Source organism: Paucibacter aquatile (assembly GCF_002885975.1).
GTDB lineage: Bacteria > Pseudomonadota > Gammaproteobacteria > Burkholderiales > Burkholderiaceae_C > Paucibacter_A > Paucibacter_A aquatilis.
The window spans coordinates 3515690-3631032 of the sequence record NZ_POSP01000003.1 but is presented as its reverse complement, the minus strand read 5'-3'; the positions used below and the strand labels follow the sequence as shown (position 1 = coordinate 3631032).

Annotated in this window: 90 protein-coding genes and 1 riboswitch (2 of these 91 running past the window's edge); of the genes, 40 read left to right on the top strand and 50 right to left on the bottom strand. The window is 67.2% G+C overall.

Annotated elements, in window-relative coordinates; all coding sequences use genetic code 11:
* Together C1O66_RS18780 and C1O66_RS18775 are read right to left on the bottom strand one after the other, a co-directional pair.
* A protein-coding gene (locus C1O66_RS18780) for a GNAT family N-acetyltransferase (protein WP_102769292.1) crosses the window boundary here: on the bottom strand, positions 1 to 134 show its start. The gene continues 358 nt to the left of window position 1, outside the view; 134 of the gene's 492 nt are visible here — the first part of the coding sequence; the start codon lies at positions 132 to 134; its stop codon lies beyond the left edge, outside the window.
* A 29-nt stretch (positions 135 to 163) separates the two neighbouring features.
* Positions 164 to 862, bottom strand: a complete 699-nt coding sequence (locus C1O66_RS18775) for a cytochrome b/b6 domain-containing protein (RefSeq protein ID WP_102769291.1) — start codon at positions 860 to 862, stop codon at positions 164 to 166.
* Between the two features lie 211 nt (positions 863 to 1073).
* Here C1O66_RS18775 and C1O66_RS18770 point away from each other — a divergent pair, with 211 nt between their 5' ends.
* Positions 1074 to 1544, top strand: coding sequence for a c-type cytochrome (locus C1O66_RS18770; RefSeq protein ID WP_102769290.1), 471 nt, complete (start codon positions 1074 to 1076; stop codon positions 1542 to 1544).
* A 29-nt stretch (positions 1545 to 1573) separates the two neighbouring features.
* Here the strand turns inward: C1O66_RS18770 and C1O66_RS18765 are convergent, their stop codons facing one another.
* The 4 genes from C1O66_RS18765 to C1O66_RS18750 are packed head-to-tail and all read right to left on the bottom strand — an operon-like array spanning position 1574 to position 5155.
* A complete protein-coding gene (locus C1O66_RS18765; RefSeq protein ID WP_102769289.1) occupies positions 1574 to 2209 on the bottom strand; it encodes a glutathione S-transferase family protein in 636 nt (211 codons plus the stop codon).
* Positions 2210 to 2235: 26 nt separating this feature from the next.
* The gene (locus C1O66_RS18760; protein ID WP_207796036.1) at positions 2236 to 3084 is read right to left on the bottom strand and encodes a PhzF family phenazine biosynthesis protein; all 849 of its coding nucleotides are present in this window, start codon (positions 3082 to 3084) and stop codon (positions 2236 to 2238) included.
* Between the two features lie 2 nt (positions 3085 to 3086).
* Positions 3087 to 4295: an aminotransferase-like domain-containing protein gene (locus C1O66_RS18755; RefSeq protein ID WP_102769287.1), complete on the bottom strand. Its 1209-nt coding sequence runs from the start codon at positions 4293 to 4295 to the stop codon at positions 3087 to 3089.
* A 53-nt stretch (positions 4296 to 4348) separates the two neighbouring features.
* Positions 4349 to 5155, bottom strand: coding sequence for an aspartate/glutamate racemase family protein (locus C1O66_RS18750; protein WP_102769286.1), 807 nt, complete (start codon positions 5153 to 5155; stop codon positions 4349 to 4351).
* Between the two features lie 73 nt (positions 5156 to 5228).
* On the opposite strand from C1O66_RS18750, the gene C1O66_RS18745 reads away from it, so the two are divergent.
* Positions 5229 to 6641 (top strand): aminotransferase-like domain-containing protein, encoded by a 1413-nt coding sequence (locus tag C1O66_RS18745; RefSeq protein WP_102769285.1) that lies wholly within the window; start codon positions 5229 to 5231, stop codon positions 6639 to 6641.
* A 15-nt stretch (positions 6642 to 6656) separates the two neighbouring features.
* Here C1O66_RS18745 and C1O66_RS18740 read toward each other — a convergent pair whose 3' ends face one another.
* Complete coding sequence (locus tag C1O66_RS18740; protein ID WP_102769284.1) at positions 6657 to 6881, bottom strand: hypothetical protein; 225 nt, start codon at positions 6879 to 6881, stop codon at positions 6657 to 6659.
* A 252-nt stretch (positions 6882 to 7133) separates the two neighbouring features.
* Here C1O66_RS18740 and C1O66_RS18735 point away from each other — a divergent pair, with 252 nt between their 5' ends.
* Both C1O66_RS18735 and C1O66_RS18730 read left to right on the top strand, forming a co-directional pair.
* Complete coding sequence (locus C1O66_RS18735) at positions 7134 to 7772, top strand: response regulator (RefSeq protein WP_102769283.1); 639 nt, start codon at positions 7134 to 7136, stop codon at positions 7770 to 7772.
* Positions 7769 to 8554, top strand: a complete 786-nt coding sequence (locus tag C1O66_RS18730) for a fumarylacetoacetate hydrolase family protein (protein ID WP_102769282.1) — start codon at positions 7769 to 7771, stop codon at positions 8552 to 8554. The genes C1O66_RS18735 and C1O66_RS18730 overlap by 4 nt, the downstream gene beginning before the upstream one ends.
* Before the next feature lie 29 nt (positions 8555 to 8583).
* Here C1O66_RS18730 and C1O66_RS18725 read toward each other — a convergent pair whose 3' ends face one another.
* The gene (locus C1O66_RS18725) at positions 8584 to 8994 is read right to left on the bottom strand and encodes a hypothetical protein (protein WP_102769281.1); all 411 of its coding nucleotides are present in this window, start codon (positions 8992 to 8994) and stop codon (positions 8584 to 8586) included.
* Positions 8991 to 10868 carry an ATP-binding cassette domain-containing protein gene (locus tag C1O66_RS18720; RefSeq protein ID WP_102769738.1) on the bottom strand — a complete coding sequence of 626 codons (1878 nt, stop codon included), beginning with the start codon at positions 10866 to 10868 and terminating at the stop codon, positions 8991 to 8993. Before C1O66_RS18720 ends, C1O66_RS18725 begins: the two co-directional genes overlap by 4 nt.
* Before the next feature lie 258 nt (positions 10869 to 11126).
* Here C1O66_RS18720 and C1O66_RS18715 point away from each other — a divergent pair, with 258 nt between their 5' ends.
* Entirely contained in the window at positions 11127 to 11840 is a 714-nt protein-coding gene (locus C1O66_RS18715) for a choice-of-anchor J family PEP-CTERM protein (protein WP_102769280.1), read from the top strand.
* A 112-nt stretch (positions 11841 to 11952) separates the two neighbouring features.
* Here C1O66_RS18715 and C1O66_RS18710 read toward each other — a convergent pair whose 3' ends face one another.
* The 3 genes from C1O66_RS18710 to C1O66_RS18700 form a co-directional block, all read right to left on the bottom strand.
* Positions 11953 to 13116: a GGDEF domain-containing protein gene (locus C1O66_RS18710; RefSeq protein WP_102769279.1), complete on the bottom strand. Its 1164-nt coding sequence runs from the start codon at positions 13114 to 13116 to the stop codon at positions 11953 to 11955.
* 458 nt (positions 13117 to 13574) lie between these two features.
* Positions 13575 to 14435 (bottom strand): S-formylglutathione hydrolase, encoded by an 861-nt coding sequence (fghA, locus tag C1O66_RS18705; RefSeq protein ID WP_102769278.1) that lies wholly within the window; start codon positions 14433 to 14435, stop codon positions 13575 to 13577.
* Positions 14436 to 14437: 2 nt separating this feature from the next.
* On the bottom strand, positions 14438 to 15544 hold the full coding sequence (locus tag C1O66_RS18700; RefSeq protein WP_102769737.1) for an S-(hydroxymethyl)glutathione dehydrogenase/class III alcohol dehydrogenase: 1107 nt from the start codon (positions 15542 to 15544) through the stop codon (positions 14438 to 14440).
* 295 nt (positions 15545 to 15839) lie between these two features.
* Between C1O66_RS18700 and C1O66_RS18695 the strand changes: the two genes are divergently transcribed.
* On the top strand, positions 15840 to 16463 hold the full coding sequence (locus C1O66_RS18695) for a PEP-CTERM sorting domain-containing protein (RefSeq protein ID WP_102769277.1): 624 nt from the start codon (positions 15840 to 15842) through the stop codon (positions 16461 to 16463).
* 89 nt (positions 16464 to 16552) lie between these two features.
* Here C1O66_RS18695 and gshB read toward each other — a convergent pair whose 3' ends face one another.
* Together gshB and C1O66_RS18685 are read right to left on the bottom strand one after the other, a co-directional pair.
* On the bottom strand, positions 16553 to 17512 hold the full coding sequence (gene gshB / locus C1O66_RS18690; protein ID WP_102769276.1) for a glutathione synthase: 960 nt from the start codon (positions 17510 to 17512) through the stop codon (positions 16553 to 16555).
* A gap of 42 nt (positions 17513 to 17554) precedes the next feature.
* Positions 17555 to 18730, bottom strand: a complete 1176-nt coding sequence (locus C1O66_RS18685) for a benzoate/H(+) symporter BenE family transporter (RefSeq protein WP_102769275.1) — start codon at positions 18728 to 18730, stop codon at positions 17555 to 17557.
* Between the two features lie 73 nt (positions 18731 to 18803).
* Here C1O66_RS18685 and C1O66_RS18680 point away from each other — a divergent pair, with 73 nt between their 5' ends.
* Positions 18804 to 19586 (top strand): class II glutamine amidotransferase, encoded by a 783-nt coding sequence (locus C1O66_RS18680; RefSeq protein ID WP_102769274.1) that lies wholly within the window; start codon positions 18804 to 18806, stop codon positions 19584 to 19586.
* A gap of 42 nt (positions 19587 to 19628) precedes the next feature.
* On the opposite strand, the gene C1O66_RS18675 is transcribed toward C1O66_RS18680, so the two are convergent.
* The 3 genes from C1O66_RS18675 to C1O66_RS18665 form a co-directional block, all read right to left on the bottom strand.
* Entirely contained in the window at positions 19629 to 21512 is a 1884-nt protein-coding gene (locus tag C1O66_RS18675; protein ID WP_102769273.1) for a potassium transporter Kup, read from the bottom strand.
* 42 nt (positions 21513 to 21554) lie between these two features.
* Complete coding sequence (locus tag C1O66_RS18670; protein WP_102769272.1) at positions 21555 to 23696, bottom strand: S9 family peptidase; 2142 nt, start codon at positions 23694 to 23696, stop codon at positions 21555 to 21557.
* A 112-nt stretch (positions 23697 to 23808) separates the two neighbouring features.
* On the bottom strand, positions 23809 to 26715 hold the full coding sequence (locus tag C1O66_RS18665) for a TonB-dependent receptor plug domain-containing protein (protein WP_165794685.1): 2907 nt from the start codon (positions 26713 to 26715) through the stop codon (positions 23809 to 23811).
* A 134-nt stretch (positions 26716 to 26849) separates the two neighbouring features.
* Between C1O66_RS18665 and C1O66_RS18660 the strand changes: the two genes are divergently transcribed.
* Positions 26850 to 27824 carry a LysR family transcriptional regulator gene (locus tag C1O66_RS18660; protein WP_102769270.1) on the top strand — a complete coding sequence of 325 codons (975 nt, stop codon included), beginning with the start codon at positions 26850 to 26852 and terminating at the stop codon, positions 27822 to 27824.
* Between the two features lie 149 nt (positions 27825 to 27973).
* On the opposite strand, the gene gshA is transcribed toward C1O66_RS18660, so the two are convergent.
* Positions 27974 to 29269, bottom strand: a complete 1296-nt coding sequence (gene gshA, locus C1O66_RS18655) for a glutamate--cysteine ligase (RefSeq protein ID WP_102769269.1) — start codon at positions 29267 to 29269, stop codon at positions 27974 to 27976.
* Positions 29270 to 29437: 168 nt separating this feature from the next.
* On the opposite strand from gshA, the gene C1O66_RS18650 reads away from it, so the two are divergent.
* Positions 29438 to 29848 (top strand): response regulator transcription factor, encoded by a 411-nt coding sequence (locus C1O66_RS18650; RefSeq protein ID WP_102769268.1) that lies wholly within the window; start codon positions 29438 to 29440, stop codon positions 29846 to 29848.
* Positions 29849 to 30607: 759 nt separating this feature from the next.
* Here C1O66_RS18650 and C1O66_RS18645 read toward each other — a convergent pair.
* The 3 genes from C1O66_RS18645 to C1O66_RS18635 all read right to left on the bottom strand — a co-directional run bounded on the left by C1O66_RS18645 (position 30608) and on the right by C1O66_RS18635 (position 33354).
* Entirely contained in the window at positions 30608 to 32164 is a 1557-nt protein-coding gene (locus tag C1O66_RS18645) for an ammonium transporter (RefSeq protein ID WP_102769736.1), read from the bottom strand.
* A gap of 71 nt (positions 32165 to 32235) precedes the next feature.
* Entirely contained in the window at positions 32236 to 32574 is a 339-nt protein-coding gene (gene glnK / locus C1O66_RS18640) for a P-II family nitrogen regulator (protein WP_102769267.1), read from the bottom strand.
* Positions 32575 to 32613: 39 nt separating this feature from the next.
* Complete coding sequence (locus tag C1O66_RS18635) at positions 32614 to 33354, bottom strand: TorF family putative porin (protein ID WP_102769266.1); 741 nt, start codon at positions 33352 to 33354, stop codon at positions 32614 to 32616.
* 344 nt (positions 33355 to 33698) lie between these two features.
* Here C1O66_RS18635 and C1O66_RS18630 point away from each other — a divergent pair, with 344 nt between their 5' ends.
* Entirely contained in the window at positions 33699 to 35213 is a 1515-nt protein-coding gene (locus C1O66_RS18630) for a YifB family Mg chelatase-like AAA ATPase (protein ID WP_102769265.1), read from the top strand.
* A 40-nt stretch (positions 35214 to 35253) separates the two neighbouring features.
* Here C1O66_RS18630 and C1O66_RS18625 read toward each other — a convergent pair whose 3' ends face one another.
* The 4 genes from C1O66_RS18625 to metH form a co-directional block, all read right to left on the bottom strand.
* A complete protein-coding gene (locus C1O66_RS18625; protein ID WP_133155296.1) occupies positions 35254 to 36624 on the bottom strand; it encodes a hypothetical protein in 1371 nt (456 codons plus the stop codon).
* 277 nt (positions 36625 to 36901) lie between these two features.
* Complete coding sequence (locus tag C1O66_RS18620; RefSeq protein ID WP_207795985.1) at positions 36902 to 37249, bottom strand: VOC family protein; 348 nt, start codon at positions 37247 to 37249, stop codon at positions 36902 to 36904.
* A gap of 94 nt (positions 37250 to 37343) precedes the next feature.
* On the bottom strand, positions 37344 to 37925 hold the full coding sequence (locus tag C1O66_RS24650; RefSeq protein WP_102769263.1) for a glycine zipper 2TM domain-containing protein: 582 nt from the start codon (positions 37923 to 37925) through the stop codon (positions 37344 to 37346).
* 162 nt (positions 37926 to 38087) lie between these two features.
* Positions 38088 to 40847: a methionine synthase gene (metH, locus tag C1O66_RS18610; RefSeq protein WP_102769262.1), complete on the bottom strand. Its 2760-nt coding sequence runs from the start codon at positions 40845 to 40847 to the stop codon at positions 38088 to 38090.
* Between the two features lie 82 nt (positions 40848 to 40929).
* Positions 40930 to 41057: riboswitch (S-adenosyl-L-homocysteine riboswitch) on the bottom strand.
* Positions 41058 to 41142: 85 nt separating this feature from the next.
* On the opposite strand from metH, the gene C1O66_RS18605 reads away from it, so the two are divergent.
* Entirely contained in the window at positions 41143 to 42345 is a 1203-nt protein-coding gene (locus tag C1O66_RS18605; protein ID WP_102769261.1) for an HD-GYP domain-containing protein, read from the top strand.
* Positions 42346 to 42361: 16 nt separating this feature from the next.
* On the opposite strand, the gene C1O66_RS18600 is transcribed toward C1O66_RS18605, so the two are convergent.
* The 5 genes from C1O66_RS18600 to C1O66_RS18580 form a co-directional block, all read right to left on the bottom strand.
* Positions 42362 to 43432 (bottom strand): homocysteine S-methyltransferase family protein, encoded by a 1071-nt coding sequence (locus C1O66_RS18600; RefSeq protein WP_102769260.1) that lies wholly within the window; start codon positions 43430 to 43432, stop codon positions 42362 to 42364.
* 127 nt (positions 43433 to 43559) lie between these two features.
* Positions 43560 to 44279, bottom strand: coding sequence for a PEP-CTERM sorting domain-containing protein (locus C1O66_RS18595; protein WP_102769259.1), 720 nt, complete (start codon positions 44277 to 44279; stop codon positions 43560 to 43562).
* A gap of 237 nt (positions 44280 to 44516) precedes the next feature.
* Positions 44517 to 45356 (bottom strand): ProQ/FINO family protein, encoded by an 840-nt coding sequence (locus C1O66_RS18590; RefSeq protein ID WP_102769258.1) that lies wholly within the window; start codon positions 45354 to 45356, stop codon positions 44517 to 44519.
* Between the two features lie 145 nt (positions 45357 to 45501).
* Complete coding sequence (locus C1O66_RS18585; RefSeq protein ID WP_102769735.1) at positions 45502 to 46179, bottom strand: DUF4197 domain-containing protein; 678 nt, start codon at positions 46177 to 46179, stop codon at positions 45502 to 45504.
* Positions 46180 to 46228: 49 nt separating this feature from the next.
* Positions 46229 to 47269, bottom strand: a complete 1041-nt coding sequence (locus C1O66_RS18580) for a fumarylacetoacetate hydrolase family protein (protein WP_102769257.1) — start codon at positions 47267 to 47269, stop codon at positions 46229 to 46231.
* 72 nt (positions 47270 to 47341) lie between these two features.
* Between C1O66_RS18580 and C1O66_RS18575 the strand changes: the two genes are divergently transcribed.
* The 9 genes from C1O66_RS18575 to C1O66_RS18535 all read left to right on the top strand — a co-directional run bounded on the left by C1O66_RS18575 (position 47342) and on the right by C1O66_RS18535 (position 58355).
* The gene (locus C1O66_RS18575; protein WP_102769256.1) at positions 47342 to 48364 is read left to right on the top strand and encodes a DUF3108 domain-containing protein; all 1023 of its coding nucleotides are present in this window, start codon (positions 47342 to 47344) and stop codon (positions 48362 to 48364) included.
* Between the two features lie 173 nt (positions 48365 to 48537).
* Complete coding sequence (locus C1O66_RS18570) at positions 48538 to 48831, top strand: BTH_I0359 family protein (protein WP_102769255.1); 294 nt, start codon at positions 48538 to 48540, stop codon at positions 48829 to 48831.
* A gap of 115 nt (positions 48832 to 48946) precedes the next feature.
* Positions 48947 to 51343 carry an ATP-binding protein gene (locus tag C1O66_RS18565; RefSeq protein ID WP_102769254.1) on the top strand — a complete coding sequence of 799 codons (2397 nt, stop codon included), beginning with the start codon at positions 48947 to 48949 and terminating at the stop codon, positions 51341 to 51343.
* 43 nt (positions 51344 to 51386) lie between these two features.
* A complete protein-coding gene (locus tag C1O66_RS18560) occupies positions 51387 to 52397 on the top strand; it encodes a TraB/GumN family protein (RefSeq protein ID WP_133155294.1) in 1011 nt (336 codons plus the stop codon).
* Positions 52398 to 52444: 47 nt separating this feature from the next.
* Positions 52445 to 53221 carry a PhaM family polyhydroxyalkanoate granule multifunctional regulatory protein gene (locus C1O66_RS18555; protein WP_102769252.1) on the top strand — a complete coding sequence of 259 codons (777 nt, stop codon included), beginning with the start codon at positions 52445 to 52447 and terminating at the stop codon, positions 53219 to 53221.
* Positions 53222 to 53230: 9 nt separating this feature from the next.
* The gene (locus tag C1O66_RS18550; RefSeq protein WP_102769251.1) at positions 53231 to 54721 is read left to right on the top strand and encodes an FAD-linked oxidase C-terminal domain-containing protein; all 1491 of its coding nucleotides are present in this window, start codon (positions 53231 to 53233) and stop codon (positions 54719 to 54721) included.
* Positions 54722 to 54724: 3 nt separating this feature from the next.
* Positions 54725 to 55810 carry a glycolate oxidase subunit GlcE gene (gene glcE / locus C1O66_RS18545; RefSeq protein WP_102769250.1) on the top strand — a complete coding sequence of 362 codons (1086 nt, stop codon included), beginning with the start codon at positions 54725 to 54727 and terminating at the stop codon, positions 55808 to 55810.
* Between the two features lie 16 nt (positions 55811 to 55826).
* Entirely contained in the window at positions 55827 to 57083 is a 1257-nt protein-coding gene (gene glcF, locus C1O66_RS18540) for a glycolate oxidase subunit GlcF (RefSeq protein WP_102769249.1), read from the top strand.
* A gap of 297 nt (positions 57084 to 57380) precedes the next feature.
* Positions 57381 to 58355 (top strand): DMT family transporter, encoded by a 975-nt coding sequence (locus C1O66_RS18535; RefSeq protein WP_102769248.1) that lies wholly within the window; start codon positions 57381 to 57383, stop codon positions 58353 to 58355.
* A gap of 8 nt (positions 58356 to 58363) precedes the next feature.
* Here C1O66_RS18535 and pssA read toward each other — a convergent pair whose 3' ends face one another.
* From pssA to C1O66_RS18510, 5 genes are all read right to left on the bottom strand, one after another.
* Positions 58364 to 58981, bottom strand: coding sequence for a CDP-diacylglycerol--serine O-phosphatidyltransferase (pssA, locus tag C1O66_RS18530; RefSeq protein ID WP_102769247.1), 618 nt, complete (start codon positions 58979 to 58981; stop codon positions 58364 to 58366).
* Positions 58982 to 59068: 87 nt separating this feature from the next.
* Positions 59069 to 60166 carry a nucleotidyltransferase domain-containing protein gene (locus C1O66_RS18525; RefSeq protein ID WP_102769246.1) on the bottom strand — a complete coding sequence of 366 codons (1098 nt, stop codon included), beginning with the start codon at positions 60164 to 60166 and terminating at the stop codon, positions 59069 to 59071.
* 7 nt (positions 60167 to 60173) lie between these two features.
* Positions 60174 to 61103 carry an HprK-related kinase A gene (locus tag C1O66_RS18520; protein WP_102769245.1) on the bottom strand — a complete coding sequence of 310 codons (930 nt, stop codon included), beginning with the start codon at positions 61101 to 61103 and terminating at the stop codon, positions 60174 to 60176.
* A complete protein-coding gene (locus C1O66_RS18515; protein WP_102769244.1) occupies positions 61093 to 61416 on the bottom strand; it encodes a hypothetical protein in 324 nt (107 codons plus the stop codon). Before C1O66_RS18515 ends, C1O66_RS18520 begins: the two co-directional genes overlap by 11 nt.
* A 21-nt stretch (positions 61417 to 61437) precedes the next feature.
* Complete coding sequence (locus tag C1O66_RS18510) at positions 61438 to 62031, bottom strand: hypothetical protein (protein ID WP_102769243.1); 594 nt, start codon at positions 62029 to 62031, stop codon at positions 61438 to 61440.
* Positions 62032 to 62404: 373 nt separating this feature from the next.
* Here C1O66_RS18510 and C1O66_RS18505 point away from each other — a divergent pair, with 373 nt between their 5' ends.
* A complete protein-coding gene (locus tag C1O66_RS18505; protein WP_165794684.1) occupies positions 62405 to 63172 on the top strand; it encodes a substrate-binding periplasmic protein in 768 nt (255 codons plus the stop codon).
* 12 nt (positions 63173 to 63184) lie between these two features.
* On the opposite strand, the gene ypfJ is transcribed toward C1O66_RS18505, so the two are convergent.
* Positions 63185 to 64078 (bottom strand): KPN_02809 family neutral zinc metallopeptidase, encoded by an 894-nt coding sequence (gene ypfJ / locus C1O66_RS18500; RefSeq protein WP_102769241.1) that lies wholly within the window; start codon positions 64076 to 64078, stop codon positions 63185 to 63187.
* A 138-nt stretch (positions 64079 to 64216) separates the two neighbouring features.
* Here ypfJ and C1O66_RS18495 point away from each other — a divergent pair, with 138 nt between their 5' ends.
* The 3 genes from C1O66_RS18495 (at position 64217) to C1O66_RS18485 (ending at position 66908) form a co-directional block, all read left to right on the top strand.
* Complete coding sequence (locus C1O66_RS18495) at positions 64217 to 65032, top strand: head GIN domain-containing protein (protein WP_102769240.1); 816 nt, start codon at positions 64217 to 64219, stop codon at positions 65030 to 65032.
* Positions 65033 to 65096: 64 nt separating this feature from the next.
* Positions 65097 to 66026, top strand: a complete 930-nt coding sequence (locus C1O66_RS18490) for a sensor domain-containing diguanylate cyclase (RefSeq protein WP_102769239.1) — start codon at positions 65097 to 65099, stop codon at positions 66024 to 66026.
* A gap of 51 nt (positions 66027 to 66077) precedes the next feature.
* Entirely contained in the window at positions 66078 to 66908 is an 831-nt protein-coding gene (locus tag C1O66_RS18485) for a substrate-binding periplasmic protein (protein WP_102769238.1), read from the top strand.
* 28 nt (positions 66909 to 66936) lie between these two features.
* On the opposite strand, the gene C1O66_RS18480 is transcribed toward C1O66_RS18485, so the two are convergent.
* From C1O66_RS18480 to C1O66_RS18465, 4 genes are all read right to left on the bottom strand, one after another.
* A complete protein-coding gene (locus tag C1O66_RS18480; RefSeq protein ID WP_102769237.1) occupies positions 66937 to 68769 on the bottom strand; it encodes an ABC transporter ATP-binding protein in 1833 nt (610 codons plus the stop codon).
* Positions 68769 to 70511, bottom strand: a complete 1743-nt coding sequence (locus C1O66_RS18475; protein ID WP_102769236.1) for an alkaline phosphatase family protein — start codon at positions 70509 to 70511, stop codon at positions 68769 to 68771. The genes C1O66_RS18480 and C1O66_RS18475 overlap by 1 nt, the downstream gene beginning before the upstream one ends.
* Positions 70512 to 70577: 66 nt before the next feature.
* Positions 70578 to 74612, bottom strand: a complete 4035-nt coding sequence (locus tag C1O66_RS18470) for a sensor histidine kinase (protein ID WP_165794683.1) — start codon at positions 74610 to 74612, stop codon at positions 70578 to 70580.
* 153 nt (positions 74613 to 74765) lie between these two features.
* On the bottom strand, positions 74766 to 75359 hold the full coding sequence (locus tag C1O66_RS18465) for a diguanylate cyclase domain-containing protein (protein WP_165794682.1): 594 nt from the start codon (positions 75357 to 75359) through the stop codon (positions 74766 to 74768).
* Positions 75360 to 75646: 287 nt separating this feature from the next.
* On the opposite strand from C1O66_RS18465, the gene C1O66_RS18460 reads away from it, so the two are divergent.
* The 3 genes from C1O66_RS18460 (at position 75647) to C1O66_RS18450 (ending at position 79407) form a co-directional block, all read left to right on the top strand.
* Entirely contained in the window at positions 75647 to 76201 is a 555-nt protein-coding gene (locus C1O66_RS18460) for an ECF-type sigma factor (protein WP_102769233.1), read from the top strand.
* Between the two features lie 4 nt (positions 76202 to 76205).
* Positions 76206 to 78938: a serine/threonine protein kinase gene (locus C1O66_RS18455; protein WP_102769232.1), complete on the top strand. Its 2733-nt coding sequence runs from the start codon at positions 76206 to 76208 to the stop codon at positions 78936 to 78938.
* Positions 78939 to 79026: 88 nt separating this feature from the next.
* Positions 79027 to 79407: a hypothetical protein gene (locus tag C1O66_RS18450; protein WP_102769231.1), complete on the top strand. Its 381-nt coding sequence runs from the start codon at positions 79027 to 79029 to the stop codon at positions 79405 to 79407.
* Between the two features lie 21 nt (positions 79408 to 79428).
* Here the strand turns inward: C1O66_RS18450 and C1O66_RS18445 are convergent, their stop codons facing one another.
* Positions 79429 to 80517 (bottom strand): RDD family protein, encoded by a 1089-nt coding sequence (locus C1O66_RS18445; RefSeq protein WP_133155293.1) that lies wholly within the window; start codon positions 80515 to 80517, stop codon positions 79429 to 79431.
* A gap of 237 nt (positions 80518 to 80754) precedes the next feature.
* On the opposite strand from C1O66_RS18445, the gene C1O66_RS18440 reads away from it, so the two are divergent.
* The 5 genes from C1O66_RS18440 (at position 80755) to C1O66_RS18420 (ending at position 88342) form a co-directional block, all read left to right on the top strand.
* The gene (locus C1O66_RS18440; RefSeq protein WP_165794681.1) at positions 80755 to 83040 is read left to right on the top strand and encodes a patatin-like phospholipase family protein; all 2286 of its coding nucleotides are present in this window, start codon (positions 80755 to 80757) and stop codon (positions 83038 to 83040) included.
* Positions 83041 to 83103: 63 nt separating this feature from the next.
* Entirely contained in the window at positions 83104 to 83967 is an 864-nt protein-coding gene (locus C1O66_RS18435; protein ID WP_133155292.1) for a hypothetical protein, read from the top strand.
* 119 nt (positions 83968 to 84086) lie between these two features.
* Positions 84087 to 85148 (top strand): NAD-dependent epimerase/dehydratase family protein, encoded by a 1062-nt coding sequence (locus tag C1O66_RS18430; RefSeq protein WP_102769227.1) that lies wholly within the window; start codon positions 84087 to 84089, stop codon positions 85146 to 85148.
* Positions 85149 to 85304: 156 nt separating this feature from the next.
* Positions 85305 to 87635 (top strand): M14 family zinc carboxypeptidase, encoded by a 2331-nt coding sequence (locus C1O66_RS18425; protein WP_102769226.1) that lies wholly within the window; start codon positions 85305 to 85307, stop codon positions 87633 to 87635.
* 77 nt (positions 87636 to 87712) lie between these two features.
* Positions 87713 to 88342: a hypothetical protein gene (locus C1O66_RS18420; RefSeq protein ID WP_102769225.1), complete on the top strand. Its 630-nt coding sequence runs from the start codon at positions 87713 to 87715 to the stop codon at positions 88340 to 88342.
* 23 nt (positions 88343 to 88365) lie between these two features.
* On the opposite strand, the gene C1O66_RS18415 is transcribed toward C1O66_RS18420, so the two are convergent.
* Positions 88366 to 88743, bottom strand: a complete 378-nt coding sequence (locus C1O66_RS18415) for a hypothetical protein (protein ID WP_102769224.1) — start codon at positions 88741 to 88743, stop codon at positions 88366 to 88368.
* A 353-nt stretch (positions 88744 to 89096) separates the two neighbouring features.
* On the opposite strand from C1O66_RS18415, the gene C1O66_RS18410 reads away from it, so the two are divergent.
* The gene (locus tag C1O66_RS18410) at positions 89097 to 89663 is read left to right on the top strand and encodes a hypothetical protein (protein ID WP_102769223.1); all 567 of its coding nucleotides are present in this window, start codon (positions 89097 to 89099) and stop codon (positions 89661 to 89663) included.
* A gap of 24 nt (positions 89664 to 89687) precedes the next feature.
* On the opposite strand, the gene C1O66_RS18405 is transcribed toward C1O66_RS18410, so the two are convergent.
* The 3 genes from C1O66_RS18405 to C1O66_RS18395 form a co-directional block, all read right to left on the bottom strand.
* Entirely contained in the window at positions 89688 to 90989 is a 1302-nt protein-coding gene (locus C1O66_RS18405) for an acetyl-CoA hydrolase/transferase family protein (RefSeq protein WP_102769222.1), read from the bottom strand.
* Positions 90990 to 91123: 134 nt separating this feature from the next.
* A complete protein-coding gene (locus C1O66_RS18400) occupies positions 91124 to 92791 on the bottom strand; it encodes a S41 family peptidase (RefSeq protein WP_102769221.1) in 1668 nt (555 codons plus the stop codon).
* A 203-nt stretch (positions 92792 to 92994) separates the two neighbouring features.
* Entirely contained in the window at positions 92995 to 94971 is a 1977-nt protein-coding gene (locus C1O66_RS18395) for a M61 family metallopeptidase (RefSeq protein WP_102769734.1), read from the bottom strand.
* 317 nt (positions 94972 to 95288) lie between these two features.
* Here C1O66_RS18395 and C1O66_RS18390 point away from each other — a divergent pair, with 317 nt between their 5' ends.
* The 6 genes from C1O66_RS18390 to C1O66_RS18365 all read left to right on the top strand — a co-directional run bounded on the left by C1O66_RS18390 (position 95289) and on the right by C1O66_RS18365 (position 104183).
* Complete coding sequence (locus tag C1O66_RS18390) at positions 95289 to 96245, top strand: ABC transporter ATP-binding protein (protein ID WP_102769220.1); 957 nt, start codon at positions 95289 to 95291, stop codon at positions 96243 to 96245.
* Positions 96246 to 96289: 44 nt separating this feature from the next.
* Complete coding sequence (locus C1O66_RS18385) at positions 96290 to 97624, top strand: ABC transporter permease (RefSeq protein ID WP_102769219.1); 1335 nt, start codon at positions 96290 to 96292, stop codon at positions 97622 to 97624.
* Between the two features lie 114 nt (positions 97625 to 97738).
* Positions 97739 to 99430 carry a COG3904 family protein gene (locus C1O66_RS18380; RefSeq protein ID WP_102769218.1) on the top strand — a complete coding sequence of 564 codons (1692 nt, stop codon included), beginning with the start codon at positions 97739 to 97741 and terminating at the stop codon, positions 99428 to 99430.
* Positions 99431 to 100073: 643 nt separating this feature from the next.
* Positions 100074 to 100892: a PEP-CTERM sorting domain-containing protein gene (locus C1O66_RS24490; protein WP_102769217.1), complete on the top strand. Its 819-nt coding sequence runs from the start codon at positions 100074 to 100076 to the stop codon at positions 100890 to 100892.
* Between the two features lie 238 nt (positions 100893 to 101130).
* Positions 101131 to 103485 carry a CehA/McbA family metallohydrolase gene (locus C1O66_RS23985; protein WP_165794680.1) on the top strand — a complete coding sequence of 785 codons (2355 nt, stop codon included), beginning with the start codon at positions 101131 to 101133 and terminating at the stop codon, positions 103483 to 103485.
* A gap of 38 nt (positions 103486 to 103523) precedes the next feature.
* Entirely contained in the window at positions 103524 to 104183 is a 660-nt protein-coding gene (locus C1O66_RS18365; protein WP_207795984.1) for an NF038129 family PEP-CTERM protein, read from the top strand.
* A gap of 10 nt (positions 104184 to 104193) precedes the next feature.
* Here the strand turns inward: C1O66_RS18365 and glpD are convergent, their stop codons facing one another.
* Positions 104194 to 105807: a glycerol-3-phosphate dehydrogenase gene (gene glpD / locus C1O66_RS18360; RefSeq protein ID WP_102769216.1), complete on the bottom strand. Its 1614-nt coding sequence runs from the start codon at positions 105805 to 105807 to the stop codon at positions 104194 to 104196.
* A gap of 30 nt (positions 105808 to 105837) precedes the next feature.
* On the opposite strand from glpD, the gene glpK reads away from it, so the two are divergent.
* Positions 105838 to 107331, top strand: coding sequence for a glycerol kinase GlpK (glpK, locus tag C1O66_RS18355; protein ID WP_102769215.1), 1494 nt, complete (start codon positions 105838 to 105840; stop codon positions 107329 to 107331).
* Positions 107332 to 107440: 109 nt separating this feature from the next.
* Here the strand turns inward: glpK and C1O66_RS18350 are convergent, their stop codons facing one another.
* The 4 genes from C1O66_RS18350 to C1O66_RS18335 form a co-directional block, all read right to left on the bottom strand.
* Complete coding sequence (locus tag C1O66_RS18350; protein ID WP_102769214.1) at positions 107441 to 110212, bottom strand: TonB-dependent receptor; 2772 nt, start codon at positions 110210 to 110212, stop codon at positions 107441 to 107443.
* Between the two features lie 248 nt (positions 110213 to 110460).
* Positions 110461 to 113658, bottom strand: coding sequence for a PAS domain-containing hybrid sensor histidine kinase/response regulator (locus C1O66_RS18345; protein WP_102769213.1), 3198 nt, complete (start codon positions 113656 to 113658; stop codon positions 110461 to 110463).
* A gap of 24 nt (positions 113659 to 113682) precedes the next feature.
* Positions 113683 to 114837 (bottom strand): response regulator, encoded by a 1155-nt coding sequence (locus C1O66_RS18340; RefSeq protein ID WP_165794679.1) that lies wholly within the window; start codon positions 114835 to 114837, stop codon positions 113683 to 113685.
* A 137-nt stretch (positions 114838 to 114974) separates the two neighbouring features.
* Positions 114975 to 115343, bottom strand: the 3' portion of a protein-coding gene (locus tag C1O66_RS18335; RefSeq protein WP_102769211.1) for a TMEM165/GDT1 family protein. The gene runs 213 nt beyond the window's last position; only the last 369 of its 582 coding nucleotides appear in the window; its start codon lies off the right edge, out of view; it ends in the stop codon at positions 114975 to 114977.

The following is a 115343-nucleotide window of genomic DNA, read 5'->3' as shown; positions in this document are numbered from 1 at the left end:
GCCAGTTCGGCCTCGAAATCCTGGAAGCACAGATCCACCTGCAAGCTGGCGCTGTAATCGCGCAGGATCTCGCGCGTGGCGGACCAGGCTTCAGCGTCGTCTGGGGTGATCAGGGTGATGCGAGGGCTTTCCATGCAGCGCTGCAGTGTACTGGCCACCTGCCTCACGTGGGCGGGGCCGGCGTCACCAGCAGATAGACCCCGGCGGCACAGGCCAGCAACAAGGTCAGCGCAAACAGGCGTGTGGCCCAGCTGTCGGCACTGGCCGGCACGGCAGCAGGCAGATGTTTGTCGCCCGAGAGCATGGGGCCGATCAAGTCCTGGCGGCGCCGCAGGCGGTAGAAGGCGATCGCCAGCAGGTGCAGGCCCAGCAACAGGAACAGCCCCCATTGCCCGTAGCTCTTGTGATAGTGGGTCCAGGCCAGGCTCACCTCAGAGCTGACCCAGGCGACGAGCGGGCCGCTGAAGGCTATCTCGTCATCGGCGATCAGACCCGAGCCCACTTGCAGGCCCAGCCAGGCCAGCATGGCCAGCACCGAGAAGGCGCCCAGCGGGTTGTGCCCCACATCGAAATGATCACCCTCGCGCGGCTGTCCGCGCAGATAACGCAGCAGGGCTGCGGGGGTGTAGAGAAAGCTGGCAAAGCGCGACCAGTGCCCGCCCACCAGACCCCAAGCCAGTCGAAAAGCCAGCAAGGCCAGCACCGCATAGCCCAGGCGCGCATGCCAGATCATGGCGTTGCCACCGATCTTGGCGCTGAGCACCGAGCCCAGCACGCACAGCGCCAGCGCCCAATGGAACAAACGGGTCGGCAGGTCCCAGACCCGCACCTGCACACCCACCCTCGTCGAGTCCTCAGACATGGACGGACCTCCTTTTGCCACCTGGCAACGCAAGCACCCAGGCATGCCGCCTCACAGCTGGCAACGATAACCCAGCGGCGACGCGGCGGCAGCCCCGCACAAGTTCCAGGTCTTCCGTACACTCAGCGCGCCGGCCCCGGGCCGACGCTTCTTTCTCTTGTTGTTCGTTCATTCCTGCCTTCCTGCCTCTGCCACAAGGACCTCACGCACCATGAAGAAGATCTCGATGAAGCACGCCCTCAGCCTGACCCTCCTGAGCGTCGCCGCCCTCGGCACCAGCCTGCCGGCACAGGCCCAGTTTCAAAAACCCGAGGATGCCATCAAGTACCGCAAAGCCGCCTTCACCCTGATTGGTGCGCATTTCAGCCGCATGGGCGCCATGGTCCAGGGCCGCGCCCCGTTTGATGCTGCGGCTGCGGCGAGCAATGCCGAGATCGTCGCCAACCTCTCGCGCCTGCCTTTCCACGGCTTTGTCGAAGGCACGGCCAGCAAGGACAAGGGCGGCGCCAAGGCCGAGATCTGGAGCGAGCGCGCCAAGTTCGACGAAGCCGCCAAGAAGATGCAGGACGAGGTCGCCAAGCTGGCTGCGGCCAAACCTGCGACCGTGGAACAGCTGAAGGCCAGCTTCGGTCCGGCCGCCAGCACCTGCAAGTCCTGTCACGACAACTTCCGCAACGAATAAGCGGCCGCGCTGACGGCCCGCCCTGGATTTCAGGGCTGACCGTTGGCACCGTGGGCCATGAAGGCCGGGCGCTGCTCCAGGCGCTGCAGGTAGGCGCGGGCCGCCGGCACCTCGGGCCGGCCCGCCTCGTCCAGCGGCGCCACGCGCCAGCGCTGCAAGGACAGGCCCAGCACCACATCGGCCAGGGTGAAGGTCTCGCCGCAGACAAAGGCGCCGGTCCGGGCCAGCTGCGCGTCGAGGATCTGCACATGGCGGTGCCAGCCCGCCACGCCTTGGGCCAGCAGCTGCGGGTCCTGGTGCGCCGGGCTCTGGCGCACCAGGCTCATGAAGGCATAGCGCCAGGCGTTGTTGAACTCGCCGGCCTGCCAGTCCATCCACTGCTCGACTTGCGCTCGCGCCCGGGGCGCTTGCGGCAGGAGCACATGGCGCTGCTCGCGCGCCACCAGGTAGCGGCAGATGCTGTTGCTCTCCCAGAGCACGAAATCGCCGTCGCGCAGCACCGGCACCATGGCATTGGGGTTGAGGCGGCGGAACTCGGGCGTGTCGGTGGCGGCAAAGCCCGCGCCCCAGTCCTGGCGCTCAAACTCAAGCCCCAGCTCGGCCAAGGTCCACAGCACCTTGCGGACATTGATGGAGCTGGCTTTGCCTAGCAATTGCAGCGTCATGGTGCAGGCGTCCCTTCAAACATCCATCAAAGGCGGACTTCGCCCTCGATCAGGGGCACGACATCGCCGCCGATCCAGGTGGCCTCGTCATCGCGCAAGACATGGATGCGGCCGGCACGCGCCAGCTTGGCGCCCTGGGCTGCGGTGTAGCGTACGGGCGCCAGGCCCGCATCCATCAACCACAGCGCCAGGCCGGCATTGAAGCTGCCGGTGACCGGGTCTTCCGGCACACCGAGATCCGGCACAAAGGCCCGCACCTCGAACTGCTGGGGCGAGCCCGAAGGGTAGGCGCCGACCACGCCGAGCTTCAGGCCCTGCATGGCCGCGAAATCGGGCTGCAAGGCCAGCACCGCCTCGGCCGAGGCCAGGCGGGCCGCCATCCAGCCCGGACCGTTGTCCACCCACACCACATCGAGCACCGCCTCGGCGGGCAGGCGCAGCGAGCGCAAGACCTGCTCATGCAGCTCAGGCGCCACCGGGCCCGAGCGCTTGAGCGGCGGTGCCGCAAAAGCCAGGCGTTCGCGCTTGTGATCGCCGCCTCGCTTGATCGTCACCAGACCGATCTCGCATTCCTGCACCACCCGCCCCTTGTGCTTGGGCACACCGCCGGCAGCCAGCCAGCAGTGGGCCGAGCCCAGCGTCGGGTGGCCGGCAAAGGGCAGCTCGCCACCGGGGGTGAAGATGCGGACCCGGTAATCCGCCTCCGGCTGCGTGGGCGGCAGCAGAAAAGTGGTTTCACTGAGGTTGGTCCAGCGGGCAAAGCTGGCCATGGCGGCGTCGCTGAGCCCCTGGCCGTCGATGACGACAGCCAGGGCATTGCCCAGCAAGGGCATGGCGGTGAAGACGTCGACTTGGGCGAAGCGGCGGCTTTGCAAGCTCATGGCGTGGGCTGTGCGCCGTTGTCCAGCGCGTCGCGCAGCACCTTGCCCAGGATGGCCACGCCTTCCTCGATCTGCGGCGGCGTCAGGGTCACAAAGGACAGACGCAGGGTGCGCGGGTCGGGGTTCTGGGCGTAGAAGGCCGCGCCGGGCACGAAGGCGATGCCGGCATCCACCGCCTTGGGCAGCAGGTCCATGGCATTCAGGCCTTCGGGCAGGCGGATCCAGAAGAACATGCCGCCCTTGGGGCTCTGCCAGACGCAGCCCGGCGGCAGGTGCTTCTTCAGGCCCTCGGCCATGGCATCGCGGTTGGCCTTGTAGCGGGCGCGGATCAGCGGCACATGCTCGTCGAGGAAGCCGTTCTTGACCACCTCGTAGACCACGCGCTGATTGAAGCCCGGGGTGTGCAGGTCAGCCGCTTGCTTGGCTTGCAGCAGCTTGGGGTAGAGCTCGCTCGGGGCAATGATGAAGCCCAGGCGGAAGCCGGGCGTCAGCACCTTGGAGAAGCTGCCCAGGTAGATGGTGCCTTCCGGCCAGAAGGAGGCCAGGGCCGGCAGCGGCGGTTCGTCGAACCAGAGGTCGCCGTAGGGGTTGTCTTCGATCACCGGCACGTTGGCGGCCTTGGCCGCGGCCATCACGGCCTGACGGCGCTCCAGGCTCATCACCCGACCGGTGGGGTTCTGGTAATTGGGCAGCAGATAGGCAAAGCGGGTGCCGGGCGCGTCATGCGGCAGGCGGGCAAACTCGGCCGGGTCCACACCCTGCTCGTCACTGGCCAGGCTCACGAAGTTGGGCTCGTAGGGCGTGAAGGCCTGCAGGGCGCCGAGGTAGGTGGGCGTCTCCACGGCCACCGGCGCGCCGGCATCGCAGAGGATCTTGCCGACCAGGTCCAGGCCTTGCTGGGAGCCGCTGGTGATCAGCACCTGATCGGGGCTGACCGTCATGCCCAGGCTGGCCATGCGCTGAGCCACCCATTCGCGCAGGGGGCCGAAGCCCTCGCTGGCGGCGTACTGCAGGGCTTCCTTGGCGTTCTTGCTCAGCACCTCGTCGCAGGCCGCCTTCAGCGCGTCGACCGGGAAAGTCTCGGCCGAAGGCAGGCCGCCGGCCATGGACAGGATGCCTGGCTTTTCGGTGACCTTGAGGATCTCGCGAATGATGGACGGGTTCATGCGCGCCGCGCGGCGGGCTTGGTTCCAGATGCTGCTCATGCTTCTTGTCTCCTGCGGATTCAACAACAATTCATTCAAGGAAGGCGATTCGGTCACTGCGTGGATTCTTGCGTGCCTGATGTCGGCACCGCCCTCGTGGGGGCAAGCTCACCCGGGCTCTCATTCAGGCTTTTACCACCGTGCGGGGCGATCTCGGCGCCATCCAGCATCCAATCGACCGCGGCCCGTGCCTGCAGCACGGTCGAGTCGAAAAAAGGCAGGGGGCTCAAGGCCTGCGCCGCGTCATCGAGCAAGAGCCCGACCTCGGTGCAGCCCAGGATCACACCTTCGGCGCCGCGGGCGGCCAGCTCGGCGACGCAGTCCAGATACTGGGCCCGCGACGACGCGTTCAACTGGCCGCGGCACAGCTCGTCGTAAATGATGCGGTGGACCTCGGCCGCCGCTTCAGTCGGCGGGGTCAGCAATTCGATGCCATGGCGGGCCATGCGCTGCTGGTAGAAGGAGTCAGCCGCCATGGTGTAGCGCGTGGCCAGCAGGCCGACCCGGCGCAAACCCTGGGCCTGCAGGGCCGCGGCGGTGGCATCAACAATGTGCAGCAAGGGCAAACCGGCTTGCGCCTGCAGCTCATCGGCCACCTTGTGCATGGTGTTGGTGGCCAGCAGCAAGGCCTGGGCGCCTGCCGATTTGAGCCCGGCGCCGGCCTCGCCCAGCAGGCGGGCGGCCGCGGCCCAGTCGCCGCGCGCCTGCATCGCTTCGATCTCGGCGAAGTCCACGCTGTGCATCACGAGCCGGGCACTGTGCAGGCCGCCCAGGCGAGCCGCCACCTCACGGTTGAGCAGCGCGTACAGATGCGCGCTCGATTCCCAACTCATGCCCCCGAGGATGCCCAGCAATTTCATGGGCCCAGTCTAGCGGCCTCAACCAATACAGACCCAATACACTTCGCCGCACATTTTCAGAATCTGTATCGGCATGAGCACCAGCACAGCTTTGTCCCGCAGCGCCAGCCTGCCCTTGGCCCAGCAGCTGGCCCTGCGGTTTTCCGAACGCATCCAGCAGCGCTTGATCCTGCCCGGCGCTCGCCTGCCCTCGGTGCGTGAGTGCGCGCGCCACCATGGCGTCAGCCCCTACACCGTGGTGGCGGCCTACGACCAGTTGCTGGCTGCCGGCCTGCTGGAAGCGCGCAAGCAGCGTGGCTTTTTTGTGCGCGAGGTCCACGCCCCCCGAGCCAAGTCGGCACCGGCCCAGACGGCGACGACCACCCCGGCACCCATCGATGCCAGCGCCTTGATCCGCGGCATGTTTCAGGCAGACGCCCGCCATGCCCCAGGCCTGGGCACCCTGCCCGGCGATTGGTTGGACCTGCCCATGTTGCAGAGCGCCATGCGCCGGGTGGTCAGCCAGAGCGAGGAACCCGATCAACTGGCCCTGCAGTATGGCGAGCCCGGCGGCGACCCGCGTCTGCGCAGCGCCTTGAGCCGGCGCCTGGAGGACCTGGGCGTGCACGCGGCGCCTGAGCAGATCATCAGCACCGTGGGCGCCACCCATGCCCTGGACCTGATCACGCGCTGCCTGCTGACGCCCGGGGACGCGGTGCTGGTGGATGACCCGGGCTGGGCCATCGAGTACGCGCGCCTGTCGCAAGCGGGTATGCGCCTGCTGCCGGTGCCGCGTGGGCCGCAGGGGCCCGACCTGGAGGTCATGGCCCGATTGATCGCCGAGCACCGGCCGCGCATGTATGTGACCGTCTCGGTGCTGCACAACCCCACGGGCAACAGCCTGTCACTCGCCAGCGCGCACCAGATCCTCAAGCTGGTCGAAGCGGCCGACATGCTGGTGGTCGAAGACGACACCTATGCCTTCCTGGCACCCAACCATGTGCCGAGGCTTTCGGCCCTGGACGGGCTCAAGCGCACGATTTACGTCTCCGGGTTCTCCAAGATCCTGACCCCGGCCTGGCGGGTCGGTTTCGTCGCCGCCAGCGCCAAGATCGTGCATCAGCTGACCGAGCTGAAGCTGCTGTCCACCTTGACCACCAGCCCGATGATGGACCGGGCCGTGGCCATTTGCCTGGAGCAAGGCCAGCTGCGCCGCCATGCCGAACGGGTGATCTCGCGCCTGGACGCCGCGCGGCAGCGTGCCGTGCGCCTGGCCGAAGAGGCGGGCTGCCAGTTCGTGACCCCGCCGCAAGGCCTGTTCGGCTGGTTGGAGGTGGGCGTGGACACCGAACGCCTGGCCCAGCGCATGCTGGACGCCGGCTGGCTGATCGCGCCCGGCTTGCTGTTCAGTCCGACACGACGCGCCGGCACCCTGATGCGCATCAATTTCGCCACCTCGCAAGACGCGCGCTTCTGGCGCCTGCTGGCCGAGCTGCGCAAGGCCTGAATCCCGGGCGGTGCTTCAGGCCAGGCAGCGCGGCTGGGCCGGGCTGCAAAAGGTGTCCGCCATCGGCTCGTTGATGCGCGCGGGCAGGGCCGCGTCGGCTTCGACCGGCCGCAAGGCCAGATCGGCCATGCCGCTGCCACACGAAGCCAGGCTCAGGGCCAGCGCGGCCACCACCACGGCCGGACACAACCAGATCAACTCACGCAAACCGGCGCGCAACCAGTCATGTTTGGATTTCATCTGTATGGCCTCATCCCTCGTCGGTTCTTGAAATCTTGTTGCGTGGGAAATTATCCCACTCAAAAAGACGGGAGTTCAAGTACCGCCTGTCGCCGCGGCGACCGCCGCGGGCGGCATTCGTACATGGCTCGAGGTACTACAAACGTCGCGCGACCCGAAAACAACGTGCCACGGGGCTAACATCGCCCTTTTCGGCCCCCTTCCACGGGGAATTCACCGTTTCGTGCAGCCGCCCTTCCCCGTTTCCTGGTCATGAGTGCCCCCGCGAACAACGAGCTCCGTTTTCTGGTCGTCGATGCCCTGGCGGGTGTTCAGACCTTTGCCCGCCAACTGCTGGAAGGCTTTGGCTTTCCCTCCCATTCCATCCGCAATGCTGGCGACACCGCCTCGGCCTTGACGATTGGCCTGGAATTCAAGCCCGACTTTCTGATCACGGACTGGTTCCCCAAGGCCGATCTGAGCGGCATCGCGCTCTTCCAACGACTGAAAACAGTCAACCCCGGTTGCCGCCTCGCCCTGCTGAGCTTCGAGATCACGCCGGCGCATGAGGCCGAGGCCGCGGCAGCCGGCTCGCGCTTTCTGCTGCGCAAGCCCTTCACCGCCGATGACCTCAAGACCACCATGCGCCGTTCGCTGGAGCAACTGGCTCAGGAACGCCCGGAGCTGGCGCAGCGACTGAATGCCGTGATGAAGGCACAACAAGGTCCCGGCCATCTGCCACCCAAGATCGTGCTTCCGCCCTTGCCGCCGCAGCTGCGCGCGGGCGACAAGGTCAAGTACGAGGGCCAGTCCGATACCGTGCAGTACGTCGTGGTGCGCAGCGGTGAGTTGGTCGTGCAGCTCAAGAACAAGACCGAGCTGATCCCGGCCCACAAGCTGCAGCGCCTGTGAACTCCGAAGACAGGGCGCGTGTCCGCGATGAACTCCCGGCTACTTTGGCTGCCGCCTGGTGGGGCGGGCCCTTGCTGGATGCCGGCGCCTGGCCGATCGATCCCCCAGACTCCGCGCTGATCGATTGCGCCCAGCAAGATCTGGCGCGCCGCCTGGGCTGCAATCAGGCCCATGAGCCCCAAGCATGGAAGAGCGGCGGCCCCTCGCGCACAGCGGCATTGGGCCATGCCGCCCTGCCCCCACGCGGCGTGCGCCGCAGCCCGGCCACCCTGCACGATTTGCGCTTGAACCGCCCCGGCATCGAGGCCGAAATCGCCCTGCGCCTGGGCCAGGATGTCGATGCCGCACGGGCTGCCACGCTGGACGGCCTGCAGGCCGCGGCCCTGGTGGACGGCATGGCCGTCTCGGCCGAGTTGGTCAGCTCACGCTGGCTGCAAGCCCAGGCCGCGCCGGCCTGGCTGCGCCAGGTCGATGCACTCTCGCATGGCGCCCTGGTGCTGGGCGACTGGTTGCCACCGCAAGCCGGGCGTGACTGGGCCCAGCAGGTCTGCGAAATCCAGCGCAACGACGAGGCGCCGCAGCGCACCCGAGGCAGCCATTCCCTGGGCGATCCCTTCTGGCTGCTGCCGCAATGGCTGCGCCATGCCACCCGCGAAGGTCAGGTCGTGCCTGCCGGCTCGGTGGTCACCACCGGCGCCTGGCTGGTGATGCCCGATCTGGCGGCGGGCGACCGGCTGTGGGTCCGCTTCGAGGGCCTGGGCGAGGTGCAGGTTCAGCTCTGAAGCGCCACGCCGCCCGAGCCCTCAAGCCCTCAAACAAAGGCCAGGGCCAGCAGCAAGACCGGATACGGCAGGGCCACGGTCGGGCGCAAGGCCGACTTCAGGTACTCCAGCATCAGCGCCACGCTGCCCGGCCGCTGCTTCAGCCACTCGCTGTGCAGCTGAAACGCAGCTGCTGTCGGGGCGGGCTCACGCAGCAGCTGTTCCACGCGCAGCAGGCGATCGGACAAGCGCGATTGGAAAGTCTTGAGCACGCCCTCCTGAAGCCACAGCAGCGGCAGCAGCACCCAAAGCCAGCTCGCACCCCAGGCCAGGCCGCACAAGACCAGGGCGGAGAGCTTCAGCGCCAAGGCACCGAACTCGTAGCACTCGTGCGCGCGGAACAAGGCCTGCCATTCCTGGCCCAAGGCCTGCGCGCGGTCCGGGTCCGCCAGCGCCGTCATTTCGCTTCCAGCACTTCCCAGCGCTCCATCAGGCCCAGCAGTTCGTCATCGATCTGCGCGGCGCGGTCGGTCACTTCGGCGATGCGGGCTGCACCCTGGCTGTAGAGCTCGGTGCCGCCCAGCAGCGCGTGCAGCTGCTTCTGCTCGGCTTCCAGCGCGGCCACCTTGGCGGGCAGCTCGTCCAGCTCGCGCTGCTCCTTGTAGCTGAGCTTTTTCTTGTTGGCCACCACAGCTGCGGGGGCTGGCGCGGCGACCGGCGCGGGGGCCGGAGCAGCTGCGGGTGCCGACTTGGCTGCCAGGGCCGCTGCGCGCTTGGACTGGATCAGCCAGTCCTGCACGCCGCCCTCGTACTCGCGCCAGCGGCCATCGCCTTCGTTGACGATGGTCGAGGTGACCACGTTGTCGAGGAAGCGGCGGTCATGGCTGACCAGGAAGACCGTGCCGTCATAGTCGGCCAGCAGCTCTTCCAGCAGCTCGAGGGTTTCGATGTCGAGGTCGTTGGTCGGCTCGTCCAGCACCAGCACATTGGCCGGGCGGGCAAACAGGCGGGCCAGCAGCAAGCGGTTGCGCTCGCCGCCGGAGAGGCTCTTGACCGGCGAATTGGCGCGCGCGGGCGAGAACAGGAAATCGCCCAGATAGCTCTTCACATGCTTTTTCTGCGTGCCGATCTCGATCCACTCGCTGCCGGGGCTGATGGTGTCGGCCAAGGTGGCGTCGAGGTTCAGCGTGTCGCGCATCTGATCGAAATAGGCCACCGTCAGGCGCGAGCCCTGGCGCACCTCGCCGCCGTCGGGCGCCAGCTCACCGAGGATCATCTTCAGCAGCGTGGTCTTGCCGGCGCCGTTGGAGCCGACCAGGCCGACCTTGTCGCCGCGCAGGATGGTGGCGGTGAAGTCGCGCACGATGACGCGGTCGCCATAGCTCTTGCTGACGTTTTCCAGCTCGGCCACGATCTTGCCGCTGGCCGCGCCGGTGTCGATGTCCAGCTTGGCCTTGCCCTGCACATCGCGGCGCGCGGCGTGGGCCAGGCGCATGGCCTCCAGGCGCTGGATGCGGGCCACGCTGCGGGTGCGGCGGGCTTCCACGCCCTTGCGGATCCAGACCTCTTCCTGCGCCAGCAGCTTGTCGAAGCGGGCGTTGAACAGGGCCTCGTTTTCCAGCTCGTAGGCTTTGGCGGCGGTGAAGGCCGCGAAATTGCCCGGGTAGCCGCGCAACTGGCCACGGTCCAGCTCGACGATGCGATTGGCCACGTTGTCCAGAAAGGCCCGGTCGTGGGTGATCAGCAGCAGCGAGCCCTTGAAATCGTTGAGCAGACCTTCGAGCCAAGTGATGGCATCCAGGTCCAGGTGGTTGGTGGGTTCGTCCAGCAGCAGCACATCGGGCTGGGCGACCAGGGCGCGGCCCAAGGCCACGCGCTTTTTCAAACCTCCGGAGAGCGAACCCACCACACGCGAGCCATCCAGGCCCAGGCGCTGCAAGGTTTCATCCACGCGCTGCTCCCAGGTCCAGCCGCCGATGTGCTCGATGCGCTCGCCGATCCACTCGAGATCGTCATTGGGGTCGTGGATTTCGTAGCGCTCGCGCAAGGCCTTGGCCTCGGCCACGCCTTCGCTGACCACGTCAAAAATGGTGGCTTCGGGCCGCAACAGTGGTTCCTGCGGCACATAGACGCTGGTCAGGCCTTGCTGCAGTTGCAGCAGCCCGTCATCGAGTTTCTCGATTTGAGCCAGCACTTTGAGCAGGGACGATTTGCCGGTGCCATTGCGGCCAATGAGGCCGACGCGCTCACCCATTTCGAGCGAGAAAGAAGCACCATCCAGCAGCGGCACATGGCCGAACGCGAGATGGGCATTGGAGATGGATAGGACTGCCATGGCGCGCATTGTCCCCGATGGACAGGCCGGCCCCGAAACGGGACAGCCGGCGTGTGGCGGGCGCAGCGCAGCTGCTGGTTTCCCCTCCCCTTGATCCGGTGGGTCCCCCAGGGATTTCATGGGTTTGTCATTTCAAGCGGGCGGGTACAAGGAGAACACGTGCAGTCCTGCACGGTTTTGAAGACATGCAGGATCGCCGAAGACTTCGCCGAGCGCTCGCCGCGCGGCCTCTTGCCAACGCTTTTGAGGAGAACCCCAATGTCCGCACGTTCCATCTTTGCCCGCGCGCTGGTGCCGGCCGTGATCGCTGCCCTGGCTGCAGGCAATGCCGCGGCTGCAGACCTGACCGAAGGCTTCGACACCGTCCTGCCCGCCGGCTGGACCCAAAAGAACAACAGCGCCCCCATCGGCACCACCAACTGGTTCCAGGGCAATGCCACCGTCTTCACTTCGCAATCGGGCGCGGCCAATTCCTACATCGGCGCCAACTTCAACAACACGGCCGGCGCCGGCGAAATCAGCAACTGGCTGATCACCCCGACCCTGAGCTTCAACAACGGCGACACCCTGACCTTCTGGAGCCGCAGCGTCACCGATTCGCTCTACCCCGATCGCCTGGAAGTTCGCTTCAGCAATGTCGGCGGCACCGATGTCGGCAACACCGCCACCAGTGTTGGCAGCTTCAGCACCCTGCTGCTGAGCATCAACCCCAATCTGGAGCAAGGCGGCTACCCCGGTGAGTGGACCCAGTACAGCGCCACCATCAGCGGCCTGAGCGGTGCCACCAACGGCGCCATCGCCTTCCGCTACACCGTGAACTCGGGTGGCCCCTCTGGCGACAACTCCGACTACATCGGCATCGACAGCGTCAGCATCACTGCCGCCGTGCCGGAACCCAGCACCTACGCCCTGATGGCCCTGGGCCTGGGCGCCATCGGCCTGCGCCGCCGCAAGCAAATGCAAGACCGCTGATCGGTCGGTTGGTTGGTTTCCTCTCGGCCGGGACCCTGGCTGAGCCAGCCTCACAGCAACGCCCCGCTCTGCGGGGCGTTTTCATTGCGGGCGCTGATATGCGCGCCGGCGCTCAGGCCTGCAGCTCGACGCGATTGCGCCCGCCGGCCTTGGCGCGGTAGAGCGCACGGTCGGCGCGGCCAAACAGGCGGTCGGCATGATCGCCGGGCTGCCACAGCGCCACGCCGATGCTGGCGCTGCGCACGCCGGGTTCGGGCGAAGCCAGGTCGGTGGCCAGCACCGCGCGCAAGGCTTCGGCCTGCGCCAGGGCTTGCGTGGCATCGGCGGCCGCCAGCATCACGGTGAACTCTTCGCCGCCATAGCGGTAGGCGCGCCCCTGGGCCGGCAGCTGCATGCGCAGGCGCGCGGCAAACTGGCGCAGGGCGGCATCGCCAGCACGATGTCCATGCTGGTCGTTGAAGGCCTTGAAGTGGTCGATGTCGATCATCAACACGGCGAACGATCGCCCGGACTGCGCCGCGCCGGACAGGGCTTGGGCCATGTCCTCGTCGAGGGCACGGCGGTTCGCCAAACCGGTCAGACCATCGGTCAATGCCAGTTCACGCACCTCTTGCTCAGCGCGCATCTTGCACATCAGCAAAAAGCCCAGGCAACAAACCACCAGGTAGACAAAGCTGAAAGCGAACAGTGGCTGCTGCCAGCCCGTGTGCAGATCGAGGTAGTCCGGCCTCGCCGCTCCGAGGGCCAAGAACAGCGCGCGCGCCGGCAGCACCAAGCCCATGGCCAGATGGGCCAGGGCCACCAGGCTTTGCACGCGGGACAAGCCATCGGGCGCCGCAGCAGCAGCCGGCGCAGCGCTGTGCCGGTGACGCCACAGCACATGGGCATTGAGCAACTGCAGCATGCCGTAGACAAAGCCGTTGAAGATGGTGGCGCCGACATAGCGGCCGCCAAAGGCCGTGCCGACCACGGTGACGGCCAGGCCCATCAAGAACAAAGGCGGCCAGCGCCAGCGCAGGCCGAGAAACTGCCGGATGGCCACGAACAGCAAGGCCACACTGAGCGCCCCCAGGGCATTGGCCACGCCGCCCGACAGCCAGGTCGGCAAATGGCCCGCCCCCGCCAGCAGAGAGTAGGCCAGACCCTCGGCAGCAATGCCCCAGGTCCAGCAACGCAGACCATTGGCCTCGTCGGCCACGCCGCGCGCCAGCCACAACATCACGGCGATGGTGACCAGCAAGGCTGTTTGAGCCAGGAACAAGGTGCGAAGGTCCACAGCGGGCGATGGCGCAGGCAGTACGAGGGAGCGAAGGAGGGGCAGACGGGAGAGGCCTTGGCGGGCCCGCCCGCCCGCGAGAAAACCGCTGGGCGGGGATGCGCATGGTAGCCGGGCGGCGCCAGCGGCATCGCAGGAAATGCGCGCCCGGTTTCACGAACCCGCCGCTTGCGTGCGCCAGCGCACCGCCGCAGCGCCAGGCGGCCGCGCATGCTGAGGCCTCGATTCACCCCGGGGTTGCTTCAACCCCTTTCAGCGAGCACACCCCATGACCAAAAGTCAGCGCGGCAACAAAGAAGTCAAGAAGCCCAAGCAGGCGGCCCATGCACCGGCCAAGCCCAGCGACGCAGGCAACATAGCGGCCCTAGTGCCCCCGGCCCCTCAGCGCGCCGAGCCAGGACGCAAAAAAACCTGAGCCCGCAGCGAGCCCGCGCCGGGCTCGGCATGCGGCGCCCCCCTCAGGCACAGAGCTGCTTGGCGTGGTGGTGCAGGTGATCGTCCACGAAGCTGGCAATGAAGTAATAGCCATGGTCGTAGCCGGCATGGCGGCGCAGGGTCAGGGCTTGCCCGGCCACGGCACAGGCCGCTTCGAAGGCCTCGGGGTGCAGCTGTTCGGCCAGGAAACGATCCGCCAGACCCTGGTCGATCAGGATGCCGCCCGGGAACTGCGGCCGCCGTGATTTGGCATGCATCAGCATCAAGGCCGTCGCGTCATGGGCCGCCCAATCGGCCGCATCGCCGCCGAGGTAGCCCTGAAACGCCTTCTGCCCCCAAGGGCACTGCATGGGCGCGGCAATCGGTGCGAAGGCCGAGAGCGAGCGGAACGCGCCGGGATGGCGCTGCGCCAGCACCAGGGCGCCATGCCCGCCCATGGAGTGGCCGAAGATGCCGGTGCGCTCGGCCGCCAGGCCGAACTCACGCTGCACGCCTGGCAGCAATTCGTGCATCAAGTAGCTCTCCATGCGCCAGTGGCGCGCCCAGGGCTGCTGCTTGGCATCGAGGTAAAAGCCGGCGCCGACCCCGAAGTCCCAGTCCTTGGCCTCGTCCAGCAGCTGCGCACCGCGCGGGCTGGTGTCGGGCATGAGCAGGGCCAGGCCCAGCTCGGCGGCGAGGCGCTGGGCGCCGGCCTTCATGGTGAAGGTTTCTTCGGTGCAGGTCAGGCCGGCCAGAAACACCAGCAGCGCCTTCGGCTCGGGCGGCAGGAAGAGCGCAAAGCGCATGGGCAGGCCGATCTCGGCCGAGGCATGGCGGTAAAAGCGCTGACGCCCGCCGAAACAGCCATGCTCGCTGAGCAGCTCCAGCGCTTGCAGCTCGGCCATGCTCAGAACTCCACCACGGCGCGGATCGACTCGCCACGCTTCATCAGGTCGAAGCCTTCGTTGATCTGCTCCAGCTTGAGCTTGTGTGTGATCAGCGAGTCGATATTGAGCTTGCCGTCCATGTACCAGTCGACGATCTTGGGCACGTCGGTGCGGCCCCGGGCGCCGCCGAAGGCGCTGCCTTCCCATTTGCGCCCCGTCACCAGCTGGAAGGGTCGGGTGCTGATCTCGGCGCCGGCCTCGGCCACGCCGATGATGATGGAGCGGCCCCAGCCCTTGTGCGTGCACTCGAGCGCGTCGCGCATGACTTTGGTGTTGCCGATGCACTCGAAGGAGTAGTCGGCGCCACCATCGGTCAGCTGCACGATGTGGTCGACCACGTTGCCGACCTCCTTGGGGTTGATGAAGTGGGTCATGCCGAACTGGCGCGCCATGGCCTCACGGCCCGGGTTGATGTCGACCCCGATGATCTTGTCGGCCCCCACCATCTTGGCGCCCTGGATCACATTCAGGCCGATGCCGCCGAGGCCGAACACCACCACATTGGCACCCGCCTCCACCTTGGCGGTGAACAGCACGGCGCCCACGCCGGTGGTGACGCCGCAGCCGATGTAGCAGACCTTGTCAAAAGGCGCGTCCTCGCGGATCTTGGCCAGGGCGATGCCGGGCACGACGATGTGGTTGGAGAAAGTGGAGGTGCCCATGTAGTGAAAGATGGACTGACCGTCGATCGAAAAGCGGGCGCTGCCGTCGGGCATCAGGCCCTTGCCCTGGGTGCTGCGGATGGCCTGGCAGAGGTTGGTCTTGCGCGAGAGGCAGAACTTGCACTGGCGGCATTCCGGCGTGTAGAGCGGGATCACATGGTCGCCCGGCTTCAACCAGGTGACGCCCTCGCCCACCTCCAGCACCACGCCGGCGCCTTCATGGCCCAGGATGGCCGGGAAGATGCCCTCCGGGTCGGCGCCCGAAAGCGTGTAGTAATCGGTGTGGCAGATGCCGGTGGCCTTGATTTCGACCAACACTTCACCGGCCCGCGGGCCGTCCAGCTGCACCTCTTCGATGCTCAGAGGGGCGCCGGCTTTCCAGGCAACAGCGGCACGGGTTTTGATCATGTGGGGCTCCTGAAAAAAGCGGAGGGAGGGCAACTGGGGCAGTACGGCTGCCGCAGCATAAACGCGCGGCACCGGGTCTGCTGGCGAACGCCGGTTGGCGCCTTGCTGCATGTGCCAATCCGGACCCGGGGCCTCCCGACAGCTCACCAATTCAAGGGGGATCGACCCTGGACTTCGTGAACTGGATCACGGATTTCAACACACCCCCCGCAGCTACACGATGGCCCGTTCGGCATGCCATCCCTAGGATTCGCGGCGTTGCACCAATACCACCTGAATACCAGGGATCCCCATGAACTTTCGTCTTCTCGCCCTCAGTGCCCTGCTTGGCCTGAGCAGCGCCGCCAGCTTGGCTGCCCCAGTCACCACCGTCGATTTCAGCGACTTCAGCGCCAACACCTTGCGCAAGGCCGTCAAGTCCGTGACCGAAGAGGGTTTCACGGTCAGCAATGACTGCGCCAACATCAAGTCCGGCCGCAAGCCCCTGGAGACCTGCCTGATGAGCGACGCATCGGGCCGTGGCAACAAGCGCAATGTGTTCGCCTACAACGTCTTCAACGCCAGCACCACCACCCTGGCCCGCGAAGACGGCCACAGCTTCAACTTCGAAAGCATCGATCTGGATGAATACCTGAACCTGCCAAGCTCGGTGTTCAGCGACTATTCGATCGACTTCAGCTTCAGCTACGCCGACGGCAGCCACGCGAAGAAAACCGTCCAGCTGGACCGCCGGACCGGCTTCCAGACCTTCCAGCTGAATGAGCGCAATCTGCTCAACGCCAGCTGGATCTCGTCCAAGAGCGTCTACTTCGACAACCTGAAGACCAGCAACGTCCCCGAGCCCGCCTCCCTGGCCCTGACCCTGCTGGCCCTCGGCGGCCTGGCATACAGCCGCCGCAACAGCAAGCGCGCTTGAACGCAGGCGGCTTGAGGCCGCCTTGCTTCACTCGCCTGCCACGAGCACCGTCAGCCCAGGCTGCACGGTGCTTTTTTCTTTGGACGGCGTCAGGCCGCAGGCGCTGACAGCGCGCTCTCCAGCGCGTCGATGAACATGGCAGCCACATCGAAGCCGGTCTGGTCGAAGATTTCCTGGAAGCAGGTCGGGCTGGTGACATTGACTTCGGTCAGGTGCTCACCGATCACATCCAGGCCCACCAGCAAGAGGCCGCGTGCCGCCAGCAGCGGGCCGACGGCTTCAGCGATCTCGCGGTCGCGCGCGCTGATGGGCTGGGCCACGCCCTTGCCGCCCGCCGCCAGATTGCCGCGCACCTCGCCGCCCTGCGGAATGCGCGCCAGGCAGAAGGGCACGACCTTGCCGCCGATCACCAGCACGCGCTTGTCGCCGTCCTTGATGGCAGGCAGATAACGCTGAACCATGACGGTCTCGGCGCCGTCCTTGTTCAAGGTCTCGATGATCGCGCCCAGGTTGAGGCCATCGGCACCGACGCGGAAGATGCCCATGCCGCCCATGCCGTCGAGCGGCTTGAGGATGATGTCGCCCTGCTCGGCATGGAAGGCGCGGATGGCCGCCTCGCTGCGCGTGACCAAGGTGGTCGGGCAGAACTGCGGAAACTCCATCAGCGCCAGCTTCTCGGGATGGTCGCGCAGCGCGGCCGGCTTGTTGAAGACACGCGCGCCCTCGCGCTCGGCCTGGCCCAGCAGATGGGTGGCGTAGAAGAACTCGCTGTCGAACGGCGGGTCCTTGCGCATGACGATGGCGTCGGTCTCGGCCAGCACCAACTCCTGGGTGGCCAGCACCTCAAACCAGGGCGCCGTCTGGCCGGTCAGCGCAATCGCGCGCGCCTGGCGCGCCACCACGCGGCCGCCGCTACGCCAGACCAGATCCTGCGGCTCGCAAGCCCAGATCTGGTGGCCACGACGCAAGGCCTCGCGCATCATCACAAAGGTCGTGTCCTTGTGGATCTTGAAGGACTCCAGGGGATCGGCAACGAACAGCAGTTTCATGGGGATGCACTCACACAAAAAGGGGCAAAAAACAAATCGGGGTCAGGTCTTGCGCAGCTTCTGCACGGCGAGAGCGGCCGAGCCGGCCACCACACCCCAGAAGGCCGCGCCAATGCCCAGCAGGCTCAGGCCCGAGAGCGTGACGAGAAAGGTCAGCATGGCCGCATCGCGGTGCTCCGGCTCGGCCAGGGCGCTGTGCAGGCCGCCTGCAATCGTGCCCAGCAAGGCCAGGCCGGCCACGGCTGCCACCAGCTCACGCGGAAAGGCCACCAGCAGCCCGACGACGGCGCCGCCCGCCAGGCCCAGGGCGATGTAGAACAGGCCGGCCGCCATGGCCGCGGTGTAGCGCCGGGCCGGGTCTTCATGGGCCTCGCGGCCCATGCAGATGGCGGCGGTGATGGCGGCCAGATTGAGCGCATAGCCGCCAAACGGCGCCAGCAGCAGGCTGGCTGCGCCGGTGGCCGCAATGCTGGCCGACACCGGCGTGCGGTAGCCCGCTGCGCGCTGCGCCGCCACGCCGGGCAGATTCTGCGAAGCCATGGTCACCAGGAACAGCGGCAGGCCCACGCCCACCAGGGCGGCAAGACTGAACTGCGGCGCGGTCCAGACCGGCGCGGCCCAGGCCCATTCGACGGCATCCAGGTGCAAGCGCCCCTGCACCGCCGCCACGGCCACGCCGGCCAGCAGCACGCCCGGCACGGCGTAGCGAGCCCAGAAACGCCGGCCCAGCAGATAGGCCGCGGCCATGACCAGCACCAGCTCGGGCGCGCTCTTGACCGTCAGCACCGCATCGAGCCCGAAGCGAGCCAGCACACCCGCCAGCAAGGCCGCAGCTACGGCCAAGGGGATGCGGTCCATCAGGCGCTCGAACCAGCCGGTCAGGCCGAAGAGCAGGATCAGCGCGGCGCAGAACAGGAACGCCCCCACTGCCTCCGGCATGCTCAGGCCCGAGGTGGCGGCCAGCAAGGCCGCGCCGGGCGTGGACCAGGCGGTCAGGATGGGCTGGCGCGACCACCAGGACAAGCCCAGGCTGGTCAGCCCCATGCCCAGGCCCAGGGCCCACATCCAGGAGCTTGTCTGGGCCGGGGTCGCGCCAAGCGCTTGCGCGGCCTGAAAGACGATGGCCACCGAGCTGGTGAAGCCCACCAGCACGGCCACAAAACCGGCCACCGCCGTGGACAGGGAAAGATCCCGGAACCAGTCGTTTTTTGTCTGCATGCGCGCAGCATAGCGGGCTGCCTGCGCCCGTGTTGTGGCAAGCTCAAGCCCGAACTTTGACGCCGCTGCAGCCATGTGCCGTTTTCTTGCCTACCTCGGTGACACGATCTTTCTCGACGAGCTGGTGTGCAAGCCCCAGCACTCCCTGGTGCGGCAGTCCTTGCGCGCCGATCAGGCCAAGGCGGTGACCAATGGCGACGGCTTCGGCATCGGCTGGTATGGCGAGCGCCAGACCCCGGGCGTCTACCGCGAGGTGATGCCGGCCTGGTCGGACGAGAACCTGCTGGCCCTGTGCGCCAATGTGCGCTCCCACCTGTTCTTCGCCCATGTGCGGGCCGCCACCGGCACCGGCATCGCGCGGCAGAACTGCCACCCGTTTCACTACGGGCCTTACCTCTTCATGCACAACGGCCAGATCGGCGGCTATGGCCAGATCCGCCGCGCGATGGAAGCGCGATTGCCCGACCACCTCTACGCCCAGCGCAAGGGCGCCACCGATTCGGAGCTGCTGTTCCTGCTCATCATCGCCCGCATGGAGATGGGCGAATCGGTGCCCGATGCGGTCAACCAGGTGCTCAACGAAACCCTGGCCATGATGCAGGTGCTGCAGATCCACGAGCCCCTGCGTTTTGCCGCCGCCCTGGCCGATGGCGAGCAGGTGCATGCCTTCCGCTTCTCCAGCGACAAGCGCGCGCCCACGCTCTATATGCGCGAAGCGAGCGAGGCTGAGGGCGGACGCGGCCTGGTCGTGGCCTCCGAGCCCCTGGCCGACGAGCAGCAGGGCTGGGAGCTGATTCCCCAGGGCATGGTGCTGCGCCTGGGGCGCGAGGGTTTCAGCCGGCTGGCGCTGGGCTGAGGGGCGCTGCCCCAAGCCGGCCCGCACGGGCCGGCAGCGAGCTCAGATCTCGACCTTGGAGCCCAACTCGACGATGCGGTTGGTCGGCAGGTGCAGGAAGTCGGCCGCGGCGGCTGCATTGCGGTGCATGCTGGCGAACAGCTTTTCGCGCCACAGCGCCATGCCGCTGCCGATCGTCGGGATGACGATATCGCGTGAGAGGAAGTAGCTGGTCTCCATCTCGTCGAGGTGCACGCCGTTCTGCTCCAGCATCTTCAGCGCATAGGGCACATCGGGCTCGTTCTTGAAACCGAAGTGCAGGCTGACGGCCCAGCAGGCATTGCCCAGCGGCTCCACATGGACCCGCTTGTCGAAGCCCACCCAAGGCACCTCGTGGTGCTTGACCGTGACGAACAGGTTCTGCGCATGCAGCACCTTGTTGTGCTTGAGGTTGTGCAGCAAGGCATTGGGTGTCACACCGGCCTCGGCGGACAGGAACACCGCCGTGCCTTCGACACGCTGTGGCGGGCTGAGGAACACGGCCTCCAGAAAGCTCTTGAGGTCGATCGCGTCCTCGCGCAGCTTGCTGCTGAGCAGGCGTCGGCCCTGCTTCCAGGTCAGCATCAGCGTGAACATGCCGATGCCGATCATCAGCGGGAACCAGCCACCGGCGAACAACTTGAGCAGGTTGGAGCCGAGGAAGATCACATCGATGATGAAGAAGAAACCGGTGGCCAGCAGGCACAGCGGCAGCGGGTACTTCCAGCCGTAGCGGATGACGAAGAAGGTCATGACCGTGGTGATGGTCATGTCGATGGTCACCGCGATGCCGTAGGCACCGGCCAGCTTGCTGGACGAACCGAACAGCACCACCGCCAGCACGATGAAGACGAACAGGCCCCAGTTGACGAAGGGCACGTAGATCTGGCCGGTGTCACGCACGGAGGTGTGCAGGATGCGCATGCGCGGCAGGATGCCCAGCTGCACCGCCTGCTTGGTGACCGAGAAAGCAGCCGTGATCAGAGCCTGCGAGGCCACCACCGCAGCACAGGTGGCCAGGATGAAGAGCGGAATCTCGGCCCAGGCCGGAGCCAGGTTGAAGAAGGGGTTCTTCACGGCCTCGGGTTCAACCAGCAGCATGGCGCCCTGGCCGAAGTAGTTGATCACCAGCGAGGGCATGACGATGCCGTACCAGGCGATGCGGATGGGCTTCTTGCCGAAATGGCCCAGGTCGGCATACAGCGCCTCGCCGCCCGTCACCACCAGCACCACGGCGCCCAGGGCCACGAAAGCCACCCATTTGTACTCGAGGCAAAAGGCCACCGCATAGGCCGGGTTGACCGCCACCAGCACATGTGGGTTGGCGATCACATGGGGCAAGCCCAGCAGGGCCAGCGCGGCGAACCAGAGCAGCATCACCGGGCCGAAGGCCTTGCCGATGCCCCCGGTGCCAAAGCGCTGCACGGCGAACAAGCCCGCCAAGACCAGCAAGGTCATGGGCAGGATGGCGTCATGCAGCTGCGGCGCGTAGACATCGATGCCCTCCACCGCACCCAGCACCGTCATGGCCGGTGTGATCACGGCATCGCCGTAGAAGATGGCGGTGCCGAACAAACCCACCAACATCAGCACCCGTCGCAGGCGCGGGCTGCTGTTCACCGCGTTGGTGGCCAGGGCCAACATGGCAATCAGGCCGCCTTCGCCGTTGTTGTCGGCGCGCAGGATCAGCAGCACGTATTTGAGCGAGACGATGATGGTCATCGTCCAGAACAGCAGCGAGAGCACGCCGAGGATGTTGTCGTGCGTGGTGGCCACATGGCCGCCGTGGAAAACTTCTTTGAGCGCGTAGAGCGGGCTGGTGCCGATATCGCCGTAGACGACCCCCAGAGCACCGAGGGTCAGGCCGGCCAAGGCGGAGGGCGAGCGGGCCGTGTTGGAAGAACTCACGTGTTGTTGCAGCGCGCGTGCGGCGCTGGCGAGCCAAAAGCGCTATTTTGCGCCTGCTTTGCTGCGCTGCGTCAAAGGTGATGAAACATCGGCATCGGCTGCCACAGACTGGGCATCGGGCTCGGCATCAGGCGGCACCGCCGCCAGCGCCTGCTGCACAAAGGCCACGGTGGCGCTGAACAGATAGTCGCGGTTCTCGGCCCGGCTGAAGCTGTGGCCCTCATCCTCGGCCGTCAGGAACCAGACCGGGGTGCCGGCCGCCCGCACCGCCGCCACCATCTGCGTGGCCTCGCCGTAGGGCACGCGCGGATCGTTGCGGCCGTGGATGATGAACAGCGGCTTGCGCACCGCCGCCGCTCGGCTCAAGGGCGAGATGCGCTGCAGAAAAGCGCGCATATCCGGGTCGCGCTCGTCGCCGTACTCGGCGCGGCGGTTGTCGCGCCGATAGCTCTCGGTGTTCTCGAGAAAAGAGACGAAGTTGGCGATGCCGACGCGGCAGATGCTGCCGGCAATGCGGGCCGACTCGCGCGTGGCCACCGCCAGCGACATATAGCCGCCATAGCTGCCGCCCGAGACGATGACGCGCCGCGCATCCATCTCGGGCCGGGCGGCGATCAGGTCCAGCAAGGCGCTGATGTCACGCACGGCATCCTCACGCTGGCGGCCGTTGTCGAGCTTGAGAAAGCGCTGGCCAAAGCCCTCGGAGCCCCGCACATTGGGCAGGATCAGGTGCATGCCCAGGGTCTCGACCAGGTAGCGCAGGCTGCCCGACAGGTGCGTGGGCCGCGCCTGCGAGCTGGGACCGCCATGGATGCTGATCAGCACCGGCCGCGGGCCTTTGAATTGAGGCGGCGGTGCGACGTGCAGGCCACTGATCTCCAGGCCGTCAAAGCTCTGCCAGCGCAGCGGGGCGTATTCGGGCAACCACACCCCGGCCTCTGGTTCGGCCTCGCGGCCCGACCAGGCCTGCACGCCAGCGTCCTCCTGCGACCAGCTGAGGATGCGCCCCGGGCTGCTCGCAGAGCTGTGGTTGAAAGCCAGCAAGGGCAGGCGCGGGTGCCACTGCGGGCCCTGAATCACGCCGGCCGGCAGCTCGGCCGCCATCCGCTGCAGCGGCGGCTCGCTGCCCGGCCGCGCCAGACGCAGCACCGACACGCCCGCCTGGTTGTGCACCAGGGCCAGAGGCATGGCGCTGCCCGGCGGCGGCACGGCCAGGGCTTCCAGATCGCCGGCCAAGGCGGGCAGCTTCACCGCCTGGCGCTGGCCGCTGTTCAGACGCAACAGCACCAGCTGGCGAAAGTCGCCACCCAAAGCCTGGCGCTGCAAGAGCACATCGTCTTCGCGCAGCTCGGCGCCGCCAGGGGCGCCCAGGGCCTGGCCGCCGGGCGGGACGGCGGCTTCCAGATCGAAGCGCAGGGTCTGGCTGCGCCCCTGGCGGGTGTGCAGGGCCACCACCGTGCCGGCGGTGCTGACGCGCAGATCGGTGTAGCGGCCACCGACGCTGTCGCCGAGCAGGCGCGCGCTCTCGGGCCGCAGCGGGTCCATCCAGAACAGCTGGCTGCGGGCGCTGCTGGGTTGCGCCGACGGCGAGGGGGTCGACTCCGACACCTCATCACCCTCGGCGTCCACACTCGCCTTCGGCGCCGGGCTGCGGCGGCCATCGAGCGGGTCCAGCACATAGACCAAGCCCTGCCCTTGCGGCAGGAACTGAAAAGCGCTGACGCGCGCGCCGTCTGGCGTCAGCGCCAGAGGCTCGGCGAGTGCGTCCCGCCTGGAATCGGTGGGCTGCAGGCGGTAGAGCCGGAAGGCCTCATCGCCCCCACGATCGCGGCTGAACACCAGGTACTCGCCGCGCTGCGGCTCCCACTGCGCGCTGTCCACCCGCTCGCGGCCGCCGGTCAGCGGCTGCGGGCGCGCGCCGGGCTCGGCCAGCCGGTGCAACTGCTGGCTGCCGCCGGCGCTGGCCAGCACCAGCATCTCGCGCCGCTGCGGGTGCCAGCCGAGAAAGCGCAGCACCGGCGCCTCGGCGCGGGTCGCTGCCTGCACACGCTCCAAGGCTGGCAGCCCATCGGCCTGCAGGCCGGGCGGCGGCAACAAGGGTCGGGCCGTGGCCGGGGCCAGACAGCCCAAGGCCAACCACAGCAAAGCGGCGAAACAAGACCGGGTTTTGAAATGCAGCCCCATGGCTCAAGACCCTCAACAATAGAAAAAGGGGCGGCTGCCTGCGCAGCGCCCCTGAAACCGACGCGGCCACAGCCGCGTTCGGGACTGATCGACAGGTCGATCGAAGGTCGGTTTACTTGAAGCTGTAGCTCGCGCTCAGCGAAAGGCTCTGCCCCGCAGCGCTGTGCTGACCTTTGTCCCAACCATACAGGTCAAAGGTGGGCGAGTAAGGCGCCTTCTTGTCGAACACATTGAGCACCGTGGCCCGCACGTTCAAGCCCTTCGTCAGCTGCACGCCCATGCCCAGGTCCAGCGTCGTCAAGGAAGCGACACGGCAATCACCACCCAGGGCTGCCATCTGATTGGCACTTGCTGCGTAGCTTGGGTTGCAGGTGTCACGCACGCCCGTCAGGGTGTTGTAGCGCGGCAGACCCATGCTGTGGAGATAGTTCACAGCGGCCGTGACCGTCACTTTGTCCAGCTTGTAGCTGGCGTTGACGCGCGCCTTGTACTTCGGCAGATCATCAGCCATGGAATCGTTGATGTCGACCATCGGCAGACCCTTGTCCCGCTGGAAACGATAGCTGTGCACATAGCCCAGGAACAAGCTCGAATTCAAGCGCCCGCCGTTCTCGAACGTGGCTCGATGTGTCAGCTCAAGATCGGCGCCTCGCACCTGGGTTTGACCCAGATTCAGGTACTTGCGCTTGACGAGGGCAATGCGCTCGGTTCCGGGAATGACCTTGCCTTGCGCATCTTTCAAGGCCGTCGTTGAATCGGCGCTGCGGATCACATCGTTGGCGTAGCTGAGATCACCGTTTTCATACAGTCGCTGCAGCACATCGCTGGAACTCAGGCGATCCACCTCGTTCTTGCGAGTGATCTGGTACACATCAAAGGTGCCGTTGAGAGAATCGAACGGAGCGAACACCAAACCGAGTGTGTAGCTGCGTGATGTCTCGGGGCGAAGTGCCGGGTTGGCCACAATAAAGGCCGCAATCGTGCGCGAGTTGCCGCTGCTCGCATTGCGATTGCATTCATTTGCCAGTTGGGAGTCATAGCCGGTAGCGCCAGGAATCTTGGCAGGCAGGCCATCAGTGCCCAGCGGGCAGCGCAACGCGTCACGCCAGGTTCCGATGGACTGGAAGCTCGTGACCGAAGACTCGGACATCTGACTCAAGCTGGGCGCACGAAAACCCGAAGCCGCCGTACCGCGGACGGCGAAGGTCTTCATGGGCGTCCACTTGAAACCCAGCTTCGGTGTCGTCGAGTTGCCAAAGTCGCTGTACTTGTCGACACGAACGGCCGCTTCCAAGGACAGAGACTGAAGAACCGGGGCCACAACCTCGGCAAAGGCCGACGAGACCTGACGGGAACCATTCGCCTTGGAGCCGCCCCGGCCGACAAAGTTGCCGGCATCCAGGTCGGCATCGGGGATCATGGAAATGCTCTCGCGACGATGTTCCAGACCCAAGGCCAGGCCTGCCATGCCACCAGCCAGGCGCCCGATCTCACGGCTGCCCTTGAAGTTCAGGATCGAAACTTTGGTCTCGCCAGTGTTGGTCGATGTCGGGCTGATCTGAGCCAGTAGCTCCGGGCTGTTTTGTCCGCCAAAGCGGTACTTGTCCAAAGCAGCCTGAGCCTTCAGCGAATGGATCATGCCGGTTTCCACCTCCTCCCGCTTGGACTTGTTGTACAGGCCTCCGCCGTTCCAATCCCAGCCGAAGTGGCTGCCACTGAGGTCCAGCACCAAACGCACATCGTCTTGATTCACGCGGCTGTCGCGCGGAATGTCGCCCAGCCGCGCACTGGTCAGCACGCGCAGCTTGTTGTTCGGATCAGCCTGGAACAAAGGGTTGTCCGGGTGATTGGCCGCCATCACATGGCGGAAGGTACGGCGGTTGCCCTTGGGATCGAACCATTCGCTCAGGCCCGAACCCAAGGTGGCGAAGCCCGATGAGCTGACGTATGAGTTTTCGATCCGAGAGAAAGCGGCTTCGACCGAAGCGCTGAGGTCCTCGGAAATCCAGAAGTTGCCGCGAGCAAACAGCTTGGCGCTCTTGGACGGATCAGTGAAGCGCTCGTAGATGCTGGTGTCCATGGCGCAGGCTGGCGCCCCGTTGGCCAGAATCGTGGTGCTGAGCTGAGAAGGGGCCGGGCAAGACTTGGGCACGAGAGGCGTCGTGGTGTTGTATGCGCCGGTCCCGACCCCGGTTTCCCGCCAGAAGTTGGGGGCGAATGTGATGGCGCTGTCCGGACGATAGATGTCACCCGGCAAGCCTGTGGTGGCCGAGGTCGAAGCGAGTTGCCACTCCTCGTACGAAATGCCATCCAAACGGCTGACAGGGGTTTCACCGCGGCGGGACAGGTCCAGCCCAACCATCACGTTGAATCGCTGCTGCACCAGATCCCCAAAACCACCAAACAAGCTGGCGGTGGAGGACGTGAACCCTCCGGACGTGGCACCCGAAGTGCTCAGCTTGCCTTCCAGGCCCTGGTACTCCTTCTTCAGGATGAAATTGACCACGCCTGCGATGGCATCCGAGCCATAGACAGCCGAGGCGCCATCTTTGAGCACCTCAACCCGCTCGATCGCGGCCAAGGGGATGTTGTTCAGGTTGTAAAGCGTCGACTGCCCGGCGTTGGGATTGGCGGTTGCCGTGGCAGCCATGCGGCGGCCGTTGATCAAGGTCAGCGTCGACGCGGAACCCAAGCCGCGCATGGAGACAGTCGCCACGCCTTCAGAAAAACTGGTGGACGTCGAATCCACCTGGCCGCCACCTGTCACGGCAGGCAGCAAACGCATCAGGTCGGCGACGCTGGAGGCACCCGATCGCGCAATGTCTTCAGCACTCAGGATTTGAACTGGCGAGGCGGTTTCCTTATCAACCCGCTTGATCGACGAGCCCGTCACTTCAATGCGCTCCAGCTTTTCAGTCGAGGCCACAGGCGCGCTTGCTGTGGCAGAGCTTTGGGCTTGAACGGACGCGGCCAAACTGAAAACGGCCAGGGCAATGAGGTGATGACGCTGCTGTTGCACGAAGACTCTCCAACGGTTTTTTGATGGGATGGGTGGCTTGGCACCAGGCTTTGGCGGCCTGGCGTCAGGGCTCACGCCAACCATAGAAGCGCGTCACAAAATCGACATGAGTAAAGGTTTGTTAAAGTGAAAAAATGGTTATCTCCAGCGTGCCCAAGGCCCTTCCCTCTGCCCCTGAAGCCGCTGACAGCTTTGTTCGCAAGCGCCTGAGCCTGCGTCATTTGCGGGTGCTGCAAGCGCTTTCTGAGGCGGGAAGCCTGGGCGCAGCGGCCGATGCCCTGCATGTCACCCAACCCGCGGTCAGCAAGGCGCTGAGCGAAATCGAGCAAGGCCTAGGACAAACCCTGTTCGTGCGCCGCGGACGCAGCTTGCGCGCCACAGCACTGGGCGAACGGCTGATCCAGCTGGCCAAAAAACTTGATGCCGACCTGCATCGAGGCGGCGGCGACATTGCCTCCATCGTGCGCGGTGCCTCGGGTGAATTGCTGATCGGCGCCACCAATGCCGCCCTGCCCCAGGTGCTGCCGGACGCGATGGCAGCGATGAAGCTGGAGTTCCCCCACATCACCCTGAGCGTGCGCACCCATGCCCTGACCGGGCTGATCAACGAGCTGCGTGAAGGCCGGCTCGATCTCGTGGTGGCGCGCATCCGCCCGCATGAGGCGCCGCCCGATCTGGAGCCCCTGTGCCTGATCGCCCAGCCCGAGGTGGCGGCCATCAGCACCGTGCACCCACTGGCCAAGACCAGCCACAAGCTGGGCTGGGACACACTCAATCAGCAGGCTTGGATCTGGCCCCTGCCCGGCACCCGCTCGCGCAGCCTGCAAGATCGGCTCTGGCATGACATGGGCCAAACCCTGCCCACCAATCTGGTGGAAACCGGCGATGTCATGCTGACCCTGAGCCTGCTCAAGCGCATGCCCATCCTGGCCCTGCTGCCCCAGCATGTGGCCAAGCTGGCGGCGCAGAATGGCATCGCCAAGATCCTGCCCCTGGAGGCTGATCTGGGTCTGGCCGACCTGACCCTCTGGCATCTGCGCGAGCCGCAGAGCGAGGTGGTGGAGCGGTTCAAGCAGCTGATGCTGGAGGCCAGCCAGAAGCTCGGCTGAAACACCACACCTACTCGAAGCGCCTCGTTTTTGTAGCGAGCGCCTGGCAGGCTAGGCGGACGGAGCACAGGAACCGGAACGTACTTCCTGTACGTGAGGATTCCGAGCACCGGACCAACGACGCATGGCAGGCGCGCAGTAAAAAACGTTCAAGCGTAGACCTCGGCTTCGGGGTCGGTGAGCTCCAGCTCATAGCTCGCCGCCAGCATGGCCAGGCGGGCGATCACGCCATACATGTAGAAGCGGTTCGGAGCGCTGGCGCCGGGCTTCTCGCCCGGGCGCGGCAGCTGCGAGCTCTGAGCAAAGGCCAGGGGCACAAAGCTGGAGCCCGGGGCGTTGAGGTTTTCGTCGGCGCCGCGGTCGGCATGGATGCGGTAGAAACCGCCCACCACGTAGCGGTCCATCATGTAGACCACCGGCTCGGCCACCGCGTCGTTGACGCGCTCGTGCGTGACCACGCCCTCTTGCACCAGCACCTGGTGCACTTCCTGGCCGTCCTTGATGACACTCATCTTGTTGCGGCTGCGGCGGTTCAGGTCGACCAGTTCCTTGGCATCGCGCACCGTCATCACGCCCATGCCGTAGGTGCCGGCATCGGGCTTGATCACCGCGAAGGGCTTCTCGTTGATGCCGTATTCCTTGTACTTCTTGCGCGTCTTGCTGAGCACCAGGTCAACCTGCGCCTGCAGGGCTTCCAGGCCCTGGCCTTCGCTGAAGTCCACGCCTTCGACCGGCACCGACATGGGATGGATCAACCAGGGGTCCATGCCCAGCAGCTTGCTGAACTTCTTGGCCACTTCTTCATACGCCTTGAAGTGCTGGCTCTTGCGGCGCAGCGCCCAACCCGCATGCAGGGGCGGCAGCAGATACTGCTCATGCAGATGCTCCAGCACGCGCGGCACGCCGGCGGACAGGTCGTTGTTGAGCAAGATGGTGCAGGGATCGAAATCCTTGAGGCCCAGGCGCCCGCGGTTGCGCACCAGGGGCTCCACCGTCAAGCTGGAGCCATCGGCAAGGTTCAGCGCGGTGGGCTCGGTCACATCCGGGTCCAGCGTGCCCAGGCGCACATTCAAGCCGGCTTGCGTGAAGATGCGTTTGAGCGTGGCGACATTGCTCAGATAGAAGGTGTTGCGGGTGTGGTTCTCGGGGATCAGCAAGAGGTTCTTGGCCTCGGGGCAGATCTTCTCGATCGCGGCCATGGCGGCCTGCACCGACAGCGGCAGCATGTCCGCCGTCAGGTTGTTGAAGCCACCGGGAAACAGATTGGTGTCCACCGGTGCCAGCTTGAAGCCGGCGTTGCGCAAATCCACCGAGGTGTAAAACGGCGGCGTGTGCTCCATCCATTCCAGGCGGAACCAGCGCTCGATGGCGGGCATGGATTCCAGGATGCGCTGCTCCAATTCGTTGATGGGGCCGGTCAGCGCGGTGGTGAGGTGGGGAACCATGTGCGAGGGTCTCGGGTCGGGCCGGAAATGCGGCGGTTCAGGGGCGAGCGTTTCGATTCTAGGAGGGAGCATGTGGGGACAGTGGCGCCAATGCCAAGTCCTGCACGGGAAAAGTTTCCGGCAGGCGATATGCTTGTCGGTGACACAGCCGAGGATTCCGCCCGCGCGATGAAGAAAGCCAAGATTCTGATCGTCGAGGACCAAGCCGACATCCGCCGACTGATCCGCTGGGCCCTGGAGGACACTGGCCACCAGCTCTACGAAGCGCCCAATGGCAGCCTGGCCCTGGACCTGGCCCGCACCATGCAGCCGGACCTGGTCTACCTCGATGTGATGATGCCCGGTGGTATCGATGGGGTGGAGGTCTGCCGCCAGATGCGCGCCGACCCCAAGCTCGCCCAGGCCCTGATCGTCATGCTCACCGCCGACGCCGGCCAAGCCACCAAGACTCGCGCCCTCGAAGCCGGTGCCAACTTCTTCCTCGCCAAACCCTTCAGCCCCGCCAAACTGCTGGAACTGACCGAGGTGCTGATCAAGAAGCGCCAACAGCAAAGCGCCCCGCCCGATCCAGGACCGTGAGGTCCCGGGCTTCAGCAGCGCTCAGGTCGGACGCAGGACCGGATTCGGCACGAAGTTGTCTTTGGTTTTGCTCGTGAGGCCCTGCAGCCCGCGCCGCCACCGGGCTCATGGTTCCGGGGTCGGCCCTGGCGGGCCGACTTCCCTGCGCTGCTCGCGCCTCGGGGCTGGCGCATAACTCACTCCGCTCCCTGCGTTCGCTTCGTTCAGACAGAAGCGCCAAGTCAGAAATTGAAGCGCGCGTGACCGCGCGCGCCCCGAGGCGCTGTGCTGCTCGGCCCTTCACAAATCGCCCGGCAGCGGCACGGGCTGCAGGGCGCTTGCATCGCGGTCGATGTGCCTCATCAACGGTGGAGCACGCCGAATCCGGAGGTGGCTCGGCCCGCCGATGGGCGAATTGTGCGCGGCCGAGGGCGCAGCGGAGCGGCTCAGGCGCGTGTACTCACGCGCTTCAAGTTCTGACTCGGCGCCACTGTTTGACCACAGTGAGCGCAGCGAACGGAGGGAGTTTGGCGACGCTGAGCCGCGCAGTGAGCACCGAGGGGAGTCGGCTCAAAGAGCCGACCCGCGAACCATGAGCCCGGCGGCGGGCCGAGCCACCGCAGCGAGAAAGATCCATCAAGACGGCGGAAGTCCGCAATGTGCCGTCTGCAGCCTCCCTCGCCACACAAAAAAAAAGCCGCCCGATCCAAGGATCGGGCGGCTTGTTCTCAATCCGGTACCGCGCAGTGATCAAACCCCTGCACAGCCCGTCCTAGAAAATCATTTGTGGTACGCCGTCTCGCCATGCGAGCTGATGTCCAGACCTTGGCGTTCGTCTTCTTCGCTGACGCGCAGGCCGATGACCAGGTCCACCAGCTTGTAGGCGACCACCGAGACCACAGCCGACCAGATCACGGTCACGCCCACAGCCTTGGCCTGCGTCAGCACCTGGCCGGCGATGGTGTAGGCATCGGCCGTCACCATGCTGACCGTCACCCAGTCAGCGACCAGGCTGGGGCCGCCCAAATTGGGCGAGTTGAAAACACCGGTCAGCAGGGCACCGACGATGCCGCCCACGCCGTGCACGCCGAAGACATCGAGCGAGTCGTCCGCGCCTAGCAGCTTCTTTAGACCCGACACGCCCCAGAGGCAGGCGAAGCCCGCGATCACGCCGATGATCAGCGCACCGCCGACACCCACATTGCCAGCGGCCGGGGTGATGGCCACCAGGCCGGCCACGGCGCCGGAGGCCGCGCCCAGCATCGAAGCCTTGCCCTTGTGCAGCGCTTCACCGATGGACCAGGACAGCACCGCAGCGGCGGTGGCCACCAGGGTGTTGATGAAGGCCAGGGCGGCGAAGCCGTTGGCTTCCAGCGCCGAGCCGGCGTTGAAGCCGAACCAACCCACCCACAGCAGCGAGGCGCCGACCATGGTAAGGGTCAGGCTGTGCGGGGTGAAGGCCTCTTTGCCGTAACCGATGCGCTTGCCCACCATGAAGGCGCCGACCAGGCCGGCCACGGCGGCATTGATGTGAACCACGGTGCCGCCGGCGAAGTCCAGCGCGCCCCATTGCCAGAGCAGACCGGCCTTGCCGTTCATTTCATCGACCACACCTGCAGCGGTGTAGGCGTCCGGGCCCATCCAGAACCAAACCATGTGCGCCACCGGCAGGTAGCTGAAGGTGAACCACAGAGCCAGGAAAGCCAGGGCGGCGCTGAACTTGATGCGTTCGGCAAAGGCGCCAATGATCAGGCAGGCGGTGATGCCGGCGAAGGTGGCCTGGAAGGCTGCGAACACGATCTCCGGGATGACCACGCCCTTGCTGAAAGTGGCCGCGTTGGCAAAGGTGCCGGCCGCGTTGTCCCAGACGCCCTTGAGCATCAGCCGGTCGGTGCCGCCGATGAAGGCATTGCCCTCGGTGAAGGCGAAGCTGTAGCCGTAGATCACCCACAGCACCACGATCATGGAGAAGGCCACCATCACCTGCATCAGCACCGACAGCATGTTCTTGCTGCGCACCAGGCCGCCGTAGAACAGGGCCAGGCCGGGCACGGTCATCAGGATGACCAGCAGGGTGGACAGCATCATCCAGGTGGTGTCGCCCTTGTTGGGCACCAGCACCGGGGCCGAGGCCGCATCGGCCGGGGCGGCGCTGGCCGGCGCTGCGGCCGAGGCTTCTGGGGCAGGTGCGACCGGCGCGACGGCGGCGGGCGCGCTGGCGTCGGGCGCCGCTGCGGTGGCCACCGCAGCCGGGGCCGAGGCTGCGCCGTCTTGCGCCCAGGCAGCCGGTGCGAGCACCGCGGCGGCCAGGGCCAAGGTGGCGAGAAGTTTCTTGATGATCATTGCAGATCTCCTACGGATTTTGGGTGTGCCTGGCTGGCGTCTTGTTGAGTTGCGCTCGGGCGGGTTCAGAGCGCGTCTTGACCGGTTTCGCCGGTGCGGATGCGCACCACCTGGTCCAGCGGAGAGACAAAAATCTTGCCGTCACCGATCTTGCCGGTGCGGGCGGCGCCCTCGATGGCCTCGATCACCTGCTCCACCACGGCGTCGGCCACGGCGGCCTCGACCTTCACCTTGGGCAGGAAGTCCACCACGTACTCGGCGCCGCGGTAGAGCTCGGTGTGGCCTTTCTGGCGACCGAAGCCCTTGACCTCGGTGACAGTCAGGCCTTGCACGCCGATGGCGCTCAGGGCTTCGCGCACCTCGTCGAGCTTGAAGGGTTTGATGATGGCGGTGATGAGTTTCATGAGGAGAGTCTCCGAAGTCTTGAGTTCGATCCGAGCAGATCAGAAGGTCTTCTTGGCCGAGAGCACAAAGCCGCTCTTGCCCAGGTTCTTGGACGACGGGCCACCGACGTAGGCGTCCGTGTTGGTGTTGATCAAGGTGGCGCCGAAGCTGATGCCGGCGTAGTCCTTGTTCAGGGTCACCGCGTAATCGGCGTAGGAACCGGCCGGGTTGTTCTTGACCTTCTGGCGGCCCAGATGCGGCACCAGGCTGAAGCCCTCGCCCAGATCCAGCGTGGCGCTCAGGTCCAGGTAGCCGCTGCCTTTGCTGTTGGCGGTGCCGAAGAGATTGGTGGTGCTGTGCGAATACTTGGCGGTGAAGACGCCGTAGCTCAGGGCGCCGTAGACCTCGGTGGTGTTGGCGCTGGGGTTCAGGTCATTGCCCGAGTAGATGTAGGTCAGCGCGCCCACATCGAGGGTCAGGCCCGGTGCCACCTCGGTCTTGTAGCCACCGTACACATCGATCTCCACCGAAGCGCCGCCGTTGTAGGGTGCGTCCTTGATCCACTTGATGGTGGAGGCCCAGGTGCCGATGTAGAAGCCGTTGGCAGCCACATAGTCCGCGCCGCCTTGCAGAGCGGGCTTCAGGCGGCTTTGCGAAATACCGCGGTAGCGGTAATCGGTGGTGACGCTGGCATTGAAGCTCAGCGGGCTGGCAGCCTCTTCGGCCTGTGCCGCCAGGGGCAGCAAGGTGCCCAGAACCAGGGCAAAGGTCGTGGCCAAAGCAAACGGTGTTGTCTTCATGCGGAACTCCTGGAAGGTTGATTCAAAAAGGACAAACAAAAGCCGTGAAAGACGGGGAGACGAGAAAGCCGGGGCCATTGCGGGCACTTGTGGGCACTTGGCTTTGGCATCGCAGCTTCCGTGCCAGCTTTCAGGCGGGCGGCGGCAGATCCTTTGTCCAGGGCAAACACCGAGGCCCATGCACCAATTGCTCGCAGGACCGAGACCGAGCACCAGCCCAAGCGCACTCTCTTGGTGCAAGGCACGCTTTGTGTGCCTGAAAGCTCGGGCCGGCGGGCACAATCAAGCCAGCCGGCGGGCCCGACCCGGCCCGCCCGGCACCTGCAAGGGAGAGCAAGAAGACCATGTCTCTGGCCGTTGTCCACAGCCGCGCCCTGGACGGGCTGACCGCCGCACCGGTCAGCGTGGAGGTGCATCTGGCCAACGGCCTGCCCTCCTTCACCTTGGTCGGCCTGGCCGAAACCGAGGTCAAGGAATCGCGCGAACGCGTACGCGCGGCCCTGCAAAACAGCGGGCTCGCTTTTCCCCACAACAAAAGAATCACGGTGAATTTGGCGCCGGCGGAGCTGCCCAAGGAAGGCGGCCGCTTCGACCTGCCCATCGCCCTGGGCCTGCTGGCGGCCAGCGAGCAGATCGATGCACAGCAGCTGGAGCGGCTGGAATGCGCCGGTGAGCTGTCTCTGGGCGGCGAGCTGCGTCCGGTGCGTGGCGCCCTGGCCATGAGCCTGGCGCTGCGGCGCGAAGGCAGCAGCAGGCGCCTGCTGCTGCCCGAGGCCAGCGCGGCCGAGGCGGCCCTGGTCGAGGGCGTGCCGGTGCATGCGGCGCGGCATCTGCTTGATCTGGTTGAGGCTTTGCGCCCCGGCAGCGACAGCCTGCTGCCCCGCGCTCGCGCGCTGCTGCCGGCCCAGCCGATCACGGCGGCGCCCGATCTGCGCGACATCAAGGGCCAGGCCGGCGCCAAGCGCGCGCTCGAGATCGCCGCGGCTGGCGGCCTGAGCCTCTTGATGGTGGGGCCGCCGGGCACGGGCAAATCCATGCTGGCCCAGCGCCTGTGCGGCCTGCTGCCGCCGATGAACGAAGACGAGGCCCTGGAATCGGCCGCCGTGCTCAGCCTGGCCGGCCAGTTTCAGCCCGAGCGCTGGCGCCAGCGCGTGATGCGCAACCCGCACCACAGCGCCTCGGCCGTGGCCCTGGTCGGCGGTGGCTCACCGCCGCGGCCGGGCGAAATCTCACTCGCCCAGCATGGCGTTTTGTTTCTCGATGAACTGCCCGAGTTCAACCGCTCGGCCCTGGAAGCCCTGCGTGAACCGATGGAAACCGGCCGCATCCTGATCTCGCGCGCCGCGCGCCAGGCAGAGTTCCCGGCCCGCTTCCAGCTGGTCGCTGCCATGAACCCCTGCCCCTGCGGCAACCATGGCAGCCCGCTGCGTGCCTGCCGCTGCGCACCCGATCAGATTGCACGTTATCAGTCGCGCCTCAGCGGCCCCTTCCTGGATCGGCTGGACCTGCTGGTCGAGGTGCCGGTGCAGCCGCCCGAGCTGCTGCACAGCGCCGCCGATGGCGAAGCCAGCGCCGTGGTGGCCGAACGCGTCGCCCGCGCTCGCCTGCGGGCTCTGGAACGCCAAGGCTGCAGCAATGCCGCGCTCAGCGCCGCCCAAGTCGACTCGCATGTCGCGCTCGAGCCCGCCGCCCAGGCCTTTTTAATCAAAGCCGCGCAACGCCTGTCCTGGAGCGCCCGCAGCCACCACCGCGTGCTTCGCGTGGCCCGCACGGTGGCCGACCTGGCGGGCAGCGCGAGCATCGAGGTGCAGCATCTCAGCGAGGCGATTCAGTACCGGCGCGGGCTGGCTACGCCTTGAGGCGGCAGACCCGCCGCAGTTGCGCCGGGCATGCATCACATCAAGGCAAATTCACCAAGGTCTCAACCCTGGAGCTCCATCCTTTGCTCTCAACATTCTTGATACGAGCCGCGCCGCTGTACCAGTTGGCCTCTGGCGCGCTGTCCCCGTCCTCTGAGTACGAAACCGTCAGCTGGGTCCCTGGGCGGAACGACCAGTTCGGGTTCCAGCCCAAGCCGCTCAAATCAGGTGTGGTGTACTCAACGGTCTTTTGCTTTCTGATCCAGCCAGAACTGAATAGGAAATCCCAAGACAAGGACGGTCCCACGCCACGAGTGTTGACATCTTCATAGTTGTCAGCGCGCACCGAACTTGCCAGACTGCCCGCCATGGGCGACCACTTCAACACCGGCCGTATCGGTGAACTGCCAGGCAGCATACTCAAGGCAATCGGGCTCACCGACGCAGGCAATTGCACTGTTTGCCCCAGGCCAGACAAAGACCGATAGCCGGCTTGGCGGGTGGAGGTCGTCTGCCCTTGTTTCAAGACCGCAGAAGCCCAAGCTGCGTAGACGCCGCTCGGCAAGTTCCCATTTGCGGGCAGCACGGCATAGGCGGGAGAGGTGGCCGAGCGATTCAAAGCCACAGCACCTTGCGCCGCGCGCCAAGAGATGGAGTAACTCAGCGCTTCCCCCGTGCGCACATCACCTGCGGGTAGGTCAATGCGCTGTGAAGCCACCAACGGGGTCGCCTGGGCCATGTCGAGACTCAGGCTCATGGCCGATGCTGCCTTCTGATCGCGCAGATAGACATACATATTCGCGACACCTTCGGCATCAAATCGCGACAGCGAGGCGTCAAATGGCGCATCGCTCACACGAAAGTAGTGCCGGTCGGGTTGCCAACTGTTGCAAGCCTCCCTGCCGCTGTAGACCGAGATCCAGAGATAGCAACGCTCACCGCCCGTCGGGTTGCGAATGTCGGCACGAACCTCGTACTTGGCGCTTCGCCAAGCGTCAAGGCTCTGCAAGTCAAGTTCGGTCGCCTCACTTCTCGTCATGTACAAGGCAGTAACGGTGGGGTTCGCCTCCATCCGATCGTCGACGGCCACGATCACCGCGTAGCGGCCGTCAACACTGTCGACCTGAAAACTGTAATCGTCGCCCACCTTCTCTGGCACCTTCCAGGCGCCATCACCGTCCTGATAAGCGATCCACGTCGACTGCGATGCTTTTGGCCACTTAGGCACCTTGACGGTGACCTTGCCGGCAAGGCTGGTGGATGCGGAGCCACCTGTGCTTCCGGTTGCTGCCGTGGAGCTACCCGTATCAGCACCACCGCCGCCGCCGCCGCCTCCACACGCAACCAAACCCGCCGCGCACAAAGCGACCGCCCACGCAGTCCTTGGATTTAACTTTGACTTCAACTTCATGCCCCCCTCGCGAATCCTGTTGATGGCGCTGCCCACGCAGCGCTGGGGCGCGATTCTGGCATGTGGGAAAGTGCGAGCGATCCGGTCAAACGCCAAGGTCTGCGGTAGCCAGCAAATCACCCGGACGATGCGCAAGGCCCTGAGCAACCGCGTCCAGCAGGGATGAACGCACGACGCACCACAGTGCCGTGGCGGAGAACTCGCAAGACACTTGGTTCCCAAAGGCTGGCTCTGGGGCCACGGGTGACTTAGCCCCGCCGCTCCTCCATCAATCCAATCAGATTACCCTCCGGGCCGCGGACAAAGGCGATCCAGAGCTGGTGATCGGCATCTGGGCGGCCATCTGGGGTGGGCGTTCGGGGGTGGCGCCGCGCCCGGTGATGGCGGCGTAGCTGGAATCGATCTCGGGCACCCGAAAGTACAAGAGCGAGTTGGCGCCGGCTTGCCCGGCCCCTTGCGGGGTGCTCAGCATGAAGCGCACCGAGCCGTCGCTGAGAAAGGCCAGATTGGGCCCGGCGCTGAACAGAAACTTCAGGCCCAGCACATCACGGTAGAAGGGCAAGGCGCGTTCGAGCTCGGCCACGGTGATGGCGATCTGATGCAAGGGGCCGACGGGGTGATCCATGGTGCGGTTCCTGGGCAGGAGCGAAGCCGATTGGACTCCGATTTGTCCGCCCGCGACCGGCTGGCAAGCAGCGCTGCGGCGCAGGCCTGACGCCTCAGGGCTGCCGCTGCCACTGGCCGTTGCGGACCCGCAGCACATCGCCGACCTGGAACTGCGGATCGCTCTCGCGCACAAAGCTCTGCACGCGACCATCGTCGAGCTTGACGCGCACCACCCAGACCCGGTGCGACTTCTGGCGCTTCTCGATCTCATTGCCGGCCATGCCGCCGGCGACCGCACCGCCGACGGTGGCGATCTTCTTGCCGGTGCCGCCGCCGATCTGATTGCCCAGCAGGCCGCCGATCACGGCGCCGCCGACGGCGCCCAGGCCGCTGGCCTTGCCTTCGCGCGTCTCTTCATTCACGGCCAGCACGCGGGCGCAATCGGCGCACAGGGCTGCGGCCTCCGGCTTGGCCGGCTTGGGCTCGTCCACGACCTTGCTTTCAGCCCGAGACGATGTGGCTTTCTCCGAGGCCAGCTGCGCTTTCAGCGGGGCCGGCTCGGCGGCGACCGTTTGTGGCGCCGGTGCCTCTGGCGACTGGGCGCGACCGACGGCATAGGCACCACCGAGCAACACGCCCGCGCCGAGAACGCTGGCGACGATTTGACTGGCTGAAAAAGAAACAGGGGCTTTCATCGCAACATCACTCCGCGCCCGCCAGGAAAGGAAGCAAGCAAACAAACAGGTGCGGCGGGCATGCGTTGAGAATGCCACGCGCATCGCTCCCTGTCCGTGAACGATGCGCTCAAGATGTAAGCGGGCGTTGGCAACTGCTCTGCGCTCGGCCCGCCGCCGTCATCAGAGCAGGGGCGCCAGGGCCCGCTCGGCCGCTTCTTTGCTCAAAGCCATGCGCTGCGCCCAATCGGCCACCTGGTCTTCGCCGATGCGGCCCACATTGAAGTAAGCCGCATCCGGGTGGGCGAAGTAGAAGCCCGAGACGCTGGCGGCCGGCGTCATGGCCATGCTGTCGGTCAGGCCCATGCCGATCTCTTCCGGCGTCAGGGTCTGGAACAAGGCGCGTTTGACCAGATGGTCGGGGCAGGCCGGATAGCCCGGCGCCGGGCGGATACCGCGGTACTGCTCCTGGATCAGCGCCTCATTGCTCAGCGCCTCGTCGGCGGCATAGCCCCAGAACTCGGTGCGCACACGCTGGTGCAGGCGCTCGGCAAAGGCCTCGGCCAGGCGGTCGGCCAGGGCCTTGAACATGATGGCGGAGTAGTCGTCGTGGTCGGCCAGGAACTGGGCTTCTTTCTTCTCCACGCCCAGGCCGGCGGTCACCGCGAACAAGCCGATGTAGTCGGGCACTGCGCCCTTGGGCGCGATGAAATCGGACAGGCTGCGGTTCGGCCGCTTGACCCCGTCCACCACCGGGCGCTCGCTCTGCATGCGCAGGCCGTGCCAGGTCATCAGCACCTCGCTGCGGCTTTCATCGCTGTAGATCTCGATGTCGTCGTCGTTGACCTGGGCGGCGGGGTAGAGGCCGAACACGCCATTGGCCTGCAGCCAGCGTCCCTTGATCAGGCGCTCCAGCATGCGCTTGCCATCGCTGAAGACGCGCTGCGCCTCGCTGCCGACGATCTCGTCCTTGAGGATGGCCGGGAAGGGGCCGGCCAGATCCCAGGTCTGGAAGAACGGACCCCAGTCGATGGCTTCGGCCAGATCGGCCAGGTCGTAGTTGCGGATCACACGGCGGCCGATGAACTGGGGCACCGGCGGCCGATAACTCGCCCAGTCCACGGCATGCTTGTTGGCGCGCGCCTCGGCCAGGCTGACCATGGGCGTCTGCTTCTTGTTGGCATGCAGATGGCGCACTTGTTCGTAATCGCTGCGCAACTCGGCGATGAATTTGGCGGCGCGCTCGTCCGAGAGCAGATCGCTGCAGACTCCGACACTGCGCGAGGCATCGGGCACATAGACCACCGGGCCTTCGTAATGGGGCGAGATCTTGACGGCGGTGTGCACCCGGCTGCAGGTGGCGCCACCGATCAAGAGCGGCGTGCCGCGCGAGCGGAAATGCTCGTCGCGCTGCATCTCGGCGGCCACATGCTGCATTTCCTCCAGGCTGGGCGTGATCAGGCCGGACAGGCCGATGATGTCGGCGCCCTCTTCCTTGGCGCGGGCAAGGATGTCCTGGCAGGGCACCATCACGCCCATGTTCACCACCTCGAAGTTGTTGCACTGCAGGACCACGGTGACGATGTTCTTGCCGATGTCGTGCACATCGCCCTTGACGGTGGCGATGACGATCTTGCCCTTGGGTTTGGCCTCGCCGCCGGCATCGATCAAGGCCTTCTTCTCGGCCTCGATGTACGGCAGCAAATGGGCCACCGCCTGCTTCATCACGCGGGCCGACTTGACCACCTGGGGCAGGAACATCTTGCCGGCGCCGAAGAGATCGCCAACCACATTCATGCCGGCCATCAGCGGGCCTTCGATCACATGCAGAGGCCGGCCGCCGCTGGCCTGGATGGCTTGCCAGGCTTCTTCGGTATCCGCATCGATGAAATCGGTGATGCCATGCACCAGGGCATGGCTGAGGCGCTGGTTCACATCACCAGCGCGCCAGGCCAGGCGGGCCGTGTCGTCGATGGCCATGCCCTTGGCGCGCTCGGCCACTTCAATCAGGCGCTCGCCGGAATCGGGGCGGCGGTTCAGCACCACGTCCTCCACGCGCTCGCGCAGCTCGGCGTCGAGGTCGTCGTACACACCCACCATGCCGGCGTTGACGATGCCCATGTCCAGGCCCGCCTGAATGGCGTGGTACAGGAAGACCGTGTGGATGGCCTCGCGCACCGGGTCGTTGCCACGGAAACTGAAGGACACATTCGACACCCCGCCCGAGACCTTGGCGCCGGGCAGGTTCTGCTTGATCCAGCGCGTAGCTTCAATGAAGTCGACCGCGTAGTTGTTGTGCTCTTCGATGCCGGTGGCAATGGCGAAGATATTCGGGTCGAAGATGATGTCCTCGGGCGGAAAACCGACCTCGTTCACCAGGATCTTGTAAGCGCGCTCGCAGATCTCGATCTTGCGGGCGAAGGTGTCGGCCTGGCCCTGCTCGTCAAAGGCCATGACCACGGCCGCGGCGCCGTAGCGGCGCACCAACTTGGCCTGGCGGCGGAACTCGGCCTCGCCCTCCTTCATGGAGATTGAGTTGACGATGCCCTTGCCCTGGATGCACTTGAGGCCGGCCTCGATCACGCTCCATTTGGAGCTGTCGATCATGATGGGCACGCGGGCGATCTCGGGCTCGCCGGCGATCAGGTTCAGAAAGCGCACCATGGCCGCCTGGCTGTCCAGCATGGCCTCGTCCATGTTCACATCGATGACCTGGGCGCCGTTCTCCACCTGCTGGCGCGCCACGGCCAGGGCCTGCTCGAACTGGCCATTGAGGATCATGCGCGCAAAGGCCTTGGAGCCGGTCACATTGGTGCGCTCGCCCACGTTGACGAAGAGCGAGCCCTCGCCGATCTGCACGGGTTCCAGGCCCGAGAGCTTCATGGGCGGAACAGCAGGTGCGGCAGCAGCAGTAGCAACAACGGCGGGAGAGGTGGTGGTCATGGCAGCGGCCTTCAGCGCAAAGGCAGAGCTGCGTCACTCACCGCAGCCCCGCACGTGCTCCAACAAGAAAACACAGAGGAATCATTGGTGAGCGTCGTTGCCGGGTGACGGGCCCCGGGAAAGCCGGGGCTGCACCTGTCCGAGCCTGGCGGCACACTCGCTGAAATTCCAGACATCAGGCGGGCAACCGTCGCAACGCTCCTCGGACCCGCGCATTTTACGCACCCCGCCCGCCGCGAACTCAAGCAATGCGGCCAGAAAGCCGACAACTCCTTGTGAACCCCACCCCGCCATCTTGGAACTGATCCAGCTCCCACCCCACAGCCTGCGTGTCGGCCAGGTCCTCAGCTTCGCCCTGCGCGATGCCGAGGGCCATTTGCTGTTCGCCGCCGGCCAGCCCCTGCCCAACACGCCCCAGGTGCAGGCCCTGATCGCCCGCGGCGCCTGGGTTCAGGCCCATGAGACCAAGGAGTACCAGCGCGCCCTGGCGCACAAGATGGACACCTTGATGCACCAGGGCGCGGTGCTGGCCGACATCGTCAAGGTGCAGGCCGACTTCCGCCAGGAGAAGGCCCAGAAGGTCGAGCTGGGCGAACAGGCCGCCTGGGCCGATCTGCAAATGCATGCCCACAGCCTGCTGCGCGAGCCGCGGGTCGAGGATTTCAAGCCGCGCTTCCAGCAGCTGCACAACGAGGCCTTGCGCCGCCTGCTGGCCAAACCCGATGCGGTGCTGATGCTGCTGATCTTCGAGACCAGCCAAAACTTCCAAAGCTACAGCGACCGCCACGCCCTGCTCTGCCTCGCCCTGGCCGAGCTCTGCGCCCGCCAGCTGGGCTGGCCGGACGATTGGCGCCTGGCCCTGACCCAGGCGGCCCTGAGCATGAACCTCAGCATCACCAACCAGCAAGACCGCCTGGCGGCCCAGACCGGCCAACCGAGCCCGGCCCAGCAGCAGGAGCTGGTCTCGCACGGCGACCGCAGCGCGGCCTTGTTGAGCAAGCTCGGGGTCAGGTCCGAGCTGTGGCTGCAAACCGTCTGCCTGCACCACGACGCCGGCCCCGGTGCCCTGGCCGGGCGAGCCCCGGCCGAGCAGCTGGCGCGCCTGCTGCGCCGCATCGACATCTTCGGTGCGCGGCTAAGCCCACGGCGCTCGCGCGCGGCCATGGCCGGCGCGTCGGCCGCACGGGCGGTCTACCTCGATGAACTCAAGCAGCCCGACGAAGCCGGCGCCGCCCTGATCAAGACCACCGGCCTCTACCCGCCGGGCAGCCTGGTGCGCCTGGCCAATGGCGAGGTGGGCATCGTCTTCAAACGCGGCCACAGCGCGACCGAGCCCCTGGTGGCCGCCCTGCTGGGCAAGAGCGGCAGCCCCTTGAGCGAACCGGTGCCGCGCGACACGCGCCTGGCCACGCAGGCGATCAGCGCCAGCCTGGCGCCTCAGGAGCTCAAGCTGCACATCAATATCGAGCGCCTGCTCAAGCTCGCAGGCGCTGGCTGACGCGGGCGGCCTGGGCTCAGGCCGCCTGGTCCGTCAGCTCGGTGAAGAACTTGGAGCCGCAGGGCCGCGGCTGGTAGGCCGACACACCCTTGGCGATCGCCGCAATGTGATCGGGCGTGGTGCCGCAGCAACCACCGGCGATGTTCAAGAAACCGCTGCGCGCGAACTCGCTCATCAGGCGGCCGGTGACATCGGGCGTCTCGTCGAAGCCGGTGTCACTCATCGGGTTGGGCAGACCGGCATTGGGGTAGCAGCTGACCGCCACCGGGCCCGCCGCCTTGGCCAGCTCTTCGATGTAGGGACGCATCAGAGTCGCGCCCAGCGCGCAGTTCAGGCCGATGGCCAGGGGCTTGGCGTGGCGCACCGAATGCCAGAAGGCAGTCACAGTCTGACCCGAGAGGATGCGACCCGAGGCGTCGGTCACCGTGCCCGAGATGATGATGGGCAGGCGCTCGCCCGTGTCTTCCATCAGCTCATCCAGGGCAAAGATGGCGGCCTTGGCATTGAGGGTGTCGAAGATGGTTTCCACCAGGAAGAGATCGACCCCGCCTTCCAGCAAGCCCTTGGCCTGCTCGTAATAGGCCGCGCGCAGGGTGTCGAAATCGATGTTGCGGGCGCCGGGGTCGTTGACATCGGGGCTGATGCTGGCGGTGCGCGGGGTCGGGCCCAGGGCGCCGGCGGCGAAACGCGGCTTGTCGGCCGAGCTGAATTTGTCGCAGGCCGCGCGGGCCAGGCGCGCCGCCGCCACACTCATCTCGTAAGCATGGGCTTGCAGGCCGTAGTCCTCCTGCGCCACGGTGGTGGTGCCGAAGGTGTTGGTCTCAATGATGTCGGAGCCGGCGGCCAGGTATTGCTCGTGGATCTGGCTGATGACATCGGGGCGCGTCAGCACCAGCAGGTCGTTGTTGCCCTTGAGATCGGTCGGATGCTCGGCAAAGCGGCTGCCACGGAAATCCGCCTCCGTCAGCTTGTAGCGCTGGATCATGGTGCCCATGGCGCCATCGAGGATGGCGATGCGGGTCTGCATGATCTCGGCCAAGCGGCCGCCGCGGGTGTAGGTGCTGGCAGTGGAGGTGGGCGTGTTCATGGCGGCATTGTAGGAAACCCGACTGTGCCAGGCTGAAGCACGGTCAGCGCCTGCGCCAGCCGGACGAAAAAAAGGCCTGCAGCGCAGGCCTTTTCTCATCTCATTCCCGCGCCAGGCGCGGTTCAACTCACTGGGCTTGACGGCGGCGACGTGCCACACCGGCCACAGCCAGGCCACCGGCCAGCATCAGCAAATAGGTGGACGGTTCCGGCACGGCGGCGGCGATGGTGCCGTTGACGCCGAAGGGCAGTTCCACCGTCAGGCCCGAACCGGCTTCGGTCAGGGTGGCGAAGGGCGCGCCGGACAGCGCCTGTGCGGCATTGCCTTCGCGCGCGTCGGACGTCGGCGGCTGCCAGGGGCCCGAAGCCAGGGAACCGGTCAGGCTCCAGCGCAGCCAGTAGGTACCGGCCGCCAGCTGGAAGTCGCTGACATCGGCATTGGCCTTGTAGATGCCGCGCTGGGTGTTGGTCAGCGTGCTTTCGAGGACACGATAGCCTTGCAGACCACCGTTGGTCACGGCGCCCGAACCCGAGGCGACGACGGTGCCGTTGTTCACATCACCCGAAACAATGCTCCAGGTGGCGCCCGTGAAGGTGAAGCCGCTGGCACCGGTTTGGTAGCCGAAAAAGTCCAGGCTTTGCACATTCCACACGGTGCCAGCGGCCACGGTGAAGTCATCAGCCACCGAGATGCCGGCCGCGGTATTCATGCCGAAGCCATAGGTCGAGGCCGGCGAAGCCAGCACGGACAGACCGTTGCCGCCGACCACCGGGCCATTGCTGTAAATCACGTCAGCATGGGCTGCACCCGCAGCGGCCAGCACGCTCAAGAGGATCAGTTTTTTCATTTCCACTCCGTCATTGAATTGCATTCATCCGCAGCCCAGGGAGTCCAAGCCCCGGTTCTGCATCCCTCGTTTGGCGCACAACTCCCGAACGCCATCGAGCCTGCAAGTTAACAGTCGCGGAAATACTTCACATCCAAGGAAGTACGCTCAGGTAAACCACAACTTGACAAGAAAAACGGCCTGCATCATGCAGGCCGTTTCACTTTGCTTTCAAACTCCTCGACCAGGGATCAAGGCTCAGCGCCCGCCGCTGGGTTTGCCACGCCCGGCGCCACTTGGGCCACCGGGGCGACGCGGGCCATCCCGGCGTGCGCCCGGTCGACCCTCTGTTCGGCCATCCCCGCGGGGACTGCGCGGCGCCGAGCGCGGATCGCGTGCCTCACGGCCATCGCGCCGGCCGGGTGCTTCGCGCGGCTCGCGCACCGGGGCTTCGGCCCGCTCGGCGCGTGCCTGGTCCAGCAAGGCCGGCAGCTCCTCCGGGCTCACGCCCTTGAGCACGCAGAAATTGGGCAAGGTCAGGGTGGTGCGCTCGAAGTCGTAGAGCAAACCCGCCCGATTGCGGCGCTGGGTCTGCGCCAGATCGCGCTCGGCCTGCTCGGCAGCCAGGCGCTCCTGCTGCAAACCACGGCGGCGGGCCAGCTCTTCGCGAGCCGCTGCACGGTGCTCTTCGCTGAGCTCACCGGCCGGCTGGCCATCCAGATCGAAACGTTGCGTGGCCTTGCCCAGGGCAATCAGATAGCCCGTGTTGCCGGTGTAGCGGCGCAAGAATGCCGAGAGTTGGGCCTTGGTGAACTGACCCGGCGCGCGCGCCTGGATGTCGGCCTGCACGCGCAGCTTCAGCGGCTTGAAAGGGCCGCTGAACAGGGCCGGGAACAGGGCCTTGAGCTGAGCCGCGCAGACCGCCGGGCTCATCTCGGCGGCCTGCGCGGCCGGCGCTTCTGAGGCAGGGGCTGCCGCAGCCGGCGTCTCGGCCGGCGCGGCTTCGCTCACCGGGCTGGCATCGGCCACAGGCGCCACGGGCGGCGCCTCCGCGGCGTCGGTGGTGGGCGTCTGCGTCGAATCGGGAATGTCGTTCATGAGAGCAAGTGCGGCAAAACTGCAAAGGGAAACCAAGCCGTATTGTCCACCCTGCGGCCGAAGCGGCCGAAAGCCAGGGCGCTGCGCGCCCCGCGGTGCCGCCAAAGCACAAGCCTGCGCCCCATCCGGACGCAGCTCACGAGCCTCAGTTCAGACCCCCGAAGACCTTTTTCAGCAGAGCACTGCCAGTGCCCAGCGGGTCCTGGCGGATCTTGCGTTCTTCCTCGCCGATCACAAGGAAAAGGCCATCGATGGTCCGGCCCGTCACGTACTGCTGAATGTTGGCGTCGTCCTGACGCAGCAGCCCCAGGCCCGCGGCCTTGCCGGCCACGGCGTTGTACTTGTCGGCCAGGGCGACTTTCTGGGTCGCCTGGGTGACCAGGGGCAGGAACTTCTCAATCAGCGGCGAGCGGGTCTTGCCGGCGAAATACTGCGTCACGGCATCGTCACCGCCGCGCAGGATTTTGAGACCGTCCTCCACGCTCATGCCCTTGACGGCGGCCAGCAGCAAGGGCTGGGCCGCCGGCACGGCCGCCTCTGCCGCGCGGTTCATGGCGGTCAGCAGTTCGTCGACCTTGCGGCCCTGGCCCAGGGTTTTGAGCAGCTTGGCCGCGTCCTTCAGATGCCCGGGCAGCTCGATGCGCACCGCCGGATTGCCCAGAAAGCCATCGCTGCGGCCCAGCTGGGCCACGGCGGCGGCGGCACCGCGCTCCAGCGCGGCACGAATGCCCGAGGCGGCATCGCCCTCCGTCAGGCCGGCGCGGACGCAGGGGCTGGCCAGGCCCAGCAAGGGCAAAAGCAAGAGGGGGCGGCGTTGCAGCATGGTGGGCTCCGGTTTCAAGAGGTTCAAGAGGAACAGGCGAGAGGATGGATCATTCCGCGGCATCGGCTGCGAAGGTCGTGGCCGGGGCTGCGTCCACCGGCTCCTCGTCATGCAGTGACATGACATCCTGATCGATGGCGCCGAAGAGGCTGAGCCCGTCACGGCCCTTCGTCTCGATGCGCACGGTGTCACCGAACTTCATGTACGCGGTCTTGGGCGCGCCGCCGTCCAGGGTTTCCAGCGCACGCTTCTCGGCGATGCAGCTGTAGCCACGGCTGGCGTCCTTGTTGCTGACCGGGCCAGTGCCAATCACGCAGCCGGCGCGCAGGCGGCGGGTCTTGGCCGCATGGGCGATCAACTGCCCGACATGAAACCCCATCTCCGGCCCGGCGTCGCACTGGCCGACCTTGCGACCGTTCCACATGGTCTGCAGGCTCAAATCCACCCGGCCGCCGCTCCAGGCCGCGCCGAGCTCATCCGGCGTTACCGCCACCGGGCTGAAGGCCACGGCCGGCCGGCTCTGCAGCGCGCCCTGGCCCTTGGCCTGCTCCGAGGCCTGCAGCTGGCGCAAGCTCCAGTCATTGCACAGCATCAGCAGGCGCACGCCTTCCAGCGCCTGAGCCGGCGTGACGCCTTGCTCGACATCGCCGGTAACTGCAGCCAGCCCCGCCTCGAAGTCGATCCCCATGGCCTCGGAGGCAAAACGCCCGGGCTCGCAGGGGCCACGAAAGTCATCGCTGGCGCCCTGCACCAGCAGCGGGTCCAGATCCAGGCCAGCATCGCCGGTCTCGCCACGCGCCTGCCGCAGCAGCTGCAGATGGCTCAGATAGGCCGAGCCGCGCAGCCACTGGCCGGCGCGCGGCAGCGGCGCCATGCACTGCTTGGGGTCGAAATTGAAGGCATGGCGCAGCTTGCCGTGGTTGAGGCTGGTGTACAGCTCTTCCAACTGCGGCGAGAGAAAGCCCCAGTCGTCCAGCACCTGCTGCAGGCGGCTGGCGATGCCGTTGGCGTAGTGAGCCTGGCTCAGGTCGCGCGAGACGACCACGAGCTGGCCGTCGCGGGAGCCGTCCTTATAGGTGGCAAGTTTCATCGGATGGAGACAATACAGCGCTGCGATGACGGCATTGTCCAATGCGAACGGATGCGACCCATTTTTTCTCCTGTGTTTTCCCGGCGCGATTGGCAGCGCGATTGGCTGCGCGCCCGCCCCTGGCTGCTCGCCCTCGGCCTGAGCACGGTCGCCCATGCCTGGCTGCTGCAACGGAGCGGCGACGCCGAATCCCCGCGCCCGCCGGCACCGCAGGCCAGCCCCGGGCGGGCGACGGTGCGGGTGCTGAGCACGGCGCCGGTCAGCGCGGCTTCGCCTGAAGCGACGCGCACGCCTGCGCCAAAGCTCCCACCCGCACGCTCGCGCAGCGCAGCGCCCGCCGTCACACCCAACCACACGCAGCCGGTACCGGCGGCCAGCCCAACGGCCCAAGCCGAGGCCACAACGCCCGAGCCCGCGCCAGCCACGGCAGCGCCCGGCCCGCCTCACACCGCCCGCCTCGCAGCCGCCGGCGAGTGGCATTACATCCTGCTGCAAAACGGCGCCTACGGCCGCGCCCGGCTCAACTGGCAGCCCTCGGGGCGCGACTACAGCCTGATGCTGGAGCGCGAACTGGAAGGCCGGCCCCTGCCCGCCTGGAAAAGCCAGGGGCAGATCGACGAACAAGGCCTGAGCCCCGAGCGCTATGTACAGCAGCGCCGCGGCCGCGACATGATGGCCACCAATTTCCGCCGCGACGAGGGCCTGATCAGCTATTCCACCAGCGCCGACTTGGTGCCCCTGCCGGCCGGCGTGCAAGACCGGCTGAGCTGGTGGATCCAACTGGCAGCCCTGATCGAGGCGAGGCCCGAACACTACCCGCCGGGCAGCGAGCTGCGCCTGCCGGTGGCCGCCTTTCGAGGTGAGGCGCGCGAGTGGGTGTTCCAGGTGCTGGACCAGCAAACCCTGGAGCTGCCCGGCGCCAGCGTCGCCCGCGCCTTGCATCTGCGGCGCCTGGCCCTGGGGCCGTACAGCGGGGAGATTGAAGTCTGGCTGGACCCGGCGCGCGGTCACATCCCCGTGCAGCTGATCATGGACCTGCCCGACGACCGGGGCTGGCAGCTGCAGCTCAGCAACACGCCCTCTGACAAACCCTGAGCCCCCCGCATCCACGTGTGTTTTTTTGACGCTTCCACCACGAATCTCGCAAAGGAAAGCGCCGAACAGCGCTGCGATCTGACACTATTTACCCACGGTCAGGTGCCTGGGGCTGCCGATAAGCCTTGAAAGCCGGCACGCTGGCCGCAGTTGAAGCTGAAAGGAGCCGAACCATGCACATGCTTTACAACTCCCCCAGTTTCAGTGTCGTCAAGTTCGACGTGCAGGTCACCGAACCGGTGCCTGGGGAATTCCTGCAAGCCAATCCCGAGCTGCAGTTGCATCGCGGTGGCTATGAAATCGTCGACAAGTTTTCGCGCCGCGAGATCTTCATCGAAGGCGCCCTGGCCCAGCAGTTCCAGGATGGGGTCGAGGCCTTGATCGAGCAAGACCCGAGCGAGGAAGACCTCGATGACTTCATCGAGAGCTACGCCAGCATGGGCCATCAACCGGTGGTGATGCACTGAACTGGCGCTAAAAATCACCGCGCCAAGCCCTTGTCCTTGACGCGCCGCTGCGCCAAGATGGGGCAGCGCCACGCCATCTTCGGTGGCGCGCTGTCGTCAGCAAGGGAACCTGCCCATGGTCAAGCGTTCAGCGAGCCCGCGGCCCGCCAAAGCCCGGGCCCTCACCAGCGAGGGCCCGTCCACCGTGGGCCGCGCCGAGGAGCGCAGCCGAGCCAGCGAAGCGCGCAGCCCCAGCCGCGTTCTGCCCTCTCCGGGCCTGAAGGACGCGCCGGTGCTGGACCGCATGTGCTCGCAGTTCGTGCTGACCCTGACGGTCAAACATGCCGGCCGATTCAATCTGCGCCGCGATTTCAACGGTCTGCTGTCTTTCACCGGCCGCCACCTGGTCTGGCCCCTGCGTGTGCTGGGCCGCCTGCGTGACTACCTGAACCAGCGCTGCCAGGGCAATGAGCTCTGGCGCGGCCACGAGGCGCTCAGTGACGAGGCCTTCTTGCAGCGCCACGGTGTTTGGAGCGGGCCGTTCTCGGAAGCCACCCTGTTCTTCTACCTCGACGAATACGTCAAGGACGCGCCCAAGGACATGCTGGCCCTGCTGGCCACCACCAGCGAATGGCTGGACCGCCAGCTCAAGCGCGAATCCACCCTGGTGGAGAAGAACATCGACGCGCTCGGCACCCTGCTGCAGCTGAACCCGGCCGAGCGCGCCCTGCTGCTCTACGGCACCCTGGCGCGCTACCAGCGCGAGCTGCGCGGCGCCCTGGTCGAGTTCAAGGTCAACACCGCGCAGGAAGCCTTTGCCGCGATTGCCGCGGTGGCCGGCGTCAACGAGCAGGAAGTGGCCGAGGCCTTGCGCGCCGGCTCGCGCCTGGAACGCATCGGCATGGTGGAGAACCTGATCTCCGAACACAACATCACCGACCTGGCCGATCTGATGAAGGTCAGCGACCAGCTGCCGCCGGTGCTGATGCGCGAGTACCCCGGGCCGCACGACCTGATGGCCGTCTTCACCCGCCCGGCCACGCCCAGCCAGCTCAAGGCCGAGGACTTCGAGTTCGTCGCCGAAGACCTGGCCCTGCTCAACACCTTGCTGCGCCAAGCCGTGGCGCGGCGCGAGCCCGGCGTCAATGTGCTGCTCTACGGCCCGCCCGGCACCGGCAAGACCGAGCTGGCCAAGGTGGCGGCGCATGCCGCGGGCCTGGATCTGTACGAGGTGGAGTACGCCGACCGCGACGGCAACAGCCTCTCGGGCCGCGACCGTTACCGCTCGCTGCAGATCAGCCAGGTCTTCCTCAAGGCCAGCGCCCATGTGGCGCTGCTGTTCGACGAGGTGGAAGATGTCTTCCCGCCTCTGTCCACGGACACCGCCCAGCTGATTGCCCGCCTCGACTCGGCCGCCGAGGCGCCGACCTCGGGCTCGGTCTCGGGCAAGGCCTGGGTCAACCAGATCCTGGAAACCAACCCGGTGCCGGTGATCTGGATCACCAACCGCATTGAGCAGATCGACCCGGCCTTCCGCCGCCGCTTTCAGTACCACCTGGAGCTCAAGTCCCCGCCGCCGGGCGCCCGCCTCGGCCTGGTCAGCAAGGCCCTGGCCGATGTGCCGGTCAGCGCCGAGTTCGCCGTCCGCCTGGCCGAGCGCCGCGGGCTGACGCCGGCGCAGATCCGCACCGCAGTGCGCTTCGCCCAGCTGGCCGGCCAGGCGACCGACTGCGAGCAGATGATCGAGCGCCAGCTGGAGAACGCCGACAAAGCCCTGGGCCACCGCGCGCATGGCCGCGCGGTGCGGCCGGCGGTGACCCAGTACGCGCTTGAGTTGCTGAACTGCGAATCGCGCTTCGAGGTGCCGCGCATCGTCGCGGCCCTGCAGCGCCGCGGCGTCGGCAACCTCTGCTTCTACGGCCCTCCGGGCAGCGGCAAGACGGCCCTGGCCGAACACATCGCCCAAGCCCTGCAGCGGCCGCTGATGGTGCGCCAGGCCAGCGATCTGGCCAGCAAGTTCGTCGGCGAAACCGAGCAGAACATGGCCCGCATGTTCGAGACCGCCGCCGCCGAGGGTGCGGTGCTGCTGCTGGACGAGGCCGACAGCTTTCTGCGCAGCCGCCGCATGGCCGAGCGCAACTACGAGGTCTCCGAGGTCAACGAGATGCTGGCCGGCATGGAGCGCTTTCCCGGCATCTTCATCTGCACCACCAATCTGTTCGAGGAGCTGGACGAGGCCGCGCTGCGGCGCTTTGCCTTCAAGATCGGCTTCAAGGCGCTGCGCGTGGAGCAGCGCGAGCGCATGTTCGCCCGCGAAGCCTGCGGCGACGACGCAACGCCGCTGGATGCCGATCAACGCGAACGTTTGGCCGCGCTGGACCAGCTCACGCCTGGCGACTTTGCGGCCGTGCGCCAGCAGGTCGAGATCCTCGGCGAGCCGCTGACGCCGGACGAGTTCCTGTCCCAGCTGGAGGCCGAGCACCGGGTCAAGCCCGGCGTTCGCAGCCGCCGCCAGATCGGCTTCCAGCATTGAAGCTGCGCCCACGCTGCCACCGAGCTATGGCATGGTGGCGGGCATGAACGCTGCGCCTCTTCCTTCTCTTGCTGACCGACCGGGCTTGACGGCCCGCCTCACCGCCCTCCTGACCTGCCTGCTACCGCTGGCCCTGCTGCTTCCCACGGCCAGCACGGCCGCGCCGGCCTGCCCGCCAGCCATCGCCATGCCCAGCGAGGCGCAAGCCCAAAGCCTGGCAGCCCAGGCGCCCGACCGGGGCCTGCTCTACCGCCTGCGCCGCGACGGGGTGGACTCCTACCTCTACGGCACCTTGCATGTCGGCCGCATGGAATGGCTGTTCCCCGGCCCGCGCCTGCGCGAAGCCATGGCGCAGAGCCGCGTGCTGGCCCTGGAACTGGACCTGCAAGATCCGGCCACCCTGCAGATCCTGAGCCAGCCGCCACGCCATGCCGAAGCCCTGAAACTCAGCGAGCCCCTGCGCAAACGCATGAGCGCCCAGGCGCGCGCCGCCTGCCTGCCCGAGCAAGCCCTGGCCAGCCTGCACCCCATCTTGCAGCTGAGCACCTACACCGTGCTGCAGGCGCGCTGGGATGGGCTGGACCCCAGCTTCGGCCAGGAGCAGATGCTGAGTGCTTGGGCCCGACAGCAGGGCCGCTCCGTTCTGGCCCTGGAATCGGCCGAGCGTCAGCAGCAGGCCTTGATTCCGGCCCGTGCGGCCGAGGCTCGCAAGGCTTTGCTCAAAGGCCTGGATCAGTTGGAGCGGGGCCAGGTGCGGCCGGTGCTGCGCCGCCTGGCCCAGGCCTGGGCCGACGGCGACCTGGAGCTGCTGCAGAACTACGAGCGCTGGTGCGAATGCATCGAGGATGAACAGGACCGCATCGAGCTGCGCCGCCTCAACGATGAACGCAACCCCGAGCTTGCGCACGGCATCGAAGCCCTGCATGCCAAGGGCCAGCCGGTGCTGGCCGCGGTGGGCGCCTTGCACCTCAGTGGCGATCAATCGCTGCCCCGTTTGCTGGCAGCGCGCGGCTTTGAGGTCGAGCGCCTGGTGCCCGCGTCAGACAAACGCTAGCTCCGCGTCGTACCATGCCACCCAGCTGCCCCACCCAAGGAGAACTCATGGCCGACAACAACAGCTTCAGCAAATTTGTCCCGGGTTTCGATTTCCTGCAAGGCCTGGTCAAGAACGCCGGCGCCGCCCTGCCCGGCATTGGCCAGTGGGTGGCACCGACGCTCAACCCCGAGGAACTGGGCAAACGCATCGAAGAGCTGCGCACCGTGCAGTTCTGGCTGGAGCAGAACGCCCGCATGCTGGGCGCCACCATCCAGGCGCTCGAGGTGCAACGCATGACGCTGTCCACCCTGAAGTCCATGAACGTACCCTTGGCCCAGCTCAGCGAGGCGCTCAAGGTCACGCCGCCCGAGGCCAGCGCCGGACTGGGCGGGGGCGGCTGGCCCGGCGTGCCACCCGAGGTGCTGGCCGCCGCCCAGGCCGCCAGCCCCAAGGCCAGCGCGCCGGCCCCCGCCCCAGCCCCGCTCGCCAGCAAGGCCAAGAAGGCGCCCCCGGCTCCGGCCGCACCCGCCATGCCCGTGGTCGATCCCATGCAGTGGTGGGGCGCCCTCAGTCAGCAGTTCACCCAGCTGGCCGCCAATGCCATGAAGGAAAGCGCCACCGATGCGGCCAAGAACCTGGCCGGCAGCATCGTCAAGCAATCCTTCGACGCGGCCGGTGAAACCCTGCGCAAGGCCGCCACCGTGCCCGGTGCCATGGCCGGCAGCGCCGTCGATCTGGTGGCCAAAAGCCTGACGCCCAAAGCCAGCGCCAGCCGCGCGCCGAGCAAAACCGCGGCCACAACCACGGCCAAGACCCCGGCAGCCCGCAAGCGCAAGGCCTGACCCCGGCCGATGAGCGCGCTCGCACCCACCACCAGCCCACGCAGCCAAGCACAGCAGCGCCTGATCCAGGCTTTGTCGGCCGAGCTGCCGGCCCATGCCCTGCTCTGGACCGACGAGGACACCACACCCTACGAGTGCGATGGTCTGACGGCCTACCGCCAGCGCCCGCTGGCCGTGGCCCTGCCGGAAACCGAAGCGCAGGTCGGCGCCGTGCTGCGCATCTGCCAGCAGCTGCAAGTACCCGTGGTGGCGCGTGGCGCCGGCACCGGCCTGTCCGGCGGCGCCATGCCTCATGCGCAAGGCCTGACCCTGGCCCTGGCCAAATTCAAGAAGATTCTCGAGATCAACCCGATCGCCCGCACGGCACGGGTGCAGTGCGGGGTGCGCAATCTCGCCATATCGGAAGCCGCGGCGGTCCACGGCCTGTACTACGCCCCCGACCCGAGCAGCCAGATCGCCTGCACCATCGGCGGCAATGTGGCCGAGAACTCCGGCGGCGTGCACTGCCTCAAATACGGCCTGACCCTGCATAACGTGCTGCGCGTGCGGGGCTTCACCATGGCGGGCGAGGCGGTGGAGTTCGGCTCCGAAGCGCTGGACGCGCCGGGCCTGGACCTGCTCAGCCTGGTGCTGGGCAGCGAGGGCATGCTGGCCGTGATCACCGAGGTGACGGTCAAGCTCATCCCCAAGCCGCAGCTGGCGCGCTGCATCATGGCCAGCTTCGCCGATGTGCGCCAGGCGGGCGCGGCGGTGGCGGCCATCATCGCCGCCGGCATCATCCCGGCCGGGCTGGAGATGATGGACAAGCCCATGACGGCGGCGGTGGAGGATTTCGTCCATGCCGGCTACGACCTCGACGCCGAGGCCATCCTGCTGTGCGAGAGCGACGGCACACCCGAAGAGGTGGCCGAGGAAATCGAGCGCATGCAGGCCGTGCTGCTGGCCCATGGGGCGACGCAGTGCCAGGTCAGTGCCGATGAGGCCCAGCGTTTGCGGTTTTGGAGCGGGCGCAAGAACGCCTTCCCGGCCTCGGGCCGCATCAGCCCCGATTACATGTGCATGGACTCCACCATCCCGCGCAAAAACCTGGCCGCCATCCTGCTGGCGATTGCCGAGATGGAGAAGAAGTACCAGCTGCGCTGCGCCAATGTTTTCCATGCCGGCGACGGCAACCTCCATCCGCTGATCCTGTTCGACGCGCGCGACCCCGATCAGCTGCGACGCTGCGAGGAATTTGGCGCCGAGATCCTGGAGACCAGCGTGGCCCTGGGCGGCACCGTCACTGGCGAGCACGGCGTGGGCGTGGAAAAGCTCAACTCCATGTGCGTGCAGTTTTCGCCCGAGGAGCGCGAGCAGATGTTCGCGCTCAAGCGCGCCTTCGACCCCCACAGCCTGCTCAACCCGGGCAAGGTCATCCCCACCCTGCAACGCTGCGCCGAGTACGGCCGCATGCATGTGCACCGCGGCCTGCTGGCCCACCCCGAGCTGGAGAGGTTCTGAGCGATGAGCGTGGCCTTGTTTCAAGACCAGATTCGTGAAGCCGCCGCGCAGGGCCGCAGCCTGCAGATCCGCGGCCAGGGCAGCAAGGATTTTTACGGTGAACGCCCGCGCGGCGACGCGCAGCTCGATGTCAGCGGCTTTGCCGGCATCAGCAGCTATGAGCCCAGCGAGCTGGTCATCACGGCCAAGGCCGGCACGCCCATCACCGAGTTGGAGACCGCGTTGACCAGCCAGGGCCAGCATCTCGCCTTCGAGCCGCCGCGCTTTCAAGGCCGCGGCACCGTGGGCGGCATGGTGGCGGCCGGCTTGAGTGGCCCATCACGGGCCAGCCAGGGCGCGCTGCGCGAGCATGTGCTGGGCCTGAGCCTGCTCAACGGGCGGGCCGAGCTGCTGAACTTCGGCGGCACGGTGATGAAGAACGTGGCCGGCTACGACGTGTCGCGCCTGATCGCCGGTTCGCTGGGCGTGCTGGGCCTGATCCTCGAAGTCTCGCTCAAGGTCATGCCCCAGCCGATGGCGCGCGCCACCCTGCGTTTCGAACTGGGACAGGCTCAGGCGCTCAACCAGCTCAACCGCTGGGGCGGCAAGCCCCTGCCCATCCAGGCCAGCGCCTGGTGGGATGGCGCCCTGCTGCTGCGCCTGGCCGGCGCCGAAGCCGCCGTGCGCGCGGCGCAGCAGAGTCTGGGCGGCGACGAGATCCCAGAGGCCCTGGCCCAGCCCTTCTGGGACGGCCTGCGTGATCACAGCGACGAGTTCTTCACCGGTGCAGCGCGCGCCGTGGCCGGCGGTGCCGCGCTCTGGCGCCTGAGCCTGCCGCAGACGGCGCCAGCGCTGCAGCTGCCCGGCGAACAGCTGATCGAATGGGGTGGCGGCCAGCGCTGGGTGACCACGCCCTTGCCGGCGGCACAAATGCGCGAAGCCGCGGCCTCGCTGGGCGGCCATGCCACCTTGTTCCTGTGCCGTGACGAACAGCGCCAGCAGGTGTTTGCACCCGCAGCACCGGCCTTGATGCGCATCCACCGCGAACTCAAGACCTCTTTCGATCCGGCCGGCGTGTTCAACCCCGGCCGCCTCTACCCCGAGCTTTGAGCGAAGCGCAGCCCGCATGCAAACCCAACTTGCCGCCGAGTTCCAAGGCACGCCTGAAGGCCAGGCCGCCGTCGACATCCTGAGCCGCTGCGTGCACTGCGGCTTCTGCACCTCCACCTGCCCGACCTACCAGCTGCTCGGCGACGAACTCGACGGCCCGCGAGGCCGCATCTACCTGATCAAGCAGGTGCTGGAAGGCAGCCCGGCCACCGCCTCGACCCAGTTGCACCTGGACCGCTGCCTGACCTGCCGCAACTGCGAGAGCACCTGCCCCTCGGGCGTGCCCTACGGCCAGTTGCTGGAGATCGGCCGCGGCATCGTCGAGGCCAAGGTGCCGCGCCCCCGCGGCGAGCAGGCCGTGCGCTGGCTGCTCAAGGAAGGCCTGACCTCGCCCGCCTTCGGCCCGGCCATGAAGCTGGGCCAAGCCCTACGGCCCCTGCTGCCGGCCGTGCTCAAGGACAAGGTGCCGGCCCCGGCCCCAGCGGGCGCCCACGACTGGCCGACCCGCAGCCACCCACGCAAGATGGCCCTGCTGCTGGGCTGCGTGCAGCCGGCCATGGCGCCGAATATCAACAGCGCGACCGCGCGGGTGCTGGACGCCGCCGGCATCCAGACCCTGGTGGCCGACAGCGCCGGCTGTTGCGGCGCCATCCGCAGCCATCTCGGTGACCATGCCGGCGGCCTGGACGATATGCGCCGCAATATCGACGCCTGGTGGCCCCTGGTCGACGGCCTGACCGAAGCCGGCCGCATCGAGGCCTTGGTGATGAATGCCTCCGGCTGCGGCGTGACGGTCAAGGACTACGGCCGCGCCCTGGCGCATGACCCAGCCTATACCGACAAGGCGGCCCGCGTCAGCGCCCTGTGCCGCGATCTGAGCGAGCTGCTGCCCGAGCTGCTGCCCCTGCTCAAGCCACGGCTCAAGAAGGCCAGCGGCGGCGCCCCGCGCGCCAAGCTGGCCTACCACCCGCCCTGCACCCTGCAACACGGCCAGCAGCTGCGCGGCGGGGTCGAGGCCGGCCTGCGCGAGCTGGGTTTTGATCTGCAGCTGGCGCCCTGCGACAGCCACCTCTGCTGCGGGTCCGCCGGCACCTATTCGGTGCTGCAGCCCGCGCTGTCCAAACAGCTGCGCGACCAGAAGCTGCAGGCCCTTGCGCCCCTGCACGCCGACACCATCGTCTCGGCAAATATCGGCTGCATCCAGCATCTGCAAAGCGGCACCGCCATGCCGGTGCGGCATTGGGTCGAAGTCCTCGACCTCGCCTTGGCCTGAACATCGACAAATGCTATTCGTGCGCATAGCGCGCAAACACGGGCAAACACCGAGACCAGTTTCAAACCGGTTTTCCCACAATGGGCCGCTCAATACAGGAGGGTGGAGCCACTGGTCGAACCGAGCTCCCAGCCAGCCAGCCCGGCCACAAGCGAGTGCAGCCAAGCACCTTGACAGAGCGCTCCAAGAATTTCTGCCGAGCCAGCCAGCACACACCGAACAGACCGGGTGTCCCACGGGGACCCCGGTCTTTTCTTTTTTCCACGCGCCTGCGCGCGAATCCAACCCCCAGCTGATATGTGGACAGGATTGATGTTTGCCCTGGGCGCCGGCCTGATGTGGGGCCTGGTCTTTGTGGCGCCGCTGCTGATGGCGGACTACCCGCCCGCCCTTCTGGTGGCGGGCCGCTATCTGGCCTTCGGGCTGATCGCCTTGCCGCTGGCCCTGGCCGACCGGCGCAGCCTGAAGGGCTTGGCTGGCAGCGACTGGCTGGAAGCCTGCAAGCTCAGCGCCATTGGCAATTTTCTCTACTACCTCTGCCTGGCCGGCGCCATCCAACGCGCGGGTGCGGCCCTGCCCACGGTCATCATCGGCACGCTGCCGGTGGTGATTGCCATCAGCTCCAATCTGCGCGACCACCGGCGCGATGGTCGCCTGCCCTGGCTGCAACTGAGCCCGGCCCTGGCCCTGATCGCCGCCGGCATTGCCTGCGTCAACCACGCCGAGCTGCAGCGCTTGACTGCGCAACTGGATGCCGGCACGGAGGCTTTGCGCGCTTATGGCGAGGGTGCTGTCCTGGCGGTGCTGGCCGTGGCCTGCTGGACCTGGTACCCGATCCGCAATGCCGATTGGCTGCGCGCCCATCAGGAACGCAGCCCGCGGGTCTGGGCCACGGCCCAGGGCTTGGTCACCCTGCCCATGGCTTTGCTGTGTTTCGCCCTGCTGATGGGCCTGCCAGCCACGGACTGGGGCCTGCTGCCAGCAGGATTCGAACTCCCCCTGGGCCCCCGCCCCGCAGCCTACCTGGCATTGATGGCGGCCATCGGCCTGTTCTCATCGTGGATCGGCACCCTGTGCTGGAACGAGGCCAGCCAACGCCTGCCGACCAGCCTGGTCGGGCAGCTGATCGTTTTTGAAACCCTGGCCGCCCTGGCTTACGCCTTTGCCCTGGCCGGGCGCTGGCCCTCGGGCTGGACGGCGGGCGGCATCGCCTTGCTGATCGCCGGCGTGATCCTCGCGCTGCGTATCAAACCCCAAGCCAGCACGGCCTGAGCGCCGGCTCAGAGCTTGGGAATGCGGATGCGGCTCACCATCAGCGAGCCCGACACGGCATAGATCAACACCAGCGGGTGCAGGTAGAAGCCGCCCAACTCCAGGCGACCCAGCCAGAGCTGCTCACCGATGGCGCCTTGCGCAGCGGCGGCGGCCAGCACCATCACCAGCACCAGCGAAGTCGGGATGGGCGTGCCTTCAAAGTACTTGACCTTGTCGCCGCCTTCGCTGAGCGCCTCGGCCGTGATGTTGAAGCGCGCCAGGCGCGAGACGCCGCAGGCGACGAAAAACACCAGCACGATGCGGTCGTACAGGCCTTGCATGCCGCAGCCATAGGCGATGGCGGCGGGAGCCACGCCGAAAGAGATGATGTCGGCCAGCGAATCCAGCTCGCGGCCCATGGCCGAGGTCTGCTGGCGCCAGCGCGCCACGCGGCCGTCCAGCACATCAAACACCAGGGCGACCGGGATCAGGGCGCAGGCATAGAAGATGTGCACGACCGCGCCGGTCTGCAAATAGCTCATCACCGCGAACAGCGCGCCCATGCCGGCGAAGGCATTGGCCAGGGTGAACCAGTCGGCGAGATGGAACTCGCGGATCATGGCGAAAGGTTTGGGTCGAGTCATAGGCTGGGAAGCATAAAGGATGGCGCCGCACGGGCGCTGACAGCCCCGGGCGCGGCCGCATGCGCGGACGCCGGGCGCGAGGACCACTCAGCGCGGTTCTTTCTGCAGCACCGAGGCCGACACCGTGGTCGGCCCCTTCCAGGCCTTGCGCGCCAGGTGGACGAAGAGCAGGTGCGGCGGCATGCGCAGCCAGTGGCCACGGATGTAGAGCGCCTTGCGGCACAGCGGCGTGGCCCAATCGCGGGTGCTGGCGTGCTGAGGGCGCAGGGTGCGGCGGTAGATGAAATCCAGCGCATGCTCGGCCAGGCCCTGGCTGCGATCGGCCCGCAGGGCACGCAGCGCCGCTTCAGGCACCGGACAGGCCAGCACCTGCACGAGGTAGCGCAGGGCCAGGCGCAGCGGCCCTTGCAAGTCCATGGCAGCAGCACGGGCCGCCAAAGCCTCCCAGAACTGCGGATCGGCCGAGAAATGGCGCAGCAGCAGATCCAGGTCGCTGAGATCGCGCAGCAGGTTGTCGGACTCGCCCTCGTGGAAGAGGTGGCAGGCACTGTGCAGCACCATGTCGGTGGGCTGCAGCGTGCGCACGCCGGGCCAGCCCGCCAGCTCCACGCTGTCGCGGATCAGGGCCTGGGCATCGGGCTTGAGCCGGGCGGTGGGTGGCAGGATGGTGTGGTGCACATCGAGCGCCGTGCCGCGGTGCATTTGCTGCATGGCCGGCAGCTCGTGCATCCATTCGCGGTAGTAGCGCTGATCGTAGGCATCCAGCTTCTCGCCGATCCAGCCGGTCAGGATCAGCGCCGACTCGACCTCGCCGATGCGCTCGCGAGGAACCAGGATGTCCATGTCGGCGAAGACACGGCCCTGAACCGCTGGCAGCTCGCCCACGACATAGGCGGCGCCTTTGAGCAGGATCAGCGGCAGGCCGAGGCCGGCCAGGGTGTCGCGCAGGAAACGGGTTTCGTGGCGAACCAGCATGTGCTGACGCTCGGCCATGACCGCCGCAGAGCGCATGTGATTGCACGGCTGTTCGGGCACCTGAGGCAGCAATTCAGCCGCCTCCAGACGCCGGTACAAGCGGCCCAGCAGATTGGCATGGCGGGCCTGACGCACCAGCACATCCCAGTCCTGCAAGGACAGGCCGGCGATGCGACGCGGCTCCCGCAGGATGTCTTGCAAGAGGCTCATGGCGGGCTCAGACACCGGGGGCTGCCACCGGAGATGCAGCCAGTTGATCGAACACCTGCATGGCCTCTTCCAGATCGCTGTACTCGAAGCTGAAATGCTGGCAACGGTCCACCAGATCGCCCACGGCACGGAAGCCTTCGGCGGCGAGGATGTGATAGTTCATCGCGTTGTCGGCGATCTTTATGAAAGCCTCACCGCGGGGCATGGGGGTGAGCCGGGTGGCCGCCCCAGCGCGGTAGCGCGGCAGCACCATCCAGGCCGGCCAGGCGGGTTCGTCCACCGCCTCGACGCTGGCCTGCGGTGCCGCCATCAAAGCGACCGTGCCCTTGGTCGTGTCATGGACCGGCGCGGTGAAGAGGGCCTGGGGCGCAAAGCGCTGGATCACGCCGATCGAGGCATTCTTCAGATTCACCGGTCGCGCCATGCCCAGCATGGCCCCCGTGTCAAGGCGGATGATGGCCAGCTCATCGGACAGCAATCGCCAGCCACGCTGCACCAGGGCCGCGCACAAGGTGCTTTTGCCCGAACCCGGCGGTGCCGGCAGGATGACGGTGCGGCCGTTGCGCGCCACGGCCGCCGCATGCAGGATCAGCACATGGTTGCTGTAGGCCGTGATGCACCAGTTCAAGCCCCACTCGACCATGGCCACCGCCTGCTCGCGCGGCAGTGGGGTGAAGGGCTCGACCCCGTCGACGGTGAACAAGGCCTGCGGCCGGATCCAGCGACGCAAGCCGCGGCTGGACTTCACGGCGACATGAAAGTCGATGAAGTCATCCGCCCCCAACACGCGGTGGTGGGCATAGCTTTGCGCCAGCTCGGATGCAATCTCAGGCAGGTTGGACTGCAGGCGGCAATGGAATGGGCCGGTGGCGATGCGCAGGCCATCACCCGCCAACGCGGCGCGCAGCTCGGCCAAGCTCAGCTGATCAACTTGCACAGGGCTCACTCGTCAGCAAACCGGCCGCCAGCAAGGCCTCCAAGGCTTCGCGCACCTCGGCCTGGCATTCAGGCATCGGGACCTCAGGCTCTTCCTCGTGGACGCGCAGCACCAAGTCTGCGCCCAGCAAGCCCCCGAGGTGACGCGACAGATGCTCAAGCAGAAAGTGACCCAGGGGTGATACCAGCCGGGTCTCGGCGCTGTCCAGGTCAAAGAAAACGCAGCCGTCGTCGTAAGACTTCCAGATCAGCCGCTTGGGTCGAAGCGAAAACCAGCGGCTCAGGCCGCCGCTGCCGTCATCGAGAGGTACCAAGGATCAGCGGCTGACAACCGGTCAGATCGACAGGCCGGTGAGGTACTTGAAGTAGACCACCACGTCGGCACGGGTCCAGGTCACGACCGGGGCGGTCACGGCAGTGAAACGACCCGAGCCTTCGGTGTCTTTCCACATCTTCTGCACCAGGCTCATATAGGGGAACTGGTAGCCGCCGTTGACGATGGATTGCAGGTAGACCGCAGCAGCCAGAGCGCGGGCGTCGTTATTGGCGCTCGTCAAGCAGAACAGGGCATAGAACGTGGTGGTGTCGGTGCCACCGAACACGCTGGCGAAGGTGGTCGTCTTGGAGACACCGGTGTTGTTGAACTTGCCCTGCGCGTCCACCATGGTCTTCCAGCTCGTCGGCTTGGTGCCCGGGGCCGCACAGTTGTAGCTGCCGGTCTGGCTGAAATTGCCCGATGCGGTGAAGCCCGAGGGCAGCTTGCAATTGCAGGCCAGCACGGGAGTCGTGGTCAGCGCCAACAAGGTCGGGGCAGCCACCAGGCCACCGCGCAGCAGACGACGGCGGCTGCCCGAGGCCACCGGGGCCGCGACGGCGCTGGTCTCTTGGGGGGCGGAGCTCGATGGCTGCTGGTTTTCGATCTTGTTCACGTTCTTGCCTCTGTTTCAGTGCGGCGCTTGCGGAATGCTCGCGGGCCGACAGTTGGGCTGCTCACCCTGTCCGTCGTGCGAGAACTGAAGTGTCGCAGACGGCATGATCGGCCGGACTCTGGACTGTCCAGCCTTCTCTGGCGCTATCGTAGAGGAAGCAGGCCCGAGGATGGATGTCGGCCGAGCCCTCAATTCGGGGGGTCGGCGGGGGTTTTACTCACAAAATCAAGGCTTGATGTGCCGCGTGACCGCTTCACCGGACGGCTTTCTGGCCCAATAGGACTATTCGCCCCCCCGAACGAGCGTCGAGGCCGCCCAGCCGGTCCCATCGCTGGAGAGGCTCCGATCGATGAGAAGTTCCCGTCTTGTGTTGTTGAAAACTCTGCTCCTGGGCCTCGGCTTGATCATGGCTGGCACGGCGCCGGCACAGACGCCGAACCCCCTCAATGCCGAGCCCCTGACCGTCCTGCTTGAACCCGTCCCGCCCTTCTCCTACGAAGACCCGAGCGGGCAGCCGGCGGGCTATGCGGTGGAGCTGATGCAGGAGTTGCTCAAGCGGGCAGGCCTCGGCTACCGGGCCGAGTTCAACTCCTGGACACGGATCTACCAACGCGCGCAGTCACAACCGCGGGTGCTGGTGGTCAGCATGGCCCGCTTGGCGGAGCGCGAGACCAGCTTTTTGTGGTTGGGGCCCACCGCCGCGCGCCGGGTCTACCTCTACCGCCTGCGCAGTCGCACCGATGTGCAAGTGCCCACGCTGGAGGCGGCCAAGGCCTACCGCATCGCCGTGGTGCGTGAAGATGCGGCCGAGCGCGACCTGCTGGCCCATGGCTTCGAGCTGGGCAAGCAGCTGGACCGAAGCCCCGACCACGCCGCCATGCTGCGCAAGCTCTTCATCCAGCGCGATGACCTGGTCGCCTTGAACAGCACGGTGGCGGCCACAGTGACCGGGCAGTTTGGCTACGACTACAAGCAGATCGAGCCCCTGGTGAAGCTGTCCGAGACCCCGCTCTTCATGGCCCTGAGCCGAAGCAGCGGCGAGGCTTTGCACAACCAGCTGCTGAAAGCCTGGGACGGCATGAAACGTGACGGCACGGTGGCGGCCATCGCCGCTCGCCACCCCTTTGTGGCCCTGGACTGAGCCCGGCCCGGCTCAGAGTGCGCCGGCCTTGAAGGTGTCGCAGGCGCGCAGCTCGCCCGCTTCGAGGCCGCGCTTGAACCAGCGCACGCGCTGCTCGCTGCTGCCGTGGGTGAAGCTCTCCGGCACCACCGTGCCCTGTGAGCGCCGCTGCAGGGTGTCGTCACCGATCTGTGCGGCGGCGTTCAGGGCCTCCTCGATGTCGCCCTGCTCCAGCCAGGCCTTGCTGCGCTGGGAATGGTGGGCCCAAACCCCGGCATAGCAGTCGGCCTGCAGTTCCAGGCGCACGCTCAGGGCGCGGTAGTCGCGCTCGCTGACGCGCCGGCGCGCCTGGTCCATCTTGTCGCTGGTGCCCAGCAGCTTCTGCAGATGGTGGCCGACCTCATGGGCGATGACATAGGCCTGCGCAAAGTCGCCGGGCGCGCCCAGACGGTCTCGCAAGGTGTCGTAAAAGCTCAGATCGATGTAGACCTTGCGGTCGGCCGGGCAGTAAAACGGCCCCATGGCCGCCTCGCCCGTGCCGCAGCCCGTCTCGGAGCGCCCGCTGAACAGCACCAGCTTGGGCCTCTCGTAGCGCTGCTGGCTGCGTGCGAAATACGCGTCCCAGACATCCTCGGTATCGGCCAGCACGGTGCGCACAAAGCGCGCGCCGGCGTCCTGGGCCGGTGGCCCGGCAGGTGCGTGGCGGGCGGCCGGAGCTGGTTCCGAGCCGCCGGTCTGCGCCAGGCCCAGCAAGGTCATGGGATTGATGCCCAGGGCCCAGGACAGCAACAAGGCCAGCACCACGCCGCCGAGACTCAGCCCCCTGCCGCCGGCCAGGCCGCCCAGACCCGAGCCACCTCGGGCGGACAGGCCCTCTCCGCGCCGGTCCTCGACGTTGTCGCTCTCGCGCTGACCTTCCCACTTCATGCGATGCCTCCTACGGCTTTCTGCGCCGCTGTTGCATCCTAGCCTGCCGATCTTGCAGACCGTCGCAGCCGGCTTGGCGGCTGCGACAGGCCTGTCGACACTGCGCCCATCCCTACATCTGCGCTTCAGGAGTGCCTCATGCTGCTGCCCTCACCCACCCGTTTCCTGACCTCCATCTTGCTGGGGCTGGGCCTGCTGGCCGGCGCCGCCCAGGCCGAGGAAGTGGACTGGAATCTGCGCATCAAGAAGGAACAGAATGGCTGGAGCGCCAGCTTCACCAGCAGCCAGGACTACGGCAGCGGCAGCCCGCGCATCAAGGGATCGGGCCAGCGGGTCGAGAAAGCGCGCAGCGTGGCGGCCTTCAGCAAGCTGCGCCTGGAGGGCTCGCTGGACGTGCGCCTCAGCCAGGGCAACAACGACAACGTCAAGGTTTCGGCCGATGACAATATCGAGCCCCTGATCGAAACCAAGGTCGAGGGCGACACCCTGGTCATCCGCCTGCAAAAGGATGCTGGGTTCCGCACCCGGCTGGCGCCCACGGTGCTGGTCGAGAGCAAGGCCTTGCAGCAGATCACGGTCGATGGCTCGGGCGATCTGCATCTGGACCGATTCAAGGGTGAACGTCTCAGCCTGAGTCTGCAAGGCTCGGGCGATGTACGGGTCGGTCTGCTGGAGGTCAAGGAGCTCAACGCCAGCCTCAACGGCTCGGGCGATGTGCAGGTGGCCGGCCGCGCTGAGAACCAGGTCTGGAGCTTGAACGGCTCCGGCGATGTCGACGCCCGTGCGCTCAGCGGACGCAGCATCAAGGCCGAACTGAGCGGCTCGGGCGACCTGGCCCTGGGCGTGTCTGAAAGCCTGGACGCCAATCTGCGCGGCTCCGGCGACCTCAGCTATGCCGGCCGGCCACAGTTGCGCCAATCCATCAGCGGCTCGGGCGAAATCAGCCGCCGCTGAACCACTGCGCTCCGTGGGGGCGCGGATGCCGCAGAATGCAGGCATTCGCCGGAGTTGCCCCCTGATGACCACTGCCCCCGCGCGCTTGCCCTCGGGATTGGCCGAGACCCTGCTGGAACTGCAAGAGCAGAGCCCGCTGCTGGTGGCGCTGTTTGATGCACGCGATGTGCTCTGCCATGCCAACCCGGCCTTCCGGGAGGCCTATTGCGTCGAACCTGATGGTTTGCTGACCTGGGCCGACATGATGCGCGACAACCATGCCCACGGCCGTGGCGCGCTGATCGAAACCGAGGACATCGAGGCCTGGATCAGCGCCGTCAGCAACCGCCGCGGCAAGCTGCCCTACCGCGCCTTCGAGGTGGACCTGTGCGACGGCCGCTGGCTCTGGGTCACCGAAACCGTGCAGGCCCAGGGCTGGATGCTGCTGGTGGCCAGCGACATCACCAACCTGCGCCAGGACAACCGCTCCTTGCGCCTGGCCCATGTGCGCGCCCTGGCCGCGGCCCAGACCGACCCGCTGACCGGCCTGAGCAACCGCCGCCACGGCATGCAGATGCTGCAGGATGTGCTCTCGCGCAGCGAGCCCTGGCCGCTGTGCATTGCCGTGCTGGACCTGGACCATTTCAAAGCCATCAACGACGGCCTCGGCCACGCGGCCGGCGACCGTGTGCTCTGCGATTTCGCCCGCCAGCTGCAGGCCAGCATCCGCCGTGAGGACGGCTGCGCCCGCATCGGCGGTGAAGAGTTCCTCTTGATCCTGCCCGCCACCGGGGCGCCCCAGGCCCAGGCCATCATGGAGCGCTTGCAGGATCGGGTGCGCAAGGCCCGGCCGCTGGAGGGGCCCGCCGACCCAGCGTCACGCGGCTACACCTGTTCGATTGGCCTGACCCAGGCCATCTGGGGCGAAAGCGCCAACACCTTGCTGGCACGGGCCGACACGGCGCTCTACCAGGCCAAGGCCGAGGGGCGCGACCGGATCTTCCTGGCGGACTGAACCGCCGCCGATGCTGCGCAACCGCCGGGCAAACACCGCAAAATCGAGGCCATGCAGCCCGCTCGCCGATCCCGTTTGCACGCCCTGCTGGCGGCCAGCCTGCTGCCGCCCCTGCTCGGGTGCTGGCCCGGCGCCGCACACGCGGCGCCACCGCCCGCCACAACGCCCGCAACATCGGCCGGCGCCGAGGCCGGCCGCCTGACCGTGCTGCTGCAAGACCTGCCGCCCTATTCGCAGCGTGGCCCCGGGGACCGGCCCCAGGGCTATGCCGTCGATCTGACCCAGCAGCTGTGCGAACGCGCGCGGCTCGACTGCAGCTACGAATTCAGCTCCTGGCCGCGCATCCTGAAGCGCGCCCAACTTGAAGCCAATGTGCTGATTCCGGCCGTGGTGCGCCTGCCCGAGCGCGAGCGCCACTACCTCTGGGTGGGTCAGACGGCCGTGCGCTACGGCGCCCTCTACCGGCTCAAGCGCCGCGACGATGTGCGCCTGAGCAGCCTGCAGCAGCTGGGCAGCTACCGGATCGGCGTGGTCAAGGACGATGTCTCCGAGCGCGAGCTGCTGGCCCTGGGCCCACAGGTCAGCGCCCAGCTGGACCGCAGCGGCGACTATGGCAGCATGTTGCGGCGCTTCTTTGCCGAGCGCACCGAGCTGGTGGCGCTGAACCAGACCATGGCACCGGGCATGCTGAGGCAGTTTGGCTACGAGCCGGGCGAGGTCGAGCTGCTGCTGCGCTTTTCCGAATCGCGCCCGTCGATGGCGCTGAGCCTGAACAGTGACCCGGCCCTGCTTCTGCGCCTGCAGCAGACCTGGGAGGCCATGCGGCGCGACGGCACGGTGGCGGCCATCGCGGCCCGCCATCCGATCCAGGCACCGGACTGAGCGCGCAGGCGCGCCGCTTGACGACGCTTCAGTCCGATTCGCCCAGGAAACCACCACTCTGGTGCGCCCACAAGCGGGCGTACAAGCCGCCCTGGGCCAGAAGGCTGGCGTGGTCACCCTGCTCGACGATCTCGCCCTGGTCCATCACGATCAGGCGGTCCATGGCGGCGATGGTGGACAGCCGGTGGGCGATCGCCACCACGGTCTTGCCCTCCATCAGCCGGTACAAGCTGGTCTGGATGGCGGCTTCGACTTCCGAATCGAGGGCGCTGGTCGCCTCGTCCAGCAGCAGGATGGGCGCGTCCTTGAGCATCACCCGGGCGATGGCGATGCGCTGCCGCTGGCCACCGCTGAGCTTGACGCCGCGCTCGCCGACATGGGCTTCGAAGCCGCTGCGGCCCTTGGGGTCGCTGAGGCTTTTGATGAAGGCCATGGCCTCAGCCCGCTCGGCGGCCCGGCGCATCTGCGCCTCGTCGGCATCGGGCCGGCCGTAGAGCAGGTTGTCGCGCACCGAGCGGTGCAGCAGCGAGGTGTCCTGCGTGACCATGCCGATCTGGGCGCGCAGGCTGTCCTGGCTCACGCCGGCGATGTCCTGGCCGTCGATCAGGATGCGGCCCTGCTCCAGGTCATGGAAGCGCAAGAGCAGATTGACCAAGGTGGACTTGCCGGCGCCCGAGCGGCCGACCAGGCCAATCTTCTCGCCGGCGCGGATCTGCAGATCCAGTGCTTTCAGCACCGGCTTCGTGCCGCCGTAGGCGAAGCTGACCTGCTCGAAGCGGATCTCGCCGCGGCTGACCTGCAAGGCCTGTGCGCCCTCGACATCGCGCACGGCCACATCGCGGGCCAGGGTGCTGATACCGTCCTGCACCGTGCCGATGTGCTCAAACAGGCTGGACATCTCCCACATGATCCAGTGGGCAATGCCGTTCAGGCGCAAGGCCATGGCCGTGGCCGCCGCCACCGCGCCGACACCGACCTGGCCCTGCATCCACAGGTACAGCGTCATGCCGGCGGTGCTGGCGATCAGGCCCATGGACAGCACATGGTTGACCACCTCGAAGCCGCTGACCAGGCGCATCTGCCGGTAGGCCGTGCCCAGGAATTCCTGCATGGCGCTGCGCGCGAACTGCGCCTCGCGCTGGCTGTGCGAGAACAGCTTGACGGTGCTGATATTGGTGTAGGCGTCGGTGATGCGGCCGGTCATCAGGCTGCGCGCATCGGCCTGCGCACTGGCCGCCCGGCCCAGGCGCGGCACGAAGAAATACAGCGCCAGGCCGTAGCAGAGCAGCCAGCCCAGAAAGGGCAGGACCAGCACCAGATCGAAGCTGCCCACCACGCCCAGCATGGTGATGAAGTAGATGGTGATGAAGACCAGGATGTCGGTGACGATCAACACGCAATCGCGCACCGCCAGCGCCGTCTGCATCAGCTTGGCCGAGACCCGGCCGGCGAACTCGTCGGCAAAGAAGCTCATGCTCTGGCCGAGCAGATGGCGGTGGAAGTTCCAGCGCAGGCGCATGGGGAAGTTGGCCGACAGGCCCTGGTACTTGCTCAGGGCCTGCAGAGCGATCAGCAGAGGGCTCAGCAAGAGGATGCCGGCCAGCAGGGCCAGCCGGCCCTTTTCCTGCGCCCAGAGCCGCTCGGGCGCCACCTGGCTGAGCACATCCACCACCGAGCCCAGCATGGCGAAGAGCAGGGCCTCGAAAGCGCCGATGCCGGCCGTCAGCAGGGTCATGGCCAGGATCAGGCCGCGCATGCCCTGCGTGGCCGACCAGACGAAGGGAAAGAAGCCCTGCGGCGGCCGCGGCGGCGGCGCGTCCGGGAAGGGATCGACCCGACGCTCGAACCAGGCGAAGCGCATCAACGAGCGGCCGCCTGCGGCAGCGGCAAGGGCAAGGGCAAGGGCTTGCCCTGAGACTGCGCTGGCGCCGGGACGCGCAGGATCTGCGCCAAGGTCGGAGCAATGTCCACCACCTCCACCGGCGTCTTCACCTCACCGCGGCCGACCCAGGCCGGGCCCCAACTCAGGATGGGCACGTGTTGGTCGTAACGGTGCGGCGTGCCGTGCGAGCTGCCGCCCACGCGCGAGCTGAACAGCCAGTTGGGCTTGATGACGAACTGCACCGGCGCCGACACCTCGGGGTGCCAGGCCTTGCGCATGGCGTCGAGGAAGGGCGTGGTGCTGTCGCTGCCGCGCAGCTGCTCGGGCGTGAAGGCGGCGACGACGCCGTCCATGCCGCGCAGCAGGCGGGCGGCTTCTTCGTGCACCGCGCTCGGGGCCAGGCCGCGCTCCTTGATCAGCTTGTGATCGAAGAGCACGCCGGCGGCCGAGAAGCTCACCGCCCAGCGGCCCGGGCCGAACTTCTGTACCAGGCCGGTGTTGAGCTGACTCATCACCACACCGGGGTTCAGCAGGTCGGCATCGCGGCCCTGGGTCTTGGCCCAGGCGGGCGAGTCGGCAAAGCCATGGTCGGCGGTCAGCATCACCAGGTAGTTGTCGCGACCGAGCTTGGCATCCAAGTCACGGAAGAAGCCCTGCAGATAACGATCCAGATGCAGGAAATGGTCATGCGAGAGGCGCGACTCGGGGCCGAAGGCGTGGTTGACGTAGTCGTGGCTGGACAGGCTGACCGAGAGGATGTCGGTCTGTGCATCGGCGCCCAGCTGCTCACCGGCTATGGCAGCCCGGGCGAAAGCCAGGGTCAGCTCATCGCCGAAAGGGCTGGGCAGGATGTTGCCGTAGAAGCGCGGGCCGGGGCCGTCCATCTGGGCGCCCAGCACCGCAGGCAGCTTGTTGCCATTGCCACCGTTGTACTGCCAGGGTTGGCCGTCGGGCACCGAGCCCGCATACGCGGCTTCGGGCAGCAGCGGCGCCCAGGCCTTGCCGAAGAAGGCATCGGCCGGCTTGGCGGCGTTGAAGTCGCGCACCCATTGCGGGTGGCTTTGCATGTAGTAGGTGCTGGAGGCGAACTGGCCATCCTCGCTCATGTACATGTACGCCGTGCCCTTGTGGCCGGCCGGCAGGATGGCGCCGCGGTCCTTGCCCGAAATGCCGATCACCTTGGATGCCGGCTGCAGGCCGCGCAGCACATCGCCCACCGTTTCGGCGCGCAGACTTCGCGGGCTGGTACCGGCCAGCGGGTCGGTCTTGTGGTCGATGTAGCGGTAGGCGGTGTCGCCGGTGTTGTAGACCGGGGCGAAGGTCTGCGCGTCGTTCCACTCATTGCTGATGATGCCGCTGCGCTGCGGGTAGGCGCCGGTCAGCATGGTGGCGTGGCCGGCGGCGGTGACGGTGTGGCCGTGCGCGTAGCGGGCGTCCGAGAACCAGACCCCCTGGTCCAGGAAGCGGCGGAAGCCATCGGGCTGCAGCTGCTCGCGGTAGGCCGTGACCTGGCGCATGGGCAAGCCGTCCACCACCAGGAACACGATCAGCTTGGGCGGCGCCTTGGTGGCCTGAGCGGCCGTGGCCGAGGGGGCCGTCGGAGCGGCAGCCGGCGAGTTCGCCGTCGTCGAACAGGCCGCCAGGGTCGCCGCCAGCGCCAGCACGCTCAGACGCGGCAGCATCACGGCCAAGGGAGATGAAAACGAAGCAAGAGGATTCATGGGCAGGCAGTGCACGCGAACAGGCGAGCAGGCAAAAAGAGTGAGAGGCTTCCAGAGCCTGTCAGCTTAGTCGATCTGGCCGAGGCCTCGCGGCGCCACGCAGGGAATGACGATCTCGAACTGCGCGCCCTCGCCCAGGCGACTGCGCGCCGTGATGCTGCCGCCCAGGGTGGCGGTGACGATGTTGTAGCTGATGTGCAGACCCAGGCCACTGCCGCCCTGGCCCAGGCGGGTGGTGAAGAAGGGGTCGAAGATGCGGCCGAGGTTGTCTTCCGAAATGCCGCGTCCGTTGTCGCTGAAGCGCAGGCACAGGCGCTCGCCCTCCAGGCGTTCGCCGGTGAGCCTCATCAAGCCGCCCTTGCGCCCCTCCAGGCCATGGACCATGGCATTGATGATGAGATTGGTCAGCACCTGGCCCAGGGGGCCGGGGAAACTGTCCAGCATCAGGCCTTCGGGCACGTCGAGCTGCAGCTCATGCTCCTCGCGACGCAGGCGGTTGCCCAGAGTCAGGGCCACTTCGCGGCACAGGGTGGCGAGGTCGAAGACGCGGCGCTGGTCGGAGGTCTGGTCCACCGCGATCTGTTTGAAGCTGGTGACCAGGCTGGCCGCCTGGCCCAGGCTTTTCACCAGCAGCTGGCTGGATTCCTCAGCGGTCTGGCAAAAGCGCTCCAGCTCCGAACGGCGCAGCGCGCCAGCCTGCACCTGCTGCAGAAAGCGCCGGCTGTTGTCGCTCAAGGTGCTGGCCATCAGGAGGCTGTTGCCGATGGGCGTGTTCAGCTCATGAGCCACACCGGCCACCAGCGAGCCCAGGGCCGCCAGCTTCTCCTGCTCGACCAGCTGGTTCTGTGTGATCTTGAGGCGGCGGTAGGCCTCGGCATTGTCCAGAGCCACGGCGGCATAGGCCCCAAGGGTGCGCAGGATGTCGAGGTCGGCCGGTCCAAAAGCCTCGGCGCGGCCGCTCAGCACACTGATCACCCCCATCACCTGGCCTTGGCGCATCATCGGGATGTAGAGGCCCGACAGCGCCGGCTGCGGCTCCTCGCCATTGAGCAAACGCACCCGCTCGACCGTGGCGCCATCGGCGCGCAGCACGCGGGCGTCGTGCGCGAGGCGGCCAAAGTTCAGCTCGCGCGCCTGCAGCACGCAGTCCACCGAGGGCTGGCCCGACTCGTCCAGCCGGCGCTGGTAGCTCTGGAAGGGCTGACCCTGCTGCATGACGAAGTCAAAGGTCACCACGCGCGCCTGCCAGTCCACCAGGCCGAGGCCGAAGACGCTGCAATCGACCAGCTCGTTGACATGGCGGTACAGGGTCTGCTGGATGGCGCCGACATCGAGGGAGGCGGTGATCTGGCGGCCGATCTCGCTGAGCAGGGCGATGTCGCGGCGCGCTTTCTCGGCCACCTCGCGCTGCGCCTCGGCGCTCTGCTTCTCGCGCGCCAGCTGCTGCTGCTGCTCGAGCAGCTCATGCGTGCGGCGGTCGACCAGCTCGCTCAGGCGCAGCCGGGTCTGGTGCAGCACGCGCACGCGCCACCGGTAGGCGGCCGCCAGCGCCAGCAGCAGCACGGCCACCACGCCGCTGCGCCACCACCAGCTGCGCCAGAAGGGCGGCAGCACCTCCAGCTCCAGCACCAGGTGGTCCTCGCTCCAGACGCCATCCGGATTGGCCGCCCGTGCCAGCAGGCGGTAGCGCCCGGGGTCCAGATTGGTGTAGGCCGCCAGACCCAAGTCGCCAATGCCGTAGATCCAGTCGCGGTCGAAACCCTCGAGCCGCCAGGCATAGCGGTTCTGCTGCCGGTTGTGGAACTGCAGCGCCGCCAGCTCGAAGCTGACCATGGCCTCCCGGTGCGTCAGCCGCACCCGGCTGGCCTGATGCAGCGGCCCCTGGATACCCAGGTCGGCCAGGCGCGGCGGTGCGTCCTCGCCCTCGCGCGGCCGACTTTGGGCTTGTGCGTCCGGGCGCAGCGAGCGGTTCAGCACCAGCAGGTCGCTGAGCACCACGGCCGGCGGCGTCGGGTTGTCGCGCAAGGCCTCGGGCTGGAAACGCAAGAGACCCGGGCCACCGAAATACAAGCTGCCATCTGGCCCGCGCCCCGCCGAGGCAAACGAGAAGCCGCCGCCGAAACGGCTGCGCCCGGGGTAGAAGCGCGCCTGGCGACGGTCGGGCTGGAAGCGCGTCAGGCCATGCTCGCTGCTGAGCCAGATCTCGCCGTTGAGCGCATCCTGGATAGCACTGAACTCGCCTGCGGGCATGCCCGGCACCTGGCGCCAGGACTTCAGCTCCCAGCCCTGGGCCGTGGCCAGCAGCTGGTAGAGCCCCTGCTCGGTGGCCAGCCAGATGCGACCCTGGGCATCCTCGCGCATGCCGAAGATGGGCAGGCGGCCCGGCGCCGGCATGTCGGCATTGGCGCGCACCGGCTGGCTGAAGCTGTCGCTCTGCGGGTCCCAGAGCTGCAGGCCGCCCTTGCTGCCGATCCAGATGCGGCCCTCGCGGTCCTCCAACAGGCTGTCAACCACATCGTGGCTGAGGCTGCCGGCCTGCCCGCCCGCGCTGCGGAACACGCGGTGCTTCAGGTCCGGGCTGAAGCGGTGCAGACCGGCGGCGCTGCCGGCCCAGACCTGGCCGCTGCGGTCGCGCAGCAAGGCGCTGATGGAGGCGCCGGCCGGCGTGGTGTTCTCCAGGGGCAGGGCCTGGCTGCGGCCACGCTTGGGCTCGTAGATCACCAGCCCGCCATCGCCGCCGGCCCAGATTTCAGCAGGCCGCCCCGGCGCGCCCGGCAGCAAGGCTTTGACATGGCTGAGCGGCACGGCCTGGGGCGGGATGCGCTCGACATCGCCGCTGGGCAGGTGCAGGCGGTTCAGGCCGCCACCGTAGGTGCCCAGCCAGACATGCTCAGGCCCGTCCTGCAGCATGGCCATGACCGCGTTGTTGGACAGGCTGCGCTCATCGCCCGGCACCTGCAGATAGCTGGTGAAGCCGCGCGTGGCCAGATCGGCCAGGCTGATGCCATAGCCCCAGGTGCCGACCCAGAGCGTGCCGCTGCGATCCTGCATCAGCGAAGCAATCGAATTGCCCGCCAGGCTGCTGGGCACGCCAGGCAGGTTGTAGAAGGACTGCAGCTGGCGGCTGCCCGACTGCCAGCGTTGCAAACCGGGCGCTCGACCGGAGCCCACCCACATGGCTCCGTCCTGATCGCGCAGGATGGCATGCACCACGCCGCGCGCCGGCTGCAGCTGCTCGGCCAGCGGATCGGGCTCAGGCGGCGCCCGCCCATCCGCCGGAATGCGCCAGATCTGCAGACCGGCGGCCATGCCCACCCAGAGCCGGCCTTCGGCGTCAAAGGCCAGGCTGCGCGCGTGCAACTCCACCGGGCTGAACTTGCCGGCCGGGCTGCCGCGCAGGGTGTTGAGCTGCTGGCTCAGGCGCCCCTGGCGGTCGATGTGGCCAACCTGGTGGCCCTGCGTCAGCCACAGTCCGCCCTGGCCGTCGGCCAGCAGGCCACGGATCTGGCTGTCCTGGGCGATCGCCGCCCATTGCGGATCGTGCCAGCGCTCGAAGCGCACGCTGGCGATGTCGAAGCGATACAACCCATGCGGCAGCGCCAGCCACAGCTGCCCGGACCCCGCCGGGGCGATGCCCACCACGGCCCGATCCTGCAGGGACAGCGCCTCGGGCATGGCGATGCGGCGCAGCGAATCGTCGCGCAGATCGATGCGGTCCAGGCCGGTGCGTGTGCCCACCCACATCGCCTGGTTCTCGGGGTCTTCGAGCAGGCTGTAGATCATGCCGTGGCGCAGCATGTCGCTTTGCTCGGGGTCGGCGCCCCAGACCTTGAAATGCCGCCCGTCGTAGCGTGCCAGGCCGTTGCCGGAGCCGATCCACACCAAGCCCTGTCGGTCCTGCAGCAGACTGGTCACCGCCGAACTGGGCAAACCATCTTCCGTGCCCAGCTGGCTGAAACGCAAACCGTGCAGGGATGAGGCCCAGGCAAGACCTGGCACCACCGCACCCCAGCCGGCCAGCAAGAGCATCAGCAGGGCGAGCGCGCAGGACCGCAGGAGGCGGCCGCCGCGGTGGGTGCAGCAGAGAGCGGGGATCGGCATCAGGCGCGCGTTCCATTCGGGGCACAGCCCCATCCGCCGCCAGCCTAACCTGCGGCCCGCCAAAACGCATGCAAAAAAGTGTCGCGCCAAACGCAAAAGTGCGGGCCCGGGCAAGCCCGCGGGGCTCCGCGTGATCCGGCAGCGGCCCGCGGTTCAGAGCCGCGGCGGGCTGTCCTCGCTGCGGCGGCGATCTGCGACCAGGGTCGGTACCGTGTCAGGCGCCGCCTGCTCCATGGCCAGTTCGGCGCTTTGACTCAGCTCCAGCCCGCTGCAGCGATGGGGGCCACACAGGGCGGCGCCCATGCGCAGGCTGGCAAACAAGAGCTGCGACTGCAGCTCATACGGCCCGCCCAGCGCCCGCTGCAAGCGCGCCTGCACCGCCGGCAGCGGCGCACGCGCCATGTTTTGCAGGACGACGGCGTAGCGGGCACGCCCCACCCGCGCCACCACATCGTGGCTGCGTACCCGGCAACGCAGGCGTGCGCCCAGGGCGGCGATCAGTTCCTCCTGCTGGCCGGTGCGCGGCGCCATCCCCCCGGCCTCGGGCCGCACCTCCACCTGCAGCAGCAGCACGGCCGGCCGGGTGCCGTAGCGCCGCGCCGCACCCAGCTCGCGGTTGAGCAGGCCGGCCAGGCTGAGCATGTCCGGCACGATCTCGATCGCTTGAGGCTCGCTGTTGCGGCGCCGGCTCAGCGTTGCGTGGGCCGACAAGCTGAGGTGATGGCTGGGTTGGATGGTGGAAGACAAAAGGGTTCGGCTCCCCGAGGCCGGCATGGATGTGTGGTTCACAGCGTCGATGTCTTGTACGTGGGCCACAGGCCAGCCACGCCGCACCCCTGACAGTAGGGCCGCGGAGCGCACAGGCTGCAGCAGGTGAAGACACGACAGCGGCAGACAACCCCTTTTCGGGCCTCCCTGCTGGCCGCCATTGCCGCGTCCTCTTTGGATAAAACGCGAGCCGCAGGACAAACCCGACATGCCTCTCGAAAAAATATTCATGGCCGGCTGCTAGAGTGCTTTGCCCAGCCCGAACCATGAGCGACAACATCACCCTACTGCTGCGTGCCGCCCAGAACGGCGACCGCCAGGCCACCGACCAGGTGATGGCCTTGCTCTACGCCGACCTGCAGCGCCTGGCCCGGCGGCGCCTGCAACAGGCCGGCCACCTGACCTTGCTCGACCCCACCGGCCTGGTGCACGAGAGCTATCTGCGCCTGCAGGCCAGCGGCCAGCTCGACTTCCCCGACCGCAAGCATTTCCTGGCCTATGCCGCCAAGGTGATGCACAGCATCGTCATCGACCTGGTGCGGCGCCGCCAGGCCGAGCGCCATGGCGGCGGCCTGGAGCAGCTGACCCTGAACACGGCCGTGGCCAATCTGCCGCCCCAGGGCGACGAGCAAATCCTGCGCGTGCACGAGGCGCTGGAAGAGCTGGCCGCGCTGGAACCGCGCCTGGCCCAGGTGGTGGAGATGCGCTACTTCGGCGGCCTGCTGGAGAGCGAGATCGCCGAAAGCCTGGGCGTGACCGAGCGCACCGTGCAGCGCGATTGGCAGAAAGCCCGGCTGTTCCTGTCCCTGTCCCTGAGCTGAACGGATGGCCGAGATCGACAAAGCCCGCTGGGCCCGCCTGAGCCCCCTGCTCGATGAACTGCTGGACCTGGCGCCCGAGCATCGCCCCGCCCGCCTGCAAGCCCTGCACCAACAAGCCGAACTGAGCCCCGACCTGATCGAGGACCTGGCCGAGTTGCTGCGCCGGCAAGAGGCGCTGGAGGCCGAGGACTTTCTCGCCAGCCCCGCTCTCAGCGTGGCCGAGGCCGCCAGTACCCACAACCAGGCCGGCCAGACCGTGGGCGCCTACACCCTGGAGCGCGAAATCGGCCAGGGCGGCATGGGCACGGTCTGGCTGGCGCGCCGCACCGACGGCCGCTTCGAAGGCCAGGTGGCGATCAAGTTTCTGAACACCGGCCTGATCGGACGGGGCGACGCGGGCCGCTTCGCCCGCGAAGGCCAGATCCTGGCCCGCCTGACCCATCCACACATTGCCCGCCTGATCGATGCCGGCGTGGCGCCTGAACACCGGCAGCCCTATCTGGTGCTGGAGTACATCGACGGCCTGCCCCTGGACCGCTTCTGCGTCGAGCGTGGTCTCGACTGCGAAGCCCGGGTGCGCCTGTTCCTCGATGTGCTGGCCGCCGTGGCCCATGCCCACACCCGCCTGATCCTGCACCGCGACCTCAAGCCCTCGAACATCCTGGTGACGGCGGCCGGCGAGGTGAAGCTGCTGGACTTCGGCATCGCCAAGCTGCTCCACCGCGCGGGCGACGATGACACCACGCCCCCCGGCGCCGCCACCGAGCTGACCCGGGTGGCTGGACGCGCTTACACGCCGCGTTATGCCGCGCCCGAGCAGGTGCAGGGTGGCGAGGTGACCACGGCCACCGATGTCTATGCCCTGGGCGTGCTGCTCTACCTCTTGCTCAGCGGCCAGCACCCGACCGAGGGCCAGGACGAGGCCCTGACCACGCCGCTGGAGCGCCTGCGCACCCTGGTCGAGGTGGAACCCAAGAAGGTGTCGGAGCGCGTGCCCAGCGGCGTGGCGCGCCAGTTGCGCGGCGACCTGGACACCATCGTCGCCAAGGCGCTCAAGAAGGCGCCGGCCGAGCGCTATGCCAATGCTGCTGCGCTGGCCGAGGACCTCCAGCGCTGGCTGGCTCATGAGCCGATCAGCGCCCGGCCAGACCGCCGCGCCTACATCGTCGGCAAATTCATCCGCCGCCACCGCCTGGCTGTGGCGGCCAGCTGCACGGCCCTGCTGGCCATTGCCGCCGGCGCCGGCGCGGCGGTCTGGAAAGCCCAGGAAGCGCATGAACAGCGCGTGCAGGCCGAAGGCCTGATCGAATTCATGCTCGGCGATCTGCGCAAGAAGCTGGACCCGGTGGGGCGGCTCGATGTGCTCGATGCGGTGGGGGAGAAGGCGCTGGCCTACTACGCCCAGCAAGACCTGCGGCGCAGCGATGCAGACGCACTGGGCCGGCGCGCCCGGGCCCTGCATCTGATGGGCGAGATTGCCGAGAAGCGCGGCCAGATGGCAGAGGCCGAGGAGCGCTTCAAGCAGGCCGCCGACAGCACGGCGGAACTGCTGGCGCGCGACGCCAAGAACACGCAGCGGCTGTTTGACCATGCGCAGAGTAGCTATTGGGTGGGTTACGCGGCTTGGCGGCAAGGTAAGCAAGAAGCGGCCGAAAACAACTTCGAAACCTATCTGCAGCTGGCCCAAACGCTCACCCGAAGTGAGCCGGCCAACAGCAAATGGCAAACCGAATTGGCCCATGCAGAAGTGAACTTGGGCGTGCTCTTGCTCAACACCCAGCGCGTCGAGTCTGCACTGGAGCGTTTCACCCGTGCGCGGACGATTTGGCAGGTCCTGATTCCTGCGCATGCGGACTTGCAATCGGAACTGACCAAGACCTGGGGTTGGATGGCGCGCGCGCAAGAAAAACTGGGCCAGTTCGAAGCCAGCATCTCAAGCCATGAAGCCAAACTGCAAGTCCTGCGCGCCGAAAAGGTACTGAATCGCCAAGCCCAAGATGATGAGGCCACGACGTTGTCGGCCTTGAGCCGCCTGCAACTCAGCATCGGCCAGGGCTCTGCGGCATTGGTCACGGGCAGGGCGGCACGCGATGCCTTTGTGAAACTGGTGGCCGTCGATACCGACAACCTGTTGTTCGTCGAGCGCCTGGCTTACGCCCGCCTTCATCTGATCGAAACCGTTCTGGCGCTCGGCAGCACCGAGGAGGCTCGCGAGGAACTCTCTGCCTTGGAACCCGAGTACATCAGGCTTCTGGCCGCCACGCGGGACAAACCCGATACCGCAATCAAGATCCCTGGCCGCTTCCTGGCTGCGCAAGCGCAGCTGGCAACAAAAGAACGATCCTTGTCACCTACCGCCGCCCCGCTCCGGGACTTGACGCGCTTTGTGGATCGGCACTCACTGACGAGGTCGGGCGGAGGGCGAGGCAAAGTCGATGTGAACACTCAATGGGCCCTGGCCTTGGCCTCATATCGACTTGGCAATGCCATCGCGAATGCAGCGCCGACAGAAGCCCGAACACGCTGGAACCAAGCTTTGGAGCACCTCGCCGGAATTGGGGAGAGCGTGAGCGAAGCCCGCGTGAAATCCTTACGAGCCCATGCCTTGCTCAGCCTCGGGCGTACTCAAGAAGCCCGATCAATGGCCGAAGGTTTGGAGGCATCGGGCTTCCGCCACCCTGAATGGCAGGTTGGTCTCGCTCGGCGCATGGCCGCGGAGAAGGTACAGCAGTATTGACGCAGCCCGCTGGGTTACGCCTCCTGCAAGCCAGGTTCATCCTTGGACTCACGCGACCCTATCAATCCACCTCAACGATCGCCCCACCATGCCCTCGAACCAATCGACCCCGATTCAAAACAATGTCTTCGCCGTCAGCGTCACGGTCAAAGCAGCGCAAGGCACCGAACCCTATTTGGTCTTCAACCCAGACCCGGTGACTCTGAGCAATCAGGCCAATGCACTGATCGTGTACTCCCTGGTCAGTCCGGGCTACTACTTCCCGTCGGATGGCTCTGCCTTGGTCATCAACAGCGCTGACGCGGATGCGGAGTTCCCTATCGCTTGGTTGATCAATGCAGCCACCTTGGCACTGGGCGACTACAACAACAACGCGCAGTCCTACAAGTACACGATGACCGTCATCGATGCGCTGAGTGGGGCACCAATCACCACCGACCCGAGCATCAGCAACACCAACGATGAATGATCGTTGGCAACCATTCGCACCCTAATCAAGGCTTGAATTTTCCTGGGGCGTGGCTTGCAAGGCGGGAGCAGGTGGTTGCTGCCCGCGCACATCAATCACCACCGTGTGCGCCGTCTTGTCCTGCAGGCCCTGCCGGTTCGGATCCCAGAGGATCTGCAGCAGCCCGATGCCGCCGGTGACGGTGGCGGCGGCATAACCGCCAAAACGCCTGAAGCCCAGCATCAAGGTCATGGGCTTGCCGCTGAGCTCCTGCACGCGCAGGCCCAGCAGGCGCTTGCCCAGGGTCTGGCCCGGCCAGAGCAGGGGCAGCAGGCAGAAGTACAGCGCCGGCGTCACGTAATGGCGCAGCAGCTCATCGAGCCAGCGCTTGCCCGCCTTGAGCCAGCGCATGGCCTGCGGCTGGCCGGCCAGCACCACCTCTTCGCGCAAATGCTCCAGCTGTGACTCCTGCTCGCGCAGCAGGCGGTGCAATGCCTGGTGGTGCTGCGCCTGCGCGTGTTGCAGCGCTTGCGCCAGCTCCGCCGCTGAAGCCGCTGAAGCCACGGTTTCCGCCGCATCGGTCGCGGCCTCCGGCTCTTCCTCCGCCTGCTCACGCAGCGCGCGCAGCTCGGCTTTGCTGAGCGGGGTGCTGAGCTCGCTGGCCGCCTCGGCCGCAGCGTCGGCCTCGGCCTCCGGGTCGCCGTGGAAGAGCAGCGTCACGCCCTGGTAGCTGAACCAGGCCACCAGCAGCCAGGACAGCCAGCGCCGCCGCGGGGCCTGGGGCGGCGGCGCCAAGACCAGGTCGGCGTCCGCCGACTCTGTGGCGCCGGCAGCCAGGTTCGTGCGGCCCCGTCGCCAGCGCAGGCGGGCGAACACCTCGGGCCGGGTCTGGCGCAGCCAGGTGTAGAGGCCCAGGGCGGCCGCCATCATCAGCCAGTTGTTGGCCAGCTGGCTCACCAAAGCCAGCACGGCCACATCGATGCCCATGGCCAGGGCCCGCTGGCGCGGCGTAGCCAGGGGCTGGCCCAGCAGGGCGGGCGCGACATTGAAATCCTCGGGCTTGACGGTGGCGCGCGGGTCCGCCGCATGGTCAGCGGCGGCGCGCGAAGCAAAACGGAACAGTCGAAACACGGCGCAGCACCTCGGCAAGCGGTTCATTCGGGGCCAGCCTCGGCGCCCACTCAGGGTTCTCACCCGGTGCGTCAGAGCCGGACGGGTGCGAAAGACAGCACTCTATGCGAAGCAGCGGCACCGTCATGCAAGTCGCGCACAATCGCGCCCGCAGGCGGGGCTGACGCCCGAGCAGCAGGCATGAAGAGACAGCGGCAGACCGCCCACCTGGCGGCAGACCGCGCAGGAGGACGACACGTGAGCGGAAACGAGGAGGCGCCCGACGGCGGAGGACGGCGGCGGCAGCGGCATGGCGGGGCATGGCGCGCAGCATGGGCAGCCCCGCTGCTGGGCCTGCTGCTGGGCTTTTCAAGCAACAGCCTGCAGGCCGCCACCGGACCAAGCGAAACCGCCAAGACCAGCAGCGCCCCGGTGCCGGGCACGCGCCCGCGCATCGGCCTGGTGCTGTCGGGCGGCGGCGCGCGCGGCCTGGCCCATATCGGCGTGCTCAAGGCGTTGCAGGCGCAGCGCATCCCCATCGACCTGGTGGTGGGCACCAGCATGGGCGCGGTGGTGGGCGGCGCCTTCGCCGCCGGCCGCAGCGTCGAGGACCTGGAAACCCTGGTGGCCGAGGCCGACTGGAACAGCATCCTGGCCGACCGGCCCGGCCGTCGCGAGCTGGCACAGCGCCGCCGCGAGGACGACCGCATGCTGGCCTCGCGCCTGGAGTTCGGCCTGGGGCCCGAGGGCGTGATGCTGCCGGCCGCGGCGGCCGGCAACAGCGCGCTGGAGTTCACGCTCGACAGCCTGGCGCCCGATGCCCGCGCCGAAACCCCGCTGCCCCTGCTGCCCCTGCCCTTCAAGGCCCTGGCCACCGACCTGATCAACGGCCGCCTGGTGGTGCTGGACGATGTACCCCTGTCCTTGGCCCTGCGCGCCTCGATGGCGGTGCCGGGCCTGTTCTCGCCGGTGCGGGTCAAGGACCGGCTGCTGGTGGACGGCGGCCTGGTGCGCAATCTGGGCGTGGACATCGCCCGGCAGATGGGCGCCGATGTGGTGATCGCGGTCAATGTCGGCTCGCCATTGCTGGACGAGCAGCAGATCCAGAGCGCGCTCAGCGTCACCGACCAGATGATCAAGATCCTGACCACGCAGAACGTGGAGCGCTCGCTGGCCGAGCTGCGCCAGGGCGACTTTCTGATCACGCCCGAAATGCCGGGCCTGGGCCTGACCGATTTCGAGCGCAGCGCCGGCGCCATTCGCGAGGGCGAGCAGGCCACCGCCGATATGGCCGCGCAGCTGCAGGCGCTGGCCCTGAGCCAGGAGGAGTACGCCCAGCATGAGGCGCGCCGCAATGCCGCGCTCTGGCCCATGGCCGCCACCCTGCCCCTGGGCACGCTGCGCATCGAGGGCAGCAGGTTCACCAACCCCGAGGCGCTGAAGAAGGAGCTGGGCCTGGAGTCCGGCCAGCCGGTCAGCCGCGCCGATGTGCAGCTGGCCAGCGCCCAGCTCTACGGCCGTGGCGATTTCGAACGCGTGCAGACCCAGATCCACGACCACGGCGAACAGCGCGATGTGCTGATCAAGGTCACAGAGGCGCCCTGGACGCGCAGCCGCCTGCGCCTGGGCATCGAGCTGGCCAGTGATTTCAAGAGCTTCAACCGCAACACCCTGGCCGCCATGCACACCCTGAGCTGGCTCAACGACTGGGGCGCCGAGCTGCGCACCAGCGCCAAGCTGGGCGGCTACCGCGAGTTCAAGACTGCGCTGATGCAGCCACTGGGCCCCGGTTCACCTTGGTACCTGGAACCCAGCGTGGAGTACCTCGGCATTCGCGATTCGGAGTCGCTCAAGCCCTACCAGTGGAACCTCAGCCAGACCGGCCTGGCCCTGGGCCGGCAGATGGGTTTCTGGGGCGATCTGCAGCTGGTGGGCCTGCGCATCCATTCCGATTACCGTGATGCCGACCGGCAGATCCGCGCCACCTTCAGCCTGCCCGAGCTGCGCTGGCGCCGCGACACCCTGGATGCACCCGCCTTCCCGGCGCGCGGCACCCTGATCCATGTAGCCCTGCGTCGCTACCCGGTGACGCTGACCGGCCGCCCTTCGACCTACCAGACCCGCGTGATGCGCGCCTTCCGCTCGGGCGACTGGGCTGGCCATGTCTACGGCGCCCTGGCCGGCAGCTTCAACAGTGTGGATGTGGAGCTGCCCCAGGGCGAGGGCCTGGGCGGCTTCTTGCGCCTCTCGGGCAGCGAGCCCAGCTCCAAGACCCAGTCCTATGCCTTCGGCCGACTGGTGCTGGCGCGCAAGATCGGCCAGATGCCCATCGGCCTGGGCGACACCCTGCGCATCGGCGCCTCGCTGGAGTTTGGCAACGAGCGCTCAGTGCCCTTTGGCGAAACCGGCTTGCGCCGCCAGGCACGCAACGCCGCCAGCGCCTTCCTGGCCATCGACAGCCGCTTCGGCCCGGTCTATCTGGGCCTGGGCAGCACCCGCAATGGCGGCAGCCGGCTCTACTTCGTCGTCGGACCGGTCTGGTGACCGCAGCCTTCGCATTTCAGTCATTCATACGATCTCTCCTGACCAACGACAATGGCTCCCACCATGAACACCCTGCCCGCCCCTCGCTTTTCTGCCCTCCCGCGCTGGGCGCACCTGATGCCGCTGCTGGCTTTGCTGGGCCTGAGCGCCTGCGGCGGCGGCGCTGGCGTGACCCTGGAACTGACGCCGGACCGCGAGGTCAAGAAGCTCAACATCGACAATATGGTGCGTGCCGTGGCCGTGGCCCAGATGGCCGACCAGCACAGCCAGGTCGATGTGGGCCAAGTGCTGCGCCCCCTTCTGCTGGATCTCTACAAGACCCAGAACGTGGCCGGCCGCTACCCCTGCCTGCAGGGCGGCACCGTGACGCTGGAACGCAGTGGTGCCACGCTCTGGCGCTACACGGCCGACAACTGCAACCAGGGCAATGTGCAGGTGACTTCGGGCAGCTGGGAGGTGGACACCAGCCTGGCTGCCACCGCCGGGGTGCGCTACCGCCTGAACAAACTGCTGCTGGCCAAGTTCTACAGCGAAACGCCCGAGATCAGCGTCACGGCCGACCTGAACTTCGACATCCCCTCCGGCAGCAGCTTCAATGCCAGCGGCAGCCTGAACTTTGCGTACCTGGGCAGCCAGCGTGACTACGGCGATCTGCGCTTCGCGGGCCGCAAGGCCGATGGCTACCTCTACAGCGAGCGCAGCCTCAGCATCAAGAGCACGCCGGCCATCGGCCTGCCGCTGAAGATGAGCGTCAGTGCCGACGGCGCGCTGACCGTCAGCGCCGACGACGGCTCCCAAGTCGTCGCCCGCCTGGAGGGCGGCGTCTACGCCCTGGGCCTGCGCAACAGCGCCAGCGGCTCCGTCCTGGTGGCCAAGGCCTTGAGCGACGCCGAGATGCGGGCCGAGCGCATCAAGGCGAGGCTCTGACCTCAGGGGCCGGGCGCGCTTCGGTCCCGGCACGGGTTTCCCCCGCATGACCAATGGATCGGCGATCCGGGCCACCCACAATCGGGCGCACGCCCATCCCTGACATTCCCGCCCGCGCCATGAAACTCCTGATCCTCGGTGGCACCCAGTTCCTCGGCCGCCACATGGCCGAACAGGCCCTGGCCGCCGGCCATGAGGTGACGCTGTTCAACCGCGGCAGCCAGGGCCGACGGCTGATGGCCGGCGTCGAGCAGCTTCAGGGCGACCGGCGCGGCGACCTGTCCATCCTGCGCGGCCGGCGCTGGGATGCGGTGCTCGACCCCAGCTGCTACCTGCCCAGCGCCGCGCAGCGCAGCGCCGAGCTGCTGCGCGAGGCCTGCGAGCACTACACCCTGATCTCCACCATCTCGGTCTACCCGCAGATCGACGCCGACACCGACGAGACCTCGCCCGTGGCCGAGCTCAGCGCAGAGGCCCTGGCCCAAGCCGAGACGCAGGCCACCGCGGGTGCCTCGCAATCAGGCGGTGGCTATGGCGCAGCCTACGGCGGCCTGAAGGTGCTGTGCGAACGGGCGGTTCAAGCGGTGATGGGCGAGCGCGCCCTGATCCTGCGCCCCGGCTTCATCGTCGGCCCTTACGACTACAGCCCGCGCCTGCCTTACTGGTTGTTGCGCCTGCTCGATGCCGCGGAAGACGGCGCGCCCGTGCTGGCCCCGGGCCGGCCCGAGCGCCCGGTGCGCCTGATCGACGCCCGCGACATCGCCCGCTTCGCCCTGCAACAGGCCGAGGCAGGCCAGGGCGGCCTGTTCAACACCACGGGTGCCGATGGCCTGAGCATGGGCGCCTTGCTGACGGCCGCACGCAGCGCCTGCGGCAGCCGCGCCGAGCTGTGCTGGCGGCCCGAGGCCGAACTGCTGGCCGCCGGGGTTCAGCCCTTTGCCGATCTGCCCTACTGGCTGCCCGAAGCCGACAACGCCATGATGGAGATGCGCAACCCGCGCGCCGAAGCGGCCGGGCTGCGCTTCACGCCCTTGGCTCAGACCCTGGCCGACACCGTGGCCTGGCTGCGCGCCGGGCCGCGCAGCGCCAGCCCCTGCCTCAGCCGCGAGCGCGAACAGGCGCTGCTACCGGCCGGCGAGTGCCAGCCCGAGCGGGCGCACATCGCCCAGGTAAACCCCTAACGCGGCGACGCCACAGCACAGCAGCAGGCGGGTTTTCACCGCTGGCCGCGGATCCAGCGGCTGCTGAAACTGGCCGCTTGTCGCGCCACCCGCCCTCCAGCCCGGCTGGAGGAGCGACCCATCCCCCGGGCGCGCCCCCACAAGGAGACCCGCCCCATGAAGCCGCAGCACCCGATATCGCGCTCATCCGCCCTGCTGATCCTCGCCGGCATGGCCCTGTTGCACAGCGGTGCCGCCCGGTCGCATGAGACGATCCAGCGCGCTGGCGCGGCGGCGCTCACGCCGGCCATCGCGGGTCAGGACGTGGGCAGCCGCAGCGTCGTTCGGGCCTATTTCCGCGACATCGCCCTGGCTCGCTCCATCGCCCACAGCCGCTTCGAGACCCTGGAGTCCAAGTACGAACTCGGTTATGTGGTGGTGAACGCCAATGCCGAAGAGCAACGCGAGCTGCGCGCCCTGGGCTTCAGCCTGCAAGCCGATGCCAAATGGCAGAACCGCCAGCTGGCCCTGGCACGCAGCGAAGAACAAGCAGCCAAGCAACGCCGCCTGCGCTCTGCCGGGGCACCGCAGCCCAGCTTCGTCGGCATCCCCAACTACAGCTGCTACCCAACGGTTGAAGAGGTGTTTGCCGAGGGTGATGCCTTGATCGCGGCGCGCCCCGACCTGGCCCGCTGGGTGGACATCGGTGACTCCTGGCAAAAGACGCAGAACCAAGGCGGCTACGACCTGCGCGTGCTGCGCCTGAGCAATGCCGCCTACCCCAGCGGCAAGCCCAAGCTCTTCATCAATGCCGGCATCCACGCCCGCGAGTACGCGACCACGCCCCTGGTGCTGGAGTTCGCCAAGCGCCTGGTCCACGGCCATGGTGTGGACCCGGACATGACCTGGATCCTCGACCAGCACGAGATCCACCTGCTGCTGGCCACCAACCCCGATGGCCGCAAAAAGGCCGAGACCGGCCTGCTCTGGCGCAAGAACACCAACACCGCCTACTGCGGCGCCACCAGCAACAGCCGCGGCGCCGACCTGAACCGCAACTTCGGTTTTGGCTGGTTCAGCACGGCCAGCGGTTCGAGCGGCAATGCCTGCTCCGACACCTACCGCGGCCCCAGCGCCGCCTCCGAGCCCGAAACGCAGGCCGTCGAGGCCTACATCCGCCGCCTCTGGCGCGACCGCCGTGGCACCGGCCGCGACGACCCGGCGCCGCTGGATGCCAGCGGCATCCACCTGGACATCCACAGCCACGGCCGCCTGCTGCTCTGGCCCTGGGGCACGAACGGCACACCGGCGCCCAATGACAGCCAGCTGAGCACCCTGGGCCGCAAGTTCGCCTTCTTCAACAACCACACACCGCAGCGCTCGCTGGCCCTGTACGAGACCGATGGCACCAGCGACGGCCCGAGCTATGGCGAGCTGGGCGTGGCCGCCTTCACCTTCGAGCTGGGCACGGCCTTTTTTGAGTCCTGCGGCTACTACCAGAACACCTTGCTGCCCAGCAATCTGCAGGCCCTGATCTATGCCGCCAAGGTGGTGCGCGCGCCCTACCAGACGCCGGCCGGCCCGGATGCGCTGAATGTCAGCGTCAGCGGCCTGGCCGCCACCGGCGTGCCGCCGGGCACGGTGCTGCAGATCAGCGCCACCCTCGACGACACGCGCTACAACAACAGCAATGGCGCCGAGCCCACGCAGACCATCGCGGCCGCGCAGTTCTACGTCGATCACCCACCGGGCGGCCGCCAGGCCTCGCCGCGGCCGATGCAGGCGGTGGACGGCGCTTTTGACAGCAAGCAGGAAGCCGTGCGCGCCACCGTGGACACCAGCGCCTGGGCGCCGGGCCCGCATCTAGTCTATGTGCGCGGCCGCGATGCCGCCGGCAACTGGGGCGCTTTGAGCGCCGCCTTCATCCGCATCGACCCGAATGCCAGCACCGCGCCGGTGGCCGCCTTCGACGCGGTGGCGCAGGAACGCAGCGTCAGCTTCACCGACCGCAGCGCCGACAACGGCCAAATCGTCAACCGCATCTGGAGCTTCGGCGATGGCCAGACCGGCAATGGCGCCAGCGTCAACCATGTCTACGCCGCCGATGGCAGCTACACGGTGAATCTCACCGTCACCGACGACGAAGGCAAGAGCAGCAGCACCAGCAAAACCGTCAGCGTGGCGGCCGACACCACACCGGTGCTGAACAACGGCCAAAGCGTGAGCAACCTGTCCGGCAGCACCGGCAGCTGGCGCTTCTACCGCGTCTTGCTGCCCCAGGGTGCGCGCAATCTGGTGGTCAGCACCAGCGGCGGCACGGGTGACCTCGATCTGTTCGTGCGCTACGGCCAGGCGCCCGACGCGGGCAGCTATGACTGCCTCAAGGAAAGCGGCGGCAACAACGAAACCTGCAATCTGCCCACGCCCACCCCGGGTTACGTCTACATCGGCCTGTATGCCTATGCCAGCTACAGCGGCGCCACGCTGCAGGTGAACTACACGCCCTGAGAACCTGAGGGCGCTTTCGCTCGCAAGCACTCCCGCTACAGTTCGGGCCTCACCTGACCGACTCTGAAGCACGCCTTGTGATCGATCTGCCCAAACTCAACAAACCCGAGGCCGGCCCGGCGCCGCGCTGGTTTCACATCGCCGTGGCCGGCAGCATGGTGCTGAGCTCGGTGGCCGCCATTTACGGCTCCTGGCGCACCAGCCAGACCATGAGCGCCCTGGTCAAGGAGAACACCCGGCTGGTGATGGCCAGCTCCACGCCATTGCTGGAGTTCAGCAGCGGCAATGTGACCGATGGCAAGCCGCAGCTGAGCTTTTCGGTGCAAAACGTGGGTAACGGGCCGGCCCGCGTGGTGTGGTTCGAACTCAAGTCCGATGGCAAGCCCGTGCCTCACGTGGCGGCCATGGTGGATGCGGTCGCGCCGGAGCTGCAAGGCAAGGCCTACTTCACCACCGCCACGATTGCGCCGCGCCTGATCTCGGCCGGCAAGGAAATCCGCCTGTTCAGCTGGGATCGCCCTGTCGGGAGCGATACCGTCAGCCACGACGCCTGGATTCGATTCGACAAGCACCGCCAACACAAGCTGAGCGTGCAAGCCTGCTACTGCTCGGTGCTGGATGCCTGCTGGATCTCAGACCTGGAAGGCGATATTCCCAAGCCCGTCGAGCGCTGCGAGGCCGAAGGCCGGCTCTCTCCCAAGGGTTGAGACGCGCCGGCCTGCCCGGGCACTCAAGCGCCGCAGCTGGGAACTTGGGGCTTATGGCTGGTCTTCATGCATTGCTTGAAACCCTGGGGCAGGTCCCGCATCTCGCGCGTCTGGCCGGCGGCCACGGTGAACTGGCTGATCACCTGATGGGTGCAGGTGGTGGCCGGCTGACCGCCTTCGCCCTCGGCCGTGCTGCAGCGGCTGGTGTAGAGGGCGTAGTGGCATTCACCGCTGGGGCTGGCCACGCATTGGAAGCTGGCGTTGCCGGCGGCGCTCTGGCTCAGCTTGCTGCTGCCGTTGCCACTCTCGGTGTGGGTGACATGAATGGCGCAGCCACTGGCCAGCAAGGCCAGCACGGCGGCGGCGGAGAAAGACAAGACGGAGCGCAGGGAGGTTTTCATGGATGGGGCGCCAGCAAAGCGCTGGACTTGAACTGAAAGGTGAGTGGGGTCTGGACTGACACTGCCGATGCATTCGGGCCTGAAGCCTGGATCGCGGCAGATGGACACATCCTAGGAAAGGCAGGCAGGGCCGTCCTGAGCTTTGCGACCCACTGCATGAATCGTGGCCTGAACCGTCTCAGCGGCACCGCTTTCGCGCCGGCTCACGCTTCTTTCGTGCGGTCTGTGCCGCTCAGGCTGCAGCTGGTCGGAGCCGGCTGGCTAGCGCGCACACTCGCTCCTACATTGCGAGCCATGCCTCTTCAGCAGGCAACAAGCAAGCCCCGCAACACTTCGCCAGCAAGGTCCTCACCATGACGACACACCGCCACCTCTTCAACGCCTTGGCCATGGCTCTCGGTCTGGGCCTCATGAGCTCGGCCGCCATGGCCGGCGACGAGGCCAGCAACAGCAAACCCGCCAAAGCCTTCACCGCCGGCCTGGACATCCGCGAACAGGCCGACCTCAAGGACATCGGCCTGCCCGCCTACCCCGGCGCACGGCCGCAGCGAGACAAGGAGGACGACAAGGAAAGCGCCACCATCGGCTTCTCCTTCGGCCCCTTCGGCATGAAGCTGGTGGTCTCCAAATTCGCCAGCAGCGACGACCTGGACCGCATCGCCCGCTACTACCAGGACGCCCTCGCCGGCTACGGCCCGGTGCTGGACTGCAGCGCCGGCAGCCCGGCCGCCCTGGAAGCCAAAGCCCGCAAGAGCCGCGGCGAAAAGAAGGACCCGAACGGCTGCGGCGACGTCGGCGGCGACCGCAATGAGCGCGTCTACAAGGTCGGCACCGAGAAAAACTTCCGCCTGGTCTCGCTCAAGCCCGTGGGCCGCGAGGTGCACTTCCAGCTGATGAAGATGGAATTGCGCGGGATCTGAGCCGCCGGGCGCCCGGCCAGAGGATCACAACAAATTGATCTTCCTCGCCGCCTCCCGCAACTCCTCGCGGAAGTTCGGGTGGGCGATATTGATCAGCTCCAGCGCCCGCTGCTTGGCCGATTTGCCGCGCAGCTGGGCGACGCCGAACTCGCTGACGACGTAGTTGATGTCGTTCTTGCTGGTGCTCATATGCGTGCCCGGGCTCAGGGTGGGCACGATGCGGCTGATGCTGTCGTCCTTGGCGGTGGAGGGCAAGACGATGAAGGCCTTGCCGCCGCGCGAGCGGTTGGCGGCGCGCACGAAATCGCTCTGGCCGCCGGTGCCTGAATACGGCGTGGGGCCCAGGCTTTCCGATCCGCACTGGCCCAGCAGGTCGATCTGCAAGGTGGCGTTGATGGCCACCAAGTTGTCGTTCTGGCCGGCCAGATAGGGGTCGTTGGTGAAATCGACCGGGTGCATTTCCAGGCCCGGGTTGCGGTCCATGAAGCGGTAGAGCTTTTGCGAGCCGAGCGCGAAGGTGGCGACCATCTTGCCGGGAAGGTAGTTCTTGCGCCGGTTGGTGACGGCGCCGCTCTCGACCAGGCTCATGATGCCGTCGCCGATCATCTCGGTGTGCACGCCGAGGTCGCGCTTGGCGCTGAGTTGCATGACCACGGCATCAGGGATGCCGCCGTAGCCGATCTGCAGGGTCGAGCCGTCCTCGATCATGTCGGCCACATACTTGCCGATCGCCTCCTGCACCGGGCCGATCTTGGGCAGGCCCACCTCGGCCACGGGCTCGCTGCTCTCGATCAGGCCGCTGACCTGGGAGATGTGCACGGTGCAGGCGCCGTTGGCGAAGGGCACATTGGGGTTGACCTCGAGAATCACCGCGCGCGCCTTCTTGACCGCGGCCATGGTGTAGTCCGCCCCCAAGCTCAGCGAAAAATAGCCATGTGCATCCATGGGCGAGGCCATGGACACCACCACATCGGCCGGGATCTGGCCGCGCTCGATCAGCGACGGCATCTCGGAGAAGTAGCTGGGGATGAAATCGACCCAGCCCTCCTTGCCGCCGGCCCGCGAGGCGGCGCCGTAGAAGAAGGCCACATGGCGCACATGCTCGACCGTCTCGGGGTCAAAGTAGCCGTACTTGCGCACCGCCAGGATCTGGCCCAGCTTGATATCGCGGAACTGCCGCCGCGCGGCCGAGAGCGCATGCAAAAGCGTCGGCGGCTCGCCCACGCCGGTGGGCACGATGATGAAATCGCCGTTGCGCAGCAGGCTCAGCGCGTCTTCGGCCGTGGGCAGCTTCTTGCGGAGGTAGAGGTCTTGAACGGTCGACATGGGCAGCCTTTCGCTCCGGCCGGGCCGGGGGATGGGGTGGTTCCTGACCCCATCCTAGGCCGCCCAGCTTGCGGCGCGCTTGCGGCGCGCTTGCGGCGCCTCAATCGCGCGGCAGGCTAAGCCACAACGAACGCTCAGCGCCCACCAAGGAAGCGGTTCTCGCGCAGCGGCGATCGTTTCAGCGTCCAGGCCAGACCGGCGTCGCCGGGGGCGGCCAGAGGCTTGCTCGTCGAGGCGGTCTCGGGCGGGCAGCGGCCGTCGATGCGGTGGGCCAGGGCGGCGGCCAGCATGGCCTCGCGGCTGTCACCCAGCGGGCGGCTCAGGTCATCGGCCACCCGGCAGCCGGGCAAGCCGGCGGCGCCGCTGCCGCCGGGCTCAAAGCCATCGGCATAGTCGCCAAAGCCGGCCGCGTTGTTGCCGACAAATTCGATCGGGAAATAGGACATGCCGCAGTTGTCCTTGGCCGTGAATCCATAGGGCTTGCCACAGCTGCGCCCGCCGATCTGGATCACCTCGACGCCGATGCCGCGCAGGCCGTTGATGATGGACTCGCTGGCCGAACAGGTGCCGGCCTGGGTCAGCACGTACACGCGGGCCAGGTTCAGCGTGGGCAGGGGCTGCTCCAGCGTGCAGGCCTTGCCGTCGTAAAGGCAAGACTCGGTGAAGAACGGGGTGCGAGCCGAAGTCGATTGGTTGTCGGCGCTGCGCCGGCTGTTGTAGCGCAGCTGCTCGAAGACCTTGTCCTGGCTGCGCTGTGGGCCGGCGATCATGTAAGCCAGCTCGCTGGCGATGTAGAGGTAACCGCCACCGTTGTAGCGCAGGTCCAGCATCAGGTCGGCAATGCCTTGCTGCTGGAACTCGCGCACCGCCTCGATCAACTGCGCTTCAGCCGGTGCGATATGGTCGTTGAACACCAGATGGCCGACACGCCGCCCATCCGCCGCCGTCAGCACCTGGCGCAGCAACACCGGCTGCTTGGCCACCGCTGCGCTGCTCAGGTAAGCCGACACCTCCATGCCGCCTGCACGGCTGAACAGAAAGCTGTGGCCACGGCCGCTGGCTGAGGGATACAGCGCCGCATTGAGGACATCGATGCCGCCCTGGTCCACGGCATCGGCATTGACGCCGTCCACCATCACCAAGCGGTCGCCGCGCTGCAAGCCCGCTTTGGCGGCCGGGCCGCCCGGCTCCACATAGGCAATGCGCAGGCCGCGCGGCGGCGTCTTCGAGGCCTGCGACCACTCCAGCCCATAGCCTTGCTCGACACCGCCTTGCGCCAGGGCCTGCCACTCGGCGCTGGGGAAGGTGAAGCTGAAGCGGTCACGCAGGGCGCCGCTGGCGGTGCGTTCGGGGGTGAGCAGGGCATTGAAGTAATTGTCCAAAGCCTGCTCGACCGTAGGGCCGGTGAAGAGCGCGGCATTGACACGCGGCACCTGCTCACGCCAGAGGTAAGCCTCGTCGACGTAGGAGCGAATCCACTGCTTCTCGAGGCTGAGGCTGCCGTTCTTCTTGCCGGCCTCGGCCAAAGGGTTGTCGGGCGCGCATCGCTGGGCCAGGGTGGCGCTGGCGGCCAGCACCTCGGTGTCGGGCTGGCTGGGGGCCGGGCTGACGGCCCCACCTCCAGCGTTGTTGTTGCCATTGTTGTTGGCATAGGCCGCATCGCCGAAGACCGAGGTGCCGGGCCGCCCACCGCCACCACCGCAGGCCGTCAGCGCCAGGCTCAGGGAACTCAGGATCAGGGCGGCCATGGGGCGTGTGGCCCAGAGCGGGCGCGCCACGGCGCCGGCTTGTGCAGTCGTCATTGCTTTTTTCCTCCAGAAGACACGGTCTGTGCCGCTTGGCTCGGCCCTCCTCCGCAGCAGCGAGAGGATTCGGCCAAACCCGCGCACTGTACCCGCGCCCAAGGGCTCAGCGGCAGCGCAGATTCACCTTTGTGTTTGCCGCCAGGCGAGGGCCTGGCCTGCGCACGTCGATGGAGGAGCAGCACCCGGGAGCTGCCGAAGCGTCACGGCCGCGCTGCCAGCACCCCGCTGTCCAGCCGCTCCGGGCTGCCCTCGACGCGGCTCAGGCGCGGGTAGCGCAGGCCGCCACGGTAGTCGATCTTGACCTGGCGGAAGCGGTCGCCCTCGCGCAGCAAGAGCTCCAGCGGCGCCGCGCCACCCTTGTTGGCGCTGATGGCGGCGGCCAGACGTTCGCTCTTGTAGGCCTGGTTGTTGACGGCCACCACGGTGACGGCGCGGCTCAGGCCGGCCTCGAAGGCGGGGCTGCCCCAGAGCACGGCCTCGACCTTGCCGTCGCGCTTGAGATTGAGGCCCAGGCTGTAGGCGAAGTCGTCGTTCTTCCATTCGGAATCGTCGGCGCGGGCGAACTCACTGGGCGTCTCGGCCCAGCTCAGGCGCCAGCCGGCGCGGGCCAGGCCGTCCAGCGGTGCCTCGGGGCCTTTGTGGTCCAGGCGCTGGCGCAGAAAGGCGGCCCAGTCGCGCGGCTGCACGCGGTTCAGGGTGGCGACGATGTCCTCGAAGGTGTAGGTCAGCGGCGCGATGCGGCCGTCTTCCACGCCGAAGAACAGGCGCGCGAAATCATCAAGGCTGCGCGCCCCGCCGCTCTGCTCGCGGATCCAGGTGTCGGCATCGAGCCAGATCAGGCCGCTCTCGGCGTAGTAGTCGGCGCCACGCTGCCAGTTGCCCCAATCGTTGCCGCTGCGGCTCTTGGCCATGGCGGCTTCGTTGGTGGTGTCTTGCAGATTGCGCCAGAGCCGGCCGGCGCGGTGGCTGTAGGTGGCGGCGATCTCGGCCCAGGCGTCGCGCGCCTGCTCGGGGCTGACCAGGCCCGAGCGCACCGCCAGCACCCGGCCCCAGTAATCGGTCTGGCCCTCGTAGAGCCAGAGCAGGCTGTCCTGCATGGGCACGTTGTACTGCGGTGTCCAGAGGTCGGCCGGGCGGCGGAACTTGCCGTTCCAGGAATGGGTGTACTCATGCGGCAGCAGGCTGCGGCTGCCGGCGCGCTTGCCCCAGTCCTTGAAATAGCCCAGGCCCACGCCGTTCTCGCTGCTCTCGTGGTGCTCGAGGCCGATGCCGCTCATGCGGCCGGAGATGGCCAGCAGAAAGTCGTAGTGCTTGAAATGCCGGGAGGCAAACAGTCGGTCGGACTGGACCACCAGGTTCTTGTGGGCCTGGATCTGCGCCTCACTGGCCTGCAGCTCGGCCGGATCGTCAGCCATGAGGTTGAGCACCACCGGGCGCGGGTGGCCGGGCGGGTCCAGCTCGATGCGGCGGGTGTGGGCGCCGGCGAACAGGGGCGAATCGGCCAAGGTGTCGAGGCTGACCGGCTTGAAGCGCAGGCGCTGGCGCTTCGGCCCTTCTGCGCTCTGGCTCTCCACCCGCAGGGCGCTGGCCTGGGTCCAGCCGGCCGGCAGGGTCACCTCGGCCTGCATCTGGAGGGCGCTGGCGTGGTGGCCGGCCGGGTAGAGCAGCATGCTGATCCACTGCAGGTTCAGCATCTCGGGCGTCATCACCACCCGACCGCCTTCACGCTGCACCGGGCTCAGGAACTGGAAGGCCAGGTTCAGCTCGTTGACGCCCGCCGGCACCTCGACATGGAAGGCAAACGGGTCCACCGTGTCGCGCAGCCAGGCCAGCTCCTGCGTGCCGGCGTGGATCTTGAGGCCGGCCAGGCGGTCCACCGTGCCGTAAGGGCCATGGGCGCCGGGCAAGTAACGCGGAAACAGCAGGGTCAGGCGCCCGGGCTTGACCGGCAGCTGCTGGCGCACCTGGAAGATGTGGCGGTCCAGATCGGTGGCATCGACCTGGATGCGGATGGGGCCGAGGTAGGGCTTGTCCTCGGGCTGCGGAATCGGGTGCTGGGCCTGGGCCGGCCCGATGCTGGCGAGGGCCAGCAAGACCGCGGCCGTGGCGGCGCGGGTGCGCCCGCTGAAAGAGGCCCAGCGCAGGGCCGGGGTGGATGAGAAAAGGCGTCGTGACATGGTGGTGTTCTCCTCCCTGGGCTGGCCTGCGCGCTGCCGGTGGGCAGCCCGATTCCAGCGGGTGATGGTGCGTTCGGCGGCCCTGATCCAGCGGCCCCGATCCATGGGCCCCGATCAGGCAGCCGCCACGATAGCGGCCGGCCGCGGATTGCAAATCCAGGTTGACCCGGCCTTGTGATCATTCACGCCCGGCGCTGTCGATTCGCGCCGCGCGCTGTCCATCCGTCGCAGCCCTCTGGGCAGGGCCCGGGCTCAGCCCTAGCATCGCGTCCAGTTTTCACCTGCTCACCGAACCCAGGCTTCGAGCCCGCCCGCCCATGAACACCACTGCAAGCTCCCCTCTGCTGCAAGCCGATTTCCTGCGCAAACGCTATGGCGAGCGCGAAGCCGTGCGCGGCATCAGCCTGCAGGTCTCGGCCGGCGAGGTGCTGGGCCTGCTGGGCCCGAACGGCGCCGGCAAGTCCAGCACCATCGCCATGCTGGCCGGCCTGAGCCGGCCGGATGGCGGCAGCGTCACCGTGGGCGGCACAGCCCTGGCCCAGGACGAGTTCGGCTACAAGCGCCGCATCGGCCTGGTGCCGCAGGAGCTGGCCTTGTTCGAGGACCTGCCGGCCCTGGCCAATGTGGAGCTGTTCGGCGCGCTCTACGAGCTGCCGGCGGCCCAGGTCCGCGCCCGCGCCATGGAGGTGCTGGCCCAGGTGGGCCTGGCCGACCGGGCGCAGGACAAGCCGGCCAGCTTCAGCGGCGGCATGAAGCGCCGCCTCAACATCGCCTGCGCCCTGATCCACGGCCCCGAGCTGCTGCTGCTGGACGAACCCACCGCCGGCGTCGACCCGCAAAGCCGCAATGCCATCTTCGAGCAGCTGGAGGCACTCAAGCGCGCCGGCATGGCCCTGGTCTACACCACGCATTACATGGAGGAGGTGGAGCGCCTGGCCGACCGCATGCTCATCATCGACCACGGCCAGCAGGTCGCCCACGGCAGCCTGGCCGAGCTCTACCGCCTGCTGCCCGCGGCCGAAACCCTGAGCCTGGAGCTGGAGCGTGAGATCGACAGCAACTTGGATGCCACGCTGCGCGCCCTGCCCGGTGTGCAGCAGCTGCAGCGCCGCGGCAGCCAGCTGCAGTTCGGCCTCAGCGACCTGGGCCGGGGCAGCGCCGCCGTGCTGGGCGCTCTGGCCGCGGCCGGCGTGGCGCCGCGCCACATCAGCTCGGGCCGCGCCAATCTCGAGGACGTGTTCCTCTCACTGACCGGCCGCCAGCTGCGCGACTGAGCTCCGCGCCACCGCCCCACAAGAAACCCACAGAGAGCGCCGCCATGAACGCCTTCCTCGCCCTGGTCCGCAAAGACCTGTTCCTGCATTTTTCCAACCGCCGCGCGGTGCTGATGAGCATCATTGCGCCCATCCTGATCGCCGCCTTCTTCGGCAGCCTGTTCGGCAACAACAAAAAGGGCGGCGACAAGCCCAGCCCGGTGCCCATCGCCATCAGTGACCTGGACCGCAGCCCTTTGAGCGTCAAGGTCGCCGCCGCCCTTCAGGCCGACAGCAACCTGGCCGTGCAAAGCCTGGACGCCGACGCCGCCCTGGCCCAGGTGAAGGCCGGCAAGCTGCGCGCCGCCATCGTGCTGCCGGCCGGCTTCGGCCAGCAGGCCGGCCGCGCCCTGTTCGCCGGCCCTGAGGGCCAGCGGCCGGAGATCACCCTGCACTACGACCCCTCGCAAGCCATGGTCCTGCCCATGGTGCGCGGCCTGCTGGCCCAGCATGTGATGCAAGTGGTCAGTGCCGACACCTTCAGCGGCCAGGGCGCGCCGGTGATGAAGGACATGCGCGCCCAAGTGGCCGACAACCTGGCGCTGCCCGCCGAGCAGCGGCAGGAGCTGACTGCCATGTTCGACAGCATTGCCCGCGTGCAGGAGCGCAGCGCCCGGGCGCCGCAAGCGGGGGCTTCGGCGGCATCAGCAGCATCAGCGGCTGAGGCAGGCGGCAGCGGCTTCACCATGAGCCCGCCCTTCAGCACCCGCGAGCTGGAGGCCAGCGCCCAGGCCGACATTCCGTACAACAGCTATGCCCACTCCTTCGCCGGCATGGGTGTGCAGTTCATCCTGATGATGGGCGTGGACATCGGCGTGGCCCTGCTGCTGATGCGCCGCCAAGGCCTGTGGCAGCGCCTGCGCGCGGCGCCGCTGAGCAAGGCGCGCCTGCTGGGCAGCCGCATCGCCAGCTGCACGCTGATCTCGCTGATCATCTTTGTGCTGATTTACGCCGTGGCCATGGCCGTATTTGGCGTGCGGGTGCAGGGCAGCTGGCTGGGCTTTGCGGCCGTGCTGCTGGCCTTCTCGCTGCTGACGGCCAGCTTCGGCCTGCTGATCGCGGCCCTGGGCAAATCGCCCGAGGCCACGCGGGGCCTGGCCATCCTGGCCACCTTGCTGATGGTGATGCTGGGCGGTGCCTGGGTGCCTTCCTTCGTTTTCCCCGAGTGGCTGCAGACCGCCTCTCTCTTCATCCCCACCCGCTGGGCCGTCGATGGCCTGGACGCCATGACCTGGCGCGGCCTGCCCTTCAGCGAGGCGCTCGCCCCGGTGGGCGTGATGCTGGGTTTTGCCCTGGCATTTGGTGCGCTGGCCATCGCACGCTTCAGCTGGGAGGAGTGAGGGAAGGAGCCAGGCCCCTCAGAGGGGAAAGTGAACATTGCCGGCGCGGCTTTTGTCACGACAGCTCGTGGGGGTGCTCCGCTACAGTGAGCCGCTCCAGCAGGGAGCCGCGGCATGAGCCTGAAGAACTACGACCCCACACAGGCCGATCATTCGGAATCGGCCAACAAGGCGCCAGGCGGTGATGCCCAAGGCGACCCGACCGCCTGGCAGCAAGCCGCCAAACCGCGCGCCCCCAGCAGCCGCGGCGGCCAGCGCGCCCGCCACCCGGTGGCCACCGAGCGCCGCCCCGGCTACATCGCCTCGCACTGGCATGGCGAGCAAAGCCTGGCGCAAAGCTTCTGGGTCAACAATGTGCTGCTGTCGGTGCCCCTGGCCCTGCTGCTGACCGGGGTGATGAGCTGGATCAGCGTCAAGGGCCAATCGCTGCAGATCAGCGCCATCACCACCCTGGTGGGCTGGCCGCTGCTGATTGCCTTCAATATCTGGTGCATCGTCGGCGCCTGGCGTGCGGCGGGCGAGTACCTGCGCATCGGCGGTGCTGGGCTCTGGGCCTGGCTGGCGCGCATCTCGCTGGGCCTGGGTGCCGTGCAGCTGGGGGTGTCCCTGATCTTCGGCCTGCTGCCCGATCTGGGCGAGTACTGGCAGATGGCGCGCGGCATCGATCCCATCGGCCAGGCCACGCTCAAGGTCTCGGCCGACGGCCATGTGTTGCAACTGCGCGGCCCCATCGGCATGGGGGACGCCGGCCGACTGCAACGCATGCTGGACGAATCCCCCAGCGTGCGCCGGCTGGAGCTGGCCTCGCCCGGCGGCCGCGTGCACGAGGCCGAGCAGGTGGTGGCCTTGATGAGCAAGAGCCGCTACAACACCCGCGCCGTGGGCAATTGCGAGAGTGCCTGCACCCTGCTCTTCCTGGCCGGGCGCGAGCGCCAGCTGATGCCCGGTGCCCAGCTGGGTTTCCACCGTGCCTCCACCGGCACCTACAACCCGGTGTTCGACGAGCTGGCCAACCAGCAGCTGGCTGGCATCTACCGCAAGGTGGGGCTGCCCGAGTACTTCATCCACCGCACGGTCAAGACCCCCTCGCACAGCATGTGGTACCCGCACAGCGACGAGCTGGTGGCCAATTCGCTGATCGCCGCCCTGCCGCAGACCCTGGATGTGGCCCTGCCCGCCGGGCAGGACGCGCAGGCGGCCGACTTTGCCGATGCCCTGCAGGGCAGCCCGGCCTGGCATGCGCTGAACCAGCGTTATGCCGGCACGCTCGAGCGCCTGGCCGGCCGCATGCAGGCCGCTCGCGCCGCCGCAGCCAGCGACGAGGAGTTGCAAGCCCTGGGCTGGGCCGAGCTGAGCACCCGCATGCCGGAGCTGCTCGCTTCCGTCAGCCCCAACCAGCGCCGCCAGTACGCCCAGCTGCTGCGCAGCCAGCTCAAGGCCAGCCTGGCCACGCCGGGAGGCGGCAGCTGCCTGGGCCTGCTGTCCGGCCAGGTGGCGCGGCGCCGCCAGCTGCCGCTGGAGCTGCAGGTCAAGGAAACCGCCTGGCTGGTGGAAGCGGCGCGCAGCGATCTGCCCCGCTTTGCGCCCAAGCCAGCCACGGCCATCGAGCTGGAGGTGATCCGCCGCACCCTCGGCGCACAGGCACCGGGTTTGCTGGCCGGGCTGTGGGCCGAGCCCACGCCCCTGCCCACCGGGCGCGCCGCGCAAGGCCGCTGTGAAGCGGTGATCCAGATCCTGGACCGCGCCGCCGCCCTGCCCGTGGCCCAGCGCGAGCTGGCCGAGCGGGTGATGTTCCAGAAGGTCTGAGCGCCTCGGCCGCAGGCAAGACCTGACCCCAACGGGCGATCAGACCCGGGTCGACCACGCCAGACCGCGCACCGTTCCGGTGCCCGCGCCACGATCGGGCACCGCCTGCACCGCCGCGATGCAAGGCCGCACCACGCGGGTTTCTGCGCCCGCAGCGCTTACCCCCTCAAGCGCGGGGGAACTCAGGGAACACCCGTAGCGCTGACACGGGTCTGTCACGGTCAGTTGGGTATGCTGGTCAGCGGAAAAGTGCTGGAGGAGTGGAAGCGAAGTCGGAAGACGCTCCCGGGCATTCACGCGCAGGGTCAGATCTTGCCCCGTGCGCAGAGCGCCCGATTCGGAGACGTCCTCTCTCTTTTTCCATGATTCGCAAACGTTTGGCAGCTTGGATTCAGGCCCACAGATGTCTTGCAAATGCCCTTGATTGAAACGCCGGACTTGAGCCTCAGGGCGGCAGCGCCTGCATGCGTGAATGAATGCAGGTGCGCCCCGCCAGGAGACCCGGGCCGACGGACCAGTACCCCGTCCAGGCCGCGCATGAATGCGATAGGCGCCGGCCTTGCAAGCGCTGTGTTTTGTATCTGACGTACACCTTTTTTGTCATTCATCCTCATCTGTCCAACCTCTGTCTGAGAACCATCCCATGACGATCCAAAAGACTTCCCTCGCCTTGGCTCTGGCCCTGCTGGCCGCCGTTCCGGCCGCGCAAGCCGGCATCTCCGTCGCCAGCACCGGCGGCACCTACACCCAGTCCTTCGACAGCCTGGCCAACAGCGGCACCGCCGCCGTGGCCTGGGTGAACGACAGCACCCTGGCCGGCTGGAGCCTGTTCAACAAGAATGGCGCCGCCATCGGCACCTACACCGCCGACAACGGCGGATCCAACGCCGGCAGCTTCCGCAGCTACGGCGCCACCGGCGTGGCCGAGCGCGCTCTGGGCGGCTCCGCTTCGGGCGGCGCGTACTTCGGCTCGCCGGCCTCGAACACCGTGGCCGGCTGGATCGCCGTGGCTCTGACCAACGACACCGGCGCCGCTCTGAGCGGCTTCAAGATCAGCTTCGACGGCGAACAATGGCGCAATGGCGGCAACACCGCCGCCCAGACCATGGTGCTGGAGTACGGCTTCGGTGCCAGCTTCTCCACCGTCGCCAGCTGGACCGCTCCGGGCGGCAACTTCGACTTCACCGCCCCCGTGCTGGGCTCCACGGCAGCTGCCGTGGACGGCAATGGCGCAGGCCTGGTAGCCGGCCGCGGTGGTGAGTTGACGACCAACTGGGCCGCTGGCGACACCCTGTGGGTGCGTTGGGTCGAAAAGAACGACGCCGGCAACGACCACGGCCTGGCCATCGACAACCTGAGCATCCAGACCGTCAGCGCCGTGCCGGAACCCGGCACCTACGCCATGCTGCTGGCAGGCTTGGGCTGCGTGGGCTTCATCGCCCGCCGCCGCAAGGCAGTCTGATTGACAGATCGGTTCATGGATTGAACCCGCGTTCGTCACCACGAACGCGCCCAGCAACTCAAACCTGAGTTGACCCGGCGGAGCGGCCTGATGTCGCTCCGCCTCCCCCATTTTTTGAACAAGCCTGCGCGTGCCGCCTCGATGCGGCGCCCGGCTTGCTGTTTTCGTTTTCGCTCTTTCCTCCCGCCCCTTCGCCCCTCTCGCCCCTCTCCCCATTCTTTTGCCGGATCGTCCCACCATGCCTCACGCCACCGCCCGACTGATGATGATGAAACATGTCCCACGCGCCATCGCGCTGCTGCTGAGCGCCTCGGCGGCGGGCCTGGCCCTGGGCGGCGGGCGCCTGAGCCCGGACCATCAGGAGTTCGAGGCCAGCCTGCATGTGCCGTTCCGGGCCGATGCGAAGGCCATTGCCGAGGCTCGCAGCTTCACCCTGCGTTTCGAGTACCCGCAGGTCGAGCAGACCCAGACTGTGTCCTGGCGCCTGGAACTGCTGGACCCGGCCGGCCAGGTGGCGCAGCGCTGGTACGGTGTGGAGACCCTGGTCAAGGGCGAGATCGAAACCAAGGTCGACTGGGCCGGCCGCCAAGGCGGCGTGGCTGCGGTGGATGGCATCTACCAGGTGCGCCTGACGGCCACCTCGGTGCCGGCCCAGGAACTGCCCTCGGTGGGCGTGACGGCCGATTTCGTGGAAGCGCATCTGAACGCGCCCGAGGCCGAAGTGATCGAACAAAGCTGGGACATGCAAGTGGGCTATGTGGCCCCGCCGCAGATGCCGGCCTTCAAGCCGATGCAGACCGGCGCCGCCCTCAAGGCCGCCAAGTCCGGCAGCCGCCTGGGCGGCAAGGCAGCCCTGGCCGCGCCGGTGACCGGCGGCCTGCCCTACACCGTCTACCTCGGCAATCTGCACAGCCAGACCGGCCACAGCGACGGCGGCGGCACGATCGGCAACTGCAGCGGCGAGCAGCATCCGCAATCGAACATGAACCAAGGCCCGGCCCAGGCCTACCAGTACGCCATGGATCGCGGCCTGGACATCCTGATGACCTCCGAACACAACCATATGTTCGACGGCTCCACCGGTACCGATGCCAACCAATCCCCGTCCTACGCCAAGGATCTGTACAAGGCCGGCCGCCTGGCCGCCCAGAACTTCAACGCCGCCCACCCCAACTTCCTGGCCGTCTACGGCATGGAGTGGGGCACGATCAGCGGCGGCGGCCACATCAACATCTTCAACTCCAACGAGCTGCTGGGCTGGGAATACAACGCCAAGGGCGAGCTGCTGGCCGATGTCTTCACCGAGAAGAACAACGCCGCCAAGCTTTACGCCCTGATGGCGCAGCGCGGCCTGCTGGGCCAGTTCAACCACCCGGCCAGCTCGGGCCAGTACCTGGTCAACAACGTGGCCCTGGGCTACACGCCCGAGGGTGAGCAGGCGATGGCGCTGTGCGAGGTGATGAACACCCCCGCCTTCTCCAACACCACCAACGAAAGCGACAACGGCAACAGCGGCTACGAAGGCGCCTGCAAGAAGGCGCTGGAGGCCGGCTTCAAGATCGCCTTCACCACCAACCAGGACAACCACTGCGCCAACTGGGGCGCGTCCTCGACCAACCGCAACGGCATCCTGATCCCCACGGGCACGCCGCTGAGCAATGAGTCCTTCATGGAAGCGATCCGCGCCCGCCGCCTGTTCGCCACCATGGACAAGACCTCGCAGCTGGTGCTGACGGCCAACGGCCGCATCATGGGCGAGACCTTCACCAACGCCGGCCCGCTGAACCTGGTCGCCAACTACGCGCCGGGCGCCGGCAAGAGCGCCGCCACGGTCAAGATCTACGAGGGCGTGCCACAGCGCAACGGCACCGTCACCGAGCTGTCCAGCAGCGCGGTCAACAACTTCACTCCCTCGGTCGGCAAGCATTTCTATTACGCCAAGGTCACGCAGACCGACGGCAAGATCCTGTGGTCGGCGCCGATCTGGGTGAACCAGGTGCAGGACAACACCGCCCCGGTGGTCAGCGCCAGCGTCAGCAAGAACGCCAGCGGCAGCCTGAGCCTGAAGGCCGAGGCCAGCGACGATGTGGGCGTGAGCCGCGTCGACTTCCTCGTCGACGGCCAGGCCAAGGGCAGCGACACCAGCGCGCCCTATGCCATCAGCCTCGACCCGGCCTCGCTGGGCAATGGCAGCCACAGCCTGGTGGCCCGGGCCGTCGATGCGGCCGGCAATGTCGGCGCCTCCAGCCCGGTGAGCTTCAACGTCAGCCTGGCCCAGGACGTCAGCGCCAGCGTGCGCCAGACCGTCTCCGGCCTGGTCTACAACCGCGTGACCCAGCTCTACAGCGGCAGCATCAGCCTCGCCAACATCAGCGGCGCGCCGCTGGCCGGCCCGCTGCAGCTGAAGATCCAAGGCCTGCCGGCCGGTGTAACCCTGGTCAACGCCAGCGGCAGCCACAACGGCCTGCCCTACATCACCCTCAATGCCGCCAGCCTGCCCGCGGGCGCCAGCGTGAGCGTACCGCTGAGCATCCGCAACCCGGGCAAGCTGGGCCTGAACTACAGCGCCAGCCTGTACTCGGGCAGCTTCTGAGCGCCACAGACACCTGATTCAACAAGGATTTCCACACCATGAACCACCTCCGCACCTCTTCGCCGCTGCGCCGCAGCGCGCTGCACATGGCTTCGAGCCTGGCCCTGGCGGCCAGCGCCCTGTTCGGCGGCAGCGCCTGGGCCGACACGCAGTTCCACGCCAGCGTCAACACGGCGGCCTGGGCCGGCCAGACCGGCTGGCTGGATTTCCAGTTCCTGCCGGGCCTGGGCTCGGCCCCTGCAGCCCAGGTGCGCATCAGCAATCTGAGCGGCAGCTTCGGCAGCGAGTTCTTCCTCGAAGGCCAGGCCGCCGGCAGCCTGGCCAGCGGCTTCGTGCTGGGCAATGGCACGGCCTTCAATGACCTGTTCCACGCCATCAACCTGGGTGGCAGCTTCAGCTTCGACTTGAGCTTCAGCGGCGATGTCTTCAGCACGCCCGGCCAGGCCGGCACGAGCTTCAGCCTCGGCCTGCTGGCCGGCGACCAGCAAAGCTATCTGGGCAACCCCGACGGCGCCCTGTTCCAGATCGAGCTGACACCGGCCCTGGACGCCGGTGGCTCGGCCAGCACCACGCTGAGCCTGCTGGGCGGCAACACCATCGCCACGGTCAGCGCCGTTCCCGAGCCGGAAAGCTATGCGCTGATGCTGGCGGGCCTGGCCGGCATCGGCCTGCTGGCGCGCCGTCAGCGAAGCAAATAAGCCCAGTTGGTCAGAGCAGCGGCCCGCCGCTGCGATCTCCAAACGCCGCGCCTCCGAGCGCGGCGTTCTCTTTGCGGCCCGCCGCTTGCTGCAGCCAGGCGGCCACGGCAGCCCGCTCGGCCTCGCTGTAATGCAGGCCCAGCTTGGAGCGGCGCCAGAGCACCGCCTCGGCATCGCGGGCCCACTCATGCTCGCGCAGGTAACGCAGTTCCGCTTCGAACAGGCCCGGCGCCACCTCGGCACCCAGATCGGCCAGCGTCCGCGCGCCACCCAGCAGCAGGCCCACGCGCGAGCCATAGGCTCGCGCCAGGCGCCGGGCCAACTGGGCTGGCAAATAGCCATGCCGCGTTTGCAGCGCCAGCACAAAGCGCTCGAAATCTTGATCCGGCCGCTGCGCCGCACCGATCCAGTCCGACAGATCGCCGCCCGGCAGCGGGGCCGGGGCCGTCCAGGCCGGGCGCTCTTCACCCAGCATCTCGCCGATCAAATCGGCCGCATCCTCGGCCAACTTGCGGAAGGTGGTGATCTTGCCGCCCCAGACGCTCAGCAGCGGCGCGCCGTCGCCATGGGTTTCGAGCAGATAGTCGCGCGTGACGGCGCTGGCATCGCCCGAGGCATCGTCGAGCAGCGGTCGCACACCGGCATAGCTCCACAGCACCTCATCGGGCCGCACCGGCGTCTTGAAATAACGGCTGGCCTGCTCGCACAGATAGGCCACTTCCTGCGCCTCGATCTCCGCCTTGGCAAAGCCGGCGATGGCGGCGTCGGGCAGCTCCACATCGGTGGTGCCGATCAGGGTGAACTCGCCCTCGTAGGGAATCGCGAAGATGATGCGCCGGTCGGGGTTCTGGAAGATGTAGGCATGGTCGTGGTCGAAGCGACGGCGCACGACGATATGGCTGCCCTTGACCAGGCGCAGGCTTTTGGTGGCCAGGGGCTCGCCCGCGGCCGGGCGCGCCACTTGGCGCAGAAAGGTCTCGGCCCAGGGGCCGGCCGCGTTGACCAGGGCGCGCGCCTGGACCCGGCGCTCACCGTGAGCCATCTGCAGGCGGACGCGCCAGCCCCCGCCCTGCTCCGCGGTTTCGCGCTGCGCTTCGGTCACGGTGCAGTGGGTCAGGATCTCGGCGCCCTTGGCATGCGCATCCAGGGCGTTGAGCAGCACCAGGCGGGCATCGTCCACCCAGCCGTCGGAGTACTCGAAACCGCGCTCGAACTCGGGCTTCAGTGGCGCACCGAAGGGGCTGTCACGCAGGCGCAGCCCGGCAGAACCGGGCAGCCACTCTCGCCGGGCCAGATGGTCGTAGAGGAAGAGGCCGATGCGGATCATCCAGGCCGGGCGCATGGCCCGGTCATGCGGCATCACGAAGCGCAGCGGCCACATGATGTGCGGGGCGCTCTTGAGCAGCAGCTCGCGCTCCTGCAGCGCCTTGCGCACCAGCGAGAACTCGTAGTACTCCAGGTAGCGCAGGCCCCCGTGAATCAGCTTGGTGCTCGACGAGGAGGTGTGCGCCGCCAGATCGGAAGCCTCGGCCAGCAACACCCGCCAGCCGCGGCCCGCCAGGTCACGCGCGATGCCGGCACCATTGATGCCGCCGCCCACCACCAGTACGTCAAAATGGTCCATCCCCGGACTCTAAGCCAAGGGCTTGACGCCATGTCCTATTTGCTCGCTCTCGACCAGGGCACCTCCAGCTCGCGCGCCATCGTCTTCGAGCGCAGCGGCCGCATCGTGGCCATGGCCCAGCAGGAGTTTGCCCAGCATTTCCCGCAGCCGGGCTGGGTGGAGCACGATGCGCTGGAGATCTGGCAAAGCCAGCGGGCCACGGCCCAGGCCGCCCTGCGCCAAGCGGACTTGCGCGCCGCCGACATTGCCGCTGTCGGCATCACCAACCAGCGCGAAACCACTGTGCTCTGGGACCGCCAGACCGGCCAACCCCTGCACCGCGCCATCGTCTGGCAAGACCGCCGCACCGAGCCCTTCTGCGCCCAGCTGCGCGCGCAAGACCTGACCCCCATGGTGCGCGCCAAAACCGGGCTGCTGATCGACCCCTACTTTTCCGGCACCAAACTCAAGTGGCTGCTCGACCACATCCCCGGCGCGCGGGCCCGGGCCGAGCGCGGCGAACTGGCCTTCGGCACCATCGACAGCTGGCTGATCTGGAATCTCACGGGCGGCGCCGTGCATGCCACCGATGTCAGCAATGCCTCGCGCACCCTGCTCTTCGACGTGCAGCGCAATCGCTGGGACGAAGAACTGCTGGCCCTGATGGAGATCCCGCCGGCGCTGCTGCCCGAGGTGCGACCATCCAGCGGCGATTTCGGTCGCGTGATGGCCGCCCACCTGGGCGGCGAGATCGCCATCGGCGGCGTCGCCGGCGATCAGCAGGCCGCCCTGTTCGGCCAGGCCTGCTTCCAGCCTGGCATGGCCAAGAACACCTACGGCACCGGCTGCTTCATGCTCATGCACACCGGCCGGCAGTTCCAGACCTCGGCCAACGGCCTGATCAACACCAGCGCCGCCCAGACCACGGCCAGCCCCGAGTTCGCGCTCGAAGGCAGCGTCTTCGTCGGCGGCGCCGTGGTGCAGTGGCTGCGCGATGGGCTGCAGATCATCCCGAACAGCGGCGCCGTGCAAAGCCTGGCCGAGAGCGTGCCGGATGCCGGCGGCGTGATGTTCGTGCCGGCCTTCACCGGCCTCGGCGCGCCCTACTGGCGGGCCGAGGCGCGCGGCGCCATCCTGGGCCTGAGCCGCGGCAGCACGCAGGCCCACATCGCCCGCGCCGCCATCGAGAGCATCGCTTTCCAGAGCGCCGCCCTCTTGCAAGCCATGAGCCGCGACGCCCACGCCGCCGGCAGTGCGCCGCTGCAGGAGCTGCGCGTGGACGGTGGCGCCTGCGTCAACGACCTCTTGATGCAGTTCCAGGCCGATCTGCTGGGCATCGCCGTCGTGCGCCCGCGCGTGATCGAAACCACCGCCCTGGGCGCCGCCTACCTGGCGGGCTTGAGCTGCGGCGTCTACGCCGGCCTGGACGAGCTCAGCGCCCAGTGGCAGGCCGAGCGCCGCTTTGAGCCCAGCGGCAACCGCGCCCAGGCCGCCGAACGCATGGCCGCATGGGAGCATGCGGTGCGGCAGGTGACGGCGGCCTGACAGCACGGCGCCCCAAAAAAATCCCGCCGAAGTCCGTGACCTGGGCGGGGTTTGAGCTGGGCAATGGTCATCGGCGGCCGGCAAGCCGGCACACCGATGAATTTGGGACTTACTTGAACTGATAGCCGGCCGAGAAGTACCAGAAGCGGCCACGCGGATCGACGAAGGAACCGGCATAGCCAGCGGCATGCGAGCCGTAGGACGGCACGGCGGTGTACGGCGGCTCGCTGTCACCCAGATTGCGGATGCCCAGACGCAAAGTCAGATCCTTGAAGCCCTTGTAGCTGGTGGAGAGATTCCATCGGCTGGAGTCCTTGACATCGTGGGCACTGCTACCACCCACATTGTTGTAGACCTGTTTGGCCGACTCGGTCCAACCCTTGATGTAAACATTCTCCAAGCCCAGGGCCCAATTCCCCGTCTGCCACTCGAAGAAGGCCGTGTGCTGCCAACGAGGCACCGGCTGAACCACTGCGCCATCGCCAGCCGTACCAACATAGCTGATGTAGGGTGTGTCCTTGCCAACTTGCCGCTTCCACTGTGCAACATAAGTACCAGTGATGCCTGCATTGAACATGCCCATGTCGGCCAGCTTCCAGCTGCCACGCAGATCCACATCCAGGCCCGAGGTCTTGAGCTTGCCAAGGTTCTCGATCGGGGTATCAATATAGGAAATGATGCCTGCATTGGCGCCGGTGGTGATGCGATGGACGCGGGAGGCGTATAGATTCAACAGATAGTCGTTGCTAAGAATGGCATCGCCACCGATCTGGCTGATCTGATCGGTCTTGGAGATGGCCCAGTAGTCCACGGTCGCAGACAAGCCCTTGCTGGGTTCGAACACCATGCCCAGGGTGTACTGCCTGGAGCGCTCTGCCTTGAGATTGGCCGAGGCCGTATTCAACACATTGAACTGGTTGTCCACACAGCGCGGGTCCTCATCAGCCAGCATGGCTGCAGGACAGTTCTTGTCGGTGGCGGGGTTTGCGGTATTCGTGAAGGCTGCCGGGCTGTGCACATCCCACAGCGTCGGGGCGCGGAACCCCGTCCCAAAAGACCCGCGGAACATGACTTCCTTGCTCGGTTGGAAACGCAGCGCCACGCGTGGATTGAAGGTCGAACCAAAGTCACTGTACTTGTCAAAACGAGCCGCCAGCGTGCCCTCCCACCCCTTTGCAAAGGGCAGGCTCATTTCAGTAAACACGGCGCTGATGGAACGCGAGGCCGCTGTCGCTGGCACCGTGCCCTCACCGCCAACATGCAAACCCGCAGCGTAGTCCGGATTGACCGGCTGGTCGTCCGCCTTTTCGTGACGCAGGTCAAGCCCGACAGCCAATGCAGCCGCGCCGCCAGCCATCTCAAAAAGATCGCGGCTGGCCTTGGCATCAAAGCCGAGGGTCCGGGCCTTGGAGCGGCGCATTGCTCCTTCCATGCGAGCGCTGTTCCAGGCCGCCATATCTGTGCTGGCACCAAAAGGGTTGATGTTCCCAGTGGCCAGGGCCGTGATGAAACGGCCCTCGTGCACATAGTTCTCGTACGACAGCGATCCCTTGGCTTGAGACAGCGTCAGGCCGCTGTCGTAGTCCCAACCCGACAGCATGCCGCGTGCACCGAGCACCAGACGGGTTTGCTCGTTCGTGTTGTCGTTGATCCGGTTGCCCAGGGGCACTGCGCGAAGCGCCACCTCCGTGAAACCATCGCCATCTGGATCCCAGGTGGCCGCGGTATAGCCCAGCTTGGTGAGTAAATCCCTGGGGAAGTATGGGCTGCTGGTCGGCATCTTGAAGGACGGATACTCACCCGTCTTTCGATCGAAATGGCCGGCCGTGGAATCGATGGGAACTGGTGCAATGCGACCGATGCCATGCGCACGGGCATAAGACGCCTCTGCGAACACTTCGTGGTTCTGGTCGATCTTGAAGCTCAAGCGACCGAACAGATCACCTTTGTCTTGATCAGGCAGGTTGTCCAGCACCGCGGCGTAAATGAAACGGCATCGCTTCTTGGCCGTGCCATTGGGTGTGGTTGCGGCCAGGGTTTGCAAGACAGTGCTTTCAGGATCGCAGGCGGAGAACGCCGCCCCAGGGTTCAGCTCGGGGTAGGCGCCCGGTGTGATGTTGAAGTCCACCAAGCGGCCAGGGAAAGAACGACCCGATGTCGGCGCACCAGCATCGGCGATTTCGTCGAATCGGTTGTACAGCTTCTGATCGACCGCACGGAGACGGGTGTTCTTCTGCAGATTGGCGGTCACCAACAAATTGAACTTGTCGGAGTTGTAGTCACCCAAACCCAGAGACAGGGATGCGCCCTTTTCGCTACCGCCAATGTTCGCGCTGGTCGTACCGTAACGAAGAGAAACTTCACCACGCTTGTAATCGCGACGCGTAATGAAGTTGATCACACCGCCCACGGCATCCGTGCCGTAAACGGCGGAAGCACCGTCACGCAGAACCTCGACGCGCTCGATGGCAGCGAATGGAATGCTATTCAGGTCCACCGAAACATTGCCGCCAATCGAACCGAAGGGATGGTTGGCCAAGCGGCGGCCATTCAGAAGCACCAAGGTGGAGTTGGCGCCCAGTCCTCGCATGTTCGCGTTGGATGTTGCATAACCTACACCCTGAGTTGCATCAGAAAATGCAGCAGCGCTGGCAGACACTCGGCGCAACAAGTCTTCGACACTGGTTGCGCCGCTTTTGTCGATCTGTTCGCGTGTAATTACGGAAACAGGCAAAGCAGTCTCCGAATCTAAGCGCTTGATGGAGGAGCCTGTGACGGACACTCGCTCCAGGCTTTCCTGAGCCAAGGCTGGCGCCATCAAACTCATTCCACCGGCATACACGTATGCCAGCGCGGTACACAGACGTTTCTGCTTCAGCATCAAGTTCTCCTTTTTGATCTTTATGGGATGGCTATGAACCCGCGTCCAAGCGGCTCGCCCAGCACGGGGCCACACAGGAGGTGCGGTGGTCGGATTTTTCGTCTCAGTCGTAGCGCACGTCGCAGGGCTAACCCTGTTCGTTGCCCGAAAGCATCGACGACACAAGGGACATGACTTCCCGTACAGACGCAGTGCAGCAAGGTGGGGCTAGGCAAACATTTCCAGGGTGCCCAGCCCTGGCTTTCCGCTCAGCCCTGCGCCCGCTCGCGCCAGGCCTGAATCGCTCCGATCATGGGGGAGAGCTCGCGGTTCAAGGCCATCAGGGCCGGAGTGATCTGGCCGGGCTCACCCTGGGGGCCGGCGGCATGCTCCAAGGCAGCGGCGCAGTCGGCCAGGCGGTTCATGCCCAGATTGGCAGCCAGGCCCTTGAGTCGGTGGGCGGCGCTGGCCAAGGTGCTGCCGCCAGCCACCAGGGCCTCTTCGAACAACGATTGGTGCTGGCTGTACTGCTTGGCGAAGGTACCCAGCAGTTTGGCCAGCAACTCCTGGCGACCCGCACAGCGGGTCAACGCCGCGGCGAAGTCGGTGCCCGGCAGATCGGGCCAGAGACTGGCGGGAGCAGGCGCCTGAATCGCCTCTGTTGAAGCCGGCGGCACAGGCGCTGGCATGGAGGCCGGCGTTGCAGGCACAGCGGTGTCCGGCTGCTGCATGCTGCTCAGCTTGAGACTGGCGCGTCGGGGGATGCCTGCGCTCAAGCTCGTCAAGGTACGCAGCAGCTCGGCCTGGTCGATCGGCTTGCTGATGTGAGCCACCATGCCGGCCGCCAGGCAGCGCTGACGCTCTTCGGCCAGGGCATGGGCGGTCAGCGCGATCACGGGCAGTTGGGGCGCCAGCTGGTGCAGGCGGCGGGTGGCCTCATAGCCGTCCATCTCGGGCATCTGCACATCCATCAGCACCAGGTCGATGCCGGCCGGCCCCTGTTCACGCAAGTGGGCAATGGCTTGCGCGCCCCCCTCGGCGCTGAGTACCTCGGCGCCTGCCACCTGAAGCATGTCCTGCAGGATCTCGCGGTTGATGTCCACATCGTCGGTAATCAGGATGCGCAGGCCGCGCAGGCTGACCTTGGCCTCGCTGGCATCGTCAAGCACGCCCGGCCCGCTGAGCGGGGGCAGCTCGCTTCGCTGCTCCACCAGCTCCAGTTGGCCCGGCTCGACACGTACCAAAGGCAGCTTGAGCGTGAAGCAGGAGCCCTGGCCCACAACGCTGTCGACCTCGATGTCACCGCCCATGGCGCGCGCCAGCTGGCTGCTGATGCTGAGGCCCAGGCCGGTGCCGCCGAACTGCCGGGTGGTGGAGCTGTCGGCCTGCTCGAAAGCACGGAAGATGCGCAGTTGCTGCTCCGGCGGGATGCCGGGCCCGGTATCCGTGACCGACAGGCGCAACCAGTCGCGCTGCGATTCCAGGGTCAGGGTGACCCGACCCTTGTCGGTGAATTTGATGGCGTTGGCCAGCAGGTTGACCAGGATCTGGGTCACCCGCAGAGAGTCCAGCGCCACCCAGTCGAAGCTGCACTTGTATTCCATGCGCAGGCGCAGGTTCTTGGCATCGGCGCGCTCGGACACCAGATCCACCACCTCCTTGGCCAGGTGGACCAGGTTGCAAGGCAGGCTCTCGATGTCGAGCTTGCCACTCTCGACCTTGGAGTAGTCGAGGATGTCGTTGATCACACCCAGCAGATGGCGGCCCGAGCGGACGATGCGCTCGAAGCCATTGCGGCTGGCCAGCGGATCGGCGCTGCGGCTCACGCCAAGCTGGGCCAGGCCGAGCACCGCATTGAGCGGGGTACGGATCTCGTGGCTCATATTGGCCAGGAAGTCACTCTTGACCCGGGCCAGGCGCTCGGCCTCGTCCTTGGCCACGCTGAGCTCGCGCTGCAGGCGCTTGATCGAGGTGACATCGGTGCCGAGATTAAGGATGCCATAGAGCGATTTGCGCGCGTCCACCAGGGCCACCATGGTCAGCAGGTAGTCGTGCGGCCCATCCTTGGGATGAACGATCTGGCGCTCGCTGCTCAGGCTGCTGGCACTGCCGGCCAGCAGCTGGGCATCGGTTTCGGCAATCTCGGCCGCCACTTCTTCGTTGAACAGGGCCCGGGCCGTCTGGCCCAGCACCTGCTCGCGCTTGAAGCCGCTGGCCTGTTCGAAAGCGCGGTTGATCAGGATGTAGCGCCCCGCCGTGTCACGGATGCTCAAGGTGATGGGCAGGGCTTCGAGAATGTCCTGCATGCGCTGCTTCTCGGCCTGCAGCTCGGCCGTGCGCAAGCGCACATCGTCTTCCAGCCGGCCCTGCTGCACGCGCAGCTCGGCCTCGGCGCGCACGCGGGCGGTGATGTCGTGACCGAACAGCACCACACAGGCCTGGCCGGCCAGGCGCATGCGGTCCATCTTCATGTCCCACCAGATCGGCGTGCCATCGCGACGGCGCGACTGCCACTCGAAATACTGTGGCCCCTGATCCAGGGTGCGCTGCACCCATTGCATCAGCTGCTCCTTGGCGTACAAGCCACCGGGGTACATCAAGGCCTCGGCCAGATCGGACGGTCGCGCACAGCCGAACTTCTCCAGGGTCTGCGCATTGGCAAAGCGCAGCGCGCCGGTCTCGCCTTCCAGGATCTGGATGCTGGTGATGGAGCTGTCCAGCAACATGCGCAAGCGCTCTTCGCTGTCGCGCAGCTCCTGCGCCACCTTCTGCTGCGCACGCACGGTATCGGCCAGCAATCGGCGAGAGCCCTCGAGCGAGGAGGTGACCTCCCAGAACACGGTGCCGTAGCGCAGCACCAGCCAGCCAATCATGACGGCGCCAAAGCTGTAGACGACCGCGAAGCTGCTCAGCGGCGGCGTGTTCTGCACCACCAGGCCCGGGATCAGGCCGCGCACCTCGGCCTGCCAGAGGCCGAGAAAGCCCAGACAGGCCAGCACCGTGCCGCGCATGGCGGCCCTTGGCCCGACCATCAGGCCCATCACCACCAGGGCCGCCAGCACCGCGCCCATGCCCGAGGAGCGCACCCCGTTGCCATGCCAGGCGGCCGAGGCAAACAGGGCCAGCATCACCGCAGCGCTGAAGAATCCTGCCGCCAGGCGCACGCCCCAGCGCAGCGCCAGCAACAAGGCCAGCGCACAGATCAACAACACGGCCGTGGCCGGCCCGGCGCGGCTCAGGCGCAGAGACCAGGCCAGCTCGGTCTGGTTCAAGGTACCGGCAATCTGGAGCAGGGCCCCCAGCATCACCAGCACCAGGAACACGCGCGCGCTGCGCAGCATCATCGCGTCCAGGCGCGATTTGAAACCGCGCAGGGATTCCTCCTGCTGCGCGGCGTTCAGCGGGGGCTCGATGGCCGAGGGCTCGTCAAAAGCCTCGGCCGGCGGTGCAGATTGGAGGGCGGCCATGATCTGGACGCAGCAGGCCTGGACTCAATTCGCAGCCTGGCCCAGCTTGTGGATCACACGACCCAGGAAAGCCTCCACCTCCTGGCTCTTGCCCAGCACCGCCAAGGCCGCCTCCAGATGCTGCTTGATGATGCTGCTGAGGTGGTCCTCCTGGCTCTGGGTCAGCCCCAGATGCAGAAAGCTGTTCTCGACCTCGGCATTGAGGCTGTCGAACACCTGCTTGACCTCGCGCTGCTGCGCCTGGTTGCGGGCCGAAATGTCGGTCAAGGCATTGCGCGTCATGCTGACCAGATGACGCACATCGGCCAGATCGCGGGTGGCGACCAGGGACTCCAGCGCCCCGACCCGCTGCACCGCGCCCTCGACCAGCAGGGCCACGTTGTCGATGGCGCGGCCCATGCGTTCGGATTCGGCCCGGTCCATGTCGGCGCCGCGGTCCATGCGCAGGTCGCGCACGAACAGCACCACGCGGTCGTAAGAGAAACCGGTGTGGTGGCCGAAGGGGCGGATTCGCTGGCCCTCGGTCTGGGCCTGCAGATGGTCGAGGATGGAGTTCTCGAGCGCGCTGCAGGGCCCGCGGGCATTGCCCGAATACACCTCGCCACCGCCGCGGATGCGCACGCATCCATCGAGCGAATAGCGGTGCAGGGCATCGAGGATGGCCCGCGCCACGGCCGCGTTGTCCGCGCAGCCGACCAGGGCGCGCTGGAACTCCAGCACCACGCCGGCCTCACCCACCATATCGGCGGACGAGAGCACGGCATTCATCACTTCGTCGAGCTGGCCGCTGAGCTCGCGCTGCCGGTCGCGGTGGGCCAGCACCAGATTGATTTTGGCCAGCAGCTCGGGCGCATCAAAGGGCTTGGGCAGGTAGTCGGCGCCGCCAGCGGCATAACCCTGCAATCGCTCGTCAATGCTGGTGCGAGCGGAGTGAAAGATCACCGGGATGTCGGCTGTGGAGAAGTTGTCCTTGAGGCGGCGGCAGGTCTCGTAGCCGTCCATCTCGGGCATGTCCACATCGAGCACGATCAGGTCGGGCGGGTCGCTGTCACAGCGACTCAGGGCTTCCGCCCCGCTGCTGACCTGACTGACCTTGAAGTCAGCTTCCAGTGTGGCTTCCAGCATTTGCAGCGTCAGCTCGTCGTCGTCGACCAGCAAGACATGAGATCGCACCGTCATTGTTAGAACTCCCCTGGCGAACTGTTCCATGTCCGGGCGCAACTCTGACTGTGCGTGTTGCGCCCGTCGAAGCATTGAACCAGCAAACCGGGCCGGCGACCAGCCCCGCTGCGCAACAGCATGCAGGAGTAAACGGCTCAGAAACCGAGCTTTTGTCCCGCACCAGCCAAAGTGGCCACCCCGATCACCGCAAAGATGGCTGCGGCAATGCCATGGACCAGGCGAACGGGAATACGACCGGCGATGCGCTCGCCCAGCAAGACGGCCGGCACATTGGCGATCATCATGCCCAAGGTGGTGCCTGCCACCACGGCCACAAAGGCGTGGTACTGAGCCGCCAGCGCCACAGTGGCCACCTGGGTCTTGTCGCCCATCTCGGCCAGGAAGAAGGCCACGATGGTGGTGCCCAACACGCCCAGCTTCAGGCCTTTGCCGCCCTCCTCTTCCTCGTCGATCTTGTCCGGAATCAAGGTCCAGACAGCCATGGCGACAAAGCCCACGCCCAG

Coding starts and splice junctions, on each gene's coding strand:
- C1O66_RS23985 (WP_165794680.1), top strand. CDS start 101,131: ATGCCTCACGCCACCGCCCGACTGATGATGATGAAACATGTCCCACGC.
- C1O66_RS18535 (WP_102769248.1), top strand. CDS start 57,381: ATGTGGACAGGATTGATGTTTGCCCTGGGCGCCGGCCTGATGTGGGGC.
- C1O66_RS18495 (WP_102769240.1), top strand. CDS start 64,217: ATGCTGCTGCCCTCACCCACCCGTTTCCTGACCTCCATCTTGCTGGGG.
- C1O66_RS18625 (WP_133155296.1), bottom strand. CDS start 36,624: ATGAAGTTGAAGTCAAAGTTAAATCCAAGGACTGCGTGGGCGGTCGCT.
- C1O66_RS18750 (WP_102769286.1), bottom strand. CDS start 5,155: ATGAAATTGCTGGGCATCCTCGGGGGCATGAGTTGGGAATCGAGCGCG.
- C1O66_RS18365 (WP_207795984.1), top strand. CDS start 103,524: ATGAACCACCTCCGCACCTCTTCGCCGCTGCGCCGCAGCGCGCTGCAC.
- C1O66_RS18635 (WP_102769266.1), bottom strand. CDS start 33,354: ATGAAGACAACACCGTTTGCTTTGGCCACGACCTTTGCCCTGGTTCTG.
- C1O66_RS18435 (WP_133155292.1), top strand. CDS start 83,104: ATGAACACCCTGCCCGCCCCTCGCTTTTCTGCCCTCCCGCGCTGGGCG.
- C1O66_RS18680 (WP_102769274.1), top strand. CDS start 18,804: ATGTGCCGTTTTCTTGCCTACCTCGGTGACACGATCTTTCTCGACGAG.
- gshA (WP_102769269.1), bottom strand. CDS start 29,269: ATGGTTCCCCACCTCACCACCGCGCTGACCGGCCCCATCAACGAATTG.
- C1O66_RS18415 (WP_102769224.1), bottom strand. CDS start 88,743: ATGAAAACCTCCCTGCGCTCCGTCTTGTCTTTCTCCGCCGCCGCCGTG.
- C1O66_RS18470 (WP_165794683.1), bottom strand. CDS start 74,612: ATGCCGATCCCCGCTCTCTGCTGCACCCACCGCGGCGGCCGCCTCCTG.
- C1O66_RS18425 (WP_102769226.1), top strand. CDS start 85,305: ATGAAGCCGCAGCACCCGATATCGCGCTCATCCGCCCTGCTGATCCTC.
- C1O66_RS18340 (WP_165794679.1), bottom strand. CDS start 114,837: ATGACGGTGCGATCTCATGTCTTGCTGGTCGACGACGACGAGCTGACG.
- C1O66_RS18490 (WP_102769239.1), top strand. CDS start 65,097: ATGACCACTGCCCCCGCGCGCTTGCCCTCGGGATTGGCCGAGACCCTG.
- glcE (WP_102769250.1), top strand. CDS start 54,725: ATGAGCGTGGCCTTGTTTCAAGACCAGATTCGTGAAGCCGCCGCGCAG.
- ypfJ (WP_102769241.1), bottom strand. CDS start 64,078: ATGAAGTGGGAAGGTCAGCGCGAGAGCGACAACGTCGAGGACCGGCGC.
- C1O66_RS18555 (WP_102769252.1), top strand. CDS start 52,445: ATGGCCGACAACAACAGCTTCAGCAAATTTGTCCCGGGTTTCGATTTC.
- fghA (WP_102769278.1), bottom strand. CDS start 14,435: ATGGCCGAGCTGCAAGCGCTGGAGCTGCTCAGCGAGCATGGCTGTTTC.
- C1O66_RS18600 (WP_102769260.1), bottom strand. CDS start 43,432: ATGAACACGCCCACCTCCACTGCCAGCACCTACACCCGCGGCGGCCGC.
- C1O66_RS24490 (WP_102769217.1), top strand. CDS start 100,074: ATGACGATCCAAAAGACTTCCCTCGCCTTGGCTCTGGCCCTGCTGGCC.
- C1O66_RS18480 (WP_102769237.1), bottom strand. CDS start 68,769: ATGCGCTTCGCCTGGTTCGAGCGTCGGGTCGATCCCTTCCCGGACGCG.
- C1O66_RS18735 (WP_102769283.1), top strand. CDS start 7,134: ATGAGTGCCCCCGCGAACAACGAGCTCCGTTTTCTGGTCGTCGATGCC.
- C1O66_RS18390 (WP_102769220.1), top strand. CDS start 95,289: ATGAACACCACTGCAAGCTCCCCTCTGCTGCAAGCCGATTTCCTGCGC.
- C1O66_RS18590 (WP_102769258.1), bottom strand. CDS start 45,356: ATGAACGACATTCCCGATTCGACGCAGACGCCCACCACCGACGCCGCG.
- metH (WP_102769262.1), bottom strand. CDS start 40,847: ATGACCACCACCTCTCCCGCCGTTGTTGCTACTGCTGCTGCCGCACCT.
- C1O66_RS24650 (WP_102769263.1), bottom strand. CDS start 37,925: ATGAAAGCCCCTGTTTCTTTTTCAGCCAGTCAAATCGTCGCCAGCGTT.
- C1O66_RS18620 (WP_207795985.1), bottom strand. CDS start 37,249: ATGGATCACCCCGTCGGCCCCTTGCATCAGATCGCCATCACCGTGGCC.
- C1O66_RS18740 (WP_102769284.1), bottom strand. CDS start 6,881: ATGAAATCCAAACATGACTGGTTGCGCGCCGGTTTGCGTGAGTTGATC.
- C1O66_RS18685 (WP_102769275.1), bottom strand. CDS start 18,730: ATGCAGACAAAAAACGACTGGTTCCGGGATCTTTCCCTGTCCACGGCG.
- glpD (WP_102769216.1), bottom strand. CDS start 105,807: ATGGACCATTTTGACGTACTGGTGGTGGGCGGCGGCATCAATGGTGCC.
- C1O66_RS18395 (WP_102769734.1), bottom strand. CDS start 94,971: ATGTCACGACGCCTTTTCTCATCCACCCCGGCCCTGCGCTGGGCCTCT.
- C1O66_RS18550 (WP_102769251.1), top strand. CDS start 53,231: ATGAGCGCGCTCGCACCCACCACCAGCCCACGCAGCCAAGCACAGCAG.
- C1O66_RS18670 (WP_102769272.1), bottom strand. CDS start 23,696: ATGGGGCTGCATTTCAAAACCCGGTCTTGTTTCGCCGCTTTGCTGTGG.
- C1O66_RS18485 (WP_102769238.1), top strand. CDS start 66,078: ATGCAGCCCGCTCGCCGATCCCGTTTGCACGCCCTGCTGGCGGCCAGC.
- C1O66_RS18455 (WP_102769232.1), top strand. CDS start 76,206: ATGGCCGAGATCGACAAAGCCCGCTGGGCCCGCCTGAGCCCCCTGCTC.
- C1O66_RS18450 (WP_102769231.1), top strand. CDS start 79,027: ATGCCCTCGAACCAATCGACCCCGATTCAAAACAATGTCTTCGCCGTC.
- C1O66_RS18580 (WP_102769257.1), bottom strand. CDS start 47,269: ATGAAACTTGCCACCTATAAGGACGGCTCCCGCGACGGCCAGCTCGTG.
- C1O66_RS18430 (WP_102769227.1), top strand. CDS start 84,087: ATGAAACTCCTGATCCTCGGTGGCACCCAGTTCCTCGGCCGCCACATG.
- C1O66_RS18715 (WP_102769280.1), top strand. CDS start 11,127: ATGTCCGCACGTTCCATCTTTGCCCGCGCGCTGGTGCCGGCCGTGATC.
- C1O66_RS18405 (WP_102769222.1), bottom strand. CDS start 90,989: ATGTCGACCGTTCAAGACCTCTACCTCCGCAAGAAGCTGCCCACGGCC.
- C1O66_RS18725 (WP_102769281.1), bottom strand. CDS start 8,994: ATGACGGCGCTGGCGGACCCGGACCGCGCGCAGGCCTTGGGCCAGGAA.
- C1O66_RS18720 (WP_102769738.1), bottom strand. CDS start 10,868: ATGGCAGTCCTATCCATCTCCAATGCCCATCTCGCGTTCGGCCATGTG.
- glcF (WP_102769249.1), top strand. CDS start 55,827: ATGCAAACCCAACTTGCCGCCGAGTTCCAAGGCACGCCTGAAGGCCAG.
- C1O66_RS18565 (WP_102769254.1), top strand. CDS start 48,947: ATGGTCAAGCGTTCAGCGAGCCCGCGGCCCGCCAAAGCCCGGGCCCTC.
- C1O66_RS18525 (WP_102769246.1), bottom strand. CDS start 60,166: ATGAGCCTCTTGCAAGACATCCTGCGGGAGCCGCGTCGCATCGCCGGC.
- C1O66_RS18385 (WP_102769219.1), top strand. CDS start 96,290: ATGAACGCCTTCCTCGCCCTGGTCCGCAAAGACCTGTTCCTGCATTTT.
- C1O66_RS18755 (WP_102769287.1), bottom strand. CDS start 4,295: ATGAGCAGCATCTGGAACCAAGCCCGCCGCGCGGCGCGCATGAACCCG.
- C1O66_RS18400 (WP_102769221.1), bottom strand. CDS start 92,791: ATGACGACTGCACAAGCCGGCGCCGTGGCGCGCCCGCTCTGGGCCACA.
- C1O66_RS18745 (WP_102769285.1), top strand. CDS start 5,229: ATGAGCACCAGCACAGCTTTGTCCCGCAGCGCCAGCCTGCCCTTGGCC.
- C1O66_RS18650 (WP_102769268.1), top strand. CDS start 29,438: ATGAAGAAAGCCAAGATTCTGATCGTCGAGGACCAAGCCGACATCCGC.
- C1O66_RS18460 (WP_102769233.1), top strand. CDS start 75,647: ATGAGCGACAACATCACCCTACTGCTGCGTGCCGCCCAGAACGGCGAC.
- glpK (WP_102769215.1), top strand. CDS start 105,838: ATGTCCTATTTGCTCGCTCTCGACCAGGGCACCTCCAGCTCGCGCGCC.
- C1O66_RS18345 (WP_102769213.1), bottom strand. CDS start 113,658: ATGGCCGCCCTCCAATCTGCACCGCCGGCCGAGGCTTTTGACGAGCCC.
- C1O66_RS18770 (WP_102769290.1), top strand. CDS start 1,074: ATGAAGAAGATCTCGATGAAGCACGCCCTCAGCCTGACCCTCCTGAGC.
- C1O66_RS18560 (WP_133155294.1), top strand. CDS start 51,387: ATGAACGCTGCGCCTCTTCCTTCTCTTGCTGACCGACCGGGCTTGACG.
- C1O66_RS18570 (WP_102769255.1), top strand. CDS start 48,538: ATGCACATGCTTTACAACTCCCCCAGTTTCAGTGTCGTCAAGTTCGAC.
- C1O66_RS18380 (WP_102769218.1), top strand. CDS start 97,739: ATGAGCCTGAAGAACTACGACCCCACACAGGCCGATCATTCGGAATCG.
- C1O66_RS18595 (WP_102769259.1), bottom strand. CDS start 44,279: ATGAAAAAACTGATCCTCTTGAGCGTGCTGGCCGCTGCGGGTGCAGCC.
- gshB (WP_102769276.1), bottom strand. CDS start 17,512: ATGAAACTGCTGTTCGTTGCCGATCCCCTGGAGTCCTTCAAGATCCAC.
- pssA (WP_102769247.1), bottom strand. CDS start 58,981: ATGACTCGACCCAAACCTTTCGCCATGATCCGCGAGTTCCATCTCGCC.
- C1O66_RS18630 (WP_102769265.1), top strand. CDS start 33,699: ATGTCTCTGGCCGTTGTCCACAGCCGCGCCCTGGACGGGCTGACCGCC.
- glnK (WP_102769267.1), bottom strand. CDS start 32,574: ATGAAACTCATCACCGCCATCATCAAACCCTTCAAGCTCGACGAGGTG.
- C1O66_RS18585 (WP_102769735.1), bottom strand. CDS start 46,179: ATGCTGCAACGCCGCCCCCTCTTGCTTTTGCCCTTGCTGGGCCTGGCC.
- C1O66_RS18695 (WP_102769277.1), top strand. CDS start 15,840: ATGAACTTTCGTCTTCTCGCCCTCAGTGCCCTGCTTGGCCTGAGCAGC.
- C1O66_RS18660 (WP_102769270.1), top strand. CDS start 26,850: ATGGTTATCTCCAGCGTGCCCAAGGCCCTTCCCTCTGCCCCTGAAGCC.
- C1O66_RS18410 (WP_102769223.1), top strand. CDS start 89,097: ATGACGACACACCGCCACCTCTTCAACGCCTTGGCCATGGCTCTCGGT.
- C1O66_RS18475 (WP_102769236.1), bottom strand. CDS start 70,511: ATGAATCCTCTTGCTTCGTTTTCATCTCCCTTGGCCGTGATGCTGCCG.
- C1O66_RS18775 (WP_102769291.1), bottom strand. CDS start 862: ATGTCTGAGGACTCGACGAGGGTGGGTGTGCAGGTGCGGGTCTGGGAC.
- C1O66_RS18350 (WP_102769214.1), bottom strand. CDS start 110,212: ATGCTGAAGCAGAAACGTCTGTGTACCGCGCTGGCATACGTGTATGCC.
- C1O66_RS18765 (WP_102769289.1), bottom strand. CDS start 2,209: ATGACGCTGCAATTGCTAGGCAAAGCCAGCTCCATCAATGTCCGCAAG.